Annotated in this window: 72 protein-coding genes and 1 tRNA gene; 50 read left to right on the forward strand and 23 right to left on the reverse strand. The window is 49.7% G+C overall.

Annotated elements, in window-relative coordinates; genetic code table 11:
- Positions 1-174: 174 nt before the first annotated feature.
- Complete coding sequence (locus QZN53_RS08620; RefSeq protein ID WP_163438608.1) at positions 175-1,161, reverse strand: GSCFA domain-containing protein; 987 nt, start codon at positions 1,159-1,161, stop codon at positions 175-177.
- A gap of 257 nt (positions 1,162-1,418) precedes the next feature.
- Between QZN53_RS08620 and QZN53_RS08625 the strand changes: the two genes are divergently transcribed.
- The 13 genes from QZN53_RS08625 (at position 1,419) to QZN53_RS08685 (ending at position 17,954) form a co-directional block, all read left to right on the forward strand.
- Positions 1,419-2,252, forward strand: coding sequence for a TIGR02147 family protein (locus QZN53_RS08625; RefSeq protein ID WP_163438609.1), 834 nt, complete (start codon positions 1,419-1,421; stop codon positions 2,250-2,252).
- 9 nt (positions 2,253-2,261) lie between these two features.
- Entirely contained in the window at positions 2,262-3,824 is a 1,563-nt protein-coding gene (locus QZN53_RS08630) for an FISUMP domain-containing protein (RefSeq protein WP_163438610.1), read from the forward strand.
- 288 nt (positions 3,825-4,112) lie between these two features.
- Positions 4,113-4,946 (forward strand): TIGR02147 family protein, encoded by an 834-nt coding sequence (locus QZN53_RS08635; RefSeq protein ID WP_163438611.1) that lies wholly within the window; start codon positions 4,113-4,115, stop codon positions 4,944-4,946.
- Between the two features lie 9 nt (positions 4,947-4,955).
- Positions 4,956-6,863, forward strand: a complete 1,908-nt coding sequence (locus tag QZN53_RS08640) for an FISUMP domain-containing protein (RefSeq protein ID WP_163438612.1) — start codon at positions 4,956-4,958, stop codon at positions 6,861-6,863.
- 259 nt (positions 6,864-7,122) lie between these two features.
- Positions 7,123-7,953, forward strand: coding sequence for a TIGR02147 family protein (locus QZN53_RS08645; RefSeq protein ID WP_163438613.1), 831 nt, complete (start codon positions 7,123-7,125; stop codon positions 7,951-7,953).
- Positions 7,954-7,962: 9 nt separating this feature from the next.
- Positions 7,963-9,966, forward strand: coding sequence for an FISUMP domain-containing protein (locus QZN53_RS08650; RefSeq protein WP_163438614.1), 2,004 nt, complete (start codon positions 7,963-7,965; stop codon positions 9,964-9,966).
- Positions 9,967-10,104: 138 nt separating this feature from the next.
- The gene (locus QZN53_RS08655; RefSeq protein WP_163438615.1) at positions 10,105-10,860 is read left to right on the forward strand and encodes a geranylgeranylglyceryl/heptaprenylglyceryl phosphate synthase; all 756 of its coding nucleotides are present in this window, start codon (positions 10,105-10,107) and stop codon (positions 10,858-10,860) included.
- A 171-nt stretch (positions 10,861-11,031) separates the two neighbouring features.
- Entirely contained in the window at positions 11,032-11,310 is a 279-nt protein-coding gene (locus tag QZN53_RS08660; RefSeq protein ID WP_163438616.1) for a hypothetical protein, read from the forward strand.
- Between the two features lie 11 nt (positions 11,311-11,321).
- Entirely contained in the window at positions 11,322-12,233 is a 912-nt protein-coding gene (locus QZN53_RS08665) for an ABC transporter ATP-binding protein (protein ID WP_163438617.1), read from the forward strand.
- On the forward strand, positions 12,220-13,023 hold the full coding sequence (locus QZN53_RS08670; protein ID WP_163438618.1) for an ABC transporter permease: 804 nt from the start codon (positions 12,220-12,222) through the stop codon (positions 13,021-13,023). Before QZN53_RS08665 ends, QZN53_RS08670 begins: the two co-directional genes overlap by 14 nt.
- Positions 13,020-14,654 (forward strand): type IV pilus twitching motility protein PilT, encoded by a 1,635-nt coding sequence (locus QZN53_RS08675; RefSeq protein ID WP_163438619.1) that lies wholly within the window; start codon positions 13,020-13,022, stop codon positions 14,652-14,654. Before QZN53_RS08670 ends, QZN53_RS08675 begins: the two co-directional genes overlap by 4 nt.
- Positions 14,655-14,663: 9 nt before the next feature.
- The gene (locus tag QZN53_RS08680; protein WP_163438620.1) at positions 14,664-15,662 is read left to right on the forward strand and encodes an ATPase, T2SS/T4P/T4SS family; all 999 of its coding nucleotides are present in this window, start codon (positions 14,664-14,666) and stop codon (positions 15,660-15,662) included.
- Between the two features lie 3 nt (positions 15,663-15,665).
- Positions 15,666-17,954, forward strand: a complete 2,289-nt coding sequence (locus QZN53_RS08685; protein WP_163438621.1) for a patatin-like phospholipase family protein — start codon at positions 15,666-15,668, stop codon at positions 17,952-17,954.
- Positions 17,955-17,968: 14 nt separating this feature from the next.
- On the opposite strand, the gene tsaD is transcribed toward QZN53_RS08685, so the two are convergent.
- Positions 17,969-18,976, reverse strand: a complete 1,008-nt coding sequence (gene tsaD / locus QZN53_RS08690) for a tRNA (adenosine(37)-N6)-threonylcarbamoyltransferase complex transferase subunit TsaD (RefSeq protein WP_163438622.1) — start codon at positions 18,974-18,976, stop codon at positions 17,969-17,971.
- Complete coding sequence (locus QZN53_RS08695) at positions 18,973-19,980, reverse strand: YbbR-like domain-containing protein (protein WP_163438623.1); 1,008 nt, start codon at positions 19,978-19,980, stop codon at positions 18,973-18,975. Before QZN53_RS08695 ends, tsaD begins: the two co-directional genes overlap by 4 nt.
- An 89-nt stretch (positions 19,981-20,069) precedes the next feature.
- On the opposite strand from QZN53_RS08695, the gene QZN53_RS08700 reads away from it, so the two are divergent.
- From QZN53_RS08700 to QZN53_RS08720, 5 genes are read left to right on the forward strand one after another with little or no spacing between them, the layout of a single operon-like run.
- Positions 20,070-20,912, forward strand: a complete 843-nt coding sequence (locus QZN53_RS08700) for an ABC transporter permease (RefSeq protein ID WP_294652559.1) — start codon at positions 20,070-20,072, stop codon at positions 20,910-20,912.
- Positions 20,909-22,312 carry a peptidoglycan DD-metalloendopeptidase family protein gene (locus QZN53_RS08705; RefSeq protein WP_294652561.1) on the forward strand — a complete coding sequence of 468 codons (1,404 nt, stop codon included), beginning with the start codon at positions 20,909-20,911 and terminating at the stop codon, positions 22,310-22,312. The genes QZN53_RS08700 and QZN53_RS08705 overlap by 4 nt, the downstream gene beginning before the upstream one ends.
- Positions 22,309-23,433, forward strand: coding sequence for an AAA family ATPase (locus QZN53_RS08710; RefSeq protein ID WP_163438625.1), 1,125 nt, complete (start codon positions 22,309-22,311; stop codon positions 23,431-23,433). The genes QZN53_RS08705 and QZN53_RS08710 overlap by 4 nt, the downstream gene beginning before the upstream one ends.
- On the forward strand, positions 23,433-25,229 hold the full coding sequence (gene recJ, locus QZN53_RS08715) for a single-stranded-DNA-specific exonuclease RecJ (protein WP_294652564.1): 1,797 nt from the start codon (positions 23,433-23,435) through the stop codon (positions 25,227-25,229). The genes QZN53_RS08710 and recJ overlap by 1 nt, the downstream gene beginning before the upstream one ends.
- Positions 25,230-25,285: 56 nt before the next feature.
- A complete protein-coding gene (locus QZN53_RS08720) occupies positions 25,286-25,741 on the forward strand; it encodes a hypothetical protein (RefSeq protein WP_163438626.1) in 456 nt (151 codons plus the stop codon).
- On the opposite strand, the gene QZN53_RS08725 is transcribed toward QZN53_RS08720, so the two are convergent.
- Together QZN53_RS08725 and QZN53_RS08730 are read right to left on the reverse strand one after the other, a co-directional pair.
- Positions 25,742-26,170 carry a hypothetical protein gene (locus QZN53_RS08725; protein WP_163438627.1) on the reverse strand — a complete coding sequence of 143 codons (429 nt, stop codon included), beginning with the start codon at positions 26,168-26,170 and terminating at the stop codon, positions 25,742-25,744.
- 25 nt (positions 26,171-26,195) lie between these two features.
- Positions 26,196-26,278: transfer RNA gene (locus QZN53_RS08730), tRNA-Leu, on the reverse strand.
- Between the two features lie 87 nt (positions 26,279-26,365).
- On the opposite strand from QZN53_RS08730, the gene QZN53_RS08735 reads away from it, so the two are divergent.
- Entirely contained in the window at positions 26,366-26,890 is a 525-nt protein-coding gene (locus QZN53_RS08735) for a hypothetical protein (protein ID WP_163438628.1), read from the forward strand.
- Between the two features lie 33 nt (positions 26,891-26,923).
- Here the strand turns inward: QZN53_RS08735 and QZN53_RS08740 are convergent, their stop codons facing one another.
- From QZN53_RS08740 to uvrB, 4 genes are all read right to left on the reverse strand, one after another.
- A complete protein-coding gene (locus tag QZN53_RS08740) occupies positions 26,924-27,802 on the reverse strand; it encodes a hypothetical protein (protein WP_163438629.1) in 879 nt (292 codons plus the stop codon).
- A gap of 144 nt (positions 27,803-27,946) precedes the next feature.
- Positions 27,947-29,581, reverse strand: a complete 1,635-nt coding sequence (gene gpmI / locus QZN53_RS08745; RefSeq protein WP_163438630.1) for a 2,3-bisphosphoglycerate-independent phosphoglycerate mutase — start codon at positions 29,579-29,581, stop codon at positions 27,947-27,949.
- A gap of 103 nt (positions 29,582-29,684) precedes the next feature.
- Positions 29,685-30,746, reverse strand: coding sequence for a hypothetical protein (locus QZN53_RS08750; protein ID WP_163438631.1), 1,062 nt, complete (start codon positions 30,744-30,746; stop codon positions 29,685-29,687).
- A 143-nt stretch (positions 30,747-30,889) separates the two neighbouring features.
- Positions 30,890-33,070, reverse strand: coding sequence for an excinuclease ABC subunit UvrB (uvrB, locus tag QZN53_RS08755; protein ID WP_163438632.1), 2,181 nt, complete (start codon positions 33,068-33,070; stop codon positions 30,890-30,892).
- An 80-nt stretch (positions 33,071-33,150) separates the two neighbouring features.
- Here uvrB and QZN53_RS08760 point away from each other — a divergent pair, with 80 nt between their 5' ends.
- The 10 genes from QZN53_RS08760 to QZN53_RS08805 all read left to right on the forward strand — a co-directional run bounded on the left by QZN53_RS08760 (position 33,151) and on the right by QZN53_RS08805 (position 48,207).
- Positions 33,151-34,224 carry a hypothetical protein gene (locus tag QZN53_RS08760; RefSeq protein WP_163438633.1) on the forward strand — a complete coding sequence of 358 codons (1,074 nt, stop codon included), beginning with the start codon at positions 33,151-33,153 and terminating at the stop codon, positions 34,222-34,224.
- Between the two features lie 138 nt (positions 34,225-34,362).
- Positions 34,363-34,602, forward strand: coding sequence for an acyl carrier protein (locus tag QZN53_RS08765; RefSeq protein ID WP_072801095.1), 240 nt, complete (start codon positions 34,363-34,365; stop codon positions 34,600-34,602).
- 90 nt (positions 34,603-34,692) lie between these two features.
- Positions 34,693-37,089 (forward strand): beta-ketoacyl-[acyl-carrier-protein] synthase family protein, encoded by a 2,397-nt coding sequence (locus QZN53_RS08770; protein ID WP_163438634.1) that lies wholly within the window; start codon positions 34,693-34,695, stop codon positions 37,087-37,089.
- Between the two features lie 24 nt (positions 37,090-37,113).
- Complete coding sequence (locus QZN53_RS08775) at positions 37,114-37,845, forward strand: glucose 1-dehydrogenase (RefSeq protein WP_072801093.1); 732 nt, start codon at positions 37,114-37,116, stop codon at positions 37,843-37,845.
- Positions 37,842-38,288 (forward strand): 3-hydroxyacyl-ACP dehydratase FabZ, encoded by a 447-nt coding sequence (fabZ, locus tag QZN53_RS08780; RefSeq protein WP_072801092.1) that lies wholly within the window; start codon positions 37,842-37,844, stop codon positions 38,286-38,288. Before QZN53_RS08775 ends, fabZ begins: the two co-directional genes overlap by 4 nt.
- Positions 38,288-38,986 carry a 1-acyl-sn-glycerol-3-phosphate acyltransferase gene (locus tag QZN53_RS08785; RefSeq protein WP_163438635.1) on the forward strand — a complete coding sequence of 233 codons (699 nt, stop codon included), beginning with the start codon at positions 38,288-38,290 and terminating at the stop codon, positions 38,984-38,986. The genes fabZ and QZN53_RS08785 overlap by 1 nt, the downstream gene beginning before the upstream one ends.
- A complete protein-coding gene (locus QZN53_RS08790) occupies positions 38,983-39,828 on the forward strand; it encodes a patatin family protein (RefSeq protein ID WP_163438636.1) in 846 nt (281 codons plus the stop codon). The genes QZN53_RS08785 and QZN53_RS08790 overlap by 4 nt, the downstream gene beginning before the upstream one ends.
- Positions 39,829-39,877: 49 nt before the next feature.
- Entirely contained in the window at positions 39,878-42,958 is a 3,081-nt protein-coding gene (locus QZN53_RS08795; RefSeq protein WP_163438637.1) for an FISUMP domain-containing protein, read from the forward strand.
- Between the two features lie 9 nt (positions 42,959-42,967).
- A complete protein-coding gene (locus QZN53_RS08800) occupies positions 42,968-45,520 on the forward strand; it encodes an FISUMP domain-containing protein (protein ID WP_163438638.1) in 2,553 nt (850 codons plus the stop codon).
- Between the two features lie 29 nt (positions 45,521-45,549).
- Positions 45,550-48,207, forward strand: a complete 2,658-nt coding sequence (locus tag QZN53_RS08805) for an FISUMP domain-containing protein (protein WP_163438639.1) — start codon at positions 45,550-45,552, stop codon at positions 48,205-48,207.
- A 16-nt stretch (positions 48,208-48,223) separates the two neighbouring features.
- On the opposite strand, the gene QZN53_RS08810 is transcribed toward QZN53_RS08805, so the two are convergent.
- The 5 genes from QZN53_RS08810 to trxA form a co-directional block, all read right to left on the reverse strand.
- Entirely contained in the window at positions 48,224-49,420 is a 1,197-nt protein-coding gene (locus QZN53_RS08810) for an acyltransferase (protein ID WP_163438640.1), read from the reverse strand.
- Positions 49,420-50,076 carry an MBL fold metallo-hydrolase gene (locus QZN53_RS08815; RefSeq protein WP_163438641.1) on the reverse strand — a complete coding sequence of 219 codons (657 nt, stop codon included), beginning with the start codon at positions 50,074-50,076 and terminating at the stop codon, positions 49,420-49,422. Before QZN53_RS08815 ends, QZN53_RS08810 begins: the two co-directional genes overlap by 1 nt.
- A gap of 66 nt (positions 50,077-50,142) precedes the next feature.
- A complete protein-coding gene (gene cysS / locus QZN53_RS08820) occupies positions 50,143-51,597 on the reverse strand; it encodes a cysteine--tRNA ligase (RefSeq protein WP_163438642.1) in 1,455 nt (484 codons plus the stop codon).
- A 148-nt stretch (positions 51,598-51,745) separates the two neighbouring features.
- Positions 51,746-52,417 (reverse strand): Crp/Fnr family transcriptional regulator, encoded by a 672-nt coding sequence (locus tag QZN53_RS08825; RefSeq protein WP_163438643.1) that lies wholly within the window; start codon positions 52,415-52,417, stop codon positions 51,746-51,748.
- Positions 52,418-52,491: 74 nt separating this feature from the next.
- Positions 52,492-52,803, reverse strand: coding sequence for a thioredoxin (trxA, locus tag QZN53_RS08830; protein ID WP_163438644.1), 312 nt, complete (start codon positions 52,801-52,803; stop codon positions 52,492-52,494).
- A 111-nt stretch (positions 52,804-52,914) separates the two neighbouring features.
- Here trxA and QZN53_RS08835 point away from each other — a divergent pair, with 111 nt between their 5' ends.
- The 4 genes from QZN53_RS08835 to gltA all read left to right on the forward strand — a co-directional run bounded on the left by QZN53_RS08835 (position 52,915) and on the right by gltA (position 58,116).
- On the forward strand, positions 52,915-54,030 hold the full coding sequence (locus QZN53_RS08835; protein WP_163438645.1) for an adenosylhomocysteinase: 1,116 nt from the start codon (positions 52,915-52,917) through the stop codon (positions 54,028-54,030).
- Between the two features lie 125 nt (positions 54,031-54,155).
- Positions 54,156-55,628, forward strand: coding sequence for a hypothetical protein (locus tag QZN53_RS08840; RefSeq protein WP_205428132.1), 1,473 nt, complete (start codon positions 54,156-54,158; stop codon positions 55,626-55,628).
- A gap of 101 nt (positions 55,629-55,729) precedes the next feature.
- Positions 55,730-56,617: a sulfide/dihydroorotate dehydrogenase-like FAD/NAD-binding protein gene (locus QZN53_RS08845; protein ID WP_072801142.1), complete on the forward strand. Its 888-nt coding sequence runs from the start codon at positions 55,730-55,732 to the stop codon at positions 56,615-56,617.
- Positions 56,617-58,116, forward strand: a complete 1,500-nt coding sequence (gltA, locus tag QZN53_RS08850; protein WP_163438646.1) for an NADPH-dependent glutamate synthase — start codon at positions 56,617-56,619, stop codon at positions 58,114-58,116. The genes QZN53_RS08845 and gltA overlap by 1 nt, the downstream gene beginning before the upstream one ends.
- A 225-nt stretch (positions 58,117-58,341) precedes the next feature.
- Here the strand turns inward: gltA and QZN53_RS08855 are convergent, their stop codons facing one another.
- Positions 58,342-59,799: a hypothetical protein gene (locus QZN53_RS08855; protein WP_163438647.1), complete on the reverse strand. Its 1,458-nt coding sequence runs from the start codon at positions 59,797-59,799 to the stop codon at positions 58,342-58,344.
- Between the two features lie 170 nt (positions 59,800-59,969).
- On the opposite strand from QZN53_RS08855, the gene QZN53_RS08860 reads away from it, so the two are divergent.
- The 9 genes from QZN53_RS08860 (at position 59,970) to QZN53_RS08900 (ending at position 68,838) form a co-directional block, all read left to right on the forward strand.
- A complete protein-coding gene (locus QZN53_RS08860; protein WP_163438648.1) occupies positions 59,970-60,935 on the forward strand; it encodes an NAD(P)-dependent oxidoreductase in 966 nt (321 codons plus the stop codon).
- Positions 60,936-62,024 carry a glycosyltransferase gene (locus tag QZN53_RS08865; RefSeq protein ID WP_163438649.1) on the forward strand — a complete coding sequence of 363 codons (1,089 nt, stop codon included), beginning with the start codon at positions 60,936-60,938 and terminating at the stop codon, positions 62,022-62,024.
- A 29-nt stretch (positions 62,025-62,053) separates the two neighbouring features.
- Positions 62,054-63,103, forward strand: coding sequence for a glycosyltransferase family 1 protein (locus QZN53_RS08870; protein ID WP_163438650.1), 1,050 nt, complete (start codon positions 62,054-62,056; stop codon positions 63,101-63,103).
- Complete coding sequence (locus QZN53_RS08875) at positions 63,088-64,194, forward strand: EpsG family protein (RefSeq protein ID WP_163438651.1); 1,107 nt, start codon at positions 63,088-63,090, stop codon at positions 64,192-64,194. Before QZN53_RS08870 ends, QZN53_RS08875 begins: the two co-directional genes overlap by 16 nt.
- An 83-nt stretch (positions 64,195-64,277) precedes the next feature.
- Positions 64,278-65,201, forward strand: coding sequence for a hypothetical protein (locus QZN53_RS08880; protein ID WP_163438652.1), 924 nt, complete (start codon positions 64,278-64,280; stop codon positions 65,199-65,201).
- A gap of 14 nt (positions 65,202-65,215) precedes the next feature.
- Positions 65,216-65,779: a DapH/DapD/GlmU-related protein gene (locus QZN53_RS08885; RefSeq protein ID WP_163438653.1), complete on the forward strand. Its 564-nt coding sequence runs from the start codon at positions 65,216-65,218 to the stop codon at positions 65,777-65,779.
- A gap of 25 nt (positions 65,780-65,804) precedes the next feature.
- Positions 65,805-66,950: a glycosyltransferase gene (locus tag QZN53_RS08890; RefSeq protein WP_163438654.1), complete on the forward strand. Its 1,146-nt coding sequence runs from the start codon at positions 65,805-65,807 to the stop codon at positions 66,948-66,950.
- A 14-nt stretch (positions 66,951-66,964) separates the two neighbouring features.
- Complete coding sequence (locus tag QZN53_RS08895) at positions 66,965-67,882, forward strand: deacetylase (RefSeq protein WP_163438655.1); 918 nt, start codon at positions 66,965-66,967, stop codon at positions 67,880-67,882.
- Positions 67,883-67,902: 20 nt separating this feature from the next.
- Positions 67,903-68,838 carry a glycosyltransferase gene (locus tag QZN53_RS08900; RefSeq protein WP_163438656.1) on the forward strand — a complete coding sequence of 312 codons (936 nt, stop codon included), beginning with the start codon at positions 67,903-67,905 and terminating at the stop codon, positions 68,836-68,838.
- Positions 68,839-68,978: 140 nt separating this feature from the next.
- Here QZN53_RS08900 and QZN53_RS08905 read toward each other — a convergent pair whose 3' ends face one another.
- On the reverse strand, positions 68,979-70,295 hold the full coding sequence (locus QZN53_RS08905; RefSeq protein WP_163438657.1) for a CotH kinase family protein: 1,317 nt from the start codon (positions 70,293-70,295) through the stop codon (positions 68,979-68,981).
- Between the two features lie 164 nt (positions 70,296-70,459).
- On the opposite strand from QZN53_RS08905, the gene QZN53_RS08910 reads away from it, so the two are divergent.
- Both QZN53_RS08910 and QZN53_RS08915 read left to right on the forward strand, forming a co-directional pair.
- A complete protein-coding gene (locus QZN53_RS08910) occupies positions 70,460-71,068 on the forward strand; it encodes a hypothetical protein (RefSeq protein WP_294652604.1) in 609 nt (202 codons plus the stop codon).
- A gap of 48 nt (positions 71,069-71,116) precedes the next feature.
- Positions 71,117-71,677 (forward strand): PolC-type DNA polymerase III, encoded by a 561-nt coding sequence (locus QZN53_RS08915; RefSeq protein WP_163438658.1) that lies wholly within the window; start codon positions 71,117-71,119, stop codon positions 71,675-71,677.
- A 234-nt stretch (positions 71,678-71,911) separates the two neighbouring features.
- Here the strand turns inward: QZN53_RS08915 and QZN53_RS08920 are convergent, their stop codons facing one another.
- From QZN53_RS08920 to QZN53_RS08930, 3 genes are read right to left on the reverse strand one after another with little or no spacing between them, the layout of a single operon-like run.
- Positions 71,912-73,123 (reverse strand): glycoside hydrolase family 3 protein, encoded by a 1,212-nt coding sequence (locus QZN53_RS08920; RefSeq protein ID WP_163438659.1) that lies wholly within the window; start codon positions 73,121-73,123, stop codon positions 71,912-71,914.
- Between the two features lie 8 nt (positions 73,124-73,131).
- Positions 73,132-75,675 (reverse strand): DNA topoisomerase III, encoded by a 2,544-nt coding sequence (locus tag QZN53_RS08925; protein ID WP_294652609.1) that lies wholly within the window; start codon positions 75,673-75,675, stop codon positions 73,132-73,134.
- Positions 75,675-76,808, reverse strand: a complete 1,134-nt coding sequence (locus QZN53_RS08930; RefSeq protein WP_163438660.1) for a glycosyltransferase — start codon at positions 76,806-76,808, stop codon at positions 75,675-75,677. The genes QZN53_RS08925 and QZN53_RS08930 overlap by 1 nt, the downstream gene beginning before the upstream one ends.
- A gap of 144 nt (positions 76,809-76,952) precedes the next feature.
- On the opposite strand from QZN53_RS08930, the gene sstT reads away from it, so the two are divergent.
- Positions 76,953-78,239: a serine/threonine transporter SstT gene (sstT, locus tag QZN53_RS08935; RefSeq protein ID WP_163438661.1), complete on the forward strand. Its 1,287-nt coding sequence runs from the start codon at positions 76,953-76,955 to the stop codon at positions 78,237-78,239.
- A gap of 62 nt (positions 78,240-78,301) precedes the next feature.
- Here sstT and QZN53_RS08940 read toward each other — a convergent pair whose 3' ends face one another.
- Together QZN53_RS08940 and queF are read right to left on the reverse strand one after the other, a co-directional pair.
- A complete protein-coding gene (locus QZN53_RS08940) occupies positions 78,302-79,012 on the reverse strand; it encodes a queuosine precursor transporter (protein ID WP_163438662.1) in 711 nt (236 codons plus the stop codon).
- 15 nt (positions 79,013-79,027) lie between these two features.
- Positions 79,028-79,504: a preQ(1) synthase gene (queF, locus tag QZN53_RS08945; RefSeq protein ID WP_163438663.1), complete on the reverse strand. Its 477-nt coding sequence runs from the start codon at positions 79,502-79,504 to the stop codon at positions 79,028-79,030.
- A 303-nt stretch (positions 79,505-79,807) separates the two neighbouring features.
- Between queF and QZN53_RS08950 the strand changes: the two genes are divergently transcribed.
- A complete protein-coding gene (locus tag QZN53_RS08950; RefSeq protein ID WP_163438664.1) occupies positions 79,808-82,207 on the forward strand; it encodes a Tex family protein in 2,400 nt (799 codons plus the stop codon).
- Here the strand turns inward: QZN53_RS08950 and QZN53_RS08955 are convergent.
- Positions 82,191-82,358: a hypothetical protein gene (locus tag QZN53_RS08955; protein ID WP_163438665.1), complete on the reverse strand. Its 168-nt coding sequence runs from the start codon at positions 82,356-82,358 to the stop codon at positions 82,191-82,193. The genes QZN53_RS08950 and QZN53_RS08955 overlap by 17 nt on opposite strands.
- 259 nt (positions 82,359-82,617) lie before the next feature.
- Between QZN53_RS08955 and QZN53_RS08960 the strand changes: the two genes are divergently transcribed.
- Positions 82,618-83,460: a TIGR02147 family protein gene (locus QZN53_RS08960; RefSeq protein WP_163438666.1), complete on the forward strand. Its 843-nt coding sequence runs from the start codon at positions 82,618-82,620 to the stop codon at positions 83,458-83,460.
- Entirely contained in the window at positions 83,460-84,881 is a 1,422-nt protein-coding gene (locus tag QZN53_RS08965; RefSeq protein WP_163438667.1) for a LamG domain-containing protein, read from the forward strand. The genes QZN53_RS08960 and QZN53_RS08965 overlap by 1 nt, the downstream gene beginning before the upstream one ends.
- Positions 84,882-84,992: 111 nt before the next feature.
- On the opposite strand, the gene QZN53_RS08970 is transcribed toward QZN53_RS08965, so the two are convergent.
- Positions 84,993-85,190, reverse strand: a complete 198-nt coding sequence (locus QZN53_RS08970; protein WP_072801269.1) for a ferredoxin — start codon at positions 85,188-85,190, stop codon at positions 84,993-84,995.
- Between the two features lie 127 nt (positions 85,191-85,317).
- Here QZN53_RS08970 and argB point away from each other — a divergent pair, with 127 nt between their 5' ends.
- Both argB and QZN53_RS08980 read left to right on the forward strand, forming a co-directional pair.
- Positions 85,318-86,094, forward strand: a complete 777-nt coding sequence (gene argB, locus QZN53_RS08975; RefSeq protein WP_163438668.1) for an acetylglutamate kinase — start codon at positions 85,318-85,320, stop codon at positions 86,092-86,094.
- Positions 86,075-87,277, forward strand: coding sequence for an aspartate aminotransferase family protein (locus tag QZN53_RS08980; protein WP_163438669.1), 1,203 nt, complete (start codon positions 86,075-86,077; stop codon positions 87,275-87,277). Before argB ends, QZN53_RS08980 begins: the two co-directional genes overlap by 20 nt.
- Positions 87,278-87,421 lie beyond the last annotated feature (144 nt).

Genomic DNA, 87,421 nt, shown 5'->3' on the forward strand with positions numbered 1-87,421 from the left:
TATGAAGCCAAGTTACATCGGTGGCTGTGTTGTCATAATAAATTGGTAGCGGCACTAAAGTGCCGAGCCACACAGAGGATATGGTCCTCGGAACGGGGATGCCGGCATCTCCTTTGATGCGTGTTAGAAAGAATAAAAGTCCACACTGATTCGATTTTGCTAACGCAAATTTTTTTAGCCTAACTTCAATCCCGCGATTTGCTTTTCAAGTTCTGCCGCTTGCGTTGCAAGTTTCTTCTTGAGTTCCTGTGTGGCGGGGGAACTCTCGTCTTGAATACGGTGGTTGGCCATTTTCAGGAACTTTTCCACTTTCGCCATGTTCTCGTGGGTGGCGCAGTCGCAGTAAGTTTCGACCATACGCTCAAAGATGTATTCCTCGGCGGTTTCGGACAAATGAACCATGTCGCTGTCGTAGAAGCGGTAGTCGCGCAGTTCGTCAATCACGATTTCGTAGCTCGGGAAATATGTAACTGCGTCATTGCGAGGAGCCGAAGGCGACGCGGCAATCTCTTCGATAGCTCTTTCTATGCCGAGTAATACCGTTGCCTTGGAAAGGTTGTTGCCGTGCGCTCCGTCGCCTAGGTGCCTGATCGGCGACACGGTAAAGACGATGTGTACATTTTGATTCAGTTGGCGAATACTTGTGATGGTATCGCGGATCGCTTGAGTTGCCTCGTCGACCGAAATCATTCGGCGCGTGAACATTTTCGGATCTTGCCGGTGACAATTCGATACGGGCTTAACGCGGTCCTTTAAATAGTAAACGAATGCAGTGCCGAGCGTGATAAAGATGACGTTTGTCTTCTGCATGAATTCACGGGCTTGCGCCGTCGCGGCATTCAGTTTCTCAAGGCATTCTTCTTTTGTCGTGCCAGAAAGTGAACTGTGTGCATCCCAGCAATGCCAAAGTCTGTCGCATCGCGTGTCTTGAAAAACATCTTCTTCTCCGAAAACTTTCCCGTCGGCAATTGCCTTGATCTGGCTTGCCAAAGATACCGGGTTGTAGACAGTGCCGAATGGGTTTACTAGAACATGGAATTTTCGTTCTGCGAATTGCGCCGAAATGTTATCCGCAAAGCACGATCCGAAAAATGCCAAATGGCTTGTGTAGTCGATTTTAAAGTCTGCTGCGGGAATGTCGATTTTCGTGAAAAAGTTCATGCGACAAATTTAAATAGAAAAAGCCACATGGGTTAGAAATGCCGAACGGCATTTTGATGGGATTGCGGTGTTGAATTATTTTGTATTGTGGAAATTGTCTGATTTTTGTGTAGAATTTGTGAAAGCTTATAATTTTGATAAAAATCAATAAAATGTATTGTGAAATACTGGTCTTTTTGAAAGTTATGTTGTATATTCTTGCTTGTCCGGTGCACCTGACGATGCGGCTTTAATTGGGGGCCGGACAGGAGGAATAGGTGAAAGACATTCTGACATATACGGATTACCGCCGGTATATCGCAGATTATTATGCCGACAAGAAGGCGAAATCCGCGATTTCTTGGCACGATTTTGCTAGGGCGGCGGGGTTCTCGTCGCCTGTCTATCTGAAATATGTGAGCGAAGGAAGGTTCAACTTGAGCGAAGCGGCCGTAGAACGTGTCTCTTCTGCCATGAACCTTTCCGATTTTGAACGGGAATATTTCCGCGAGATGGTACGCTTTGATCACGCCAAGACGGACAAGGCGAAAAAGGACTCATTCCAGAAATTGATGACGATGGCTGAAAGCCGCAAAGCTAAAATCATCGAGGCTGACGCTTTCCGTTATTTCGATAGCTGGAAAAATCCCGTGCTTCGCGAACTTGCTCCCTCTATGCCGGGGGCAAAACCCTTGGCGCTTGCGCATGCTTGCCGCCCCAAGATTAGTGCTGCCGAAGTGAGCGAATCGCTGAACTTTTTGGTGAAGGCGGACCTTTTGCAGAAAGACGAAGAGGGCAACTACAAACAGACTGATAAAGTGGTGACGACGGGACCCATGGAGGTGACGCCTGTTGCTGTTCGCGGTTTGCATCGCCAGATGGGTGAAATCGCGCTTGAGACTATCGAAGGCGTGCCTCAAGATAAACGCCATTTTTCTGGTGTGACGTTGGGAATTACGCAAGATGCCTACGACGAAATTGTCGCGGAAATCAATGCATTCCGCAAGAAAATTATTGAAATTGCCACAAGGGAAAGCGAAACGGATGAAGTGTATCGCTTGAATATCCAGTTTTTCCCGATGACGAACAAAAACGAAAATAAAAAGGGTTAGGAGGACAACATGAAACTTACTAAGGCCGGAAAATTAATGGTGCTGGCGTTCTTGCTGCTGGCGGGTTGCTCAACGGAAGAGGGCGTGCATTCGCCCGTAAAGAATGAGCCGCAGGTGACTGAAATGGGTGGCGCCTCGGAAGAAACGGGGATAGCTGCGCTGTATGACAATGTTACGATAAGGGGGCGTGTAACGGAGTTGCCCGCGCTGCTTGATTCGGCAAACAAGTACTCGGATAGCGAATTGAGCTACAAGACGTCTGCCGTAAGAATGTATGAACTGGATTCTGTAACGTTTGATACGGTTGGAGCCGTTCATTTGGGATATCTTCTTAATCCGCGAGGCGAGTTCCGCTTCGATAGCGTTTCTTTGAATAGCCCGTATATTTTGCTGGAAGTGAGTCCGGATCAGTTCAACGGGTACGGAAAACGGTTGGCGGAACTGACCGGGTTGACTGCCGTTGTTGATTTGCGTGAGACGAAAGATATTGAGATTAACAAGTTGACGTGTCTGGAAGGCTATCGCTTGCGTTATTTGGTTCAGTCGGGAATGTCCATTGCTAAAGCTAGACTGCAAGCGGGGCGCGATGTGTTGGATGCCTTTGGAATGTACAAGGTCGATTTTGAAACGATTAAAACGACTGAAGTCGCCGAAGGCGTGATGGCAATTGATATGTTTGAAGAATTTTTGGACTTGTTAAGTTATGGAGAACTTGACGAGGTTGCGGAACAACTGGGCGAAGAGGGCAGCTTGAGCCGTGTGGCCTCTTCTGTAAGTGATCGCTTTATTTATTGGACGCTTCAGAGCTTGAACTATATGATTATAAACGAGGTTCATGGTTTCCCGAGAGATACCTCTTTGAAAAAGGAAATCTACGTTAACTTTGCCGTGATTTTGCTCGGGTTGGATGATTGCGATTACCGTAATGACGGCCATGTCTTCAGGAATGAAAAAGTCGTTTTCAATTTCAAGTGCTCCGATGAAAAGTGGGATATTGTTGTTAAATCCGTTGACTATGTCGCCGATTCCTTGACAGATGCCCGTGACGGAAAAACGTACAAGACGGTAACGTATATCATCAATGGTAAAATGCAGACTTGGATGGGTGAAAATCTGATGTACGGCGAAGGCGCAGGGAACTATCTGTTTGCCGAGGTGATGAACATTGATGGGAATATCACGGATTCGTTAGGCCGCACCGATTATGATATAGTCTATGCTGTCATGGATTCTGTTGAGGCCGAGAAGGGCTATTACCAAGGTATATGTCCCGATGGTTGGCATCTTCCGAATGGTTATGATTGGTGGAATCTTATGAAGTTTGTTGAAGAAAAGTTTGATGTATACTATGATTTGGGGGTGTATTTGTTCGCTGCTGGGTTTGGGGTGATGGTTGATAGTAGTGCTGTGAACGACTGGGTTACTTACGCCGTTAAGCCGGATCGCGCGTTTGAAGAATTTGACTTTGGAGGTCGTTGGTATAACGCGCTTGAAATTGATGATGATGGAAAATGGATTCTTGGTGAAGATATCGTAAATCACGTCATGCGTGTTCGCTGCGTAAAGAATTAAATGGTCGTGAGAATCGGTTAGGAGGCCGAATGGGGAAAGGAGGAACGGAAGGCGGGCTTTGTGCCCTCCTTCTTTTTTTTGCCAGTTGCCTTCGCTCAACGTTATTTTGGTATTTGCCATTTATTGTATAAAATTGTGGTTTTTTATACAAAATTTTTAAAAATGCTTAAATTCTTGAAAAATAATGAAAAATTTATTGTAAAAACTATTGACTTTTTAAATTTCGTTGTTTATATTTAGAGTGTACTTAGCTTGGGCCGAGTTTTCGGGGGGTTAAGAGGAGGACAAATGAAAGATATACTTGAATATACGAGCTATCGTCAGTATATCGCGGACTATTACGCCGACAAAAAGGCGAAATCTGCGTTTACTTGGCCGGAGTTTGCTTCTGCGGCGGGATTTTCTTCGCCAGTCTACCTAAAATATGTGAGCGAGGGTCGCTTCAACTTGAGCGATGCGGCTGTTGATCGTGTTGCCGCGGCAATGCACTTGTCCGGTAGCGACCTTGACTTTTTCCGCGAGATGGTTCGCTTTGACCATGCCAAGACGGACATGGCCAAAAAGGAATCTTTCCAGAAGTTGGTGACGATGGCGGAAAGTCGCAAGGCGAAAGTGATTGAGGCTGATGCGTTCCGCTATTTTGACAGCTGGAAAAATCCCGTGCTTCGCGAACTGGCTCCTGCCATGCCGGGGGCAAAACCGCTGGCACTTGCAAAAGCGTGTCGCCCCAAAATTACCGCTGCCGAAGTGAGCGAATCGCTGAACTTTCTGATTAAGGCGAACATGCTCCAGAAAGACGAGAACGGCAATTACGTTCAGACGGACAGGTCGATTACGGCCGGACCCATGGAAGTGACTCCCGCCGTGATTCGCGGCCTGCACCGTCAAATGGGCGAACTCGCTCTCGATGCAATCGAAGGCGTGCCGCAAAATGAACGCCGCTTTTCTGGCGTGACCTTGGGCATTACGCAAAGCGCTTACGATGAAATCGTCAGAGAAATCGATGCCTTCCGCAAGCGTGTTGTTGAAATTGCCACTAGGGAAACTGAAACGGATGAGGTGTACCGCCTGAACATCCAGTTTTTCCCCATGACAAATAAAAACGGTACAAAAAAGGGTTAGGAGGATATCATGAATTACTCAAAAATGGCAATGCAGTTTGTCTGTAAAATGGCGATGCCGCTCGCCTTGATGTTCGCGGCCTGCTCCACTGACAATGGAAATACCATTTCAAAGGTGGATTCGACTCCAGGGCCGGAGATGGGCGGCTCATCGGAAGAGCCGAATGTCATCGCGTACGAAAATATCTCTTTAAGGGGGCGTGCTTATTATGCGCCTGCGCTTGAAGGTCAGATCAGCTCAGATGAAATTGCTGTGTCTGCTCCGCCGAGTGTTTTCCTGTATGGAGGCGAGGCTCGTTTGTCAGAATTGGATACTGTGACCTTGGAATCGCTGAACGATACGTCCTTTACGACCAGTATCTGTACAATGGAGCCGGATACTTTGACCGGAGAAGTGGTCAATCCCTGTGACGAGGGGGTGGCTGCCGGATCTTTCCGGTTTAAAAATATCACGTTGAAAAGCCCCGTAGTCTTGATAGAGGCTGTTGCGGGGGATGTGTCGCTCAAGATGATTGTGGACATACGTGATTCGGGTTATTATGCTATTGACGCGATGTCGCATTTGGCGTATTACCGAATCATGAATCTTGTCGCTTCCGGCTCGTCATTTGCCGCGGCGAAAACGCAGGCTAAATCAGAAATCATGAGTGCATTTGCGTTTGACGAGTCGCCGGCCGTGCGGCAGGCTGCCTTGAGTGAAGGGGTTCCGTATGCTCTTCTGGAAAAAATTGGACAGGAGTTTGGTGCGACAGGTTCAGTTGCAGGATTGTCGGATTCGACAAAAAGAGCGCTTGAAGAATCGATAGAGGGCCAGCGTGTTTTCGCTATTTTGGAATTCCCCTCCATTGCTTTCGAAAGGCTCGGCGATAGCTCGGCCCTGTATTACCAGGAATGCCTGCAGAAGAAATTCTATTATGCAAACCTGCTGGCGGCTGTATTTGGCCATGGAACGTGCTCGGTCGAGAAGGAGGGAACATTTGCCGATATTTCGGGCGATTTCTTTGAGCTGGAGTGCCTGTCTGGCTCTTGGGATTTTGTCCCTCGGAAAAGGGGAGGCGTTGTCGTCAATCACACATTTGGGACGATGACGGACTTCCGCGACGGCAAGGTGTACAAGACGGTGACTCTCGATTTGGGTGGAACGTCGCAAACTTGGATGGCTGAAAACCTGAAGTATGAGGCGGAAGGTTCGGAATGCTATAAGGAAGAGACGTTCAAAGGCGAGAAGTCTTATTGTGCCTATGGTCGCTTATATTCGTTCTTGTCTATGTTGGATTCTACGTACTTTAAGTTCACCACGGAAGAGGGTTGCGTTTCGGTAAAAACAGATGAATATTTGGCCGAATCCCTAACGGCGGAGGAAAATCCTGACACCTTGTCTTTGATTGAAACGGCTCAGAAATGGGCAAGGGAAGAGTGTGGCTATCTGTTCGAAGAAGATGCCGACTACAGTGAAGATCCCGAGAATGTGAAGTGGGACTTGATTGCCGATTCGCTGGATGTCTTAGATTTTAACATGTGTCCTGATGGCTGGCATGTGGCTCGATACGAGGATTGGAATGCGTTGTTCTCGTTCCTGAGGGATCGCTTCGGTGTTGAACCGGGAAAAGAAATAAATCTTTTGCGGTCGAGTTATGGTAATCCGACAGGATTCGGCTTTGATCTGTTGGGCGATATACGCGGAATCTATGGTGCGTATAGAATCACGACTAGAACGTTGAATTATCTGTTTGCACCGACGTTGTTGCCTGAAAATTCCCGTAATCCGGAATATGACTATTCTACGAACGCGAAGGTGTTTGGGAGTATTATGTTCCCCGGGATGGAGGTTGGGAGTATAATGGCGCTCCGTTATTATACGCTTAGACATGCTTATGGACCGGCTACAACGGGTTTCGTCCGCTGTGTGAAGGACTGATAGCGAATTTGGCGGTTAGGAGGAACGAGAAGGCGGGCTTTGGCTCGCCTTCTTTACATATATACGAACAACGTCCGCTCGGCGCTAAAGTAAACGAAAGAGATTTTATGTCGTAAAATATTGCGATTTTTGAATAGATTCTCAAAAGTGTTTAAAATTTGCTGAAAAACTTAAAATTTATGTCATAAAACTATTGACTTTTTAAAAAACGTTGTATATATTTAGGATGTGCTTAACCGGGGGGTTAAGAGGAGGATAAATGAGAGATATACTTGAATACACGAGCTATCGCCAGTATATCGCGGATTACTACGCCGAACGAAAGGCGAAGTCTGTGTTTACTTGGCAGGAGTTCGCTTCTTTGGCAGGGTTTTCCTCGTCGATTTTCCTGAAATACGTAAGTGAAGGCCGCTATAACTTGGGCGAAGCTACTGCTGCGCGCGTAGCTACTGCCATGAATCTTGCGGACTACGAGTGCGATTTCTTTGTGGAGCTGGTCAAGTTTGACCATGCGAAAACGGATGCCGAAAAGAAGGCTGCTTATGGCAAGATGATTTTGATTGCCGAGGCGCATAAGGCCAAAGTTCTGGAAGGCGATTCGTTCCGCTTTTTCAGTGACTGGAAAAATCCGGTCATTCGCGAATTGGCGCCTGCCATGCCGGGGGCAAAGCCCTTGGCCCTTGCCCATGCCTGCCGCGAAAAAATAACGGCGGCCGAGGTGAGCGAAACCTTGAATTTCTTGGTCAAGGCGGGTCTGCTTCAAAAAGACGGTGCAGGTAACTACACGCAAACCGAAAAGTCGGTGACGACGGGCCCTATGGAGGTGACGCCTGTCGCCGTTCGTGGCATGCACCGCCAAATGGGCGAGTTCGCCCTTGACGCAATTGAGGGTGTTTCGCAAGAGAAACGGCATTTTTCGGGTGTGACGCTTGGTGTTACGCACGAAGCTTATGATGAAATTGTGCAGGTGATTGCCGAATGCCGTAAGAAGGTAATCGCAATCGCAACCAGGGATTCTGCGACAGACGAAGTGTACCGCCTGAACATGCAGTTTTTCCCGCTGACAAACAAGAGTGTTAAAAAGGGTTAGGAGGATAACATGAAAAATCTTAAAATAGGTGAATTCGTAGATTTCGCGTTTGCAGCGCTTTTTACGGCTGCTGTACTTACGTTCCTGATGATAACAGGGTGCTCTACTGACGAAGGAAATACGATTTCAAAGGTGGAAAGTACTCCTGGAATACCGATGGGCGGGTCTGCCGAAGAGACTAGCGCACAGGCTTCGCTTGGGAACTTCACATTTGCGGGGAAAATCGGCAACGTTTTCCCGCGAGTGATGAACTTGGCCGACGAGAGCGGAAACGTATTTTCTTCGACAAGTGGCCGCAATGTGGTCTTTGCGAAAGGGACCATGATTACGGTGTTTGAGCTGGATTCTGCTTCGCTTGATACTACGGGGCAATACTTTGTCGGTACGCTTTCGGATTCTAGTGGAAGTTTCTCGTTTGAAGATTTGTCGCTTAACAGCCCGTACGTGCTGATATCGGTGCAGGATTCATGTAAAAGCGAAAATTGCATCGAAAAAGGAATGGACTATTTCAGACAATATTATTATGTCGATGTGGCCCCCGATGCGAAATACTCGAGAACATTGAGTGCCATAGTCGATTTGCGGAAGACGAAAAATATTAGTGTGAACATCCTGACGCACTTTAAGGCGCCGGTGCTGCGCAAGAATGTTGCAGAAGGTCTTTCTTTTGACGAGGCGAATACGCTTGCCGAAAAGAGTGTCCTGGAATGGTTTGGTGTTTATGAAAATTTGGGCGCCTTTGAAGAAGCGGACAACAATGTCGATTCCGATCTGGCTTATGTAGGTCAGATTGCGCTGGAATACGGAAAAGCGGGCGGAAGAGCTTGGCTTAACGATGAGTTTGTTTTGCAAAATCTGATTGACCAGTATTGGTTTGCTTCGCCAGATGTATTTCCCAAATTAGGGAAAGAAATGGAATCGTTATACAAGAATACGATGAAGATGATTGAGTACAAGACTGCCTATTTGGCGCATTATTTGAAAAAGGGGCAGTGTACAGAAGAGAGAGAAGGGGAAATGTTCTATGATGAAAATATGAGCTACTACAATACGTTTGCCTACGTTTGTCGCTCGGGTAAATGGGTTCCGGGATATAAAAAGGTTGAACATGTCAAGGGTACTCTGGTTGATAGCCGCGACGGTAAAACTTACAAGACGGTAACTTACAACATCGGTGGAGTGTCGTACACCTGGATGGCTGAAGACTTGGACTATACGGGTAAGGTCTCTGCGACGGGCGATTCCTTGAAGGCTGATTTGGCTGATCGTTCGATTTGCTCTTACAAGGAAGAAAAGTCTTGCGAATGGAGTAGTCGTGAGTACAAGTGGGAAGCCGCAGCGAATGTTAACATTGATTCTGTAAAGATACTGCTGGTCAACTCGAAGGGCGATACCGTCATCATGCCTGAATTTTGCACAAACGCGCTTAGGATAATGAGCGATAGCATTGCGGCGGAGAATCCTATTTTCTGTAACCTGGAAGACGGTTTTGATTGCCTGCCGAATCTTTGGGGGGCTGCGGTGGGTCAAGGACCGTGCGACTCCATTATGGATGCAAATGGTGGCCTGGATGCAGCAAGCTGGAACTATACGGAGTTGTTGCCTGAATATGATCCTTCGTCGTTCCAGGGCATTTGCCCGGATGGTTTCCGACTCCCCAATGTGAAGGATTGGGCAACGCTGATTGGGTATATGGAAGAGCAGTATGATATAGACTCTTCGAAGGTGGGCAGAGTTCTTCTTGACGAATATGCTACCGGTTTTGGAATGAAGAATGAACTGCGAGCGTTCGATGTCGAAGATATGTGGACTTTTGTCTCTCCCATTCGCGATTATATAGGAGTTCCGAATTTTGAATTGAAGCCGGTTACCGAACTTTCTGACACGAGACCTGGAATTATTACCAGAATCAGCGGTATGCAAATTAGCGAAAGTTCTTTAATCTATATGACCGCTTCAGACTATAACTATGTCTTTGATCCGTATATCGTACGCTGTGTCAAAACCGAATAGGGAATTGGGTGGTTGAGAACAGGAGGTGAACGAGAAGGTGGGCTTAGGCCCGCCTTCTTTGTAATTTTTGTGGCATGGAGGAAACAAATAATGTATCTTTATGGTATCTTGCGGAGTAGACGCAAGAAAAGGAATTGTATGAAACCTGGGAAGACTGAACTTCGTTTGAATGCCGAAATCGAAAAACGCGGCGCGCTTTTTGCCGTGCTGTTGGACCCCGATACGTCTGACGAAGCTGCCTTTGTGAAGGCGGGTGCTATGGCCGCCGAAAATGGTGCCGACCTTTTGTTGGTGGGCGGTTCTTACCTGGGTAACTTTACGCTGCCCAAGCAGGTGGCTGCCCTCAAGGCCAATGTGGACTTGCCTGTGGTGCTGTTCCCGGGTGGAGCCTCTCAGGTGGTGCCCGGCTTTGATGCCATGCTCTTTATGACGCTCGTGAGCGGCCGTAACCCGAATTACCTGATCGACGAGCAGGTCCGTGGTGGAGCCCTGGTGCGTGCCTTGAACATGGATGCGATTCCGACGGCCTACCAGCTGATCAACAGCGGCAAGCGTACTACGGTCGAATATATTAGCGGTACCATGCCGGTGCCCGCCAACAAGCCCAAACTCAGCATGGTGAACTCCATTGCCGCCGAACTCATGGGCATGCGCTATGTGTACCTGGAAGCCGGTAGCGGTGCCGAAGAACCCGTGCCGGTGGAACACATTGCCTACACCCGCAAGGCGACCGAAATGACCATCATTACCGGTGGTGGAATCAAGGACCCGCAGACTGCCGCTATGCGCGTGGCTGCTGGCGCGAACATCATCGTGACCGGCACGCTTTGGGAAAAGGTCGAAGATCCGAAGCTGTTGGCTGAATTTGCTTCCGCTATCCATGTGAAGGGATAGACGCCTCGCTTTTAAGCCTTTGTTTGACGATGTGCTGTGATGAATAATTCTTTCTTAATTTGTAGCGCTGTTTTCAGCGCTTTTTCTGTATAACCTTTTTCCTTTACTCAAATATTTGTGTATTTTTCTGTTAGAAGGAATGTACCGTTTTGGTGCAGTTTTGAGGTATCTATGAAAAAAATCGTGATTGTGACTTATGTGCTCCGTGCGCTGGGCTTTGTGCTGGTGCTTTTGATGCTTTTCGGGCATAGCATTGTGTTGAATATGTTCCCTGGACTTGAGGGCCATTCGATCAATCCGTTGTTCTATACTGGCGTGGCCTGCTACGCTACGGGTGCCATTATCCATTTCTTTATCAAGAAACAGGAAATGGCGGAACGCCGCCGTCATGAAATCGAAGATGCCGAGGAACGAGCCTTTGGTAAAAAGTCCGACGATTCGGACAAGTGATTGGGTTGTTTATGATTAAGATTGAACATTTACATAAGACGTACCGCAGCGGTTTCTTGATGAAGCCGAAGCTTGCGCTTAAGGATGTGAGTTTTAGCGTAGAACCGGGACAGGTGTATGGCTTTATCGGGCCGAACGGCGCGGGCAAGTCTACGACTATCAAGGTGCTTACGGGCCTTCTGAATTTTGATTCGGGCAAGGTGCTGGTGAACGGGATTTCTCCGCGTAACGTGAAGAGCCGTCAGTTTATCGGTTATTCGCCGGAACAGCCGTACTTTTACGACTACCTCACGGGCCGTGAACTGTTGAAATTTTACGGCAAGTTGGTGGGTCTTTCTGGGACCGAACTGGACAAGCGTATCGACTGGTCGCTGGACTTGCTGCATGCGAACAAGGACTGGATCGACCGCCGCCTGCGTTCGTACTCCAAGGGTATGATGCAGCGCGTGGGCATTGCCCAGGCGATTTTGGCCAAGCCGAAACTGTTGATTCTCGACGAACCCATGAGCGGTCTTGACCCGATGGGTCGCCGCGATGTGCGCGAAGCCATTATGGAACTGAACCGCACGGGGGTCACGATTTTCTATTCGAGCCACTTGCTCTCCGATGTGGAATCGATCAGCCACAAGGTGGCGATGATTGTGGACGGCAAGATTGTTCGCGAAGGAACCGTAGACGAGATTACGGAATCTTGCGGCGTGGAATACCACGTGCGTACCCGCGAAGCGATTCTGCAGGCGGAACTGCCCGAGGGCGTAAGCCCTGCCGGCCATCCGCAGGAATGTGTGTGCGCCGATGACGCTGCCCGCGACCGCCTGTTGCGCTATTGCTTGGAAAAAGGGATTGCCGTCGAGCGCATGGACCACAAGCGCCCGAGTCTCGAAGACATTTTGACAGAGGAGATTGCCCGTGCAGACGCTTAAGCATATCGGCATTATTGCCCTCAATACATTCCGCGAATCCATTCGCGACAAGATTCTTTATAACATTGGCTTTTTGGCGATTGCGCTCACCTTGTTCAGCATTGTGCTTGGCGAATGGTCCGTGTTTGACCGCGCCTACGTGATCAAGTCGACCACGCTTTCGGTGATGAGCCTTTCGGGCCTGTTGATTTCGATTTTCGTGGGCATTAGCCTGGTGCAAAAAGAAATCCAGCGCCGTACGGTGCTTACGCTGCTCTCGAAGCCGATTAGCCGCGCCTCGTTCATTGTGGGCAAGTACTTTGGCTTGCTTGCGGTAGTGGCTGTTCACCTGATGCTTTTGACGGCCATTTACTACGTGATGCTGTTCCTCACGGGTTCTGCTCCGACGCTCAGCTTGCTTACGGCTATCTACCTGATTTTCTGCGAGATGGCGGTGGTAATTGCAGTGGCGCTCCTGTTCAGCAGCTTTAGCAGCACGGTGCTTTCGGCGCTCTTTACTCTGGGCGTTTACTTTGCGGGCCACTTGAGCGACCAGCTCTTGGAACAGGTGCGCTTTGCTACCCGCATGGGTGAACTGAATGGAACGTCTAGCATGCTGTTCCAGAAGGCTGCCGAAGTGATTCACGCGATTTTCCCGGGACTTTACCGCTACAACGTGACGACTTATGTGGTGCACGGCGTGGCACTCCCTGATATGTACGTATTCTGGAATAGCATTTATGCGCTTGGCTACATCGGCTTGTTCCTTGCGATTGCAAGCTGGTGGTTTAGCCGGAGGGACTTCTTATGAGAAACCAATACATGGCGAAAGTCCTTGTGCATAACAAGGTCGTTTCCGAGGCGCAGGTTAAGGCGCATTGGGGCGAAATTACCGACAAGAAAGACATTGGTCAAGTGCTCGTGGATGCGGGAATTTTGCCGCCCCCGATGTATATCAAGGTGCTCGCCTTTGTCAAGAATTTAGAGGCCAAGGCTGCCGCCGAAGGCGGCGCGGCTGCTCCTGCCGCAGCACCTGCAAGTGCGGCGCCCGCTAATGCCGCGCCTGCTGCTCCGCAAAAGCAGTCGGCCGCGCGCTTCGAAGCGCCTCCGGCATCGGCTCCGTCAGTTGCTCCTGCGCAGCCTGCACAGTCCGAAGGTTTGCAGATTGAAGGCAATAGCAGCTTGTATGGCGAAGTTTCGACCTCCAACGTGGAAGTCGAAGCGGTTGCGGGCTTGGAATCAACCAGCATCAGCACGGTGCAGGTGCAGGCCGAAGCCGAAGAAGAAACTTCGGGAGAAGATTCTGAAAAATTGCCGAGCCGTTTTGCGATTTTGACCGGCGAGGGAACGCCTGTCGAAGCTCCTGAAAAGATTCGCCCGATGACGAACCTGTCGCAGATTATTGCGTTTGCCCGCAAGTTCGGTGCAACGGATATTTACCTGTACGCGGACCGTCCGGTGGTCATGCGTCAGTCGGGCGCGCTCTTTGTGGCCTCGGACGATGCCTTGGATTTGTCCCGCATTAACGAACGCTTGGACGAAGCTGCCAAGGGATTCTCGGACGGCTACAAGATTGTAGTCGGCAAGAACTTTAGCAAGACGATTGGCCTTGCTGGCGTTGGTCGCGCTCGTATTACGGTTACATGGAATGGCACGAATCCGAGTGTTTCGATCCGCGTGATCCCGCAGGAATCGACCACGCTTGAAAACTTGTATTTGCCGGCGTTCTGCAACCAGTTTGTGGAACTTAACAGCGGTCTTGTGCTTGTCGCAGGCCCTGCTGCAAGTGGCCGCTCTACAACGATTTCGACTTTCGCCGAGACGATTGCCGCGAATCGCGATGTGTACATTCAGACGATTGAAAAACCGATTGAACGCGTACTCCAGAATCCGCGTGGTGCAATTGCTCAGCGCGAAGTGGGCTTGCATGTGCGTTCGGGTATCGAAGGCGTTGAACTTGCCATGCAGAGTGGTGCCGACGTGATTCTGTTCGACTATCTTGAAAATCTCGAAGAACTTTCGATGCTGTTGCGTGCCTCGAACGCGGGTGCGTTGGTGTTTGCCGTAACGGCAGGCAACAATATCCATGCCTTGCTTTCTCGCTTGCTTTCGTCGGTGTCTGCCGAAAAGCGCACGGCGTTTGCGAACTCGCTCGCTGAACAGCTCAAGGGTATCATTGTGCAGCACTTGATCCCGATCGTGCAGAATCAGGGCCAGGTGCTTGCAGTCGAAGCCGCCAAGATGAATTCCACGATGGCGAACATGCTCCGCCGCGGCGAAATCTCGCAGCTTTCTGCTTCCATCAGTAGCCAGAAAGATCAAGGTATTTCGCTGGATGATTCCTTGCAGAAGTGCGTGGAATCGGGCTACATTGAAGGTGTCGAGGCGTGGAAACGCGCTTGCGACAGTCGTCGCTTTGCGGCTTACAGGGCTCAGAACTAAGGGGATGCTATGGCTACAGAAATTGAATCTTTGCTAGAATACACGCTGAATGTGGGCGCCTCTGAACTTGTGATTACCGAAGGTGCCGCATCTGCCGTTCGCTTGGCGGGTAAGGTTTGCGCTATTCCCGATGCTCCCGCTGTCGAATCGGGTTCGCTCCGTAATTTCTTGAAGTCGATGGAAGGTGAATCGGGTACGGTCATGGGTGGCCCGTGGTGTGGCTCCAAGTGGCGCGTGCGTTACAACCGTACGGCTTTGGGAAACTCCGCCATTTTCAGGCCCGTGCTCGAAGAATGCCCGGACTTTTCGGCGCTCGGTGTGCCGGAATCCATGATGAACTTGCTTGGAGTTCGCTCGGGCCTTGTGATCTTTAGCGGTCCTGCATGCAGCGGCAAGACAACAACGGCGACTGCTTATGTGTCTGCGCTTTGCCAGTCGGGCATTATGCGCGTGAGCCTCTTGGACCCTGATGCCGAAATGCCTGTAAAGCAGGGCGATAGCTTGGTTCTTGAAAATTCGACCGGTACCATTCCCGAAAAAATGGATCAGGCGCTCCGTAGCGGGATCGACTTGATCTGGCTCGGTAATTTCGAAGGCCAATCGCTGATTCCGGTGCTGCGTGCTGCCGAGGCGGGCGCCCTTGTGGTGCTCACAGTAACGGCCGGTAACGCAGTGGGTGCTCTCGATGCATTGCTTTCGTCGGAAACTCTTGAAAATCGCGACATGGCATGCAACATGCTCGCCGCTGTGTTGAAAGCGGTGGTGGTGCAACGCTTGCTGCCGGGCGCTCAAGGTGTCGTGCCCGCTTGGGAAATCCTTTACGGCACTCAGAATGTGGCCTCCAAGATCCGTAGCGGTGAATATTATACGCTGCCCTCGATTATCGCGGCTTCGGCCTCCGAAGGCATGATGCTTATGGACGATTGCCTTGCGGAACTTGTAAAGGCCGGCTATGTTTCTTCAGAAGATGCCGTTCGAGTTGTTTCGAATCCGGCTCGCTTAGGGTAATTCGTGCGGAATGGGTTAGGCAAATTTGTCGCGATAATTGCTCTGTGCGCAACAGGGGCTTTCTCTGCCGAGAAAGACTCTGCTGAAAAGGTGCCGTCGCTTGATTTACTGAAAGCATCGGTAGATTCGATTGCGGCAGCGGATTCGGCTGCGGTAAAGCCGGATTCTTCGCTGAAAACGGTCTTGTACTTGGGCGGTGGCGAACGTTCGCCATGGTTCCAGCTGGGTGTGTTCTATGCGATTGAAGAATACGGTATTCCGGTAGATTCCGTGGTTGCGACTTCTTGGGGCGCCTGGATGGCTGCCCTCTGGACTCGCGGAGTTCCGCTCGATGACATCCAGAAGATTATGCTGGATCCGGCGATTGCGCCTTTCGTTGGGCATGACCTTGTTGCGCCCACAAATAAGGCGGGGTATCGCGAGATTGATTCTTACGAGCTTCCGATTTCTGTTTCGGGCGTTCCTTCGATGCGCAAGCGCTATGCGCTGACCATGGATTCTGCGTTCTCGGTGCGTGGTGATTCTAAATCGCTCACGCCAGATTCGATGCAAGTGACGCGCGCTCTTGCAAAGCTCCGCTTTCAAGAAAGTATTTACCGCCAGCGTTCTAAAATACAGATTCCGTTCGCGGTGCAGTCCTGCGAATCGGGCAAGGCTGTGGTTATCGGGAATTCTACACAAGAGGTAATCGCCTCGCTTCCGCTGTGGAAGGCGCCTAAAAGCTCTTCGGAGAATCCGTCGGGAGAACTTTGCCCGTATTATGCGATGCCGATTGAAGACAATGCCCATGAGCTTTCGATCATTGTGGTTTCGGATCCGCTGCGAGCCCCGATTGTAGGCGATGAACGTACTCGCTTGATTAAGCAGCATGTGTCTGAAATTTTAGCGAGCCAGCCGGGAATCATTGTTCGTGCACATACGATTCTCGATACCGCACGCTCGGCGTGGATCCAGTCCGGATTTACTTCGTTCGAAAAACAGCTTGGCAATTTTAAGGTGCTTAATGGTCGTCGTCATGTCTATTCTGCGGACCAAAAAGGAGCGATGCCTTGGTTCAAATTTGAGCCCTCGTATGACAGCCTTTCGTCGGAAGTGCAGAATGCGGTGAAGTCGTACTGGCTTGAGTCGGATACGGGAATGGTGGCGCCCGAAAATTTTGCGCTGAACTTGCTGCAGAATCCGGCGTACGATTCGTTGGATTTGAACATGCGCCCGAGTGGGCATGTTACGGTGGAATCTTCGGTGAAGCCGGTTGTCGATTTTGCCGTGGGCGGATTCGGTTCGAATGCGTTTGGACCGAATGTATACGGCGAGGCGTCTGTTCATTATGTGGACCATGTCGAAATAGAATTGGTGATGGCCGGGTTCTGGGGCGAACATTCCTACGGATTCCGCCCGCGTTTGAATATCTCGAAATTGTGGAACCGCCATTGGGATTTGCAGTTCGGCTACGATTACCTGAAACTGGTCCCGCTGAAAGGCTTTAATGGCAACATCCATCGCGGACTTCGAATTATCTCTGAAGAACGCAGCGACTTGATGATGGACCTTTTGTATACGATCGATAGTCGCCAGCGTGTTTCTGCGGAATTCAGGTTCGGTTCCAGGTATTACGATTTGGATTCGGCCTACTATGGCAACCGCGAAATGAAAGCGTATCCGGTTTCTCCGATGTTGCATTACCGCTATTTGAATGGAGAAGACGACAACTGGTTTGCAAATAACGGCTATGCCTTGAACGTTTGGGGCGGCTTTGAATCGATTGGCTATGACGACGGCATTATCGATGTGGTGCCTATTTACTGGAAACTGTTGGCCGATGCACGCTATACGATTTCTCCGATACGTTTTGTGACTTTGACAGCAGCTGCTGCGGGTGCAATCGAACGTTACCATGACGAAGGGCATGGCTATGTTTCGCCGAAGTCTTTTGACAAACCCCCGCTGGATGTGGCTTACCGCCAGCATGCGGTTGCAACACCTTGGTCGACCGAATGGTACAATCCGGAACTTTCTTCGCATGAATATGCCATGGTACGCTTGAATGGCGGATTGCATGGCGATTATCTGGGCGCTTGGCTTTTTGGCGCTTACTACCATGACTTTGAAGATAGCCCGTATGCGGATTTGGATGTAGACAAGTTCGTGTTTGAACCGGCGCTACGCTTTGCCTACAAGTCGGTGACCCTGTATGCGGGGCTGAGCCGTGTCGTTGATTACGGCTCCTTCGGTGACTTGACTCACCTCAGCGGATACAATTACTTTGTCCGCGTTGGAAATTACGAGTTTTAAATGATTGTTGCTTGCTACAGGGCGAGCGGCATCCAGGGCTTGACTTCGTTGACCGAGGTCAGCTTGCCTTGCAGTTTGCGACGAATGGCTGCCGCGGCAATCATGGCGCCGTTGTCGGTGCTCAGACTGCGTTCCGGAATGCAGAACATGATTCCGTGCTTGTCGCAGTAATCTTGCAGGCGTGTGCGAAGCCAAGCGTTGGCGCTTACGCCGCCACCGACCACGAGAGTTTTCATCTTGGTCTTTTTGAGGGCGGTGATCGTCTTGGTCACAAGGCTATCGACAATGGCGTCTTCCAGGGAGGCGCAAATGTCGCCGATGTTTTTCTGGATGAATTCCGGATCGTGCGTTTCGGTATAGCGGAGCACGGCAGTCTTTAAACCGCTAAAAGAAAATTCGCAGTTGTCGTGCACATGGAGGGCGCGCGGAAAATCTACAAACTTGCGGTTGCCATCTTTGCCGAGGCGGCTGATGGTGGCACCTGCGGGGTACTTGAGACCGAGTAACTTTCCGCATTTGTCGAATGCTTCGCCGGCAGCGTCGTCGCGGGTGCGGCCGATGCTTGTGTACTTGAATCCGGGTTCTTCGAGAACGAGTTCCGTGTGACCGCCCGAAACGGTAAGCGTCAAAAACGGCGGTTCGATTTCGGGGTGCGTGAGCCAGGCGGCGGCCAGATGGCCTTCCAGGTGGTTCATGCCGTAAGCCGGAATCTGCAAGTCGCGGGCAAGGCCCTTGGCAAAGCTTGCGCCAACAAGGAGCGGTCCCATGAGCCCAGGGCCCGTGGTGTAGGCGATGGCGTCAATGTCCTTGAGTTCGATGCCCGCTTCTTTGACGGCGGCTTCTGCAATCGGAGAAATCTTTTGTAAGTGTGCGCGTGCCGCGATTTCGGGAACCACGCCGCCATAGAGGGCATGTTCGTCAATTTGGCTGTAAAGCGGGTTGGAAAGAACTTTTACAGGATCGTCTTGCAGTACGGCACAGGCGGTTTCATCGCAGCTGGATTCAATTCCAAGCCAGATCATGGAGCTACCTCTTCAAGCGAGTCTGCGGGAGCGGCAGGCTTAATTTCTTTTTTGCGGAGCGTTACCTTTTCGGGCTTCAACTGGATTGCCTTGATAGACATTTCGCGGTTGATGTGGGCCGGAAGCGAAAGCTTGACGGTCGGCGAAAGGCTGTCGGCGTCTTCGATGGCGAATCGGTTGAATTCCATTGCCAGTTCAATATTCTGCGAGGTGATTGAATCAAGAACAACTTCGCCACCGGTGATTTCAACCGAAAGGGTTTTGGGTTCCAAAGAGTAAATGCTTCTGTCGAAGATTCCGATCAAGTTCACGGGAATGCTGTCGTAGGTGCGGGAATCCATCTTCTGGATGTTCACCGAAATCTTGACCGAGGAATCGCTGGGCGAAACGAATGCCGGAAGCATGCTGAAGTCCAGCGGAATTGTGAATTCCTGGCTTGCGTGCAGCGTGTCAAAGAACGAAGAATCGGTCGGAATGTCGATAATGCGGGTGAGAGCGTTGCGGGCGCCGGAGACCATCAACTCTTCGGGCGTAATCGAGGGCTCGTCCGCAATCAGGTAACCCTGCGCTGCAGTAAAAGTCGCTACCGACTTGATGGGAACGTTTCTTGTAATGCGGGTGTCGATGTCGAGGTCGACAAACAGAAGCTGGTTTTCGGGTTCGACAAAGCGGATGTCGGGGAAGCCTGCGGCCACGAAGTTCTTGCCGTCCAAATGCACGCGCTTGGCGCCGAGTTCGGCCTGCTGCAGGTCTACGACCATGGCAATGGAATTTTGCTTAGGGTCGCTTACTAGGTTGTTCAAACGGATCAAATCCCACGACTTGCCTTCGACTGTAATGTGCAAACTATGGGGCGGTTTCGAGGCAATCGCCATGGTTTCGGGGAGCTTTACAAAGTTCAGGGGCACATTCACCGAAAGCTGGAAATCCTTTTGCGAGATCACAAGGAACCAGAGGGCGATGCCAAATATCAGTGCGGTTATTTTTAGAACGATGTTTCCCATAGACTTCTCGAATGATTGCCTAAAATTTAGTTATAATTCACTCCGTGCTCGGACAACTTGGCTATTTAATATCGGAATCTTTTCGCGGAATGCGGCAGCACCGCACGGTGATTTTACCGTCGTTTGCCACCATATTCCTGTGTTCGCTGCTTTTGGCGGCTTCGTTTACCGCTTTCGGGGCGGTCATGCGCGTTCTTTCGATGGAAAAGAACCTGTATGCTATCGAGGCCTTTTTGCCTGAATCGGTGAACGAGGATTCCCTGAAGGTGATTCAGAATCGCCTGGAACACACCAAGTTTGTTGATTCAGTGACTTTTGTAAGCGCCGATTCGGCCCTGGCCGATTTCCGCAGGCATTTTTCGGGCGAAATGCTCGAACTGGTGGAAGGCAACCCCATCCCGCCCTTTTTCAGGCTGACGCTTGATGAAGAGAACAAGAACCCCTCGACCCTTATCGAGGTCAAGAACGCCCTTGCCCGCGAAGACTTTTTTGAAGAAATTCAGGCGCCAGTCGAATGGGTTGAGAAAATCGCTGCCTGGAAATTCCGCATGATTTTTTGGCCGATATGCATAAGCGTTTTGCTCCTGTTTACGCTGTCGCTCATTATCTGTAACTCTGTAAGACTTTCGCTGTTGTCTCGCAGGCTTTTGGTCGAAAACATGAAGTATGCTGGCGGCAGCCACTTCTTTATCGAGTTCCCGTTTATACTGCAAGGGGCCTTCCAGGGCCTGGTCGGTAGCGGCATTGCCGTGATTCTTTTGGCCGTCGTGTTGAACTCGGTGGCAGATGCTTTTCCGATTGTGGCTGCAAATTTGACTGGACTTGGAACGGGGTTGTTCCTGGTGGTTGTCTTGGTCACAGCCCTTTCGGGTTATTTTAGTTTCCGCACGGTGCGCGAATTCCTTTCGATTAAGCGCAATGAACAGGAATGATGATGCGTCTTGTCGTCTTGCTGTTTTGCTTGCTGCTTGGGTTTGGTGCTGAAAACGCCTATGCAAAGCCTGCTGCAAAAAACGCCAAGAGCGCCCCTGCGAAGTCGACGTCTAAGAATACTCCGGCAAAAAATGCTTCGGCAAAGAAGCCGACAAAATCGTCTGTAAAGGCTTCGTCAAAGAATGCCTCCAAGTCGGTGACTAAAAAGACGGACGCCCAGATTAGCGAACAGAAAAACGCCCTTAAGAAGTTGGAGTCGGACCTTGCAAAAAAACGCCAGGAACTAGCCCTCCTCGAAACCGAAGAAAAGGGCGTGCTGAACACGATTTCGATTCTCGACCAGAACCTGAATCAGACCCGCACTTACCTTTCGGAACTGACCAAGAGCGAGGTCATGCTGGAACGGGCGCTTGTGCAGCTTACGGCTGACATCGATTCCTTGGACCGCAAAATCGAGACCCGCCGCGAAGCCATGAAAAAGCGAATCCGCACGCTCTACATTAGCGGCCGCAATAGCGAAGCTCGAGTGCTTTACAGCCTGCTTACCCAAGACGGCAACCCTGACCGTCAGGTGTACTGGGTACACCACATTCTGAACCAGGACCAGCAAGAAGTCGACGCCTTGCAACAGCTGGTGCAAGAACGCGACGAGAAAATGCAAATGGAAAGCGAGCACCTTTCCGATTTGAAGCAGATGCGTTCCAAGAAGGCGGCCGAAGAAAAGGGATTGGTCTCGCAAATGAGCGGGCAAGAAAAAATGCTTATGTCCTTGAAACATGACCAGAACATGCAACGCCGTGCTCTCAAGGAATTCGAACAGAACCAGAAGACCATGCTTGCGCTCATCAAGAAACTCGAAGAAAAACGCAAGAAGGAAATTGAGCAGGCGAAGAAGGACGAAGCCGCCCGCAAGGCAAAGGAAAAGGCTGACAAGGGCAAAAAGAAAGACACGAAGGCGCCGGCAAAGAAGGTGGAAAAACCGAAGGTCACTGTGGCCGAATCGGTAAAGGGCCCCAAGTGCACGCCGCTCAAGGGAAACATTATCAGCCAGTACGGCTTGCAGGAACATCCGGTGCTCCACATTATGACTCGTAACCTAGGTGTCGAAATTCGCGGAAAACGGGGCGATGCCGTCCGTGCCGCAGCGGCAGGTTCAGTCGTCATGGTGGGCGAAATCGACGGCCGCGGACCCTCGGTAATTATCGAACACGAGGGCGGAACTTACTCCGTTTATGGTCACCTCAAGTCAATTCGCGTGCAAGAAGGCAAAGAAGTGCGAAATTGCGAAGAAATTGGCGAAGTGGGCGATGTTGCATCGCTAAATGGAATTAAATTGTACTTCCAAGTGAGCGAGGGTACACAGACCGTGGACCCCTTGCAGTGGTTAAAGCAGAAATGATCGAATATACGTTAAATGGTCCCGCCTCTCAAGAACGCGCCCGCATCCGCTTGATGTCGGCGCTCCGCGAGAACCGCTTTCCGCAGGCGATTTTGATTGATGGCCCTGCTGGAATCGGCAAGAAAAAACTCGCGATGGAAATCGCGAAGGCGCTCCAGTGTACCGATCCGAACATGCGCCCTTGCGGACATTGCTTTGGCTGCCGTATGGCAGACGATAGTGGTGCCACTGACGGCTGGGTCGTGCCGATGGAATCGGCCGAGGCTCACGCCCGCAGTTCCGACGATGTTTCTGCCGGCAGCAAGGCGAAAACGGTGGAAGACTTCAAGAAAGCCTACATCGAAGAAATCCAGAAGAATCCGTACCGCGTAGACGTGTTTTCGACAGGCGCCTTTATTTCGGTCGACTTGATGCGCATGATGACATCGAGCTTTGCCATGAAGGGCGACCGCGTGCGTACGGTGATCATTGCCGAAGCGGACCGCATGAACGAATCGGCGGCGAACGCCTTCCTCAAGACACTTGAAGAAGTTCCGCCGGACACGTATTTTATTTTGACGACCAATTCCCGCGAAAAGATGCTCCAGACGATTCGATCCCGCTGTCTGGCGCTCCACTTGTTGCCGCTCTCCGACGACGAAGTTCGGTCGGAAGTCTTGCAGGTCGCGGGCGAAGATTTTGATGAAACCTCTTTGACTGACGATGTCATTGGGCTTGCGGTCGGGTCTCCGGGCAAGGCACTTTACTACGCCGAACATGCGAAGGCCTGGTGCAAACTGGCCGCTGACTTTGTTGTGCATTCCCTGCGCGGGAATTACACCGACTTGTTTATGGAATTGGGCGAGACTTCGCTGAGCGATGCTTACGAAGCGAACCGATTCCTGGAAGTGCTTTCGTTCTTGCTTGCCGACTTGTTGCGCGAACAGGCGGGCGCGCGCTTGCGTATGCCTGAAACGACCACGTCGGTTGGACTTGCGAACTTTCCGCGGGTCGATGCGACTGCGTTGGAACTTGCGCTTGTCGCTGTGCAAGAAACGATGTCTAGAATTGAGTCACGCCGAGTGACGGCGACCATGAGCTTGCAGAGCTTGTCGCTTAAACTGTTCGAGGGCTACAAGTAATGGCTCAAGAAACGACAGATGTGGAACTGAGCGAACGCTTGGCTTCGGCAATGTCGAAGAGCCTGCGCATACCCCATGTGGTGGCGCGCTTCTTGGTGTCTCGAGGAGTCTGCACGGTGTCCGAGGCGCACCGCATGCTGTGCGGAAACGCGGGCGATGTGCTGGACCCGTTCTTGATGAAGGGAATGGAAGAAGCGGTTGCCTGGCTGCTGGACATTCGCGAAAAGCACGAAAAAGTTTTTGTATTTGGCGACTACGATTTGGACGGCATGTCGGCCGTGACGCTCATGACGCGAGCCTTGGCCGAGCTTGGCCTAGAATCGGATTGGCGCCTGCCGAACCGCTTTGGCGACGGCTACGGACTTTCTGCTTCTGCTGTCGAAGAAATGCATGAGGCGGGCGCCCGCTACGTGATTACGGTCGATACCGGCATTACCGCGAACGCCGAGATTGCGCTTGCCAAGAGCTATGGAATGTCGGTGCTGGTCATTGACCACCACCAGCCTTCGGGCGATGGACTCCCGGATTGCGATGTGCTTTTGGACCCGCACCAGGATGGCGATACATACCCGAATCCGGAACTCTGCGGCGTGGGAGTTTCGTACAAATTTGTTTGCGCCCTGTACTCCAAACTTTCGATGCCCGAACCGACCAAGTTCTTGGACTTGGTGGCGCTCGGTACGCTTGCTGACTTGGTCTCCATGACGCCTGAAAATCGCGCCTTTACCAAGACGGGACTTAGGTCTATTGAAAGCAGCCACTGGCCTGGCCTGCAAGAAATGTACAGCAACTTGATGAAGGGCCACGGTAGCGTGGGCGGCATCGATGTCATGTACAAGTTTGCGCCGCTCCTGAATGCGCCTGGTCGTATGGAACGCCCGGATCCGGCTCTCAAGCTTTTGCTCAGTCCGAATATGGCGACCGCCAATGCCTTGATGGCTGAACTGCGCGAATGGAACAGCAAACGCAAACAGAAAGAAGCCGAAATTACAGAGATGGCGCAAGAGCAAATGAAAGCCATGTATGGCGATAATTTGCCGACGGTGATTGTGGTTGCCGGAAACGATTGGCATGTGGGCGTCATCGGAATTGTGGCAGCCAAGCTTGCGCAAGAATACCACCGCCCGACTGCTGTGCTTTCGATTCAAGGCGGCATGGCGCATGCGAGTGCGCGTGCGGTGCCGGGCTTCAACTGGCATAAGGCTTTGTTTGAGTCGCGCGAATTGTTTGACCGCTGGGGCGGTCACGCCAACGCGGCGGGATTCTCGCTTTCGGCCGATAAGATTGACGAACTCCGCAAACGCTTGGAAGTCTCTGCGGCAAACCAGAATTATACCGGCACCGAAGAATGCGAAGGCGAGACGGCGCCTTGCTCGTACGATATTCGCATCTCGCTCAACGAACTGATTGTTGAGGCTTCGCAGTACATGACGCCGGGCGATTACGGCTCGGGCAATTGTGCAAACAAGGGCCAGCTGATTTCGATTCTCGACTTTATCGACTTGCTCGAACCATTCAGCGGAAACTTCCCGTATCCGACCTTCCGCGCCGACAACGTGAAAATCCACAGACTCCGTGAACTCAAGGGCGGACATCTGCAAATGGATATTTCGCAGGCGGGCAGCCGCGTGTATCCGGCGATTGGCTTTGGACTTCGCAAGTTCAAGAGTCTGCTCAGCAAGCCCGTGTCGGTGATTTTTGAACCCACCTGGAATTATTTTAACGACCGCAAGTCCTTGCAACTTTGCGTCAAGGCCATTGAGCCTTATATTGAACCCAACACCGTAAACGACTAGGATAACTAAAAATGCGCAACTTGCCGATATATTTCATGATTCTGGTTTTTGCGGGAATGCTGTTTGCACTCTCGAGGGTGCATCTGTATACGCCGGTGGTTCTTCCTGCTGAACCGGAGCCCGCCCCTGTAGAACAGGATGGCTTTACGGGCCGCGTGGTGATGCCTTCGCTAGACGATATCTATGTACTGGAAAATACGGCCGGCCGAGACCTCGTACAGTTTGCAAGGTTCTTGAAGGGCCGCGCCGCAGGCCTCCATTTTGCGTCGGCCGCTTACTTTAAGGCTAACCAGAAAAATTTGAAAAAGGATTCGCCCCATGCGATCATGGGAATCAAGCTGACCCTTGATTCCTTGGGCACGTTTATGCCCGAAATTCTTTTCACCAACGTACACGATGATAATTTTAAAGGCCTGGTGCTTTCGCAAATCCAGACCTATTGGCGCTATCCGCGTAGTGAAAGCGGACGCTTTGTCGTTTGGCTTCCAATCGCTTGGAAAACCGAATATTGATTACTTGCTCTTCAAGATAGCGAGCAGTTCGGCGGTGCGTTTCTCGATCAAGATGAACGCTTCGAACATACGGGCTTCGCGCCACTTCACCAAATACTTGGCCTTCCATTCTTCGGCCACTTCTTCGGGATCTTCATGGTGCGATTCGTTACGGTACCATTCTTCTTTCTTGATTTCCTTGATCATGTCGCCCATTTCGGCGGCCGGCTGCAAGGAACCCTTGCAAAGCAAGAGGGCACGCAAGTTGTCCAAGAGAATCTCGTCGCTCGGATTGTCGGAATCGTCGCGAGCGCAGTCCCAAATTTCGCCACGGTGGCGTTCCGTCCAGCCCATCAGGTGCTTCTCGGTGCGTGCGAGTTCGCCCTTGGCGAGCTTTTCTTCGACTGCTTCGCGCGGGTAATAGATGCTGTTCGGGTAGAATTCGATCATAAGGGGCTCCCTGGTTTGCCGTTAATGCCCGGGGCGGGACTTGAACCCGCACGAGGTTGCCCTCAAGGGATTTTAAGTCCCCAGTGTCTACCATTCCACCACCCGGGCTCGGGCGTGTCACAAATATAGTAAACAGAGCTGCAATTCCGGCCTTTTTGCAGGAATCTCTAGCAACAATTCTGTTATTTTTGGGATATGAAACTGTTTGCTCTTATTCTTGTTGCGTTTATAGTTGCACCGCTTTTCGCCTACGATGGCGATATGGATACCTACCACGAATTTAAGGAAGACCTTTCGCTTGCCCGCGACGGTTATATCGCTTGTCTGAATATGGCCATGGAATCGGCCAACGAAAGCACCGAAGGCTCGTTAGAGGGCTGGTTCAACCTCCGCGACAAGGGCGGCGCCCGCTCCTGGATGCAGCTAGATTTTGAAGCCCCTGCATTCAAGTTCCTGAAGATGGAAGAAGTGCCTTACGGCTTTAAACTGAAAGGATCTCACGGCCCGTACAAGATTGATGCCGAAATCCGTGTCGTTACCCGCGATACCGACATTTTCTACGACGTTAAGTACAATAAGGCGAGCAATGCTGCCGGCAAGGAAATCTTCGGCGAAGTATTCCGCAATGACCGCGTCGTCTTTTACGACGAAAGCACACCCTGCAAGCGCAAGGCCGTATCCTGCATTAACGAATACTCCCGCGGAACGATGGGCAAATAAAAAAAAGGAACCCGCGAGGGCTCCTTTGGAAATCTAGTCCGGTTTAGCGGAATTCTGTTTGGAAACTAAGTCCATCAACTCATCGGTTGTATACTCGTTCCCGTCATCACATTTTTGCTTGTGCTCGTTGATCCAATGGTCGTACTTCGCTCCGTTGGTATTCACGGTGTCGAGCTTGGTCTCGTAAGCATCCTTACAGTTGAGGGTTGTATTATCTGCCAACGTGTACTTGTTTGGATAATTTGTGCTGGCTTCGGCGTCTTTGGCCTGATTGGTGAAGTATTCCTTTGCAGAAGGACATGCTTCGCCGTTGGTTGCCGCTGTTGGGGCACATTGTTCGATGGTGTCTCCGACTAAAGCGAAAGACTTTGTTGTGGCGTACGCCATCTTTTTGAAATAAATCATCCCGTTGTCGCATTTGAATATGGAATCATTTCGGGCGGTGATGGTGCACGTTTGAGGCGGAACGCCGTAAAGAGCCTCGTTCTCGGAGAGTTCGGCCATGACGGTCTTTAAGTTTGGTCGGTACGAAGCGCAAGGCGATGGAGTGTAGAATGTCGAGTCCTTGCAATGAACCGATGGGTGCAACCCTAACGTGTACGGGTAATCGGGGTTGAAATAAGAAGAACTGCTGGGTATTTCGCTGCTAGACGAAGCCGGTTCCTGAATGTCTGGGTTAGCCGGTTGTTCCACGGAACTGCTAGAAAGCTCGCTAGGTTCGCCTGTCTGAATCTCGGAACTGCTAGAAGGAGTCTCGGTCTGCGATTCTGAACTACTTGAAACATCGTTAGACGCGTTCGTTTCCGGGTCGGGAACCGGTGCCACGGAACTGCTGGAATCGTTATCGCATGCCGCCCAAAAAAGGGATGCTATGCACAGAGCTAGTTTGCGTTTGCATTTTCGAATAGACATGATTGTTCTCCTTTTTTGTTTACTATGAATATATACAAAAAAAAGAGAACAGTGCAATTTATCTGTAACATTGCCGTGGACAAATTGTAAAAAAAGGAACCCTTGCGGGTTCCATTTTTAATTTTGTCTTATGTTAATCATCAATTATTTGATGATCAACATACTGTCATCCCACGCTTCGTGCTTTTCGAGGCCGAGGAGGTTCGCGGTCGTTGCAGCGATGTTAGAAAGACCCCAGTCGCCTTCCTTGAGACCGAGCTTGCCGCCGGTCACGTTATCGTAAAGGATGCAAGGAACCTTGTTGAGGGTGTGGCTGGTCTTGGCCTTGAACGTACCGTCCTTGTTGACCTTCGGCATGCCGGTCTTCTTGTCGATTTCGTACATTTCGTCGGCGTTACCGTGGTCAGCCGTGATGATTGCAACACCACCGAGGGCGTCGATCACCGGGAGGAGTCGTGCAAGGCCGATGTCCACGGCTTCGATAGCCATGGTGGCGGCGCGGAAGGAACCGGTGTGGCCCACCATGTCGCCGTTCGGGAAGTTGCAGCGGAGCGTCTGGTACTTGCCGCTCTTCAAGGCTTCGATCATGGCGTCGGTGATTTCTGCAGCCTTCATCCACGGGCGCTGTTCGAACGGAACAACGTCAGATTCGATTTCGAGGTAGGTTTCGCCGTCGAACTTGCTGGAACGGTTACCATTCCAGAAGTAGGTCACGTGGCCGTACTTCTGCGTTTCGGAGCAAGCGAACTGCTTGACGCCGGTTTCAGCGAGCCATTCGCCGCTGGTTTCCTTGATGGCCGGAGGCGGAACGAGGAAGCGGTTCGGGAGCTTGAGGTCGCCGTCGTACTGGAGCATGCCAGCGTAGCAGACGTGCGGGAAGCGCTTGCGGTCAAATTCGCTGAAGGATTCTTCTTCGAAGGCACGGGTGATTTCGATGGCGCGGTCGCCACGGAAGTTGAAGAACACCACGGAGTCACCGTCGTTGATGGTACCGACCGGCTGGCCGTCCTTCGCGATCACGAACGGCGGGAGATCCTGGTCAATAGCCTTGGTTTCGCCACGGAGGGTTTCGATAGCCTGCGTAGCGTTGTCGAAGTAGCGGCCTTCGCCGAGCACGTGGGTCTTCCAGCCGAGTTCCACCATCTTCCAGTTAGCGTTGTAACGGTCCATGGTAATCTGCATACGGCCACCGCCGCTAGCAATGCAAACGTCGAATTCCGGGCTGCGGAGTTCGTCGAGGAACTTTTCGAACGGGCCGACGTAATCGAGAGCGGATGTTTCCGGCACGTCACGACCGTCGAGGAGGATGTGCACGCGGACCTTCTTGAGGCCTTCCTTCTTGGCCTGGGCAACCATGGCCTTGAGGTGAGAAATGTTGGAGTGAACGTTACCGTCGCTGAAGAGACCGATGAAGTGGAGGACGGTGTTCTTTTCGCGGGCGTTGCCGGCGATTTCTTTCCATGCGTCGCGGCCGAAGATTTCGCCAGAGACGATGGAATCCTGCACGAGGGCGGCACCCTGGTTGTACACCTGGCCAGCACCGATAGCGTTGTGGCCCACTTCGGAGTTACCCATGTCTTCGTTGGTCGGCATACCCACGGCGCGGCCATGAGCCTTCAGGAGCACGTTCGGGTACATCTTGAAGAGGTTGTCGAGAGTCGGGGTGCGGGCTGCCTTGATGGCGTTGCCTTCGACTTTATCGGTGATACCAAAACCATCCATCACGATGGTTACGACCGGTCCCTTGATGCCGGGGAAATTGGAAAGCTTCTTGAGCATATTTACTCCGTGTTTGAATTTACGGGCGAAAATTTAGCAATTTCAACACTATATAAAAAAGCCCTCCCCTTGCGGGGAGGGCTTAAATTTGGTTTAGACCCGATTACTGGACCTTATAGAGCTTCACCTTGAAGGTGTAGTCGCCGTTGTTGCCTTCGGTCGTTTCGGTGAGTGCGAAAGCGTAGAAGCCGGCGCCCGTTTCAGCATTGTAGGCTGCGGTCTTTGCGACGTAGATCTGGTTGGAGTTCAGGATCATTTCATTCAACTGCGTGCCTTCGATGGTCTTAAACTTGAAGTCGCTCACGTAGGCGGTTGCCGGAGAACGATCCGGGTTCATGTCTTCCGGCCAGATATCCACTTCGTAGTCGTCGGTAGCAGGCGGAAGGTCACCATTGGTAATCGGGGTGACAAAGACGCCTGCGCCGGCGGTAGCGGAAAGTTCAGGTTCGTTTCTGGTGCCAGCCTTGACGAAGGTGATGTCTGCGGGAGAACCGGCAGGCACTGCAGTGCAAGTAGAAAGGCTGAGGCCCGGATTCATATTCGTAGACAGTTCAACCTGGCAGGAGGTCATGGGGATTTCGGCCTTCACAGGCTGCTGAGAAGTCGTGTCTTCGGTGCGGCAGTATTCGGCTGCATCGCGTTCGAACGGAATGACTTCGGTTCTCTGGTAATCCTTTACGCCGTCGTTAGCCGTCACGGTAACGACCAGGCTGAACGTACCACATTCGGTGAAACCCTGATCCAGCAGGTTGACGGACACATAGGCAGAATTCATGGAATTCAGGTCAATAGCATTCTGCGTCGGGAAAAGGATGGTGTTGGAGCTGACGGCTACGTTAACGCTAGCCATGTTGCTCGGGTCAGTGCCCTTTCCGACCTTATATTCGATTCCGGTGAAGGCTGTATTGAAGACGCTGTCCTGGGCTTCAGGGTCGCCGACAAAGTCTATGCCGAACTGGCCTTTGAATCTGATTTCGTCACCGGCGATTCGAGAAGAGAATTCTGTGACGGTGATGTTGGGGTCTTTCTTGTCCGGAACTACAATTTTGCCCTGCTGGTTCGGATCGGGTTCGGTAGAAGACTTGCTATCGCTTCCGCAAGCGATGAGGCCGAATGCGCCAATGGCGAAAACGGAACTCAGGATAAGTTTCTTTGCAAAAATCATGATTTTTCCTCATTAATTGTTTTTCTGCCCTTGAAAATAAACAAAAATGGGCTGAAATGCAATCAAAAAAGTGTAAATTTAAGCTAAAATGAAGCGAAAAACACGCTTTTTTGCGCAAAAAAGCGGATTTTAGTGATATAAATCTATTCCATGCCGCGAATAATGTCGCGGAGTCGTGCAGCTTCCTCGAAATCGAGGCGTGCGGCGGCCTCTTTCATCTGTTTTTCCAACTCTTCGATGCTTTCGGACCCCGAATTGTTGCGCCGTGCCTGTTGCGGGAGCGCCTTTTTCTTGCCGGGGCCTTTTTTGCGAGTTTTGCTGGAGGGCTGTAGCGGTTCCATAGGACGGATGCCGTTGCCGTCGTCTTCGTAGTCCTCGTCGACGGAATCGTCGCCGATATCCCCGAGGGGGTCGTTGATTCTCAGGTCGTCTTCGAGCTTGCGGGTCACCGACTTCGGGGTGATTCCATGTTCCTTGTTGAATTCTTCCTGAACGCTGCGGCGGCGAGCGGTTTCGGTAATGGCCTTGTCGAGGCTATCGGTCATGTTGTCGGCGAACAAAAGCACCGTGCCGTTCACGTTACGGCTTGCGCGGCCCATGGTCTGAATCAGGCTGCGGTAGTTGCGCAGAAATCCTTCCTTGTCGGCATCGAGAATGGCCACCATGCTCACTTCGGGCAGGTCCAAGCCTTCGCGCAGCAGGTTGATACCTACGAGCACGTCGAATTCTCCGGTGCGCAAGCCCCGGATGAGTTCGTGGCGTTCCAAAGTCTTGATGTCGCTGTGCAGGTAGCGTGCGCGGATGCCTGCTTCTACAAAGAAGTCGGTGAGGTCCTGGGCCATCTTCTTGGTAAGCGTCGTGACCAGCACGCGGTCGCCGTTCTTGACGACTTCTTCGATGCGGTACAGCAACACGTCCATCTGGCCCTTGATGGGAAACATCTCGATTTTCGGATCCAGAAGCCCGGTTGGCCTGTTAATTTGTTCGGTAACGACGCCGCCCGTTTTTGTCAGTTCGTAATCGCCGGGGGTGGCACTCACAAAAAGCACCTGCTTCGGGTACATGTACTCGAATTCGGCAAAGTTCATGGGGCGGTTGTCCAGCGCGCAAGGCAGGCGGAAACCGTACTGCACCAGCGTGGTCTTGCGGCTCTTATCGCCTTCGGCCATGCCGCCCACTTGCGGAATGCTCACGTGGGATTCGTCAATCATCAAAAGCCAGTCATCGCCAAAGTAGTCGATGAGTGTAAACGGGCGCGTGCCCGGAGCGCGGTTTTCGATGATGCGGGAGTAGTTTTCGATGCCGCTGCACATGCCGGTTTCTCGGATCATTTCCATGTCGTAGCGAGTGCGGCTGCTGAGACGGGCCGATTCCAGCACCTTGCCTTCCTTGTCCAGTTCGGCGAGGCGGTCGGTGAGCTCCATTTGCATGCGTTGCAAAATGCCTGCGCGGCCTTCTTCCTTGGTCACAAAGTGCTTTGCCGGAGCGATGGTCATCTCGTCCAGTTCCTGCGTGACTTCGCCGGTAACCATATTGAAGCGCACGAGCCTGTCAACCTCGTCGCCGAAAAGTTCAATTCGCAGGCCTTCTTCGTCGTAGCTCGGGTGAATTTCAATCACATCGCCGTGCACGCGGAAAGAGCCGCGTTCCAGGCTGAAATCGTTTCGCGTATATTGAATGCGAACCAAGTCGTGCAGAATCTTGTCGCGGTCGTAAATGTCACCCTTCTTGATGCGAACCATCAGGTCGAAGTATTCGCTCGGGCTTCCCAAGCCGTAAATGCAACTGACAGAGGCAACGATAATCACGTCGCGGCGGGTCAGCAAGTTCGCGGTGGCGCGCAGGCGGAGCTTGTCGATTTCATCGTTGATGCTTGCGTCTTTTTCGATGAAGGTATCCGTGTGCGGAATATAGGCTTCGGGCTGAAAGTAGTCGTAATAGCTGACGAAGTATTCCACCGCGTTATGTGGGAAGAACGCCTTGAATTCTTGATAAAGCTGGGCCGCAAGCGTCTTGTTGTGCGTCAAAATCAGCGTCGGCTTGCCCACGTTCTTGATGACGTTCGCCATCGTGAAGGTCTTGCCCGAACCCGTCACGCCGAGGAGCGTCTGGAACTGTTCGCCGTGCTTGAAACCTTCCGTTAATTCTTCGATGGCCTTAGGCTGGTCGCCTGCTGCCCCGTAAGGGCTCACGAGCTCGAAGTTCGCACGAGTCGGTGACTGGAACTGCTTCAAATGTCCCGGCAAACTCTGTTCGGGCGGTAGCGGTTTCGCTATCGGTTTGGCATACGGGTCGGGTGTAATAGTCTTGCGTGCGCGAGCCATGTGATATAAGAATAAATAATGAATAATCAAAAATTAGCAATAAATAAAAGGCTTCATTTTAATTTTATATTTGGTTTGTAATGGAATTGTTGAAAAAAATAGGATTGCTTTTGATTGCTTTCGTGGCGTTTGTCGCTGCGGCAACTGAAGATGCGTCCGAAGACGATTTCCAGCGTTATTCCGTGGTGCCTATTCTAGGGTATACCGAAGAGACGGAATTCCAGATCGGCGTGATGGCTCTGCTGTTTTTGCGCCCCGACGAACCGAATGGCAACGTTCCCGAAATCGGCCTTACGGCATATGGCTCGACGCGTGGTCAGCTGCAGTTGCAATTGGAACCTTACTACTACCTGTTCCACGATCAAATCAGTATTTGGGGACTGCTCAAGTACCAAGATTGGGTGGCTGGCTATTATGGTCGCGGCAATGATCCGGACATTGATATTTTCACCAATTTTAACCGCAAAAAATTTCAGTACGGCACGCGAATTGAATCGAGAATCGGGCTTCCGAAGGCGTTCAAGTACGGTGTCGAAGTCCATGCGGAATACACCGAAATTGATTTCGAAGTCGGTAAAATCGATGATTTGCCCGATACCCATTCCGGTTGGCGAAATGGCGCAGGCTATTTGCTGGGAATTGATACCCGCGACAATATCAACTGGACGCGGCACGGTTTTTTGGCCCAGTGGCAGCAGATGTTTTATAGCGACCGCTTGGGCGACTACACGTTTGACGTAGAATCGTTTGACTTGCGCGGGTATTCCAGCATGTCTAAAACGACAACGATGGCGTTTGGCATGCTGTGGCAGCGTGCCGATGGCGATGTGCCTTTTGACATGCTTGCTGGTCCCGATGGAATTTGCCGATTCCGCGGTGTAGAAAGCTTGTATTTTGGCGACAATCAGGCGGTAATCATGCAGGCCGAAGTCCGTCAGTTTATTTGGTGGCGCCTGGGTAGCCATGTGTTCTTCGAAGGCGGAAAATCGGGTCGTTACTTTAGTGAACTTGTTCGTAACGACTGGCACCGGTCCGTTGGTGTTGGCGCTCTCTTGGGCTTGAATTTAAAGCAGAATTTGTTTGCCCGTGCCGACTTTTCTTGGGTCGATTTTGACCATTTAGGCCTGTCTTTTTACGTTCGTCAAGCATTTTAGCGCAAAAAACGCCAAAAAAGCGGCTGGCTATGTGCATTTCGTCCCCAAATTAGGGTTATATGTCGCTTTTGTAATAATTTTGACAACACATTTGTTATTTTTTTCTATCTTTGCCCCAAAAAAGTTACGAGGTATAATATGAACGAAATGAAAGAAAAACTCAAGGCCTTCTTTATGTCTGATCTCGGTGTCGATGGCGACGTGCTTCAGTTCGATACTCCGCTTTTCGGTGAAGAAATTGGCCTGGATTCTGTTGATTCTCTTGAAATCATCTCCTTTGTCGATAGCAACTTCGGTGTGTCTATGACGGGTGTTGCCAAGGAAAACTTCCAGAGCATCGATACAATCGCTGCATACATCGAAGCTCATAAGGCCTAAAGAATTTAGCCGGGGACGCGTTCTCGGCTTTTTTTGTTTTTCTCGCATCCTGGAGCTTGGCAATAGGATGCATCTATCTTTGGAAAAAATATGACCCCTAATGACAAGCGTTGTGTAGTTACAGGTTTAGGCGTCATTTGTGCCGTCGGTAACAATGTCGAAGAAACTTGGAAGAGTGCCTTGGAATCTGTTTCCGGCATTCATAAGACAACTTCTGTTGATACAGTGAACTGCTATGCGGACTTGGCTGCCGAAGTCAAGTGTGACACCCTCGATGAAATTGACGCTCCCGAAGAAAAGGACCGCGTCTCGAAACTTTGCATCAAGGCTGCTAACGAAGCTTTGGCCGATGCAGGTCTCAAGAACTTTGGCGACGACCAGCGCGTGAGCGTGGTGATTGGAAGTTGCGTGGGTGGTGTTCTTTCGATTGAACAGTATCATCAGCATGGTCGCGACGCTTCTGAAATTGCCAAGATGCCTATCGCTTCAATCGCCTCCCAGGTGGCCGAAACTTGCGGTGCCGGTGGCATCGTGACGAACGTGGCTAATGCTTGCGCTGCCGGCACGATTTCCATTGCGGTGGCTTGCGATTTGATTCGCGCCGGCAAAGCGGACGTGGTCATTGCGGGCGGCGCCGATTCTTTTGCCTCGGTTCCGTATTCCGGATTCCTTTCTTTGCATGCCCTCGACGAAAACGGCTGCTCTCCGTTCAACCGCTGCAACGGCATTACGCTCGGCGAAGGCGCCGGCATCGTGATTGTTGAATCTTACGAACATGCTCAAAAGCGCTCTGCCAAGCAGTACTGCGAAGTGCTGGGTTCGGGTGTCACGAGCGATGCGAACCACATTACCGCTCCGCGTGAAGATGGTCTTTGCCTTAAGGAAGCGATCAACCGCTCTGTCAAGAACTCCGGCATTGCAAAAACCGATATCGGTTACATCAATGCCCACGGTACCGGTACGGGCAAGAACGATAACGCCGAAATGACCGCCTTCAAGGCTTACTTTGGCGAAGAAAACCCGACGGTGAGCGTGAGCTCGACCAAGGTGCTTACGGGCCACTGCCTGGGGGCCGCCGGTGCGATTGAAGCCGTGTTCAGCATCAAGGCTCTTACTACCGATACAGTGCTTCCGACCTTCCCGTACAGCGAAGAACAGTCTGCCGCCCTCAAGGAAAAAGTGGGCGACATGGACTTTGTGCAGAACAAGGCTCGCCACAAGGATTTGAAGTGCGTGCTGAGCAACAACGTTGCTTTTGGCGGCACGAATGCGGCAATCGTTTTCTCGAAGGAACCGGGAAACGTGACTGCCCAGAGCGCTGCAAACAAGAAGATTGCCGTGACAGGTCTTGGCATCGTGTCTCCCCTCGGCAACAGCAAGACCGCTTACCTTGAAGCCGTGAAAGCCGGCAAGAAGCCGGAATCGACTTCGGTCCGCTCGACGATTGCCCTGGACGACTACAAGGAACTCGGCATCAAGATGGCTTTCTACCGCAAGCTCGACAACCTGGGCCAGCTCCAGACGGTGTCCGGCATGCGTGCGCTGCAAGATGCTAACTTCAAGGTGTCTGACGAAAATGCCATGGATATCGGTATTATCGTGGGAACAAGCGAAGGCGGTCTTGGCGCCACTTACGATTTTGAAGAACTGATTGCTGAACTCGGCAATGCCGGTGGTTCCGCCTTCAAGTTCCCGCACACCGTTTACAATGCGGCTGGCGGTTACCTCTCTATTTGTTCGGGTATCAAGGGCTACGGCGTTACCATTACCACGGGTCCGCTTTCTGGCCTTGATAGTATTGGCTATTCCATGAACGTGATTCATGATGGTCAGCAGCAGGCCATGATGGCTACCGGTACCGACGAAAACCTGCCGATTATTACGGAATTTGCCCAGAAGCTTGGTGTGGCCGCAAACGATGTGGTGGCGCCTTTCGCTAATGCTGAAGGTTTTGTGGTGGGCGACGGCTCGGTGTCGATTTTGCTCGAAGAAGAAGAATATGCCAAGGCCCGCGGTGCCAAGGTCTACTGCTACGCGCTCGGTTTCGGCCATGGCCGAAAGAACGTGAAGTTCGGTAAGCTTGTCGGTTCTGACGAGGCTTTGGACAAGGCCATTGCCGACGCTCTAGCCGATGCCGGCATTACGGCTGCCGACGTGGATGCGGTCTGCGGTTTTGCAAACGGCTGCAAGAAGATTGACGATATCGAAAAGGGAGCCCTTAAGCGCGTGTTTGGCGAAAAGCTTGCGACGATGCCGCTCTTCGAAGTCAAGGAACGCACCGGTGAAGGCCGTGCGGGGTCTGCAGCCCTTGCCGCTGCCGAAGCTGCTCTCTTGTTGAGCGGTGAAATGGCTAGCGATAACGCCTACTTTGTGGCGGCAGATGATTCTGTCTCGACAAAGACGGTTGAATCGGCAAATCTCAAGAAAATTTTGGTTGTTTCTTACGCGACGGGCGGCTCTTATAGCGCTGTCGTGCTTGGAAAATAGTGTTTAGGAAGAAGGAGCTAGAATATGAAAGTAGCTTTGGTAACAGGTGCTTCTAAGGGAATCGGCAAGGCTTGCGCCTTGCGCCTTGCTCGCGACGGCTATACCGTCGTGGTGAACTACTCCAGTTCCGACGAGGCTGCAAACGCCACGCTCGACCAGATTAAGGCCGAAGGTGGTGACGGCATGATTTACAAGGCGAATGTCGCCGACCTTTCTCAGGTGAAAGTCATGATTCGCGAAGTCTTTAAGGCTTATGGTCGTATTGACGTGCTTGTGAATAATGCTGGTATCGTTCGTGACGAATACTTGATGATGATGAACCCGGAAACGTTGGACAAGTGCTTCGACCTGAATGTGAAGGGTTACTTCTACTGCGCACAGCAGGTTGCTGTGAAAATGTACAAGCAGAAGTCCGGCGTGATTATCAACATGAGCTCCGTGTCTTCGAAGTTCGCTCTTGCAGGCCAGGCTGTTTACAGCGCCACCAAGGGTGCAGTGAACTCCTTGACCCAGACGCTTGCCAAGGAACTGGGTGGTTTCGGCATCCGCGTGAATGCCGTGGCTCCGGGCTTTATCGCAACAGATATGATCGAAGCGATTCCCGAAGAAACCCGCAAGGGCTACCTCGAAAAGATTCCTCTGAAGCGCTTTGGCTCTGCCGACGAAGTCGCAAATATTGTATCTGCGCTCGCTTCTGATCAGTTCGCCTACGTGACCGGCCAGGTGTTCGTGCTCGACGGAGGTCTTTCTCTATGATGAACATTTACGAAATCAGCGAAAAGATTGCTCAGCGCCCGCCGTTCCAGATGATCGAGAAGGTCACGGAACTGGTGCCGAATGAATCTGCCGTGGGTATTAAGAATGTGAGCGTGAACGAACCGTACTTTACGGGTCACTTTCCGGGCACCCCGATTATGCCGGGCGTGCTCATTGTGGAAAGTTGCGCTCAGCTTTGCTCGCTCGTGATTGAAAAGCCCGCCGAAGATTTGGAAAAAAATCTCTACGTGCTTTTGAAGATTGACGGATTCAAGTTTGTGAAGCCGGTGATTCCGGGTGACCAGCTTGAAATCTCTGTCAAGAAGACGAAGGAAGGCGGCGTGCTGGTCGGTTTTGACTGCATCGTGAAAGTGAACGGCAACGTTCATGCGAAGGGCGCCCTGACGTTTACAAGCATCCCGAAAGAATCTCTCGGAAAATAATGAAAAAGAAGAACCCGCTGTTCGAACTTTTCATGCGCTTTTTCATGGTGGTTGTCATCTACACCGTGCGCGTCTATTTGCTTGTTTGGCACCGCCCGAAGGTGACCTTTGTCGGTAACACGGTAAAGTCTCCGCGCCTGAAGACACCGTCGGTGATTATTGCGAACCATACGAGCATGTGGGACCCCCTCATGATGCTCGCTATCTTTTTCCATCACAAAAGCATCGTGGTGGCTAAAGACCAGATTGAAGACCCGCATTTTAGTTGGGCGCTGACCCGCGTGAAGTGCGTGATTCCTTGCGACCGCTTTAACATGGACACCGAATGGGCCTTGCTTGCCAAACGTGAACTGGAAAAGGGAAACAACGTCATTATTTTCCCCGAAGGCAAGTGCCGCTATGACGGCTTGTTGAACGAATTCAAGACGGGTTTTGCGTTCCTTGCCCGCAGTACCGGCGCGCCAGTGCTTTCGGTGGGAATCGACGGCATTTATAAGCGAGGTCACCGCACACAAATTGTTGTGGGCGAACCTGAAAAGATTGAACGCGTGAAGGGAATCCCTTCTTCGAAGCACTTGGCTGAACGCAGCGAATACTTCCGACAGAAAGTCTGGGGGCTCAAGCAGCAGGCGTTGGGTAAGTCTGAAGTGGCTCCGCTCCCGGTCGCATCTGAAACTCCTGAAGAGGTCGAGGCATGAAGACTGGACTTGTGTTAGAGGGCGGTTCTCGTCAGACCATGTTCAGCGCAGGCGTGATTGACACCTGGCTCGACGAAGGGATTGATTTTAATTACGTGGCAGGTGTTTCTGCCGGAGCCCATGCGGCGGTGAATTTCATTACGCGCCAGCAGGGTCGCTTGCGCTTTATCGTGCTTCCGACTCGCTTGCAGAAAGGCAAGAAGTGGGCGAGCAAGTTCATCGGGATTCAGAAGGAATTCCATGCTTTGAACTATCTGGCTGCCGATGGCGAAATGCCGCTTGATTTTGAAGCGTTCCGTAATTCCAAAATCGAATGCGAAATCGGACTAACCTGTTGCGAAACGGGCCGCGCCGAATTCAAGAGCGAAAAGAACGACAAGAAGCGCTTGCTGGACTTGATCAGCGCCAGTTGCGCCCTGCCCATGATTTTCCCGATGGCGGAACTCGACGGCAAGCATTATGCCGACGGTTGCATTACCGCTCCGATTCCGTTTGAACGGGCGTTCGAAAAGGGCTGCGACAAGGTAGTCGCCATTTCGACCCATTATCCGGGAGAAGCGGTGACGGACTTTCGCAAGTACCGCGCGATTCTGAACCCCATGTACAAGCGCAAGTACCCGGACCTGTTCCGTGCGCTCATGGTTCGCCTGAAACGCTACGAAAAAATGTTCGTACGTATGGAAAAACTGGAAAAAGAGGGCAGACTTTTCTTAATTCGCCCGATTATCGACTTGTGCGACCAGTTTGACACCAATATGGAAAAGATGAACGAGTCCTATGAACACGGCGTAGAGATGGCAAAACGCCGCATGGACGACCTTAAAGCGTTTTTAGAAATTTAAATTTACATAGTAGGATTTACGGGGCGAGAAATCTTCATAGGAGGAGACTGTGAACTCTGCTGCCAAGTTTGTTTTTTGTTGTGCACTGTCCAGCTTTTGTTTGACAGCGTGCGGTGGTGATTCCGGTTCTGGTTCTGAAAATTCCAATTCAGAAAATTCTGGCTCCGAAAATTCTAGCTCGGAAAACGGTTCCTCTTCGAAGGAAGGATCGGACGCGTCTCGTGAGGTAGACGTCAAGTCTTCGGACGACCCGGTGATTAGGAGCGAAATCCGGGATTCCCGTACCGGCGAGACCATTGAAACCATTCAGATCGGCATGTATATCTGGCTGACCAAGAATGTGAACAGTAGCGGTTGGAGTACTTCCAGCGTTTGCTATGACGACGATAGCGAAAATTGCGATACCTACGGCAAGCTTTTTGAATCGTGGTCAGCCAGTACAGCGTGCCCGACGGGGTTTGATGTCCCCTTGAAAAGAGACTGGAAATGGCTTGGCAATTATAGCGCCAAGTACCCGACCACGGTTGATGCCCTGCAGTTGAATTACGGCGGCTTCTGTTCCGACAAATCGGGCTCGCTAGAATGCAAAGGTCTCGGGGATTACGGCAAGTACTTGGCTCAAGACGGCATTGCCGTGTTTACGCCGAGGTCTGCATCGCCGGCATTTGAAGAAGAACAAATGTTTGGCTATTACCAGCTGCGCTGCAGGACCTATACTTATATTGTCGAATCTAAAAAGGACTTGCCCGTTTGTGACTCCATTGGTAAAGAAAACCTAGGGCCATTTTATGTCGTGAGCGAACGGACCAACTACCGCTGCCTCGGAACCCGTTGGGAAGACGATTTCAGCGAAAGCTGCAACCACGTTGTTAAAAATACGGCGGTAACAATCAACGATACCATGTACATCTGTAAGTACAATTCCTGGCAGGTGGCCGATGTCTCCGATGCGCGCGAAAGCTGCACTGCTGCAAATGACTCGACGACCATGCTGTTTAACGGCGAGCGTTATGCCTGTGAAGATGGCTCTTGGCGTGAGTTCTCTGATATTGAAGATCGACTGGGCTATTGCCGCGGCAAGTTGAAGGGAACTTTCGGGACCATCAAGACTAAAGTGGACTCGACGACAAAGACTAAAGAATATTTCTGTAGCGATGAAGGCTGGCGCGTGGCCGAGATGACAGACCATGTGGGCGAGTGCGACAGTTCTCGAGTCTATTCGACGATTAACTACCATGACGTGGATTATGTCTGCCGCAATAACCGTTGGAATCTGTTGTCGAGCCTGGAAAAGGAACTGGGAATTTGCATCCCTCAAAGACAGGGTATCATTGATTCAACCGAAAGTGGTTACTCCTATATTTGTGATTCGGCCGATTGGCGTAGCACGGTGCTGAGCGACTTTATCGGAATGTGCGATTCCGCTAGAATCGATTCGGTGGCAAGACATGGCGGAAAGGGGTATCTTTGCAAATCGAATGGCTGGTCGCAGTTGAGCTCCTTGGAAAATGAAATCGGAGTCTGCACTAAAGGAAAAGTTTCTGGACTCGCCAAGACAGGCGAAGGGGTTGATTACGTCTGCACGACTTCGGGTTGGACTCGCGCAGTTCCTGCCGATATCGGTGGGGCCTGTGATAGTACAAAGCAATATAAGACCGTGAAGGTTAGCGGAACTAGCTACTACTGCAATGGCACGAGCTGGAGTACGATGTCGTCTATAGACGCTCAGCTCGGCTTCTGTACTGAAAAGATTCAGGGAAAAATCGATTCTACAGGCGAAGGTTCGTCGGTAGTTCGTTACTCCTGCGAATCGACCGGATGGAAGAAGATGACCGCCTTGGAATTCCGCTTCGGATTCTGCAATTCTAAAAACGACAGCACCAAAAAGGTGGTGCATGATTCCGTTTACGTGTGTAGCAAGAACGCCTGGAAACTCGGGACGATTACGGATATGTTCGGCGTCTGCGATTCTCTTGCCGCGGGCAAGACGGGCTCGTTCATGGGCGAGATGTATGGCTGTCGTAAAAAATCCTGGCTGAAGATGAGCGACTTCGAAATTGCTAATGGATTCTGCAGCGAAAAGAATGTTGGCGAAAATATCAAGGTCGGCGATCGGTATTATGAATGTCAGTCTTCCGGTACAACGATTGCATGGAGAACAACGACGGATTTTAAGTATGTGATGGGCCGGTGCCCGAGCGATACTCTCAAGTTCTACAAGGAATATAAGGATACTCTCTATAAATGTGAATATGGCAAGTGGTGGCAAGTCAGCATCAATGAAATTCATGGCTACTGCGATGAACCGGGAACGCCGAGAAGAGAGGTGGTGTTCAACAAACAGGAATATTTGTGCGATTACGAAAATGTACAACCTGAATGGCACAAGAAGACAATGATGGACTCGCTGCAGGGGTATTGTACCAAGAGTAGAGTTGGTGATACGGTAACCTATAAACAAACTCATTACCTGTGCGATATATGGGGTGAAGGCTATGGTTGGTCGTATGCAGATACGAAACGGTATATGGGCCAATGTACAGCTGCAAGAGAAGGGCACGTGATGTTTAACGGCTTTAATGAAAGCAAGTGCACCTCTGGCCGGTGGGTCGCCATTGTCGATGACTATATGACCGATAGCCGCAATAATAAAAAGTACAAGGTGATGACGGTCAAGAATCAGGTCTGGATGGTTCAGGATTTGAACTATGAAATGGCGGATTCCAACTGGGCAATGAATTCTAGAAGTGATGCTCGTCTGTATTCCTTTACTTCGGCAAAGAAGGCGTGCCCGTCGGGTTGGCGCTTGCCGACTAAAACGGAGTGGGAGAACTTCCGTTCAAACTTTGTGTCTTTGTATATAAGTGGAGAGCACTGCTTGTATGCGGGCAATTGGACCGAACTTAATGGACACACTGCTGATGACTTTTACGGAGTAGGTATTTATCCGACAGGATATGTGGAATCCTACTTGTCGGGTGGCTATCAAACGGTATCGCAATTCAAAACGACTAGTGGAGCCTATTTCTGGGCTTCAGATGGATCTTATATGGAATTCTCTCAGTACAAGATGTATGTGAAAATGGGTGGCGAGGTCGTGGGCGCTGCCGTAAGGTGCGTTAAGAAGTAAGGAACTTGTATGCCGATATTTGTTTTGTTATTTGCGGTTCTTTTGTCGCTTACGGCGTGTGGTGACGATTCAAAAAGCTCCACCAAACCGGCTGAAGAAGATCAGGAGCTGAGTTCCGGCGGACATGCGAATTCCTCGAGCTCGTATAAAATCACGAGTGCTACGAGCGTTGTCGACAAGGATGCAATCGATATCAATGATGACAATCCTTCTCGGGGAACAGTCGAGGATACTTTGACGGGCAAGACCTACAAGACATTGACTCTCGGCATTTACACTTGGATTGATGAAAATATCGTTGACAAGGATATGTCGGTCAAGAGCACCTGCTATGCCTATGACGACAAGAATTGCCCTGTGTACGGGCGCCTTTACATGCAGAAAAATGCATCGGATATGTGTCCGAGCGGCTTCAAGCTCCCGACGGTGAGCGACTGGGAATATCGATTCGAACGAGCCTCGGATAACCCGTTGGTATACGGCGGCGTGTGCTACAAGCGCGATACCCTGGAATGCGAGGGCCTCAAGGATTCCGCGATGTACCTTGCCTATGGCGACAGTGCCGTATTGCTGACACACTCCGGCAACATAACGGGCCTGCGCAGTGCCGATAACGGATTCTATTCTCTGCGTTGCGTGAAGTACCGCAGCATTGTGTACAAGATGTATGAACTGCCCGATTGCGACGAAGACCGCTCCTACAATTATCCCTCGGTTTACGTGGTAGACAAGGATTCCAGCTATTCGTGCTATAGGGGAAAGTGGACGGACGCTAGCCGCAGCCATTCCTGCATGGCGGGCGAAGAAGGCCAAAAGTACCTGGTGAACGGGGTGGTCTATATTTGCAAGAACGGTACATGGAATATGGCGACCATTTTCGATACCGATACCGAGTGCGGTAAGGATAACCTGTACGAAGAATATGTCATGAACGGCGTGCGTTATGCGTGCGTTAAGGAAGGAATGGTTCGATTGGGCTTTCCTGAATCGGAATTTGGCCTTTGCCGCCCCGAGAATGACGGTAAGATTGCACGGACGGAAGACGTGGTCTATATTTGCGACGAAAAAAATTATTCGAAGGTAGTCCAGTTTATGTCTTCCGATTACGTATGTCGTAAAAGCTGGGGCTGGGATACGATGACTCCCCTGGAAAAGCAGGTGGGTGTTTGCAAAGAATCCATAGAAGATAAAGTGGTGCTGGATACTGTGACACTATACAAGTTTAAGTGTGTCGACGGATCTTGGCAAGAAGTGAAACTGAACGAAGCCCTAGGCGAATGTTCCTCCCAAAATTTAGGGGACTCGATTAGCTACGTGGGAAAAACTTACCTGTGCAAGACGACCGGCTGGAAAGAAGTCTCTGACATGGAAAGGAGAATTGGCCGCTATTGCACCGACAAGAACCTGGGTGAGATGACGGAATACAGCGATCCGACGCTCATTACGCCGAACGGCATTACGACCTATATCTGCAAGAATGAATCCAGCTATGGTTATAGATGGACCAATGCATCGACCATTGAACTGGAAGTCGGCTATTGCCCCCAGGACACTAGCTTTTTTGCCGAAGGCAAGACTTCTTATTATAAGTGCGATAAGGGTGCCTGGAAATCCGTTACGCAAAGCGAAGTTCTGGGAAAATGTACGTCTGCTACTGGAATAAAGCAAACGTACCTGGGCAAGGAATACATTTGCGATACGACAGCCAGTATCAGCTGGTTTAGGCTGACGTCGCTAGATTCTGCCTTGGGCGGGTATTGTCGAACAGCAATTTTGAATACGAGCGTGATTAACGATAACATCGTTTATGTGTGCCGAAAGGAATCTAAATATGAAAAAAGTTGGGTAGTCGGCACCATGCTCGATTATATGGGAAGGTGCGATAAGAATACTTACTTGCGCACATTCAATGGCTTGGACTCAAGTCAGTGTACCTGCTACTCTTCGAGTAAATGCTACTGGAGGGCTATTCTTCTTGACAGCTTGATTGATACACGCGAAAACAATACTTATGGTAGGTACGGCGTTGTCTCTTTGGGAACTCAAAAGTGGATGAATCGTGATTTGCATTATACGTCGGATTATGCGGCCGATTGGCAGGGGAGACAGGTGGTAAAATTCTCAGGAGATCTTGGAGATGATTTTTACTATAAGGGGAAAGATGTCCTTGAACATTTGTCGACTATTTGCCCTTCAGGAACGCATGTGCCTTCTAAGGCGGAATGGCAAACTCTGTTCGATTATGCCGAAAGCCTGAATCCTGGCCTCGGTGTACGCGTCTTGCTTGAATGGAATCCCGATGCCGATTCGCTCGATAGAGGCTACGATTTGTATGGAATGAATCTTAAACGTGCCGGGTATTTAAACTTTGTTTCGGCTCAAGACACAGAGTTTGGTTATGGTGACCAGATGGATCGTATACAATCCTATTACTGGGTTTCGGATGGTGAAACTTCTGATAGTACGGCAAATTTTTTGCTAATCGATAGCTCATTTAAAGTACATTATAATAAATACGGCTTGAAAAAGGACGCTTATCGAGTCCGTTGCATTCTGGATTAGGTTTTTTACAGAGGCTTAAGGAGGTCAATATGCCGATGATTTTTGCACTGCTCTTGGCTGCGTTCATCTCGCTGGTGGCATGCGGTGGCGATTCTAGCAGCTCTACGAAGCCTGCTGCCGAGGACGAAACGGAATCTAGCGAATCTGGCTCTCTGGCTAGGGACCGCTCCTCCAGCTCGTGGGCGATGTCGAGTGCGGTGACGGTTATCGATGCCGACGCCAAGGATGTCCGCAATACGGAACATAGCCACGATTCTGAAGTTGATTCTGCGACGGGAACCTCCTTTACGACACATTCCGTTGGAATTTACACCTGGACCGAGCAGAACATCAATGTGAAATCCTCTGTGGCAAGAAACACCTGCTACGCTTACGATGATTCCAATTGCAACCCGTACGGAAGACTGTATCTCTCGAGCAATGCCGAAAAGGTTTGCCCCACGGGTTACACCTTGCCGACTGTTTCAGACTGGAAAAACTTGCTGCAGGCGGAACTGACGAAGACGGACTACGCGGGCATTTGTACCAAACGCGATACCTTGGAATGTACAGGTATCGGTGATTCCGTACGTTACCTTGCCAGCGATGGCTATGCCGTGTTGATGGACCGCTCCGGCTTGTTTGAACGTCAGATGGTCCGAGACAATGAATTCTATTCGCTGCGCTGCATTCGTTATAGGAGCATTGTGGAACGCATGGCGGATTTGCCCGACTGTGAAGAGGACAGCGACAACAACTATGCCAGCATTTATGTAGTAGATCGTGATTCGAATTATTACTGTAGCAGTGGCAAGTGGTATTCTTCTAGCATCAAGAGAGCCTGCAGGGAACAGGAGACGGGGGACAAGTACTTGATCAAGGGCTACGTGTACATTTGCAAGAATGGTAGCTGGCAATTCACGACGATTGACGATGTGGATATCAAGTGTAACGATGACAACCGCTACGAAGAATACGTGGTAAACGACGTGCGTTACGCCTGTGGTGATAACGGCATGGTTAAACTGACGTACCCGGCGACAGAACTTGGCTTTTGTAGCCCGAAGGTCGAGGGCAAGATGGCCGAAATAGATTCCGCGACCGCCTATGTCTGCGAAGACTTCTTGTGGAGAAAGGCGGAACTGGAAGACTATTACGGAAAGTGCGATTCGGCTAAGACAAACCAAATTATATCTTACAAGAACTTAGGTTACATCTGTTACAATAAATCGTGGAGAAGAACGACCGCGATTGAAGACGAATTCGGCGCTTGTACACCGAAGTTGCAGGATTCGCTTCGTGAGACCAAGGACCATTATTATTATGAATGCTATTATGAAAATTGGCATAAGGCGGATAACAGCCTGGTCCTTGGAAATTGTACTAGTGAAAAGGAGGGCTTGAAAATCCTCATTGGAACGAACGAGTATGAGTGTGTCAACAATACGTGGAAACAACATGACAAAATGAGTAGGGAAATCGGTTTCTGCACCACGCAAAATGTGGGCGCAAAAGGGGTGTACCTCGATACGATTTACTATTGCGAAGCTGACCGCGGCTATGGTTGGCAAAAGGCGACGGAATTGGAAAAAACACTGGGATACTGCCGCAGGGATACCTCATTTGTCGTAGAAAATTCCGGAAAATTCTATAAATGTTCTGGCTCTTGGAAAGAGGCGGCACAGAGTGATGTCCTTGGGTCTTGTAATTCCGCTAAAGGCGAAAAAAAGATTTTTAATGGCAGGGAGTTCGTTTGCGATACGACGGCCCTGAAGAGTAATGGAGCCTGGTATGCCATGACGGCTCTTGATTCTGCCTTGGGCGATTACTGCAGAACGGCCATTTTGGGAAAAGCGGTGAAACACAGTGATACCATTTACGTGTGCCGTGTCGATAGCGAATCAAAGACCAAGAAAACTTGGACTATTGGAACATTTGAGGATTATAGAGGAAAGTGCGATAAGGACAACCTTGGACGTCGCGTGTTTAATGGCGTAGATACGGCAGTATGCATTTATAATTCATGTAGCACAGTTCGTGAAAGAACTTACGCCTATAATGGAAAAGATACGGAAATATGTGGCAAATACAATATAACGGGATATTTTTGGGAATCGATCGTGCGCGAAAGCATCACGGATAAGCGTGACGGAGCCGTGTATGGCGTGTTGACTTTTGGTACGCAAAAATGGTTGAACCGAGATCTGCAATATTGGACCACGAGCGCTTATGGAAGCGATGGATATAAAATGAGAGAGAACCCATATGTATTTGAGCCAGACATGTATCACTCGTTTTACTATGTGTGGAGTGATGCTCTGGGTGGTGCAAATATTTGCCCCGATGGGACTCGGATCCCGTCCAAAGCGGACTGGAAGACGCTTTTTGAATTTGCGGAGAGTTTGAATCCTGGCGAGGGTGTGGTTTCTTTACTTGATGATGATTGGCGAGTGAGTAGAACGGGGAAAGATTATTTTAACCTTGGTCTAAGAAGAAACGGCTTTATGGATATGGATTATTATCCGCTTGGTAACGACCCTTTGGTTGGTTCGGCTGATTATATGTCTCTTTATTATTGGACGACAGATGCGGGAAAGACAACGAGTACGGGAAGCGCTGTTTACGTCGATACGTTGCTCAATGTCAATTACCAAGTTGAAGCGCTGAAAGAAGACGCTTACACCATCCGTTGCATTGTAGGTAAGTAAACGCGGGTCGTCTCTTTTAATCTCTGATGTTTAAACTCTCGCGGACGCTGGCGGGCTGCTTGCCGAGCAACTTGTAGAGTTTGCAACGGAAAAGCGGGATGGCGGCGATGACTCCTGCCGTTACGATGGCGATGGATAAGTAGGCGATGCCGGGTTGGTTGAATGTGCTGCGGAAGAGCAGGCGCATCACGAGCAGAATGTACCAGTGGACCGCGAGAATCACGAGTGCGTTGCGCGAGATGTTTCGCAGGATTCCTTTGACTGTTCGGATGGGGGCGATGTTTGGAATCTTGTCGGCTGCGACAAAGGCGGTTACAAGGCCTGCGATGCCGAAGAAGGAACTCGCGATGAATATCGGGAGTGATTTTCCGAGGATGTTGTTCATGATGCTGAAATTCGGGTCGGGAACTTCGAAAGCGGCGTAGAGAATGAACGCCGTGAAGGATGTGGCGACCGCAAGACTCCAGGGAATGCCTTTTTTCCCTTTCCCACAGAGTGTGTTGCGAATGGGGTCCTTGCTCAGCCATCCGCAGGCGAAAAAGAATAGTACCGTCAAATCTCGCTCGATTCCGAGAGGCAAGCGAATGTGGTTCTTGTACAGGAACCAACCACCTGCGAGGCTTATGATTGCGAAGACTGCGATAAACAATTTGCTTACGCTCTCTGTCTTCTCGGCCTTCTTATTGTCATGCCGCACTTGATGCGGCATCTCCTTTCTCGTTTGCGAAAAAAAGTGAATTGCAACCCATTGCACTCCGTAAAACATGAGGCTCACTGAATACAGCGTGAACACGAACCACAGCGGCCCCGACCCAATGGAAGATTTCCCAGCTATGAAAATCTTTGCCAAGTTCCAGTAGATGTAATCCCAAACGCCAGCAATTTCGGGACGGATATTCATCACCGTCATGCGCGGCGCTTTCGGGAAAAGATCAAAGTTGTAAATTACCGGGTCTAGCGCCAAGAACAACAGCGAAAGCAGAATGTAGGGAATGAGCAAGACGCGGGTTTTGTGAACAAGGTAACTTTTGAAATCAGGAAAGCGCCTGGTGCTGAAAAGCATTCCCGAAATAAAGAAGAATGCCGACATGCGGAGCGCACTCAAATGAAGTGTGCCCATTTGCGCGTATGAGAAAGATTGCTCCACATGGTACAGGCATACGAGCAACAACACGAATCCCTTGAATTCGTCAATCCACCCGATTCGACCCATTAATACCAGCGCCTCTCATCGGCAATCGTCGTCATCGGTCCGTGTCCGGGGAATACGACGGTTTCTTTCGGGAGCGTGAGCAGTTTGCTCTTGATGCCTGTGACGAGCGCATGGTCATCGCCGCCGAACAAGTCGCTACGTCCGCGACTGCCCGCGAACATGATGTCGCCTGGGAACAGAAGCGGCGGCACATTCTTCTGTCCATTCACTTCGCCCGGGTTTTCGCAGTAAAACGCGATGCCGCCGGGGGAGTGCCCGGCCACATGAATCACCTGCAAGCGAATGCCGGGCACCTCGACGGCATCGCCCTCGGCAAGGTAGTTGCCGAGTCCGGGCGAAGGCTCTCGCATCGGGAGTCCGTACATCTGGCTCTGTTCTTCTTGCAAGTCCAAAAGGAATGCGTCTTCTTCGTGCGCTTCGGGCTGCACGCCGTACTTGTTGGCGATGAATGCGTTACCCAGCACATGATCCAAGTGCAGGTGCGTATTCAGGAGATGGCGCACGGTCAAACCGTTCTGCTCAATATAGCGGGCGAGGGCTTGTTCCTCTTGCTCGCTTCCGGCGCTCGGGTCAATCAGAATGGCGTCGCCGGCGTCGTTACTTAAAACGAAACCGTTCACACCAAAGGAATTGAAGACGAAGGGTTTGAGATTCATATCGTTAATATAAAAAAGAAGGCCCGCGGCATTTCGCGAACCTTCAGTGTTGTTAAACGTTCGGGCTTAACCCTTGATTTCCCAAGTCGTGCCTTCCTTGGAGTCCTTGATGACCACGTTCATGGCGGCGAGTTCGTCGCGGATGCGGTCACTTTCGGCCCAGTTCTTGTTGGCGCGGGCTTCCTTACGGGCGGCAATCAGCGCTTCGATCTTGGCGACATCCACGCCGTCGTTGGCACCCTTCTTGGCATATTCTTCACGAGGCTGGTCGAGCTTCAAACCAAAAATCTTGTCGAAGTCGGCCACGAGGGCAGCCTTTTCGCCGTCATCGATATCGCTCTTGAGCATCGTGTTCATGATACCGAGGGCGCGGGGCATGTTCAGGTCATCGCCGATGGCGTCCTTGAATTCATTCTGGAATGCCTTGGCAGCTTCGCTAGTGATTGCGGTTGCCTTACCGATCAGCGGGTCCGTCTTCTTGTGCAAGCTCTTCAGGCCTTCCTTGGCGCCTTCCAAAGCTTCCCACGTGAAGTTCAGGTAGTTGCGGTAGTGGCTGCCGATGGCGAAGAAACGGTAGTCGAGCGGGTTGAAGCCGCGGTCCATCAACAGGGAAACTGTCAGGAATTCGCCGCTGGACTTGCTCATCTTGCCGAATTTCTGTTCGGTGGTGCCGTCTTCCAGCTTTTCTTCGCTAGCGGTGCGCAGGAATTCGCCGTGCATCCAGAAACGGGCGAACTGTACGCCGTTGGCGCATTCGCTCTGGGCAATTTCGTTCGTGTGGTGCACGCGGATGTGGTCGGTGCCACCGCAGTGAATGTCGAGCGTCGGGCCGTTGTACTTCATGGCCATAGCGGAGCATTCAATGTGCCAGCCAGGGAAACCAACGCCCCACGGGCTGTCCCATTCCATGGCGCGCTTCTTGTCCTTCGGGCTGAACTTCCACAGGGCAAAGTCGGTGGCGTTCTTCTTTTCGCCCATGTCGATGCGGCTACCTTTGCGCAGGTTTTCCACGTCGAGGCGGGCAAAGTCGGCGTAGCGCGGAAACTTGAGGCTATCGAAGTAGATGCCGTCGGATGTGCGGTAGGTGTAACCCTTTTCTTCGAGGGTCTTCACCAGGTCAATCTGTTCCTGGATGTGCTGCGTGGCGGGAGTCCAGCGGGTCGGTTCCTGGATGTTGAGGCGGTGCCAGTCGGCCATGAAAGCGTCGGTATAGAACTTAGCGATATCCCACACGGACTTGCCTTCGCGGGCGGCGCCCTTTTCCATTTTGTCGTCGCCGGAGTCGGCGTCGCTGGTCAAGTGGCCCACGTCGGTGATGTTCACGATGTGGTTCACCTTGTAGCCGTAGTAGTTCAGCGTACGCACCAGAAAGTCTTCGAAAATGTAGGTGCGGAGGTTGCCAATGTGGGCGAAATGGTACACCGTCGGGCCGCAACAGTACATGCGCACGGCGGGAACGCCTTCAGGAAGTGTGAAAATCTCTTTCTTACGCGATGCAGTGTTGTAGAATTGAAGTGCCATTTTAAGCCTCCGGTTAGTTAATGCGGCGCAACTTGCGTCAACGCGGCCAAAGATAGTAAAAGCTGAATGCCGCGGCAAAACAATTTTTGTTTTGACATGGCTGAGGCGCCTATCTTGCACTCCGAAGGAGTGCCATTATAGAATTATTTTACAGGATTTTCTTTAGTCCGTCGATGTCGCGGAGCAGGATTCTGCCCCTCTTGATTTCGACGAGGCCCTTGGCGGCGAATTCCTGGAGCATGCGGGCTACCACTTCGCGGGCAGAATTCACGTCGCGGGCGATTTCTTCCTGCGTTTTCTTGATTTCGTCCTTGCCGCCGGTTTCGTAAGCCGAAATCAGGTAAGAGGCCAGACGCTGGTCGAACCTTTTGAAAAGCATGAGTTGAATGGCCCAAATGGTCTGCGAATAACGCTCGGTCTCTTTTTCGAAGACAAAAGCTTTCACGTGGACGTTCGAATCCATCAACTTGGCGCACAGCGATGCCGGAATCACCAATACGGTCGTGTCTTCTTCGGCGGTGACCAAGGTCTCAAAGGTCAGCTGGTGGATCACGCAGGATGCCGTCGACACACAAAACTCGTTGGCGTGGGCGCGGTACAGGGTGATTTCACGACCTTCGTCAGAAATGAGCCCTACGCGAATTCCTCCGCTCAGAATAAAGATGATCCCGAGGCAAGAGGTCTTGCTGTTGTGAATCATCTGGTTCTTGCCGAAGCGCTTTGTAACGCAACGGTCCGAAACCATCGCCTTTTCTTCGGGCGAAAGATTCTGCCAAAAGGGCAGATTCGGAAGGAAGTGACTGAATGGACCTAAGCTCATAAAAGATGCACCTTCCTTGCAATATACAAAAAAGGTGCATCGCCTTAAGGAGGACAGCTTATAGGATCAAGTGTTTAGTTGAACATGTTTACAATCTGGTCTTTCGGGCGAACCCCGACTACGGAGTTGACGATTTTACCTTCCTTGATGACCACGAGCGTAGGGATGCTCATGACGCCAAAGAAAGACGCCAGTTCACCCTGTTCGTCCACGTTTACCTTGCAAACCTTCACCTTGTCGCCATGTTCTTCGGCGATTTCGGAGATGGTGGGCGAAAGCATGCGGCAGGGCCCGCACCAGGGTGCCCAAAAGTCAATCAGAACAGGCTTGTCGGAGTTCATGACTTCTGCTTCAAAGTTGCTCTTGGTGATGTTCATTTCGGTCATTTTTTACCTCTCTTTGTTTTTATTCTTGTTTACACCTATATTTTACCTAATGTGCGCCCGCTTATCTGTGACTAGGTCACATTACCCGAAAAATTTTCTAAATTCGGCGCCATGATTTTTTCCGAGATCATTAAGGAATCTTACGAACCGAGGGAATATCCGGCGCTGGCCCAGCTTTCGGATGAATGGCTGCAGACGCGCCCGTTTTGGGGATGTAAGGTCTTGGTGGCGACACCGATTTTCAGGAATACGCTGGTAGAATACCGCGCGCTGATGGCTGGCGGGGCAGACCTGTATGTGGGTTATTCCGTTGGATCGTCGGGGGCGGCCATGCCTTGCGACAAGAAAATCGTCGAATTGATCAAGGAAAAAGAAATCCCCGTGGTGACTGACGAAGACATCAAGAGCGGTAAAGTCGCCGATGACTTTGACCTGGTTCTAGATTGTGCCGGTCAGTTTGCTTTTTGCCACCCGAAAAAGGGCTTTGTGGAACTCACCCGCAGTGGAGTACAGTTCTATACGAATTCGGAACACCCGGTGTATGTCGCCGATAGCGGAATCGTCAAACGCATCGAAACCGTGCTCGGTACAGGCGATGGCTATTTCCGCGCGCTGGAATCGCTTGGCCATACCGATTTGGAACAAAAGTCCCTGGTCGTTTTTGGTAGCGGCAAGGTTGGTTGCGGTATTGCTTTGCACGGTGTGCGCCGCGGCATGAATGTCTGCACCATCACCAACACCCGTAACGAAGATTCCAACTCGAATTTCAGCAGAGTCCTGTTGAACAACGAAGTGCAAATCGAGGATTACCTGGACGACGATAGGGTGGCTGACGTGATCGCCCACGCTGATTTTGTGGTGACTGCGACGGGACGCAAGAATGCGTTGACCTTATCTGCCGTGTCGGCGATAATTTCAAACGTCAAGGCGGTGGTCGCGAATATGGGTGTCGAAGACGAATTCGGTGAACTTGTTCCCGATACAAGAGTTCTGAACAGAAAGTCTCCCCTGAATTTTGTGCTGGATGAACCTACGCACCTCAAGTATATCGATACAAGTCTCGCGCTGCATGCGGCCTTGGGTGAACGCCTGCTGCAAGAATGCGCCGAAGAGGTTTGCCCCTTCAAGGGCGTGCAGGACCCGCCCAGCGAAATCGAACAACGTTTGTTGGTAACGACTATCCAGAACGGGGCGATTGGCCCTGAAATCTGCGACATGATGCGCTAATCGCAGTGCAGAAGCGGGCTGTATGCTTGCATTCTATGTAAAAAGTTCAACCTTTGTAAATAAATTCTTGCTTTTTTTGCTTTTTTAAGGTATAATTGCAAAAGAAAGTAAACAAACGAGGTTGTATGAATCTGAAGAAAACATTTGCAATGGCTCTCGTGTCGGCTGCTTTCGCCATGGCACAAGAAGCTGCCCCTGCAGCAGCCCCTGCCCAACAGGCCGCTCCTGCTGAAACCGCTCCGGCTGCAGAAGCCCAGCCTGCAGCAGCACCTGCCGCTGAAGCCCAAGCTCCTACAGAAGCTGCCGCTCCTGTTGCCGAAGGCGCTCCTGCTGCAGAACAACCTGTTGCCGAATCTGCTGTTCCGGCCGAAGAGTTCAAGCCTGTCGCTGAACCTGTTCCTCAGCCGGCACAAGAACCCGCCCCTGCTGCCCCCGCAGAAACCGCGAAGCCTGCAGAACCCGAACAGGTTGCTGCTTCGTCTGATGCCCCCCAGGGTCCGCAAGGTGCTCCCGAAGGCGTGCGCATGGGCCCGCCCAAAACGCCTTTTACCGTCATTCACGGAAGCGCTTACAATACTGTCTTGAACGAAGCCGCTGGCGACAACGTCGACCTTCTTTTGGACCGTCGCTTGACCAAGTTCTACGGACAGAAGTTCTTCTATATTGAACCCGCTGGCGAACGCGGTGTTGTTTCGCTCGGAAACTTCTTTGGCGCCATGGATATCTCGGGCGATGTGGGCCGTGCAACCCTCGGTTACACCAACGGTAGTTTCGGTGCCGAAATCCGTGCCGGTGTCGGCAAACGCTACTTCGACAACGACAACGTCGAACAGAAGGTTTCATATAACGGAAATGACTTCGGTGTTACTTTGTCTCAAATGCTCGGCGGCTATGTCGTCACCTTGGGCGGCGACTGGATAACCGTTGCCGAAGAAACCGACACGGATCCTAAGGCTCCGCGTGCGCCTACCACCGAAGAACGCTATCGCGATCTTACCGCGACCCTCGTGGTTACCGATGGCCCGTCTGCCCGTAAGCATTTCTGGTCTGCCGGTGTGAACTTTACCCGCCACATCAATGAAATGGAAGTGGCTGGTTCCCTCAAGAACGAAAATCCGGACTCCTATATCGGTGTCGTTCCGTTCTTCAACTACGGTACTCCCGCACTCCAGTCGGAACATGCAAGACTCTTGCTCGGCTTGAACGCTGCGGTTCCTACCATTATCCAGGATGAATACATTGTCCGCGACACCACCAGCGGGGCATCCGCCAAAAAGAACATGACCCATGTGGGTCTTGCGCTTACGCCGAACGTGGTGGGCGAAGTTCTTCTGGGTGAATCGGTCATGCTCTTTGGTGAAGCCGCTTACCAGTGGGAAGCCGTGTCTTACACCAAGGGTGAAAACATGGAATCCGGCGACTACAAGGTGCTCGAAAGCGTGGCCGATAAGGTTCAGGCGACAGTCGGTTTCCGTTACCAGTACAAGGACTGGGCTGCCTGCGAATTTGCCTTCGGTGACAAGTTCTTTACCGACACCAAGTCCATCTTCAATGGTGAAGGCGTGTTCGTAAGTTTCGGCGGCTTCATCTACTTCTAGTCGGTGCCTCCTTTTTCGGACCTTAATGGTCCAAATGGAGTATGTTTTTATGAAAAAGGTAACCTCGTTCGGGGTGCCTTTTTTCTATTTTTCAGCCCACTATGGCAAAAATTCTCTTTAAAAAACAAATGTCTTCCGCGGTCTACATGTTCCGCGTCGAGGCCCCGCTGATCGCTCAAGAGCGTAAGGCCGGCCAGTTTATCATCCTCCAGACGAATAAGGACAACGGCGAACGCGTGCCTCTCACCATCGCCGATGCCGACACGACTGAAGGCTCTATCACCCTGATTTTCCAGACGGTTGGCAAGACCACCACCGAACTTTCCAAGTTCGAAGTCGGTGACGATATTCCCGTGCTCGTGGGCCCGCTCGGCTCTCCGACCCACATCGAGAATTTTGGCCACGTGGTTTGCGTGTGCGGTGGCGTGGGTATCGCCCCGATGCACCCGATCGTTCAGGCCCTCAAGGCTGCAGGCAACAAGGTCACCATCATCATGGGTGCCCGTAACGAAAGCCTGTTCCTCATGAAGGACGAAATGACCGCTCTCGCCGACAACATCATCTTCATGACCGACGACGGTTCTTATGGCCGCAAGGGTCTCGTGACCGAACCGCTGAAGGAACTCTGCGAAGACACCAAGGGCAAGCCCGACATGGTGATCGCTATCGGTCCTCCGATCATGATGAAGTTCTGCGCCCTCACCACCAAGCCCTACGGCGTGAAGACCGTGGTGAGCCTCAACAGCATCATGGTGGACGGAACCGGCATGTGCGGTGGCTGCCGCGTGACTATCGGTGGCAAGACCAAGTTCGTCTGCGTCGACGGTCCGGAATTCGACGGTCACGAAGTCGACTGGAACAACATGCTCCAGCGTATGGGCGCCTTCAAGCCCCAGGAACAGGAATCTCTGCACCGCTTCGGTGCAAACGATGGCCACAAGTGCAACATTGACAAGATGGCTGACGCAAAGGCCAAGGAGAGCAAGTAATGTCTGAACATTTGACTCGTGAACAGTTGGACGCCGCCGCCAAGGTGGAACTTGAAAAGATTAACGCCCTCCCGAAGCCGCTCAAGCCCAAGGACAAGACTGCCATTCCGGCTCAGCCGATGCCGCAGCTTGAACCCAGCTACCGCGCACGCGTGATGGAAGAAGTGGCTCAGGGTTACACCGAAGCCCAGGCTATCGTGGAAGCTAACCGCTGCCTCGCTTGTAAGAACCAGCCTTGCGTCGAAAGCTGCCCGGTGCACATCGACATTCCGGCCTTCATCGCGAAGATCGCCGAAGGTGACTTCAAGGCCGCTATCGCCAAGATTAAGGAAACCAGCTTGCTCCCGGCAATCTGCGGCCGTGTTTGCCCGCAGGAACGCCAGTGCCAGATGAACTGCACCATGGGCAAGATGCACAAGGACGTGAACCAGGCTGTGGCAATCGGCCGCCTGGAACGCTTTGCTGCTGACTACGAACGCAACAACGGTGGTGCCTCTGTGCCGGCCGTGAAGCCCGCTACCGGCAAGAAGGTGGCCGTGATCGGTTCCGGTCCTGCCGGCCTGGTTGTCGCTGCTGACGTTCGCCGCGAAGGCCACGATGTGACCATCTTCGAAGCTTTCCACAAGCTCGGTGGTGTGGTCCGCTACGGTATTCCTGAATTCCGTCTTCCGAAGAAGATCGTGGACAACGAAATTGAATCCCTTGCTGCCATGGGCGTGAAGTTCGAGACAAATTTTGTCATCGGCCGTACCCGTAAGCTCAAGGACTTGATTGAAAAGGATGGCTTCGATGCCGTGTTCGTCGGTACCGGTGCTGGCCTCCCGCTCTTCATGAACATCGAAGGTGAAAACCTGGTCGGTGTGTTCGCCGCTAACGAATACCTGACCCGCGCAAACCTCATGCGCGCCTATGACAAGGAACATGCCGATACTCCGATGTGGCCCGGTAAGAACGTGGTCGTTCTCGGTGGTGGTAACGTCGCTATGGACGCTGCCCGTATGGCTCTCCGTCTCGGTGCCGAAAAGGTCCGCATCATTTACCGCCGCAGCATGAACGAACTCCCGGCCCGTAAGGAAGAAGTTCTCCATGCCCAGGAAGAGGGTGTCGAATTCTGCGTTCTGCAGAACCCGGCCAAGATCCTTGGCGACGAAGCCGGCCACGTGCGCGGCATGCTCGTCGACAAGTACGAACTCGGCGAACCCGACGAAAAGGGCCGTCCGCGTCCGGTCAAGGTCGAAGGTGCAAGCTTCGAAATCGAATGCGACACCGTGCTCGTTGCTATCGGTAACGGTTCCAACCCGCTTATCAGCAACACCACTCCGGAACTCTCCGTCGACAAGAAGGGTCACATCCTTCTCGAAGATGCAACCGCCAACAAGACCTTTATGGAAAAGGTCTACGCCGGTGGCGACATCGTGCTCGGCGCTGCAACCGTGATCCTCGCTATGGGCGAAGGTCGTCGTGCTGCTGCGGGCATCAACGAGTTCTTGAAAAAGTAACCGTTGCGATACGGCGTCTCCCCATAGAGGATAACTCCACTAAGGGGCGATGCCCCAAGTGTCGTATAGCTCGCCCCCTCACATACTAGTTGTACGCTACGGGGGCTCGGCTCCTGGTCTCGCTAGGTTCCTTTTCCAATAACGGAAAAAGACTTCTAGCTTTGGCTGAAAACAACCCCGACTCGCAAGAGCCGGGGTGTTTTTTTTATTGATTATTTGTTTTGTTTACCACTTAAAGCCGAGACGAGTATAAACTTTATTGTCGTCTCCAAATGTCCATTCGAGTGCGAAACTTGTAAAGCGACCTTCGTATCCTAAAATCGGGGTGAAAGAATACTGCATTTTTGCACCTCGCAAGAAATGCTTGTGAACATTGGCGTGATTAGATGGATTGGGGTCGTTTAAGTCGCTGCCTGTGTCAGTGCCTTTCCAGAACCAACGCTGATGCATGCCCATTGTCCATTGCTGGTCGAATCTTGAATAAAGTAACCAATCAATAATTTGGCTGTTTGGACCGCCTTGATTTCCAAGAGGTACTTCCAGATGCGCTAATTGAGCCGAGTTGCTATTGAAATGTGTATAGACATATGGTTCAATGCGGGAATATTCTGCGAGTGTGCCGAGTTCCAGTTGGTGTGCTTTGAAGTCTAAATTGTGTGCGATTTGTGCGCCAATCATCCAGGCCCACTTAGACTGTACATCTTCATTTTGAATGAGTTCTACGGGACTTTGCAAATCGTCTAGGAAAAATTCTGTATATAAACGCGCACAATTCAAAAGTCGATAGTTTATATCGAAAGAAATTGCCCCGTTGTTGGAACTTTCTGTGTAGTTTCCTTTTTCCATAAATAGAGGAATGATTGGTACAAAAAGCCAGATGTCATTGTCATCGTAAACAACTTGTAGTTCGCTAGCACCAACAATAAGGTTCCCGAAATTTAATTCATAGCGGTGCCCGTATAGATTTCTTGCGTTTTTGTTTTCTTCGTTTACATTGCCTTTGAAGATGCGTAAATCACCATAGACGGAAACGACGGTCAATGGTCCCGCCTGTAAGTCTAGGGACATTGAGTTGAATGGCAATGAAAATTGGTTCAATGCGAGGTTGTTGTAATAGCCTGGCCCCCAATGCATCACGTCACGGCCAACGTCAAATCGGGCAAACCCCATGTTGAGAGACATATGGCCTCGGTAACGAGCGTAACTGGTGTATTCAATACCATCATTGCTTTCTTCGCTTTGGAGATCGATGTATTCTCCATCGAAAGATTGTGGATTTTGAGAAGAATGACCCTCGGAGTATATTCGTGCGTCTAGAACGAATTCGAGTGAGTCAACATAGCCTCGCATATAGAGGCCTCCGTCGATTCCGGGCCAAATCGTGTCTCCAAGCGATTCTCCCCCTCGATAATCTATGCCGCCGACGGGACTTGTTGCGAAGAATACTCTGCTGGATTCATATTTTAGCAAAGCGTCCTTTTCTCGTTGTTCCGCGTTTGCTCGCCAAGCGGAATCTCGTTGTGGATAATGAAACGCCTGGTTTGAAGATGTTGTTGTCAGTCGATGAAACTCGAACAGCATCGGTGCGGTCTCTAATAGTTTTAGATTATACCGCTCTGGCGAAAAAATCGGACTTGCAAAGGCTATAGCCTGAAGTAGTAAAAATGGGATGAATCGCTTCATAAATAAAATTGAGGTGTTTTTTATAAAAATACCTCTTTTAAAGAGGGCTTAAACCGCCCCCTTTAGTCCCGAACTACATTTTTACACATTTTCAATACTTTTCTGATTTCGTTCTTTCTAAGTTGTCCTTATATATGTAAATTGTTGAATAGATTATAAATTGGGTAATTATGCATTTTAACTCGTTCATTATCTTTGGCGGTTGCGGTTTTATCGGAACTCACACGGCGCATTTGCTCCGCGAAAAATATCCTGATGCAAAGATTTATATTGCAGACCTTCTTGCAGATGGGTCTGAATATTCTCAAAGGATCGATGTTCGTAACCCTATCGATATGCAGGGCGAGTTTGACAAGGAAACCCTCATTTTTAATTTTGCGGCGATACATCGCACTCCTGGGCATCCGGATTATGCCTATTTTGAAACTAATATTCGTGGGGCTGAGAATGTCTGCAATTTTGCTCGTAAGCATGGCATAGAAAATATTGTGTTTACCAGTAGTATTGCCCCTTATGGCGCTGCAGAAGATCTGAAAACGGAAGAAACTTTGCCGACTCCGAATACACCGTATGGCATTAGTAAACTTGTGGCGGAAAAAATCCATCGTGAGTGGGCTGCCGAAGATGCTAGTCGTAAATTGTCTATAGTGCGTCCGGGAATTGTATTCGGCACTGGTGAGAACGGCAATATGACTCGCCTCTATAAAGGACTGAAGAGCCGTAAGTTTGCTTATGCTGGCCGCAAAGATACAATCAAGGCTTGCATCTATGTGAAAGACCTGGTTCGTGTAATGCTTGCTATGGCCGAAAACGAAAATGCGGATCGTATTCAGTTGCATAATTGTTGTTATTATCCTTCGTTTACCATTGAACAAATTGCCAACACCATGCTTAAAGCAACAGGCATGAAACGTTGGATTCCCTTTATTCCACATAAACCGATGATGGCGGCTGCTACCGTTTGTGGTGTACTTGGCGGACTTGGCCTTGGTATTTGCCCTGCCCGTGTGAAGAAACTGATGATTAGCACGAATATTGACGGGCAGAAACTTGCGAAAAATTATCCATTGACCTATACTCTTGAAGAAGCTTTCAAAGACTGGTATAAGGACTGCGATGGAAAGGAGCTGGTGTAAGTGAAGATTGCGATTGCTCATGAATGGCTGACTAATATGGCTGGTTCGGAAGCCTGTGTTTTGAATTTCTGTCGTGTTTTTAAAGACGCTCCTATTTTCACGACTGTTTTTGCTCCTGAATTCATTGATTCTGAAATTAAGTCGCATAAAATAATTACGAGTTTTTTGCAATTTGGAAGAAAAAGTGTAACGGGACACCAGAAATATTTTCCCTTAATGCCTCTAGCTTGTAATTTGTTGGACGCAAAAAAATATGATGTTATTCTTTCTAGTAGTCACTGCTGCATTAAGGGGATAAGAAAGGGAAGAAATACAGTTCATATTTCGTATTGCCATACGCCAATGCGTTATGCATGGGTTTATGAAGAAGAATATTGTAAAAATATGAAGCCGCTAAAGCGTTTTCTCGTTAAAATGCTTTTGACGTATATGCGCTGGTGGGACTTTAGACAAGTGAAGAATGTGGATTATTTTATAGCCAATTCTAATCTTGTGAAAGATCGCATCAAAAAATATTATAAACGTGATGCTGTTGTGATTCCTCCCCCTGTTCGCTGTTCTCGTTTTTCTGTATCGGAAAGAATCGGCGATTATTATTTGGCGTTTTCTAGGCTTGTTCCTTATAAACGATTTGATTTGGCTGTTGAAGCGTGTTCAAAAATCGGGAAAAAGTTGATTGTTATCGGAGATGGTCCGGAGAAAGAGCGTCTTGAAAGAATGGCTGCACCTTGTGTGACGTTCTTAGGGTATCAAGACGATGAAACTGTGAATAAGTATGTTGCTGAATGCAAGGCACTTTTGTTCCCTGGCGAAGAAGATTTTGGAATTGTACCTGTAGAGGTGATGGCTGCTGGCCGACCGGTAATTGCTTATGGGAAGGGCGGTGTACTCGATTCTGTCGTGGACGGAAAAACTGGCGTGTTCTTTAAGGAACAGACTGCTGAGTCTATGATAGAGGCGATTGAACGCTTTGAATCAATGCAATTTGATTCAAAAGAAATTCGAAAACATGCTTTGACATTTGATGAAAGTGTTTTTTGTGAACGAATAAAGGCTTTTGTTTGTAACGCTGTAAAAAAGAATGGATGATTGGTTGCTAATCTTGGAAACTTTATTTAATGGCTAGAATTTGCATAAATGGTACTTTTTTAAGCGAAAAGCGAACGGGCATATATCGCTTTGCTGAAGAAATTATAAAGGCCTTGGATTTGCAGGAAAACAAAGATGAGTTTGTTTTGGTTGTTCCTCCAAAGACTGAAATTCCGTTTAAACTGAAATACATAAAAGTTGCTGAATTTGGGGTGAAAAAAGGTATTATATGGGAGCAGATTTTTTTTGCCTTATATCTATGGATTCATCAAGCGATAGCGCTGAATTTATGTAATGTAACGCCGGTACTTGCTCCAACGGGCTTTTCTGTAATACATGATATAAGTTACAAGGTGAATCCTAAGTATTTTAATCATTTCTACGGAAAACTTTCTAGAACGTGGCATTGCTTTCAATATTGGGTAATATCACATTTTTCTCGACGTATTTTTACGGTATCGGAATTCTCAAAATCGGAAATAATGAGGGTGTACCATGTTTCGCCCGAAAAGATTACTGTGACTCCAAATGGTTGGCAGCATATGCTTTCAATAAAGCCTTCGCCGCATGAAATCCTGAATCGATTCAACTTGCAATCAAAGCGTTATTTTATGAGTTTGTCAACCATTGCTCCTAATAAGAATTTGAAATGGGTTTTAAATGCTGCGCGAAATACCCCTGATACTATATTTGCGATTGCGGGTTCTTTAAATCCTGCGAGATTTGGGGAGGATTTAAATGTAGAAGGTCTTGACAATGTAAAGTTTCTTGGTTATGTAAGCGATGGGGATTTCGTGACCCTAGCGAAAAATTGTAAAGCTTTTATTTTCCCGTCGTTTTATGAAGGTTTTGGAATCCCTCCATTGGAAGCTATGAGTGTTGGAGCTTCGGTTGTAATATCAAACATTCCTGTTTTGAAGGAAATTTTCAATAATTCGGCGTACTATATAGATCCTTATGAAAAAACAGGAAACTTAGAATCTTTGCTGACAGGTGATGTTTCTGATTCAGAGGATGTTTTGAATCGTTTTAGTTGGGACAAAAGTGCTGGAGTGATGAAGAAATGCTTCCGTATTTAATCACATTTTCGGCGTCATTTTTTTTGTATAAATGCGCGCTTAAACCTGTTTCAAAAAAATTACGGTTTGCTTGTTTATTGCTTTGTGCTTTAATTCCATCTTTTTTTGCAGGACTTCGCGATGAAACTTTGGGTTGGGATTGGGCTGGATATGGCGTAACAATATGGAATTTAGCTACACATACAGATAGTTTTAGCCGTCTTTTGTCTTTTTTTCCTGCGATTGAATCAGGATATAAACTGATTAATTATGTTGTGGCGGCAATTTCTCATGATTGTCATGTGTTTTTCTTTTTCCATCAATTAATTCTAATTTCGATAGCCATTGCTATTGCTTATATGAATCGGGAATATCGAAATTCTGAAATTATTCTACTTTTTTATTTTTTCTACCTATATAATCCGTCGTTTACAATGCTGAGACAGGCTGTGGCTATGATGATAAGCTTTTTAGCTTTTGCTGTTTGGGTTCGGCAATACAATAAATGTTCATACGTATTATCTGCGGTGGCGGGGTTGTTCCATTTTTCTGCGATATTTGCTTTTTTTGCATATATCCTTTTGAAATTCAAGCATTTTTTAACAAAGTACATGGTCTTTGTTTTGTTAATTTCGGTTGCTGTATTTGTTGCGTATCATACTATTCTAACTGGACAAGTGTATTCGCAACTAATGACGAAACTGATTGCGTCAAATATTATTTCTGGACATTATGGGGGGTATATTGACCAGTCGGGAACCGTATCTATTCATAAAACAGATGTCCTTTTCCAAATAGGGATTATTTTAGTTACGTTTTCGTTCCCTAAGAAAAATCGTAATAAAGAAGTTTGTGCTCTGATTGTTTATTTGGCATTGACAGCAATAGTCTTAAACATGTTTGGTAATGTTACTGATGTTGCTTTTAGAATAGCTTATTACTTTATACCCCCAATAGCAATTCTTATTCCACGAGTTTCAATAAAGAATAGGGATAATCAAAAAGTTTGCATTATGTTTTTCTGTTTGCTGGCAATAAGATTATTTTATTTTGCTGCTACTAATGGTGCGGAAAATACGGTTCCGTATAGATCGTCTATTTTAGGAATGTAAAAAGAGGGAATATGTTTAAATTGCTATATGTACTCGTTTGCTCGGATAGAGACTTGTATTGCGAACAATGTCTTTTGTCCATAATGAGTGCTAGACGGAATTCTCCTAAGACTAATATAACATTGCTGACAGATAGTGAATCATATACCTGTATAAAAAATAATGATGCTCGCTCAAAGATTTTTGAGATTGTAGACGAAGTTGTTTCTGTTCCTCGGCCAGAATCCTTTTCTGGATTAGAAACAAGTCGTTATTTAAAAACATCAATGAGAAAGTTCGTTAAAGGAAATTTTCTCTATATTGATTCAGATACGATTGTTTGTGCTCCATTAGATGACATAGAATCTTTTCCTCATGAATTGGGTGCAGTTCTTGATCAGCACATGCCTTTATCGCAAAGTACGCACGCAGCTATTTCTCGATTACATATTGTAAAGGTTTCGGGTATCAAAGAGTTGTCGAAATGCGAATCGTATTTTAATGGAGGGGTGTTGTGGGTTAAGGATAGTGAGCTTTGCCATAAGTTCTTTAATGATTGGAATAATAATTGGTTAATGTCTAGATCAAAAGGGATAAAAACAGATATGCCTGCATTGATGTTAACGAATTATCAAAATGGAAATGCGATTTCCGAATTAAATGGTGTGTGGAACTGTCAAGTATGGTTTGCTGCAAATTACTTGCCCAATGCAAAAATCATCCATTACTTTTCAAGCATGGGTGATTTTACGGGTGGTTATAGCAGGTTCAATGTTGATTTGCCTGAAAAAATAAAAAAAGGGGAAGAACTTAATCAACAAGATTGGGAATTGATAAAAAATGCTCGGAATGCGTTCCCGTCACCAAATGCGATTATAACGGGAGATGATTATGAAATCTATCGTTCTTCTTTATGTGGTGTATTGAGGGCCTTGTATAGGAAACGTCGTATATTTAATGCTTTGGAAAAAATGTTGTATATTGTTCGTGTTATAAGAGCGAATATAATTCGAAGAAGTAATGGGTAGATGGAGAGACGGGAATGATCGCGACAAGAAAAGAATTAAAGGCTTTCCTGAATGCTGATGTGGAGGCAATGGGGTTAGATAAAAAGAATCGCTTTGTTGAGTTTGTAAAAGGAAATATTATTGATTTGCAGATGTTGAGTTACGTCGTTTTGCTTCGTAAATTAGAATACTATTCATCTAAACAAAAATGCGGCCTTATTTCAAAATTTATGTATTTATTTTACAAGCATCGTCTGATGAGAAAAAGCTTGAAACTTAATATGTATATTAATCCAGATTCTTTGGGTAAAGGGGTTAAAATTGTTCATAGTGGTTATCGATGGATAGATAATGTTTCAAGTATTGGAGATAATTGTACTATTTTACCTCGAGTTCTTCTTGGTAAAAAACGCCCTGGAATAAGTTCACCATGTGTTTTTATTGGAAATGATTGTTATATAGGTACTGCAGCGACAATTCTTGGCCCGATAAAAATAGGGAATAATGTTACTATTGGTGCCGGTGCCGTTGTTGTAAAGGATGTTCCGGATAACTGTGTCGTTGCAGGAAATCCTGCTAAAATCATAAGGTACAAGTAAAATGTACTTACATATGGGATGATAAATGAACAAGATGAAAGTGCTGCATTTTATTCATAGTATGGGAGTTGGTGGAGCGCAGGTTCTTGTTAAGGATTATGCTCTATTCCTTGATAAAAACAAATTTGACGTGACGGTATTATGTATAGAAAGAGAAAATACCTTTTTAGATGATATTTTAAGAAAAAATAATATTCGAACCGTATATGTGAGTGATTTGTTTCCTCTAAAAAAAGTGTTTCGATGCAATAATTTGATTTTAAAAGTCTTCCAGAAAATGGGAGTGCTGAAATTTTTTGTGAAGTTCCTTATTCATAAAGAAAAACCGGACATTATCCATTATCATCTGCTTTGCAGCAACTATATAAAATTTGCGAATGTCCCGCAGTCATGTACTTTAATTCATACAATACATAGTCAACCGGAAAAATATTGGTGCGTGAACCAGCGGTCTGCGAAAAAAGATTATAATGCGCTTAATTATTTGATTCATAACCATGGAGTTCAATTAATCGCGATTAACAACCAGGCAAGAGAAGTTGCAAATGAACTATTTGGGGTGGATGATACGATTGTTTTAAATAATGCGATTGATTTCTCAAAATTTCAGGTTGCTGAAACGAAAAATGACATACGTGATACATTGGGAATAGATCGTAATGCTTATTTGGTAGGAAATATTGGACGTTTTTCTCCGGTTAAAAATCATGCATTGATTGTCAGAGCGTTTTCAGAACTTTGTAAATTACGTGATGACGCCCGTCTTTTATTGGTTGGTGATGGCGAGTTGCGAGCGAAGATAAAAACTGAAATAGAAACGCTTGGGTTAAAAGAGAAAGTAATCATTTTGAATGCGAGAACAGATGTTGCTCGAATATTAAAAGCGTTAGATGTGTTTATTTTTGCATCGAAATATGAAGGTCTTGGTATTATTTTGATTGAAGCTCAAAAGATGGGTGTCCCATGTGTGATTTCAAATGCTATTCCTCAGGAAGCTGTAATCTCTAATTTGGTGCACAGAATGGATGAAAATGCAACTCCAGCAGATTATGCACGAATATTGAATGATTTTCAGGTGAATAAAGTGGAGTATAATGGACTAGAAGAATGGGATATGAAGGTTGTGATAAAACAGTTAGAAAATGTTTATATTCGTAGCAAAATATCTTGAAACAGAGGGCTCCGATGCACGGTTCATTTTTCATAACGATTGATACAGAAGCTGACAATCAGTGGGATTTTGACCATGAAATATCTACCGAGAATGCAAAGTTCTTGCCGAGATTTCAAGAGCTTTGTGAAAAATATCGTTTTGTGCCAACATGGCTGACGAATTATGAAATGGCAAACGATGATTTCTTTTACCATTGTATGAAAGAAAAACAGGATGATGGCTTATGCGAAATAGGGATGCATTTGCATGCATGGAATACTCCACCTGATTATCTATTGAAGAAAATTCATCGTGAGCGGGACTATTTAATAGAGTATCCTGTGGAAGTTATGGATGCTAAAGTTGCTACGATGACTGAACTTATTGAAGCGCGATTTGGTAGACGACCGGTCTCTCATAGAAGTGGCCGTTGGACAACGAATCAGGATTATTTCAAAATTTTAAAAAAATATGGTTATAAAGTAGATTGTTCTGTGACGCCTCATGTAAATTGGAACCAATGTTTAGGTGCAACGGGTGTACCTGGTAGTGATTATTCAAAATACCCTGAGGCTCCCTATTATATTTACGAGGATATTTTAGAGATGCCTATGACTATCCGGTATATGAGAATGTTTGCCTTAGAGTCGCCGTATTCGCTTCGTAATATTTGTCGAGAAATGAAACGATTTGTGCTGGGGCGGAAACAATGGCTTCGGCCGGATAGCCTTTTGCAGGTTAAGCCTATGCTTAAATTAATTGATTGTGAATCACAATGCAATCCATATTTGATGTTTATGATTCATTCGTCAGAGTTGATGCCTGGAGGAAGCCCCAATTTTAGAGATGAAAAATCTATAGAGGGCTTGTATATGGTTATTGAAACTTTGTTTGAAAAGATTGCTTCGTTAGGATATTGTGGAAAAAAATTGTGTGAAAGTAATTGCTAAAAAGAAATCTAGAGGTTATTGTGGTTGAAGTTAGCGTTATTGTTGCGGTTTATCGAGCTGAAAAATATATTCGTAGGTGCTTAGATAGTCTACGAAATCAGACTCTTAATTGTTTTGAAGTTGTTTTGGTTGATGATGGAAGCCCAGATCTGTCAGGGGTGATTTGTGATGAGTATGTTGCAAAAGACAAGCGCTTCAGTGTTATTCATAAAAAAAATGGAGGGGTTAGCTCTGCTAGACAAACTGGATTGGATAATGCGCGAGGAGAATTCGTGATTCATGTCGATCCTGACGATTGGGTGGATTCTGAAATGCTAGAATCACTTGTTGAATGTGCTCGAAAAAATTCGTCAGATGTTGTAATATGCGATATGTTCGAAGAAGGAAAAAATGGTCAACGGTATATCGAACAAAAACCTAGTTCGCTGGATACTCTAGGGTATTGCAATGACTTGATTAGTGAAAAATTGCATGGATCTTGTTGTAATAAATTGGTCAGAAGAAGTTGTATCATAGAAAATAATATTAAGTTCCAATTGAACCTTGTGATGAGAGAAGATGAATTATTCAATATACAGTTGGCGAAATTACCGCTGTCAATATCATATTTGCACAAGGCATTTTATCATTATGATATGACTATTAACGAAAATAGTGTGGTCGCGTCTGTTTCTGAAAAAAAGTTAAATTCCCTGATTTTTTTAATAGATTGGCTTGAAAAACATGCTGTTGATGAATCTTTATTGGTAGAAAGAAAGAAAAGTGCTAAGTTTATTGCGTTTATGCAGAAAAAAATGACGACGAAATCTTTTAGGTCATTCTATCCGGAAATTAACTCTCGTTATGTTTTGAAATTGAAAAGATTTGGCCATTTGGATTTTTTTATGGCTTTTGCCTTGCGTTTTTCACAGCCTTTGGCAAGAATATTGTATACTTGTAAAATGAAATTTCTATAAAGAGAAAGTCCTTTTGAGTTGAAAACCTTTAGTTAAGGCCGCCCCATTTGAATTGAACATAATGCCAGAAGATATTGGAAAATAAGTGCAATTGGGTTATGCGGGAGTTTAGTAGGGATAAACTGAAAATGGATGATTGTTTATAATTGCGAATCAATCCATGAGTAACGTTCTATAATCCATTTTTTCAAGTCTTCCGTGGCATTTTGGTATGACTTGTATGATGCTGGATGATAAATAAAACTTGTGTTTTGTAATATAATCCATTTTTTAAAGTTGTTCTTTGCCGCTTTGTTAAGTGCTACTTGAATGGAGTCAATTGCATTTAAGAGCTCCTTAAATGCAAGTTTGTTCTCTGTCCAAAAATCAATTTTGGCTTGTGCTGCAATAGAATCTCTAAAAATAAAATCGTTCCAATAACTTTCTTTTATGTGCCAGTCTTGGGGCGAACTAATACTTTTATTGTCATAATTACCCATTGCTAAATCAAAATCCCAGACCGGTCCCATTTTAATGATGTTGTCTTTTGTCCAAGAAAAAAATATACTTGAGTTGAAGCAAGCGTCTGGATTTTTTGAAAATTCTTGCACCCAATAATGTTTCACATACTCATTGACATCAATCCATTGGCTGAGATTTGAGCTAGTTTTAATTGAATCCTTCAAAAAGGTTTCGAAAGATTGAATATGCGTTTCTATGTCATGTAAAGCTGTTTCTGATGCTTTTTTGGGGTAATGAATTCGAAATGCTTTGCCGAGCGAATTCTGTTTTATTACTTTGGAAAACACAACCTGTTCATCATCGCGGTATTTTGCATCAACTTCAACAATGTAAGAATTGCTGTCGGATATATTTACTCTTTTTTTTGTTTTTTTAATTGTTTCTGTAAGTAAATAGACTCCTAAATATTCATTGTTAAGATAGAATTCAACAAATTCGCAACGGGGGGCGTAGTATGCACCAAGTTTTGCAGAAAGATGGTACATCAAATAATTTTTCATTAAAGTTTTATCTGCGTAATTTGCGATAAGTGCCCAATCTCTGTCTTTGGGCATTCCTAGCATAGACTGTTTATTGATAAATTCAATTTTATAGCTTTTCTTTGGCATGCCCCACGATGTATTCCCTCTCCCTCTAATGGTCAGATCCATGATTTCGCTTTCGGGAGCGTGTTCTCCCCAGATTTGCAGCTTGGCGGGAATTTCGGTTTCGCGGTCTTTGATTTCACGATGATTTTCAGTTTCAATTACGATTCTCGGAATACCTGCATAGGGGTATTCTGAGTCGTCTAATGGCAGGTAGTCAATTTTTGCGGAGAAGGAAGCGCCGTCTTCTTCTATATCCCAAAAGGCGACGACTTCGTTGTTTACCCCCTCGCTATTGCTGCACCCCAAAACCAGGCAGCCGATAACGGTGCCCAAGAGCATAAGGAGTTGATATGCAACATGATAACGCATGTTTACAAATATAGATTCTTTGTAAACAACTGTTAATGTCTTTTTTCTTACCGGTTTTGATTTTTTGTCCAATTTGTTTTTTTCCAATATTTATTACGATTTACATATTTTTGCTTTTTTGGCGTTTTTTGGGCTTATATTTGGATAAAACGGACGAGGTCTGTATGAAATTTAATGTTTGGGTATGTGGGTCGGTTGGCTTTTTATGGGTCCTGGCGATGGTTTTGTTGCTGTCTGCAACAAATTCCTTTGCCGAAGATATTATCGCCACTACTTCAAACGGCTCGACGGTGATTCTGCACGATAATGGCCGTTGGGAATACCATCAGAACAATGCAAAAATTCGTGATGTGCGCCCGAGTGCCATTCCCGAAGACGCCAAATTCCAGATTACGGTTCAGTACGAAAGCGCAAACAAGATCAAGAAAGACAAGCGCATGATGCTGGAGGGCGAATTTGCCACCGAAGAAGAAATTCGTGACAGCTTGCGCAAGGTGCCCAAGGGCGGCATGATTTACTTTCAGGTGCCCACCAAGCAGATTAAGCCGGGGTTCACGCGCGAGTTGACGTACTACATTTACGACAAGGGTAAAAAGCCGATTTTTTCGAAGACGGCCCGCGATAGCGAAGCTACCCAGACTCCCGAGACCAGCAGTATTTCGAACTTGATGGTGGTCCCGCTTTTTGCAAAGCCCAAATCCAAGGTGCTCAAGGCGAAGGTCGTGAGCGAATCTGCCCGCCAATCGTTGGAGTTCGATATCCCGATTAAATAAGTCTTCCGTGTCTTCCCGGGCTTTGACCCGGGATCTCCTTTTTTTTGTATGAAATTTGCTGTAGTAGATTTAGAGACGACTGGTGGAACGGCTGAAGAGGGCCGTATTACCGAAGTCGGCATTGTGTTGATGGATGATTGCGAAGTAGTCAAGACTTATTCGGCGATGGTAGACCCTGGCATGCCGATTCAGCCTTTTGTGCAGAACCTTACGGGTATTACTGACGAGATGGTTCGCGGCAAGCCGCAGTTTGCATCGATTGCCGAAGAGGTGGCCGAACTTTTGCAAGACCGAATTTTTGTGGCGCACAATGTGCTGTTCGACAGCAAGTTCATGCGTACGGAACTCAAGCGTTGTTGCATTAAGATTGACCCGCCGAGGCTTTGTACGGTCAAGATTGCGCGCCGTTTTTTCCCGGGGCTTCCGAGTTACAGTTTGCATAAGCTGACGCAGGCGCTGGAGTTGCCGGAATTCAATCATCACCGTGCCTTAGATGATGCTCTTGCCGCGGCCGAGATTTTAAAGCTCGCCTACAATAAGGTCGGGCCGGAAAAACTTCTTAAAGAAGTCAAGAACCTCTCTACCCCGAAAAAGAACAAGGTCGTTTGACTTGTCTTCCCGCACGAAGATGACAATAGCCACTTGCAGCTTTGCTGCTTAGTGGATATGATCCTCGGAACGGGGACGGGATCTCCTTTGTATTAGTTTGAAAAACGCTTGCAATGATAATTGCATGTTCTTTGGAAAGCCGTAAATGGAGTTCCCACCTTGGTGGCCATGCGCACTAAGCACTAAAGTGCTAAGTGCTGTCCGCCCGGCTCAAGGCCGGGAAGACAGAGGGCTTTATAACAATCCCGCTTTAAATTTCATCTTCAGAATTCTTGCGGAGGATTCCTCAATTCGTTCGCGGTAATACTTACTTTGTTTGGAAAGTGCGGTCAGGTAATTCACCATTTCAACGGCTTTCTGCGGGTACGTAATCATGAACATGTCGTTGCCGGCCATCAAGGCGGTGCGCACGAGCTTTCTAAAGTCCTTGGCGGGGTAGTTCTTGCTTCGCACGCGTTCGTTGCCGCTTACCCAGGCGCGCAGGCTTACACCCCACAGGTCATCGGTCAGAATCACGGTTTCGGGCGACATTTCGCGTGCCATTTTCACAATCTTCGGTTCGAATACGGCCGGGCGGCTAGAGATGCGCACGAAGCTTACGCTGCTCATCATGGTTACGGGAATATCGCTGGCAAGCGTTTTGAAGAATTCCACGTTCCGTGCAATTTTTGCCCTAGGGGTCGAACTCACGGCAATTTGGTGGTCGCTGTTGGTCCAGGAATCGTAACCCGGAAAATGCTTCGATACACAGGCTACGTTGCTTTCGCGCATGCCTTGCACAAAGGCGCGGACCTTAGGTGCATTCAAGGTGTCTTCGCCCCAAGAGCGCTTGGATTCTTCCATAAACGAATGCTTGCCGCGGCTGTCCTTGGCGGGGTCGAGCACGGGAGCCAAATTCAAGTTGATTCCCACGCTGTCGAGGACGGCGCCGATTCTTTTGGCGAGCGCGCGAATGGAATCTTCGCTCATGGAGCGCATTTGCTTGGCGCTCGGGGTGCGCTCCCATTGCGGAGCAACGACCGAGATTCGGTTTACATAGCCGCCTTCCTGGTCGGCGGCCACGAGCGGCTTGATTCGCATGTTCTCGTTGACGGTGCGGATGTTGTCGGTGAACTTGTCCAAATTTTTCAGGTGATTTTTCATCACCAGGTAGCCGCCGAATTCGTGTTCAAGCATGAACGATGCGGGCGTCATGTAGACCATGACCATCTGCGCCGCTTTCTGCTTGATCGTCAGCGAATCCCACAGCGGCAAAAGCTCGCGGGGGAGGCCATAGGGCGTCTGTACGGAGTCGGTTTGCGGTAAAACTTCGGCGGTATACGGCGCGCTTGCGAGTGATTCCGTCAGCGAATTCAGCGGAACAAACTTCACGTCAGGCAGAGAATCCTCTGCCTGTACAAAGGCAAATGCCGCAAGTAAAAATGTGATTGCTTTTTTTAGGTGCATTCCGCGGGCTACTCGGCTTTTTTCTTGCCAAAGCGTCTCGGTTTGAATTCACGGGGCGGGAAGTCGAACTTGAGCTTGCCGCCTTTATCCAAATAAAGATATGCGTCAAAGGTGCGGTGGGTCTTGTTGCTGCGGAAACCCTTCAGGAGCGTCGTCTTTTCACCGGCGAGCATCTTCTTGATTTCTTCCAGCGGGATTTCCTTGCCCAAGAGAATCTTCGGAAGCGTAATGCCGCTGGGTTCCTTCTTCAGGTAAGAATCGCTCACGTAGCCAGTCATGGTCTCGTACACGGCGGCGCCGTCTACAGGCGACTTGCCGACTTCTGCGCCGACTTCTACTTCTTCGGGTTTTTCTTCGAATACAAATTCAATCTTGTTTTCGTCGTTAATGATTACGACGGCCGAGAATTCGGCACCGCGCTTGCTGCGGAATCCGGTGAGCGGGCCAATTTTGCGGTTGGTCAAGAGTTCGGTGATTTCTTCCGGAGTGAGTCTCTTGCCGCCAATCATCTTGCGGATCACGATGCCATCTTCGGTGGTGTAGCGGCTCACGGTTTCGAAAACCTTCTTGCCGTTCACGGGGCTAAAGGGCGCTTCGCCGGTGGTGCTTTCTTCCTTGAATCCCTTGATGTTTTTCACCATGGTGCGCGTCATATCGACGATGCCTTCCATGAACTTTTCGCGGGTCTCCTTGCCCTTCTCAATTTGCTCCATTTTATATTCCCAGTTACCGGTGAGTTCTGGGCTGGTGAGCGCTTCGATGTCCATGGCCTTCAGCACCTTGATCAGGTCGAATGCCTTGGCGGTCGGAATCATGTCTTTGCCGTCGCGAACCACGTACTTGTCGCTGACGAGCTTTTCGATAATGGCGGCGCGAGTTGCCGGCGTTCCAAGTCCGCGTTCCTTCATGGCGTCGCGGAGTTCTTCGTCTTCCACCAGCTTACCGGCACTTTCCATCATCGAGAGGAGCGTGCTTTCAGTGTAGTGTGCAGGCGGCTTGGTAAAGTCTTCCTTTTCTTCGAGGGCGACTGTCTTGGCGGACTTGCCCTTCAGGGCCGGAATGCTGGATTCGTCGTCGCTGTCCTTGCCGTACACTGCCTTAAAGCCCGGGTCCACCAGCACCTTGCCTTCGGTGAGGAAGGTTTCGCCTTCGACCGTTGTAATGCGGGTGGTGTTTTCATACTTGGCGGGCGGGAAGAACACAGCGATGAATCGCTGGCAAATCATCGTGAAAATCTTTTGTTCGGCTTCGGTCAGGCCCGAGGGCATCACGCCGGTGGGGATGATAGCAAAGTGGTCCGAAATCTTGGAGTTGTCGAACACCTTGGGAGTCTTCACGACCCAGTTGTTCTTGAGGGCGGTCTCGGCGAATTTCGCGAGCGGGCCTTCAATCTTTCCAAGCGTCGCCTTCACCGGAGCCACGTAGTCTTCGGGCAGGCAACGGCTGTCGGTACGCGGGTAGGTGGTCGCCTTGTGGCGTTCGTACAAAGCCTGCGCAATCGAAAGGGTAGTCTTGGCGCTAAAGCCGAAGCGGTTGTTTGCTTCGCGCTGCAAGGTCGTCAAGTCGTACAGCGGACCGCACTTCTGGAGCGAGGGGGCGGACGTTTCTTCGACGGTGCCGGCCTTGCCCTTGCACTTCTTCAAGATTTCCTTGACTTTCTTTTCGTCAAAAATCTGCTTGACCTTGTCCTTGCCGTCTTCCTTGCTGGTGGTGAACCACTTGCCGGGGTAGTGGCTGCCGTCGTTGTCGAATTCGGCTTCCACGGTCCAGAACTTTTGCGGTACGAACTGCAGGCGTTCTTCTTCGCGGTTCACGATAATGGCAAGCGTCGGCGTCTGCACGCGGCCGCACGGGGTCACCTGGAATCCGCCCATGCTGCTGTTGTAGGCGGTAAGGCCGCGGCTTCCGTTCATGCCGATCAGCCAGTCGGCTTCGCTACGGCAAAGGGCGGCGGCCTTCAGGTTTTCCATTTCGGAGCCGTCGCGCATGTTTTCGAATGCTTCCTTGATGGCGGCCGGGGTCATACTCTGCATCCACAGGCGCTTGATCGTCTTGCCCGTGAACTTGCCCTTGAGCACATACTGTAATATATAGAAGAAAATCAGTTCACCTTCGCGGCCCGCATCGCATGCGTTCACGATGGTCGTCACGTCCTTGCGCTTGATGAGCTTGCTAAGGGCGGAAAGCTGGCCCTTGGTGGCCGGTGTGGCGACGAGCGGGAATTCCTTGGGGAGCATGGGAAGCGTGCTCATTTCCCACTTCTTGTACTTTTCGTCGATTTCCTTGGGGTCGGCGATTTCAACCAAGTGGCCGATGGCATGGCTCACAATGGTGGTGTCGCTTTCATAATGGGTCTTTTCGTTCTTGAAGTTCTTTTGTCCGAGCACGCGGACCAGGTCCAGGGCTACGCTCGGTTTTTCGGCGATAATTAGGGTCTTGCCTTCGACCGGGGCTTTCACTGTTTTTGTAGCAGCCTTTGTTGCAGTTTTCTTTGCAGCGGTAGTCTTTGTCGCTGCGGTCTTTGTTGCTTTTTTAGTAGTAGTTGCCATCATTATTTCCATTTGAATCGTCCGAACAGGCCAAAAAGCACGGCCAGCACGGTAAAGGGGGCGTGGATAAATTCAACCGGAATGCACCATTTTAAAAGGTGTTCCTGCTTGAATATCCTAAGCCCGCGGAGTATTAAAACCAAATCACCAATGCACTTGGCGACAAATGCGATAATTGTCGCGATTAAAACGTTAAAGCTGAACGGTGCAAACGCTGCTGCGATACATTGCATGACCAGGAACAGGAACACCATGCTGAGCACAAACACGATTTTCGGTGTATAATATATAGTCTTCGATGCCCAACGCTTGCGCTGTTCCCAGAGTTCCTTGAGGGTTTCCTTGCCGCTTGTGGTCACAAAGGTGGATTCGGCAATACAGTAGCGCATGGCCCAGGGGCGGTCGGCGGCCAGTTTTTGCATCAGCAGGTCGTCGTCGCCGCTCTGAATCTTGATCACGTTTTCGAACCCGTGCACGCTCTTGAAGAAGCTCTTGCGGTAGGCGAGGTTGTTGCCGGTGCTGGTGAGCGGGAGTCGCATAGCGAGGCCCGCGGTGCCCGCGACTCGGTAAATCAGGGTCTCGACGGCCTGCATGCAGATAAGCATGCTCGACTTACCGGGGATTGTAGGAATGTAGGAATGCCCGGCCACCAGTTCAATGCCCGGTTCGAATTCGGCCGCAATGCCCGTGATCCAGGTGGGCTTTACTAGGCAATCGGCGTCGGTCAGGCACAAGATTTCGCCCTCGCATGCCTCAATCAACTGCGAAAGCGCATGCTTTTTAGGGCTAACCCCTTCCGGAATCTCTTTGATCGTCAGAACGTGCAGTCTGGGGTTCTTGGCGGCATATTCGGCCAAAATAGCCGGAGTTTTGTCGTCGCTTCGGTCGTCGGCCACCCACACGTCCCAGTCGCCACGGTAGTCCTGGGCGAGCACGGAGTCCAAAGTCTCGCGTATACCGGCTTCCTCATTGCGCGCGGCAATCAAGATGCTCACCTTGGGGGCGGGCTCCACATCGGAGTTCCCGACGCGCACGGCACCCAGGGCACGGAAGAACCGCACCTCCAAGACTATATAGAATAGTCCGAACACAGCCAAAAGGCCGATGACCAGGTATGTGAGCACCGTAAAAAACATTTTCCGCGCAAAATTTAGTTCATCGGGACGGTTTTGGAAAATGGCGCCTGTCAAAATGGCCTTGATTTTTTGCGCCACCTGCGTTTTTCCCGCAAAAACGCCAAAATTATATTTATATTACACACAGGAAAGTGGAGGCCTACCATGAAATTAAACGCATTGGTCAAAAAATATAATAGTGCAAACCTGGTGCTCCGTATCGCAATTTCGATTGTGGTGGGTGCGCTCTTGGGCGTGTTTCTGCCGTCGCAAAAATGGATTTCCGAATTCGGCGTGCTCTTTGTAGGCGCGCTTAAGGCCGTGGCGCCGGTACTGGTGTTCATTTTGATTATCTGTTCCCTTGCCAATGGCAAGTCCCGCTTGGACCGTCGTTTTGTCCGCGTGGTTGCCCTATACCTGGTGGGTACGCTGCTAGCGTCCTTTGCCGCCGTGGGGTCGAGCATCATGTTCCCGCAGAATCTAGAGTTGAATGTGTCGGCAGACGTTTCGACCGTGCCGACCGATATTTACGAAATCTTGCATAATTTGTTGGTAAATGCGGTGTCGAATCCGTTTGCGTCTATTTCCGATGCAAACTATATCGGTATTCTGGTTTGGGCCGCCTTTATGGGCTTTGCTATCAAGAAAATTGCAAGTCCGGTGACGTTTACCGTGCTGCAGGATGTGTCGAATGCGGTTTCGATGGTGGTTCGCTGGATTATCAATCTGGCCCCGTTCGGTATCATGGGTATCATGTACACCTCGGTTTCTACGAACGGCATCGGAATTTTCAAGACATACGGTTCGCTCATTCTGGTTCTTGTGTGTACCATGCTTTTCGTGATGCTTGTTGTGGTGCCGGCTCTTGTAGGACTTGTGTTGCGCCATGACCCGTATCCGCTGGTGCTCAAGTGCCTCAAGAGTAGTGCCGTTACGGCGTTCTTTACCCGCAGTTCTGCCGCGAACATTCCCGTGAACATGGCGCTTTGTAAAAGGCTCGGGCTTGACCGCGAATTTTATTCCGTGTCTATTCCGCTGGGTGCTACCATCAATATGAGCGGCGCGGCGATTACCATTACGGTGATGGCGCTTGCCACGGTGCATACGCTTGGAATCCCGGTAACGCTTACCTCGACTTTGATTGTGTGCTTGCTTGCAACTATTGGCGCCTGCGGTACTAGCGGCGTGGCGGGTGGTTCGCTCCTCTTGATTCCGTTGGCATGTGCCCCCTTCGGTGTATCGACAGACGTTGCCATGCAGGTGGTGGCTATCGGTTTTATCATCGGCGTGGTTCAAGACAGTATGGAAACGGCCCTGAACTCTACGACCGATGCAATCTTCACGGCGACGGCCGAATACGCCGCCTGGCGTAAGCAAGGTAAGCCCTTGCCCAAGGAATTGTTCCGCGAGCATAAACCTGAAGAACACGAATCCGAAGAACATGAAGTATAAAAAAATCGCGCCTTACAGGGCGCGATTCTTGTATTTAGATTTTGTACAAAGATTCTTTATAATTAGTCTTTCAACAGTTCCGGGTGCTTTTCGGAGATTCGGCGTGCGAGGTACACGAACGGGGTATCCATCAGCGATGTCACGATAAAGATACCGTAACCGAAGACCAGGATTTCGCCAATCGTATTCCACGGGAACACGCCGGCGAAGGCCAACAGGTTGAACACGACCACGTTAATCAGCTGGCTTACGAGCGTAGAGCCGTTGTTGCGCAACCACAAGAAGCTCTTCTTTTCACCGAACTTGCTTTCGGTCCATTTCCACCAGGCATGGTAGGCCCACACGTCGAACATTTCGCAAATGGCGTAGGCGAACAGGCTTGCAAGCATCACGCGCGGGGTGTTGGCGAACACGGTGCGAATCGGTTCTGCCATGGTATCGCCCTCGGCAGGAATGTACAGGAACCAGCTCTGCGAAATCAGAATGAAGGTTACGTTTGCAAGAATGCCGATTTTAACGCAGCGGCTTGCTTCTTTCTTGCCGTAAATTTCACTCATGATATCGGTGGCCAGGAATGTGGAGGCGAAAATCACGTTGCCGAGCGTGGTATCGAGCCCAAAGGCATGCACCAGAATCAGCACTTCAATGTTGGCGGCAATGGTGCAAATCACCGTCCAGGCGAAAATGCCCTGCTTGCCAAAGAAGCGGAAGAAGGCGACGAGGCCGCCGAAGAATACAAAGATAGAGGCGATAAGGATGATTTCGTTCTGCATGATTTCCCCCAGGGTTTAGTGTCTTCTGTCGATAGCGGTGAACAGGCGGCTCTTGGCGAGCGCTTCGAATTCGGTACCCGGCTTGCCATAGTTGGCAAACGGGTAAAGCGAAATGCCGCCGCGGGGCATAAAGATGCCTTCGACTTCAATGTACTTGGGGTCAAGCAGCTTGACCAAGTCCTTCATGATGATGTTCACGCAGTCTTCGTGAAAGTCGCCGTGATTGCGGAACGAGAACATGTAAAGCTTTAAGGACTTGGATTCGACCAAATATTGGTCCGGAATGTAGTTGATCTTGATTTCGGCGAAGTCCGGCTGGCCGGTTTTCGGGCACAGGCTCGTGAATTCCGGGCAGTTGAAGGTGACCATGTAGTCGTTACCCGGATGCTTGTTCGGGAATTTTTCAAGGACTTCGGGGCTGTAGGTGGTGGCGTACTTAGTCTTGTTGTTGCCGAGCAACGTAACGCCTTCGAGTTCAGCTTCTGAACGCATGTTGTCTCCTAGTTTTGTTTAAAGTCAGGATGGGTTTCGAACTGACCGACCCAAAGATAGAAAATTATTCAATATTCCAAAGGTTTATGGTGTGTGTCGTAAGTTGTTGAGACTCCGTGAGTTAACAATTTCGCTACAATAAACTTACAGAGAATAGCCCCGTTTTGACACTCAGCTGTCATCGGAATTATCTATATTCCCCTTACCTCTGGAAAATTCCCGGGGTACCTCGCACTGCGGTGCTGGGTTGAACTTAGGGCTTTAAGACCCTCAAACCGAAATATATAACGGAAACTACATATTATGGATTTTTCTGCAATTATTGCCGAAGAGCTTAACCTTGAAGTATGGCGCGTCGCCAAGGCGCTCGAACTGATGGACCAGGGTGGTACCATCCCCTTTATCGCCCGTTACCGTAAAGACCAGACGGGTACACTGAACGAAATTGAACTGCGCGACATCAGCCACCGTCGCGACTACCTGCAAGAACTGGTAGACCGTAAAGAAACGATTCTCAAGAGCATCGAAGAACAGGGCAAGCTCACGCCCGAACTCAAGGCACAGATCGAAGCCTGTAAAGATAAGACACTTCTTGAAGATATTTACGCCCCCTACAAGCCCAAGAAGCGCACCCGCGCCACGGCTGCAAAGGAACTGGGCCTCGAACCTTTGGCTCGCCTCATGTGGGCTCAGGAAGAAACTGGCAATACCGCAGAACAGATTGCCTTGATTTACCTGTCCGAAGAAAAGGGCCTTGCCGACCCGAAGGCTGCCCTCAAGGGTGCCGCCGACATTTTGGCCGAAGAAGTGGCCGACAACACCGAATTCCGTCAGTACCTGCGTAACAAGATGGAAAAGACCGGCGTCATGATTTCCAAGGTTAAGAAGGATTTCGAAGGCCAGGAAACCAAGTTCAAGGATTACTACGATTACAGCGAACAGGTGTCCAAGATCCCGAGCCATCGTATGCTGGCTCTCCGTCGCGGCGAAAAGGAAAAGGTGCTCCGCCTTTCTATCGAAGTGCCGAACGAAGAAATGATTGGCTACCTCAAGCAGCAGATTATCAAGGGCAATACCACTTGGACTCCGTATTTGGAAGCCATGTGCCAGGATGCCTGGGAACGCCTGCTCCAGCCGAGCATGGAAAGCGAAGTGCGCCTGATGCTCAAGGACGCTGCCGAAGAAGAAGCTTTCAAGGTGTTCAGCAAGAACCTGCAGGACGTTTTGCTTGCCGCTCCGGCTGGCCACAAGGCCGTGCTCGCCCTCGACCCGGGTTTCCGTACGGGTTGCAAGGTGGCAGTGCTCGACGAAAACGGCAAGTTCATGGACCACGGCATTATCAAGCCGCATGAACCGTGGAACGACAAGGCCGGTGCCGCTGTGTACCTGATGGGCCTCATTGACAAGTATAAGATTGACTTGATTGCTATCGGTAACGGTACCGCTAGCCGCGAAACGGATGCTTTCTGCGCCGAAATGTCTGCCAAGTTCAAGGGCAAGGTTCCGCCGCGCGTCATCGTTTCCGAAGCCGGCGCATCTGTTTATAGCGCAAGCATGATCGCTATCCAGGAATTCCCGAAGGAAGACGTGACGACTCGTGGCGCCATCTCCATTGGCCGCCGCTTGCAGGACCCGCTGGCCGAATTGGTGAAGGTGGACCCGCAGTCCATTGGCGTGGGCCAGTACCAGCACGATGTGAACCAGCGCGAACTCAAGAAGCGCCTGGACGAAGTGGTGGAAAGCTGCGTGAACATGGTTGGTGTCGACGTGAACAGTGCTTCTGCTCCGCTTCTTTCTCATGTGGCTGGCCTCAGCAATACTTTGTCCGAAGCCATCGTGAAGTATCGTGAAGAAAATGGTGCTTACGCTAGCCGCGAAGCCTTGAAGAACGTGAAGGGCTTTGGCCCGAAGGCCTTTGAACAGGCCGCCGGCTTTATGCGCATTCCGGGTGCCGAAAACCCGTTGGATGATTCTGCCGTTCACCCCGAAAACTACGCCCTCGTGGAAAAGATGGCCGAAAAGGCTGGCGTTTCTGTGAAGGATATGGTGGGTAACGCCGAAGCCGTGAAGGCAATCAACCTCGAAGAATTCCTCTCCGACGAAGTGGGTAAGGCTACTTTGGATGATATCATGAAGGAACTTCAGAAGCCGAGCCGCGACCCGCGTAAGGAATTCCGCTATGCCAAATTCGATGACAAGATCCGCACCATTCAGGACCTGATTACGGGAAGCTGGATGGAAGGTGTCGTGACGAACGTGGCAAACTTTGGCGCCTTCGTGGATATCGGTGTTCACCAGGACGGCCTCGTGCACGTTTCTGAAATCAGCGACAAGTTCGTGGAAGACGCCAAGACGGTTTTGACCGTGGGCGATATCGTGAAGGTGCGCGTGGTCGCAGTCGATGTGGGCCAGAAGCGCATTAGCCTTTCGATGAAGCAGGAATCTACCGACGGCGTCGCCGGTGCCGGCGCTAATGGCCCGCGTGGCCAGCGCGCTGGTGGTAACCGTGGCGGATTCGGTGGCCACGGCCGCGATAACCGCGGCAATGCCCGCCCGCAGGGCGGCATCCAGGGCCATGCAACTCTGGCTGACCTCAAGGCAAAAATCGCCGGCAAGGACCGCCCCGGTGCAGCTCCGAAGAAAGCTAACGCCATGCCTGGCAAGATGAGCGCCCTTCTTAAGAACTTCAAAAAAGGCATGTAGATTTGATTGCGGCGGCAAGCTTGCTTGCCGACATAAGCAAATCTACGCCGTTTGCGCTACGAAGTAGCGCAACAAAGGCATGTAAGGCGAGTGTCGCGGCAGCCATGCTTGCATGAGCTGCCATGACCGAGCCGCAATCCTTGCACTGCATCGCAGTGCAAAGGCATGTAACGCCCTAATTGTCATGCCGGGCGGAGTCCCGGCACCTCCTTTTACGGCTTTCCAAAACGCTTGCATTTTTTAATGCAGGCGTTTTTTGTTGTGTAAACTTTTTGTATACTTTAGAAGTGGTGTGGAAAGTTCCGATTTTTGTGATGAACATCAAAATATGCCCCTAAAGGGCCATTTTGGGCGTGTAAAAATTTTCTCCGGCTATTGCTTAGTGTGTAAAAATTATTTATTTTAGGGTTATGTGTATTGCGCTAGAACATCTGTTTGATTACGACGACTTCCGCAAGTTCCTCCAAGACTACTTCGAGGAACAGAAGAAAATGCGGGCCGTCTTTTCGCACCGATTCTTCGCGGCGAAGGCGGGTTTCAGCAGTTCGTCTTACTGCCTGAACGTCATCCGCGGGCGCTTCAACCTCACGCCAAAGTCTATCGAAAAAATCGCGAAGGCGATGGATTTCGAACCGTTGCAGAAGGCGTATTTCGAGGCCCTGGTGCAGTACAACCAGGCCCAGCAGGTTAACGAGCGCGAAAACGCCTGGGAACAGATTGTCCAGATCCGCAAACAAATCGAATTTACACATGTGACCACCCGCGAGCAGGCCTACTTTAGCAAGTGGTATTATCCGGTGGTTCGCGAAATGGCAGTGAATGCCGACTGGCACGACGACTACATGGTGCTGGCCCGCATGCTCACGCCGCAAATCACGACCGAAGAGGCCCGCGAAGCGGTCAAGAATCTGGTCGAATGGAATTTACTCAAAAAGGTGGGCGACCATTACGAAGCCACCTCGCAAATGCTCGATGCCGCTGAAATTCCGCCGATTGCCCTGCGACAAATCCGTCGCGAATATATTCAGCATGCCATTGGCGCCGTGGAATCGATGCCTAAAAGTGAACGTTTTGCTGCGTTCACCACCTTGGCCATGAGCGAAAGTTCTTATAATTACGCTGTAGAAGTCCTTGAAGAGGCCCGTAAGAAAATTATCGCGCGGGCGGCGAATGATCTTGATGTAGAACGTGTTTACGAGATGATGCTTGTGGCGTTCCCCATGAGTAAGAAGATTGAAAAGGAGGCAAAATAATGGATACTTTGTTCAAATATGCCTCTGGTGTGGCTTTAGCCCTTTTTGCTGTTGGTCTGAGTTCCTGCTCCAAGACCGAAAATGTGGCCGGTGGCGTGACCGATATCGGTAACTCCGTTGCAAGCGGTATTGTGGTAACTGAGGCGAACCAGCCTGTGGCCCGCGCCCGCGTGGTGGCTTATTACGACAACTGGGATAAGACCGCCATCGAAGATTCCGTGGTGGTGGAAGCCGACGACAACGGCATTTTCAGTTTGAAGTTTGACAGCACGCGCTCTGTGGTGATTTATGCCGAAAACGGTTCCGAATCAGGCCTTTCCCGAATTCAGCATGGTGGCGCCGCCCTTGTGATGGTGGGCCATCCGCGCAGACTTGAAAGTAGCGTTGCCGAGGCCAAGTCTGGTTACATGCGCATTGTGGGGCGCAGTGATGTTGCGGCAGTCAAGTCCGACGGTTCCTTCGCGTTTGAAACCATGCCTGTGGGCGACATTTCGCTTGTGTACGTAGCGAGCGAACAGTCGCAGGCTCGTTTCAACTTCATGACGGCTGTCGTGGGCGATACGCTCAAGATTCCGTCTCTCGAAAACAAGAACGAAGGCTGGCTCACGATTCCGGATTACCATTATTATAGTGGCGCTGCATACGGTGGCATTATGGTGAACGTGCCCGATGGTATTTCTGTTCCGCAGGATACCGCTACGCCGGAACCGGTGGTGCCTGACACCACGGCAAAAGATACTTCCGTTACCGATACCACGGAAGAACTTGCAATATCCTTGAACCTCCACATGGATGGCTCCGATAGTGTTGCTAAGGTCTATAACAATGACGGCTCGGTCGCCGATTCCGTGAACTACGTGGAAGGTGTGTCGGGCAAGGGCATTCTGCTCAAGGTCGGTCAGTTCGTCGAAGTGGGCAATATTGACCCCTGTGCAGGTGACTTTACCATGAGCGCATGGACCAAGTGGAGCGGTTACCGTGGCGATGGCATTTACCAGCTTCTCTTTGCAGAACGTGAAGATTGGGTTGCCGGATTGTCCAGGTTCCAGCTGCAGTATGAATTTATGACGAGTTCCTTTGTTGCCGTGGGCGATGGCATGGACTTGTCGGGCTATGGCTATGCATGGCTTGCCAAGGGCAATGTCGAACGTGGTGGCTCGCTGCCTATGAATGAATGGTCGCTGCTGGTGCTTGTGAACGAAGGTGGCAAACTCTACTTCTATATCAACGGAGTACTCGTGAGCAACAAGGCCGGTGTCCCGTTTACGCCCAAGAAAGTTGCGGTCCCGCTGCCGTTCCGCATTGGCGGCTCCGAAGTGCCGAACGATACTTGGAATGGCGTCATTGACGAAGTTAAGATTGAATCGGTTGCCCGCTCCGCTGAATGGGTTAAGGCCGAATACGAAAAATACGCGAAATAGCAACGTCATTGCGAGGGCGTTAGCCCGAAGCAATCCATAAAAAAGAGCTCTGTCTAAAAGACAGAGCTTTAAAAGTTTTGGTAGATTACGGACGCCTAGCGCCCCTAATGATTATTCGTACTTAATCACGCCGGCCGGGCAGCTGTCAGCAGCGTCCTTGATTTCGCTTTCGTAAGCGGAATAGTCAACGCCTTCCTTGACCTTCATCTTTTCAGGAACTTCGAACACTGCGTCGCAAGTAGCTTCGCAAGCGCCGCAGGAGACGCATTCGTCACTGGATTCGTCCAGCCAAACTTTCGTGATTGCCATAATTTACCTCTTTGTGTCTTAGGTTGAATTTATGGTTATAATATAATAAAAACATTGATGCCGCGGGCGTTTTTTCTAAATTTGTGGGCGTAAAAAAATTCAAATGCTCGAGAGGTACTCGTCAAACATGAAAAAAGTGGTTGTAAAAATTGGTGGCAGTTTGGCAATCGACGAAGCCAAACTCGCTGATTTTGTGTCGGCAGTCTCTACACTCCCCGGTAGTGGCTGTCAGGTGGCCGTGGTTCACGGTGGTGGCAAGGACATTAACGAAAATATCGCCTTGCTCAAGGAACAACCGACATTCATCGACGGCCTCCGAGTTACGACTCCTGGCATCATGAAGATGGTCGAGATGACTCTCTCTGGCCACGTGAACAAGAAGCTTGTGCGCATGTTGCTGAACAATAACTGCAACGCCATCGGTATTTCCGGCGTAGACGGCAACTTATTCCAGGTAGTCAAGAAGCAGGGCAAGGTGGACCTTGGCCTGGTGGGCGAAATCAAACAGGTCAATCCGAAGATTGTCGCTGACCTGTGGGCTGCCGGTTGGACTCCGGTGGTCAGCCCGATTTCCATTGGTGACGGCATGAGCTGGAACGTGAACGCAGACACCGCTGCAAGCGAACTGGCTGTGGCACTCGAAGCAGACCAGTTCGTGCTGGTGAGCGACGTGCCGGGCGTGATGGACGAAAACAAGAATGTAATTCCCGAACTGAGCGAAGCGGACGCCGAAAAGCTGATTGAAGCTGGCGTCATCTCCGGCGGTATGATTCCCAAAGTCCGCGAGAGTTTCAAGTCGATCCGACGAGGACTCAAGAGCATCCACATCGTGGGTTGGAAGGACGCGGAACACTTTGGCAAACAAATTAATGGAGATTTAAACTATGGCACAATCTTGCGCTAACCTGCTCGAACAGGACAAACAAATCATCGCGCCGCTCTACGGCAAGGCTGACATCAACTTCGTGAAGGGCGAAGGCTCTTACCTCTACGACGATCAGGGCAACAAGTACCTGGACTTCGTGGCTGGCATTGCCGTGAATGCCCTCGGTCACCAGAACCAGGCAATCAAGGATGCTGTGGTGGAACAGATGAACCACTTCAACCACATCAGCAACCTTTACCCGAACTATCCGCAGATCGAACTCGGCAAGGTTCTCCTTGAAATCACCAAGTTCGACAAGGCCTTCTTCTGCAACTCCGGTACCGAAGCCAACGAAGGCGCTATCAAGTTCGCACGTAAGTACTTCGATAGAAAGGGCGAAAAGAACAGGCAGAAGATTGTCACCTTCGTGAACAGCTTCCACGGCCGTACTTTTGCTGCTCTTTCTGCAACGGGTCAGCCGGCTATTCGCGAAGGCTTCGGCTCTATGCCGGGTGACTTCGTGCATGTCACATGGAACGACTGCGAAGCCCTCAAGAATGAAGTCAACAAGGATACTTGCGCTATCATGCTCGAAAGCCTCGCTGCCGAAGGCGGTGTGATGACGCTTTCGAAGGAAATGGTCGCAACCATCAACAACCTGCAGAAGGAATGCGGCTGTCTTGTGATTGTTGACGAAGTGCAGGCAGGCGTGGGCCGTCTCGGCACCTTCCTCGGTTTCGAAAAGTACGGTCTGAATCCGGACCTCGTAACGCTTGCCAAGGGTATTGGTGGCGGTCTCCCGCTTGGTGCGGTGCTCCTGCGCCAGCACATTGCCGACCAGCTCAAGGCTGGTGACCACGGTACCACATTCGGCGGTAACCCGATTGCATGCGCCGCAGGTCTCGCTGTCGTGAAGCAGATTCCGGGCCTCCTCAAGAATGTTGCGGAACGCTCCGCCCAGATTAAGGCAGGCCTCAAGGCTCTTACCGAAAAGTATGCTTTCGCCAAGGAAATCCGCGGTGAAGGCCTGATTCTCGGTGTGGCTCTCGACGAATCGATGCCGGTGGGCAACATTATCTCTGCTGCCCGCGCTGAAAAACTCATGGTGCTGAGCGCCAAGGGTAATGTGCTGCGCATGCTCCCGCCGCTGAACGTGAGCGCCGCGGAATGCGACGAAGCCCTCGAAAAATTGGGCAAGGCATTCGCCGCCGCTGCGAAGTAACGCTTATAACATAAAGAGTATAAGGACCGCGACAATAGCCGCGGTCTTTTTTTGTATACAGAAAACCACCCGCTAGGCGGGTGGTTCCGTAAAAGCCTTCTGGCGGTCATGAGAAAAAATCCTTTGACTAATATTGAAATGCGG

The organism is uncultured Fibrobacter sp., from assembly GCF_900316465.1.
Taxonomy (GTDB): domain Bacteria; phylum Fibrobacterota; class Fibrobacteria; order Fibrobacterales; family Fibrobacteraceae; genus Fibrobacter.

Bases quoted from the DNA above. Each gene is read 5' to 3' on its own strand.
- QZN53_RS08620 (WP_163438608.1), bottom strand. From the start codon at position 1,161: ATGAACTTTTTCACGAAAATCGACATTCCCGCAGCAGACTTTAAAATC.
- QZN53_RS08630 (WP_163438610.1), top strand. From the start codon at position 2,262: ATGAAACTTACTAAGGCCGGAAAATTAATGGTGCTGGCGTTCTTGCTG.
- QZN53_RS08635 (WP_163438611.1), top strand. From the start codon at position 4,113: ATGAAAGATATACTTGAATATACGAGCTATCGTCAGTATATCGCGGAC.
- QZN53_RS08640 (WP_163438612.1), top strand. From the start codon at position 4,956: ATGAATTACTCAAAAATGGCAATGCAGTTTGTCTGTAAAATGGCGATG.
- QZN53_RS08645 (WP_163438613.1), top strand. From the start codon at position 7,123: ATGAGAGATATACTTGAATACACGAGCTATCGCCAGTATATCGCGGAT.
- QZN53_RS08650 (WP_163438614.1), top strand. From the start codon at position 7,963: ATGAAAAATCTTAAAATAGGTGAATTCGTAGATTTCGCGTTTGCAGCG.
- QZN53_RS08655 (WP_163438615.1), top strand. From the start codon at position 10,105: ATGAAACCTGGGAAGACTGAACTTCGTTTGAATGCCGAAATCGAAAAA.
- QZN53_RS08660 (WP_163438616.1), top strand. From the start codon at position 11,032: ATGAAAAAAATCGTGATTGTGACTTATGTGCTCCGTGCGCTGGGCTTT.
- QZN53_RS08665 (WP_163438617.1), top strand. From the start codon at position 11,322: ATGATTAAGATTGAACATTTACATAAGACGTACCGCAGCGGTTTCTTG.
- QZN53_RS08675 (WP_163438619.1), top strand. From the start codon at position 13,020: ATGAGAAACCAATACATGGCGAAAGTCCTTGTGCATAACAAGGTCGTT.
- QZN53_RS08680 (WP_163438620.1), top strand. From the start codon at position 14,664: ATGGCTACAGAAATTGAATCTTTGCTAGAATACACGCTGAATGTGGGC.
- tsaD (WP_163438622.1), bottom strand. From the start codon at position 18,976: ATGATCTGGCTTGGAATTGAATCCAGCTGCGATGAAACCGCCTGTGCC.
- QZN53_RS08695 (WP_163438623.1), bottom strand. From the start codon at position 19,980: ATGGGAAACATCGTTCTAAAAATAACCGCACTGATATTTGGCATCGCC.
- QZN53_RS08700 (WP_294652559.1), top strand. From the start codon at position 20,070: ATGCGGCAGCACCGCACGGTGATTTTACCGTCGTTTGCCACCATATTC.
- QZN53_RS08705 (WP_294652561.1), top strand. From the start codon at position 20,909: ATGATGATGCGTCTTGTCGTCTTGCTGTTTTGCTTGCTGCTTGGGTTT.
- QZN53_RS08710 (WP_163438625.1), top strand. From the start codon at position 22,309: ATGATCGAATATACGTTAAATGGTCCCGCCTCTCAAGAACGCGCCCGC.
- recJ (WP_294652564.1), top strand. From the start codon at position 23,433: ATGGCTCAAGAAACGACAGATGTGGAACTGAGCGAACGCTTGGCTTCG.
- QZN53_RS08720 (WP_163438626.1), top strand. From the start codon at position 25,286: ATGCTGTTTGCACTCTCGAGGGTGCATCTGTATACGCCGGTGGTTCTT.
- QZN53_RS08725 (WP_163438627.1), bottom strand. From the start codon at position 26,170: ATGATCGAATTCTACCCGAACAGCATCTATTACCCGCGCGAAGCAGTC.
- QZN53_RS08735 (WP_163438628.1), top strand. From the start codon at position 26,366: ATGAAACTGTTTGCTCTTATTCTTGTTGCGTTTATAGTTGCACCGCTT.
- QZN53_RS08740 (WP_163438629.1), bottom strand. From the start codon at position 27,802: ATGTCTATTCGAAAATGCAAACGCAAACTAGCTCTGTGCATAGCATCC.
- gpmI (WP_163438630.1), bottom strand. From the start codon at position 29,581: ATGCTCAAGAAGCTTTCCAATTTCCCCGGCATCAAGGGACCGGTCGTA.
- QZN53_RS08750 (WP_163438631.1), bottom strand. From the start codon at position 30,746: ATGATTTTTGCAAAGAAACTTATCCTGAGTTCCGTTTTCGCCATTGGC.
- uvrB (WP_163438632.1), bottom strand. From the start codon at position 33,070: ATGGCTCGCGCACGCAAGACTATTACACCCGACCCGTATGCCAAACCG.
- QZN53_RS08760 (WP_163438633.1), top strand. From the start codon at position 33,151: ATGGAATTGTTGAAAAAAATAGGATTGCTTTTGATTGCTTTCGTGGCG.
- QZN53_RS08765 (WP_072801095.1), top strand. From the start codon at position 34,363: ATGAACGAAATGAAAGAAAAACTCAAGGCCTTCTTTATGTCTGATCTC.
- QZN53_RS08770 (WP_163438634.1), top strand. From the start codon at position 34,693: ATGACCCCTAATGACAAGCGTTGTGTAGTTACAGGTTTAGGCGTCATT.
- QZN53_RS08775 (WP_072801093.1), top strand. From the start codon at position 37,114: ATGAAAGTAGCTTTGGTAACAGGTGCTTCTAAGGGAATCGGCAAGGCT.
- fabZ (WP_072801092.1), top strand. From the start codon at position 37,842: ATGATGAACATTTACGAAATCAGCGAAAAGATTGCTCAGCGCCCGCCG.
- QZN53_RS08785 (WP_163438635.1), top strand. From the start codon at position 38,288: ATGAAAAAGAAGAACCCGCTGTTCGAACTTTTCATGCGCTTTTTCATG.
- QZN53_RS08790 (WP_163438636.1), top strand. From the start codon at position 38,983: ATGAAGACTGGACTTGTGTTAGAGGGCGGTTCTCGTCAGACCATGTTC.
- QZN53_RS08800 (WP_163438638.1), top strand. From the start codon at position 42,968: ATGCCGATATTTGTTTTGTTATTTGCGGTTCTTTTGTCGCTTACGGCG.
- QZN53_RS08805 (WP_163438639.1), top strand. From the start codon at position 45,550: ATGCCGATGATTTTTGCACTGCTCTTGGCTGCGTTCATCTCGCTGGTG.
- QZN53_RS08810 (WP_163438640.1), bottom strand. From the start codon at position 49,420: ATGGGTCGAATCGGGTGGATTGACGAATTCAAGGGATTCGTGTTGTTG.
- QZN53_RS08815 (WP_163438641.1), bottom strand. From the start codon at position 50,076: ATGAATCTCAAACCCTTCGTCTTCAATTCCTTTGGTGTGAACGGTTTC.
- cysS (WP_163438642.1), bottom strand. From the start codon at position 51,597: ATGGCACTTCAATTCTACAACACTGCATCGCGTAAGAAAGAGATTTTC.
- QZN53_RS08825 (WP_163438643.1), bottom strand. From the start codon at position 52,417: ATGAGCTTAGGTCCATTCAGTCACTTCCTTCCGAATCTGCCCTTTTGG.
- trxA (WP_163438644.1), bottom strand. From the start codon at position 52,803: ATGACCGAAATGAACATCACCAAGAGCAACTTTGAAGCAGAAGTCATG.
- QZN53_RS08835 (WP_163438645.1), top strand. From the start codon at position 52,915: ATGATTTTTTCCGAGATCATTAAGGAATCTTACGAACCGAGGGAATAT.
- QZN53_RS08840 (WP_205428132.1), top strand. From the start codon at position 54,156: ATGAATCTGAAGAAAACATTTGCAATGGCTCTCGTGTCGGCTGCTTTC.
- QZN53_RS08845 (WP_072801142.1), top strand. From the start codon at position 55,730: ATGGCAAAAATTCTCTTTAAAAAACAAATGTCTTCCGCGGTCTACATG.
- gltA (WP_163438646.1), top strand. From the start codon at position 56,617: ATGTCTGAACATTTGACTCGTGAACAGTTGGACGCCGCCGCCAAGGTG.
- QZN53_RS08855 (WP_163438647.1), bottom strand. From the start codon at position 59,799: ATGAAGCGATTCATCCCATTTTTACTACTTCAGGCTATAGCCTTTGCA.
- QZN53_RS08860 (WP_163438648.1), top strand. From the start codon at position 59,970: ATGCATTTTAACTCGTTCATTATCTTTGGCGGTTGCGGTTTTATCGGA.
- QZN53_RS08870 (WP_163438650.1), top strand. From the start codon at position 62,054: ATGGCTAGAATTTGCATAAATGGTACTTTTTTAAGCGAAAAGCGAACG.
- QZN53_RS08875 (WP_163438651.1), top strand. From the start codon at position 63,088: ATGCTTCCGTATTTAATCACATTTTCGGCGTCATTTTTTTTGTATAAA.
- QZN53_RS08880 (WP_163438652.1), top strand. From the start codon at position 64,278: ATGAGTGCTAGACGGAATTCTCCTAAGACTAATATAACATTGCTGACA.
- QZN53_RS08885 (WP_163438653.1), top strand. From the start codon at position 65,216: ATGATCGCGACAAGAAAAGAATTAAAGGCTTTCCTGAATGCTGATGTG.
- QZN53_RS08890 (WP_163438654.1), top strand. From the start codon at position 65,805: ATGAACAAGATGAAAGTGCTGCATTTTATTCATAGTATGGGAGTTGGT.
- QZN53_RS08895 (WP_163438655.1), top strand. From the start codon at position 66,965: ATGCACGGTTCATTTTTCATAACGATTGATACAGAAGCTGACAATCAG.
- QZN53_RS08905 (WP_163438657.1), bottom strand. From the start codon at position 70,295: ATGCGTTATCATGTTGCATATCAACTCCTTATGCTCTTGGGCACCGTT.
- QZN53_RS08910 (WP_294652604.1), top strand. From the start codon at position 70,460: ATGAAATTTAATGTTTGGGTATGTGGGTCGGTTGGCTTTTTATGGGTC.
- QZN53_RS08915 (WP_163438658.1), top strand. From the start codon at position 71,117: ATGAAATTTGCTGTAGTAGATTTAGAGACGACTGGTGGAACGGCTGAA.
- QZN53_RS08920 (WP_163438659.1), bottom strand. From the start codon at position 73,123: ATGCACCTAAAAAAAGCAATCACATTTTTACTTGCGGCATTTGCCTTT.
- QZN53_RS08925 (WP_294652609.1), bottom strand. From the start codon at position 75,675: ATGATGGCAACTACTACTAAAAAAGCAACAAAGACCGCAGCGACAAAG.
- QZN53_RS08930 (WP_163438660.1), bottom strand. From the start codon at position 76,808: ATGTTTTTTACGGTGCTCACATACCTGGTCATCGGCCTTTTGGCTGTG.
- sstT (WP_163438661.1), top strand. From the start codon at position 76,953: ATGAAATTAAACGCATTGGTCAAAAAATATAATAGTGCAAACCTGGTG.
- QZN53_RS08940 (WP_163438662.1), bottom strand. From the start codon at position 79,012: ATGCAGAACGAAATCATCCTTATCGCCTCTATCTTTGTATTCTTCGGC.
- queF (WP_163438663.1), bottom strand. From the start codon at position 79,504: ATGCGTTCAGAAGCTGAACTCGAAGGCGTTACGTTGCTCGGCAACAAC.
- QZN53_RS08950 (WP_163438664.1), top strand. From the start codon at position 79,808: ATGGATTTTTCTGCAATTATTGCCGAAGAGCTTAACCTTGAAGTATGG.
- QZN53_RS08955 (WP_163438665.1), bottom strand. From the start codon at position 82,358: ATGCAGTGCAAGGATTGCGGCTCGGTCATGGCAGCTCATGCAAGCATG.
- QZN53_RS08960 (WP_163438666.1), top strand. From the start codon at position 82,618: ATGTGTATTGCGCTAGAACATCTGTTTGATTACGACGACTTCCGCAAG.
- QZN53_RS08965 (WP_163438667.1), top strand. From the start codon at position 83,460: ATGGATACTTTGTTCAAATATGCCTCTGGTGTGGCTTTAGCCCTTTTT.
- QZN53_RS08970 (WP_072801269.1), bottom strand. From the start codon at position 85,190: ATGGCAATCACGAAAGTTTGGCTGGACGAATCCAGTGACGAATGCGTC.
- argB (WP_163438668.1), top strand. From the start codon at position 85,318: ATGAAAAAAGTGGTTGTAAAAATTGGTGGCAGTTTGGCAATCGACGAA.
- QZN53_RS08980 (WP_163438669.1), top strand. From the start codon at position 86,075: ATGGCACAATCTTGCGCTAACCTGCTCGAACAGGACAAACAAATCATC.